This is a genomic window from Bacillus sp. FSL K6-0138, from assembly GCF_037982765.1.
Classification (GTDB): domain Bacteria; phylum Bacillota; class Bacilli; order Bacillales; family Bacillaceae; genus Bacillus; species Bacillus glycinifermentans.
This window is the reverse complement of record NZ_CP150286.1, coordinates 1,165,001-1,278,521: the sequence shown is the minus strand read 5'-3', so window position 1 is coordinate 1,278,521 and position 113,521 is coordinate 1,165,001. Positions and strand designations below refer to the sequence as shown.

The following is a 113,521-nucleotide window of genomic DNA, read 5'->3' as shown; positions in this document are numbered from 1 at the left end:
TCTCCGTTTGACGCCGCTGAAGGTTCTAAGCCCTTCTTTAATGATGTCGACATCGACCTGCTCATAATGGCAAAGCGCAATGACGGCCAGCGCGTTCAGGACATTATGGCTTCCGTAAGCCGGTATATAGAATGTGTCATAGAATGTATTCCGGACAAAAACATCGAAAGTGGTGCCTTCCGTATTTTTGATGACGTTTCTCGCCTGAAAATCGTTTTCGTCCGCAAAGCCGTAGTATACGACAGGAACGTTGGCATGGATCTTCATCAAGTATTCGTCATCCCCGCACGCGATGATCCCTTTGTTCACCTGCAGAGCCATCGTTTGAAAGGCGTCAAACACATCATCGATGTTTGCAAAGTAATCGGGATGGTCAAAGTCAATATTCGTCATGATTGCATAATCCGGCTGATAGCTCAGAAAATGCCTTCTGTATTCACACGCCTCAAGTACGAAATATTCGCTGTTTTCGCTTCCCTTTCCTGTTCCGTCGCCGATTAAATACGATGTCGGTTTTGCTTTTTGAATAACATGCGACAGCAGCCCTGTCGTCGATGTTTTTCCGTGAGCGCCCGTGACCGAAATGCTTGTAAACTTCTTCAAGTACTCCCCGAGAAATTTATGATACCGAACGACAGGAAGCCCGTCTGCAAGGGCTTTTTCGATTTCGGGATGCGTATCGGGAAAGGCGTTTCCGGCAATAACGGTCATTCCCGGTTTAATATTTTCGGGATCAAAAGGGTAAACCGGAATATTTCTTTCTTCCAACGCTTTTTGTGTAAAAATATAATTTTCGATATCCGATCCTTGGACAGTATATCCATTATCATGGAGAATTTGGGCAAGCGGACTCATACCTGTCCCCTTTATTCCGACAAAATGATAAACAGTCATAATTGTACCTCCAACAAACGTCTATCTGCTTCCCAGTATATGACGCTTATTTCAATTTGCAACCTAAAGCCTGGCCGCATCAATGTTCTTCTAACTTGCTTCGATATTTTTAGTATCAGGCATTTTTAAGATTGATTAAACCTTCCTTTCGAAAGATTTTTTGCACCTTCCGAAAGGTTCTCTTAAAACGGATGAAAACGCCGCTTACGGCGCTTTCTTCTTATGGCGCACCAAACTTTTTAAAAAAACACGCCCAACAGCTATCATACCATGTTTAGCTGAAAAGTGAACTACTTTCTATCAGCTGTTCCAAATCCGTACGCGTGATCAGCACTTCTCTCGGCTTGCTTCCTTTTGCTTCCGATATCATGCCTTCTCTTTCCATCATATCGATTAATCTGGCGGCCCTGTTGTAGCCGATCCTAAACCGCCTCTGCAGGCTCGAGGTGCTGGCGCTGTTTTGTTCAACGGCGAATTCGCACGCTTCAAGGAACAGTTCGTCATGATCAAAGCCTGCCGGATTTTGTCTGACGAGCTCTTCCTGCTCGAATAAATAAGACGGCTTTTGCTGTTTCCTTACGTGGGAAACGACCCGGTCAATTTCGCGGTCAGATACGAAGTTCCCCTGAAGGCGCACCGGTTTCCCGGACCCGTTCTCCAAAAAGAGCATATCTCCTTTTCCAAGCAGCTTTTCCGCCCCGGCCATATCGATAATCGTTCTTGAATCGACGTTGCTTGAAACGGAAAATGCGATTCTGGTCGGGATATTCGCTTTGATCAAGCCTGTGATGACGTCGACCGACGGCCGCTGTGTCGCAATCAGCAGGTGAATGCCGCACGCCCTGGCTTTTTGGGCGATTCGGCAAATGCTTTCTTCGACCTCATTCGGGGCGACCATCATCAGATCGGCAAGCTCATCGATAACGACAACGAGATATGGGAGTTTTTCGCCCATTTTCTTTTCATGAACCTTTTCGTTGAAGCGCTCAATATCGCGCACTCCGGAGTGCGCGAATAATTCATAGCGGCGCTCCATTTCTTCAACGACCCACTTCAAGGCCGCCGTAGCCGCTTTTGCATCCGTAATGACAGGACTGACAAGATGCGGAATTTCGTTGTACGGAGCAAGCTCGACCATTTTAGGGTCAATGAGCAACAGCTTCACCTCTGTAGGGTCGGCTTTAAACAGCAGGCTGACTAAAATCGTGTTCAGACATACGCTTTTTCCTGATCCCGTAGCCCCTGCAATCAATCCGTGAGGCATTTTTTTCAGATCACAGACCACCGGCTGTCCGGAAATATCGAGCCCGAGAGCCGCCGTCAAAGGAGACGGGTTTGTTCTAAATTCCGGGCTTCTGATCATTTCGCGCAAATACACCATCTTGCTATGTAGGTTCGGAACTTCGATTCCGATCGTATTCTTTCCGGGAATCGGCGCCTCGATGCGGATGTCTTTTGCCGATAAGCTCAGTTTGATATCATCCGATAGGTTTGTAATTTTATTGACTTTCACTCCAGGTTCTGGGTGCACTTCGAACCTTGTCACCGACGGCCCCTGTGTAACATGAACAACGTTCGCTCTGACATTGAAGTTTTCGAGGGTCACATCCAACAGCTCCCGCTGCTCGTTTATCCATGGTTGATCGTCCCGCTTTTGAGCTGGCGGAACATCAAGCAGGGCCAAACTCGGGAACTCGTATCCGCGGGAGGCGTTTGCCGCGTTTTCTTTTTGTTTATCTGCAGCAAACATCATGACATTAAACGGTACGGAAGATGACCTGTGCTTCGGTTTCGGCGCAGTCAAATCTCCGCTTGCGTTGCCGCGGGCCTTCGAATCGGAAAGCTCTTGGCTTTCATTCTTTTCACGTACGGCTGCTTGCGATTCGTTGTTGACGCTTTGCGGTTCAGGGTCCTTACGGCTTTGTTCAGCAGGAAATGCCTGTTCGTTTTCTTCTGCTTGTTCAGGCGACTGGTTTCCATCACCCATTTGAATGCCTTGACTTGACATCGCTTCGTTTCCAAGGTCTCCAGCCTTGCTCATAAGCGCTCCCGTTTCCTCTGAGGAGAGCGGCGGATGTACAGATGCCCCTTTTTCTTCGAAAAAGCTCTGCTCTTCCCCGCTTTCTCCGGCTTTTTCGACCGGCGCTTCATCCGTTAAATCGGAGGCTCCGGATTCTTTTTCATTAAGAGAGTCTCCGCGGTCTTTCGCCAATTGTATATCGCTTTCTTCCCAAACGGTCCGGGGTTCTTCTTGTTCACCATCATTTGCACGGGATTTTTCTTCAACATAGCCGGCGGATTTTTCCGCAGCTTGCGTATCGCTTTCTTCCTGAACGGTCCGCGCTTCTTCCTGTTCAGCATCATATGCACGGGATTCTGTTTCCTCAACATAGCCGGCGGATTTTTCCGCAGCCTGCGTATCGCTTTCTTCCCGAACAGTCCGCGCTTCTTCCTGTTCACCATCATATGCATGGGATTCTGTTTCTTCAACATAGCCGGCGGATTTTTCCGCAGCTTGCGTATCGCTTTCTTCCCGAACGGTCCGCGCTTCTTCCTGTTCATCATCATATGCACGGGATATTGATGCTTCATCAAAAACGCTGTTTTCCCGTACGACAGCCGCTTTCTGATCCGGCTTTTCCGGATCTGCCGCCGGCTGACTGACAGTGTGAGAAGGCGCTTTTTGGATTGGCTGTTCAAAAAAGCGCTGTTCCTTTTCAATTTCTTCCGTGAGAAGCGTCACGCGCGGTTCTTTTTGCTTTTTGGCCGGCAAATGGTTTGGCTTGATTCTTTTTTGTTCGTGATAGCCGTAAATCGGCGAAGGGATGACCGACGGTTTAAATGGCTTTTTAGCCGGTTTTTCCGTATCATTTCTTGAAACATCGGATGGGCGCTGCCTTGTTGCAGGGTTGCTGTAGGAATGGCGTTGCCTTTGTCTTTGCTGAGGCTCCCTTGTATTTTCCCTTTGCTGTGTTTTTTGATCAGGAATCACCGGGAAGCGGAACTTGCCTTTTGGGTATTCATAAACGACTTTTGCGTCTGATATTTGCGGCATGTCTTCGTTTTCTTCAAAAGACGAGCCTGAAAGCGGCTCCTCTGACATGTTTTTCGTGTTTTTTTCGTTATGTTCATCTTCGCCTAAAAAAAGGCCGAACATTTTGCTAATCCAGCTCATGAATCATCACTCTCTAACTCCCTTGAATTTTTCGGGGACGGTTTTTAGTATACCATTGCTTCACCCGCCAGAAAAGAACAAGGTGCTTCCTGTCCGTCCGACGAATAAAAGAGCCGCCAAGTTTTTGACCCAGCGGCTTCTTTCACATGTATTCGAACGTTTGGTTCATTTTATGCCGTTTTAAAATTCAAAGGCTTCTCCGGCTTCACGGCTGTTATCAAGGACGAGAATCCCTTTTTCCTTCGGCGCGTCGGGAAGGTTCAATTCTTTTGCAGAGCAGATCATCCCGCTTGACGGCACACCGCGGAGCTCGGCATCTTTGATGATCATGCCGCTTGGCATCACGGCTCCGACTTTGGCGACGACGACTTTTTGGCCTGCTTCAACATTCGGAGCTCCGCAAACGATCTGCAGTGTTTCTGTTCCCACGTTGACTTTGCAGACGCTCAATTTATCGGCATTCGGGTGCTTTTCTTTTTCTTCGACATAACCTACGACGAACTTCGGAGAAAGGTCGACGGTCAGCTCGTCTTTTAATCCGTTGCGGACCAGAATTTCATTTACATCCTGGACAAAGCTTTCAGAAAGGGCGATGGGTCCGTTTTCGGTCAGGTTCATGTAGGATGAGGCATTAAAGATGTTGTATCCTGATGTTTCTTGTGTTTCTTTATCAAAGATTTTAACGACATCTCCGAAGCGTTCGAAAGCCATGTTCTCGCGTGGAATGTCGTGAAGAGAGATGAGAAGCGTGTCGCCTACTCCTTCTAAATTATAAAATGCGTTCATCAAAAAAATCCTTTCTATCATTTCTTTTTCGGGCGGTTTTGAGCGAGAATGAAGATCGGTTCAAGCTTTCCATCTTCATATAAAAACGAAAGCGCCGTAATCGGGACCGTTCCGCTCGCAAAAAAGCTCATCGATATTTGCCCGAGAATATCATACCCTGCCTGATTGCGAATGTCAGCAATGATCAATACATCCTGATGCGGAATGGAGACCGCCAGCGCTCCTTCAGCTTTTTGTTCATACGCGGCAAGGATCGATTCGTTCAACACGCGGCTTGCATCATAGCCGTCGTTTGCTCTGAAAAAGTAAAAGCGGTTGTCGGCTACAACGTCTTCCTTGACAACGGTTTTGAGCGAGCGAAGATTGAAAGAAGACGTTTCCCTGATCCGCTCTTTTGTCCAGCCTTCTTTTTCAAGCATTTTCTCGTCAATCAGCCGGTACGTATTGCCAAGATCCAGCGCGTAGTAGATTCTCGTCTCAGCGGTATGATCGTCGAATATAAGCGGAATCCCGGCACTCGACTTTTCAGGAAATGACGTCGAACGGATGACGGGGTAAATCAGGCTTTCCCGCCCCTCCATTTCTTGGGCCTGGCCCTTCATTGCCTTCAGCGCTTCCTCGGTATAATAGACGACTTCATCGATGGCCTCGTCTTTTTTTTGCTCCCATTTGGCGATGATGCCGGGAAGCTCGAGGGTAATGCCTTTTTTAGTGGCTTTATCTTCAATTCTCAGCGTATCTTTTTCTCTGTCAAAATAAAAGGTCCAGCTTTCATTTTGCAATCGTTTTTTTAAGATATCGGAAAGTTTCCTTGACGTCATTTTCATAGAGGGAACTTCCTTTCTGCTACTTTTTCAGGGAATCGGTCAAAAATTGTTCAATTTCCTCTTTCGTTTTCCGGTCTTTGCTGACAAAGCGGCTGATTTCTGTTCCGTTTTTGAATACGAGAAAGCTCGGGATTCCGAAAATATCCCACTCGGCGCATGTATCGATAAATTTGTCGCGGTCTACATAGTAGAATGTGTATTCGGGATAATTCGCTTCAAGCTCGGGTAAAAACGGTTCGACAAACCGGCAGTCCGGGCACCAGTCAGCTGAAAACATCAGCAGGGACAAGTCATCATTGACGGCTTTTTGCAGCTCTTCATTAGATTCGATTTTTTTCATGATCAACGCCTCCAGTGTATTGTTCTTATCATCCATTCGGATCATACCAGACAACGGGTTCTATCGCCAGATTTTTGCCGGCACCGGTCCAAGGATGACTGTTCTTTTATGTATCATACCCCTTTTCTGCGGGGAAAATCTGATATGACGCCTGCTTGAAACCTTCTTCATATCATTAGCACAATTTTTTTGCTTTATCAACCCATTCTCGTTTAACATGAAAGCTGAACGGGTAAAAATATCCGATAAGGCGTACAAAGCTTAAAACAAGGAAGGAGGAAATCCTGTATGGAATTTACCATTTATCTTGCCGGGGAAATACATAGCAACTGGCGCGAGGAAGTAAAGGAAAAGGCGAAATCGCTGAAACTGCCTGTCACATTTGTCGGACCGATGGAACATCACGACCGGTCAGACAACATCGGAGAAGAAATTTTAGGCAAGCAGACCGACCCGGTCGCTAAAGACGATGCGGCTTCCGATTTAAACAATTTCAGAACATCGGTTTTAATGAACAAAGCGGATATTGTCATCGCCCTTTTCGGCGAAAAGTATAAGCAATGGAACACGGCCATGGATGCTTCCTACGCCATTGCAAAAGGAAAACCGCTGATCATCATCCGCCCCAAATCTCTGCATCATCCGCTGAAAGAGCTGTCAAACAAAGCCAATATCACCGTTGAAACCGTCAACCAGGCGATCAAATCGCTGTCATACGTGTTTGAAAGCGAATAAAAACCTGTGCTTACGGCACAGGTTTCATCATTTTAGTCGGCTTGCAAAATCGATTTGACCAAAGAGCTGTCACACGCTTTGACTAAACGAATGATCAATTCTTTTGCAGCCAGGTAATCGTCAACATGAATGATCGAGGCCGATGTGTGAATGTACCTTGAACAGATTCCGATGACGGCTGAAGGAATTCCTTCGTTTGAAATGTGGACGCGGCCTGCATCGGTGCCGCCTGCAGAGACGAAATATTGATACGGGATATCATTCGATTCGGCCGTATCCAGCACGAAGTTTCTCATTTCGCTGTGGGTTACCATGGAACGGTCGAAAATCCTCAGCAGCACGCCTTTGCCGAGCTGGCCGAATTCGTTTTTGTCCCCGCTGGAGTCGTTTGCCGGACTTGCATCAAGCGCGAAAAACAAATCGGGCTGAATCATGTTTGCCGCAGTCTGGGCGCCTCGCGTGCCGACTTCTTCCTGAACGGTCGCTCCTGAATACAGCGTATTCGGGAGCTCCGTCCCGTGGAGCTCTTTCAGCAATTCGATGCTCAGCCCGCAGCCATAGCGATTATCCCACGCTTTCGCCAATATTTTCTTCTCATTCGCCATCGGGGTGAACGGACAGATCGGGACGATTTGCTGTCCCGGCTTGACACCGATCTTTTCGGCATCTTCGCGGTCATCCGCACCGATGTCGATCAGCATGTTTTTAATATCCATCGGACGCTTCCGCTGTTCATCTGTTAAAAGGTGCGGCGGAGTGCTGGCGATAACACCCGGAATCGGTCCGTTTTCCGTATGAATTTCAACGCGCTGTGCCAAAAGAACCTGGCTCCACCATCCCCCGAGCGTTTGAAACCGGAGCATTCCGTTGTCCGTAATGGATGTGACCATAAATCCCACTTCATCCATATGACCCGCGACCATGATTTTCGGGCTTCCCTCGCGCCCCTTTTTCATGCCAAACACGCTTCCGAGCCTGTCTTGAATGACCTTGTCGGCGTATTTTTGCAGCTCTTTTTTCATAAAAGCCCGGACGTGATGTTCATTGCCGGGAGCGCCGGGAAGTTCGGTCAGCGTTTGAAAAAGCTTTCTCGTTTCCTGATTCATCAGTTTCCCTCATTTCGTATGTATCTCAAACACATTTTACAGCAAGTATACAATATGTTTCCACAGCAGACCCCATCCTTAACAGAGAAGGACATGTTCTGTATAATGGAAAAAAGAAGCCTTGGAGGTGCTATGATTATGAAATTGCGCCATTTTCTCATCGGAGCCGGGATCGGCATCGCCGCAGCCATCGCTGTCAAACGATATGTCATGACCCCTTATATTTCCTCGGAAAAAGCGCTGCGGATCGTCAAATCGGCTTTTAAGCAGAGGGGACCGATCGACGGGTCCTGGATATATACCGTCCCAGAGCCTTATACCGTCAACGGCGAAACCGTCATCGTCTATAAAACAGGGATCACCAGATCATGTTTAGGAGAGCTTGAACAATATGAGGTCATGGTTGACGCAAAAACAGGAATGATCGTTGATGTCATTGAGACAGCGGCGTAATGAAAAAAAGATGCGGCCATCTGGATGGGCCGCATCTTTGCTATATGGCGCGAATCGGCCGATAAACCGGATGCCACATCGCGTCCTGCACCGCCTGGATGATATCCTGAGGCTGTGATCCGGCAACCCCGTCCTGGATGGCCGCTTTTATAACAGCCACAGCGACGGTCGCCGACACCGTCCGCAAATCTTCCACCTGAGGCAGCAGGGCCGCTCCCGGCTTGCCGACATCAACCATATTGGCAATCGCTTCGGCGCTTGCAAAGAACATGTTATCGGTGATGAGTTTTGCCTTTGAGACGAGCGTTCCGAGTCCGAGGCCCGGGAACACAAAAGCGTTGTTCGCCTGGCCGATGATGTATTCCGTGCCGTTATACTGCACGGGGTCAAATGGACTTCCAGTAGCGACGAGCGCGCGCCCTTCCGTCCATGCAATTAAATCCTCCGGCTTCGCCTCTGATAAAGGCGTAGGATTTGACATCGGGAATATCGCCGGGCGTTCGGTATGAGACGCCATTTCTTTTACGATTTTTTCAGTGAATGCGCCTGAGACGGTCGATGTTCCGATTAAAATCGTCGGCTGGACTTTCCTGACGACCTCTTCCAAATCAATCGTTTGTCCGGGACCGTTCCGCTCAAAATCCTTCACTTCGTCGGCCGGTCTAGCATATGGCTTTTGCATTTCCTGCAAATCGTTCATATCATCCGTCAGCAGTCCGTTCCGGTCGATGCACCAGAAACGGCGGTACGCTTCCTCTTCCGACATTCCCTGTTTGATGAACGCGGACCGGATCTGTTCGGCGTTGCCGATACCCGCGGTACCTGCTCCAAATATCACAATTTTATGGTCTTTCAGCGGAATTTTTGAGATTTTCACGGCCGCCAGCACGGCGGCAAGCGTGACCGCTCCGGTTCCTTGAATATCGTCGTTAAAGGTGCATATTTTATCTTTGTATTTTTTCAAAATCCGGCGGGCATTTTGCGTGCCGAAATCCTCCCAGTGCAGCAAGACGCCCGGAAAGGTCTTTGTCGCAATCTCAACATACTGCTCGATAAATGATTCATAACGGTCCCCCCTGATGCGCGAATGCTGGTTTCCGACATAGAGCGGATCGTTTAAGAGCCTCTCCTGGTTTGTACCAGCGTCAATCACGACAGGAAGCACCCTGTTCGGGTCAATTCCGGCTGCAGCCGTATAGACGGCAAGCTTTCCGATGGAGATGGCGATCCCTCCGACTCCCCAGTCCCCGATGCCGAGAATCCCTTCGGCGTCAGTAGCCACGATCAAGTCGATCCGATCCTTCTCAGCCGCCAGGTTTTCAAAAGCCGTTTTCATCCCGGCCGGGTCATCGACGGACAAAAACAGGCCGCGCGGCTTTCTGTACTCATGGCTGTACTGCTGGATCGCCGTACCGACGGTCGGGGTATAAACGATCGGCAGCATCTCTGTCATATGATCATTCAGAAGCCTGTAAAAGAGTACTTCATTCCGGTCATGCAGTGCAGTCAAATACACGTTTTTGCTTAAATCGTCAGGCTGTGAACGAAACTGCTTGTAAGCCCGCTTCGCCTGCTCCTCCAACGTCAGCACCTTCGGCGGAAGAAGCCCCGTTAAGCCCAGGGCTTTCCTTTCCTCAAGCGGAAATGCCACCCCTTTATTCAGCATGGGAGTCGAAAGCACTTCAAATCCCCTTAATTTGGTTTCAATGACATGCTCGTTCAGATCTTTGTAGCTCACCCGTAGCCTTCCTTTCACATGTTAATTACCTATAGGATGGATAACATTCGGGTAAACCATTCACAAAAATGGGAGAACTACCGTTTTTGCCTTTTCACTGAAACTTTGATATCGCCGTTTTCATCCCATTTCAATGCTCTGTAGGATGCATCATGGTAAAAAATGTACCATGCGTCTTTTTCGGCAGCGGCAGCCTGCCATTTTTGTTTTTCCGCAATCGATGTCATCGGATAATCGTCATAAGCGAGGACCCATAACGGGTTCCGGTGGGCATGCGTCGGCATGATGTCCGCCATGTGAAGCGCCGTCTCGCCGGAATCATCGAGAACGATCACAGAGTGGCCGTCGCTATGCCCGCCTGTATGATGCATCGTGATGCCGGGCAATACGTCAAGCTTTTGCTCAAAAGTTTTTACTTGCTGCTGAACCGGTTCCCAGTTCTCTTTCCAATATGTATTTCTTGAGCGGATGTTCGGGTTTTTCATCTCTTCCCACTCGATCAAGGACGTATAAATGGCGGCATTCGGAAAAACGGAGACAAGCTCATCCCCTTCATACCGCGTCAAGCCGCAGGCATGGTCGAAATGAAGGTGGGTCATCAGCACCCCGTCAATATCTTCCGTTGAGAGGCCGAGCGCCTGTAGCGACTCATCAAGCGAAGATTCTTCCGTGACCCCGAAGTTTCTTTTTTGTTTGTCCGAGAGCTTCCCGCGCCCGATTCCCGAATCGATCAGCAGATTGGTTCCGTCCTTTTGGACAAGAATCGGATCTGTCCTCAATTCGATCTGATTTTTTTCATTTGCATGATATTTTTTTGACCATAGCGGCTTTGGTACCACGCCGAACATGGCGCCGCCGTCCATATGCGTTACGCCGCCGTTCAGCCAGGTCAGCTTGATGCCGCCGATGTGCAAAGTTTCCATTATGATCCCTCCCACCTTATCGTAGCAAAAAAATCCGGCCAATTTAACGCAAAAAAAAACAGACCTTTAGATCGTCTGTTTTTTCATGTTCTCCACTCGGCTTCAACCCTGTATATCGGCTGGCCTTTGGCAGCAAATTTTTCTTCATATTCCGTCATGACGTTCCCTTCAAAATCGCTTTGATGCAAATCAAGGCTGACGAACGTCAAAACGAGTCCGTATTCGGAAAAGCTCGTCAGGGAATATTCAAATAATCCGCGATTATCTGTTTTAAAGTGAATCGCACCTTTTCCCCCCAAGACGTGCTCGTATTTTTTTATGAAAGCATGGTTTGTCAGACGGCGTTTTTCATGGCGTTTTTTAGGCCACGGATCGGAAAAATTCAAATACACCCGCTCAATTTCCCCTTCCGCAAATACTTCGGAAAGATCGTTTGCATTGATGTTTAAAAGCTTTACGTTCGGCGCCCCCGTCTGCTTTACCTTATCGACCGCCGTTACGATGACGCTTTTAAACAGTTCGATGCCGATATAGTTTACATCCGGATGCTTGAGCGCCATTCCTGAAATAAATTGGCCCTTTCCGGTTCCTACTTCGATGTGAATCGGGTTGTCATTTCCAAAAACGGAATGCCATTTCCCTTTATACTGGGACGGGTCGCTGATGACAATATCGGAGTTTTCAGCCAAATAATCGTCCGCCCAAGGCTTGTGACGCATTCGCATGTACTTTACACCTCTATCTGTTATATCGTCTAACAACATACCACGAAATCAACCGCCCCGCAAGACCTCTTGGAGAGACGCGAAAGACCCGGGGCTTTCGACCCCGGGTCTTTCATGTATAAAAATATGCGTTCTGAACAATTTAATCCATATATTCAAATGAAGGGAAGTGCTTTTATCATGGGATTAAATCAAGAAAATCAAATTCGTCTCTTACAGGACATCCTCTCCGATCATCAGGCGGACTGCACGGGCACCGTCGCCGAATGCGAACAGATGGAACGGATTATTAAGTCGCTGATGGCCAATGCACATGTTGATGCAAACCTTAAAGGCATCCTTGAAGACATTTACCTGTACAGCCAGAGAGGGAAGTCGACTTCTTCGATCAACGACCATATCTCAGAGCATCAGGACCGTCTCTCGCAATGGGTCAGAGAAATAGGCTCGTTTTCATGAAGTGCGGAGGAGACGCTCCAGGAGCACGTGCAGCTGTTCAAGCCCCTGGTTAAAGCCCTCTTGATTTCTTTTCGCCTTTTGCCTGAGCGTTGTCATCGCTGTTTCTGCCAATACGTACCAGGCCATCCTCAGCTTAAGATTGTCCGTTAGAGAAGTGCCGTAACGCTCGAGCCAGCTTTCCCATTCCTTCTCCTCAACGTAGTGGTACAGAAGGGGCCCGAGATCTATGGCAGGATCTGCAATCATAGGACCGTCCCAATCGATTAAATAAAGCTGGTTCTGATCTGTAAGAAGCCAATTATTATGATTAATATCGCAGTGGCAGACGACTTTTTCACCTGACTGAACGTCTTCAAGATGGTGTTCAAGGTAAAAGAGCGCCTGATCCAGCTGCGGAATCGGATATTGCCGGGCTTGGATAAATTGCTTTAATTGCGTGATCACGGAGCTTGGCTGAAAAGGGTGCTTGCCGAGTCTTTTCAGCATATCCAACAGCTCTTTGGAGGTGTGGATTTTCCGAAGCATCTCAGCCACCGCCTGGCTGTTCATGTCCTTCGGTTTCAGCTCTCTGCCGCTGAGCCAGTGCTGCGCCGTAATCACGTCCCCGTTTTCCATTCGTTTCGTCCAAACAAGCTTAGGAACAATTCCTTCCGCGGACAGGACAGCCAAAAAAGGGGAGCTGTTCCGCTTTAAAAAAAGCTGCTGCCCATTATGTTCTGCATAATATGCGTCTCCTGTAGCTCCTCCTGCGGGGGAAATCTCCCATTCGCTACCTAGTAATTGTCCCAACCAGTTCATATCGATTTTCAACCCATCATTTCATAAAAGTTTTTAAAAGCATTTGCCTTCCTTGGCCGGAAAACAAGATGCTGTATTGATCGTCTCTCTATTAAAATAAAAAGACGGCTATTGAGAGTCATCTGTGCTAAACAATAGCCGTCTTATAAATTTTAGCGCTATACGCCAAACTTCGTCAAGCAAAACTAGAAATTCCCTTCGGCTCGCAAAGAACATGCGTGCCGATGCCGCTTCAGCTGAAGCTTGCCGTTTGCCCAAAGCGTTTTATCGAAAATTTGAAAAGGGCCGCAATATGCCAAATAGCGCTTCATATCAGGGAGCTTCAATCGCATCCCAAGTCTCCCTTTCATTCGGATGGTTTATGCTTTTAAGCGGAGCGATTCCTTCCCGGTCTTTACAAAAACAGGCGCTGAACCGATGATCTCCCCGTCCGCCTGGAACAGAACCCGTTCGTTCGTATGAAAATAAATATCTTTCGTCTTAAACGACGTGACCCCGGCTTTACCGATATGTTTGCCGAAAGACATCGCAAATAACAGCGCCGCTTTTTTTAGCACCGGCCGGTCTTCGATGATCGTCACATCTAAAAGCTCTTCGCGCGGATTTGCATCCGGCGCGATCTTCATTCCTCCGCCATAGTACGGATGATTTGAAATCGCCGCAAACCAAACTTTTTTAAACGTCCGCTTTTCGTCTTCGCTTTCAAAAGAAAGGACAAACGGTTTAAACGTAAAGGCGGCTGCCAAAAACAAAAACGGCTGAATCAGATGATTCAATCTGAAAACGGCCGTCCACTTTGGCATGTCAGACATTTTTTTGGCGGCCACGGCGTCAAACCCGATGCTGAGGTGATTGGCAAAATAAAGCTCGTTTGCACTGTCCTTTGTGAGAAAGCTTCCGAGTGCATACGTCCTGGTCAGTGATTTTCCGGCTTTTTTCAGCTCTTTGATGACATCCGATTTTTTAATGGAGAAGCCTCTTTTAAAATCGTTTGCCGAGCCTGCCGGGATAACGCTAAGCTGAATGTCCTGGAGGCTGGTTAATCCGTTTAGGACTTCATGGATAGTGCCGTCTCCGCCAATGATAAGCAGGCGCTTCAGCCGGTCGTCCTGGATCGTCGATATTTGCCTTGCCAGCACTTCGGCATGCCCCGGGTGCTGGGTGATGAACGAGCGGTGCGAAACGTTTGCTTTTTGCAGCTCTTTTTGCAGTGACTTCCATACTCTGAGAGCCGACGATCTTCCTGCTTTTGGGTTAATGATGATATACCATTCACTCATGATTCAATTCTCCATTTTATGTTATGAAAAAGCCGGATAACGTTCAGACGGTTAATCGAGCCATTCCTTTCTGCGCTTTGAATCGGAAACGCCGTGTGCCAACAAAATTTTCGCGGCTTTCAGCTGCCGGTTTTTAATTGGAGCGATGTTTTTTTGCTGTCTCGAGATCCAGTTGCGCCATTCCCTCCGGTCATAAATGTCGATTCCGTACGGAGGTTCGGGGTAATCGATATACGAAGTCCTGCTGAAGATCGCTTTGCGGATCGGCAGGTCAATGTCTGCCCCCTTCAAAAGCCCCGAAAGGACAGAACCGGTTCTGATAAGTTCAGTTGACGGATTTAAAACAGATGTTTCTCTGCCTCGTACGGTTTTTTCCTTCCAAAAACGATTTTTGGAGCCGCTAAAGGTGCTTTCCTTATCACCTTCGAGAAAAACCATGCAATAGATTTCAAGCGGCGTTAACAGGATGATGCTTAATTCGACCGTCGCCTGATTCACTTGCAAAACAGGCTTGTACATCAGAAAATACGAATCCGGAAGCTGCTGGGCCAAAATTTGCAGAATTTTATCGTTATGTATTTCCCGGGAAAGGCTGGATATGTCAGAAATCGTCGAGCTTGCCCATTTTAATTGAAATTGATAAAGGTATTCTTTAAAAAATGGAGCAAGCTCTTTTTTGCCTGCGGGGATTTTTGCGATAAAACTTCCGTCCATTTCGGCTTCCAAACCGTTAAACCATTGATCATCGACTTCTCTTCCACTATTCATATCGGATACTTCTTTTTTTCTTTTTAATGAAAATTTTTTCTTCTTCGTGCCGCCCGTTTCTTCCCCGGCGGCTGCGGCGATCTGAAAACGGCCCGCTTCCTTCTCTTCCGCGATGGCCGTCATTGACTGCCATCGCTGTTTTTTTAAACGGATGAACTGATTCATATAATGATAAGGGTCTTGCTCATATCTTGAAATGCAATCCTGTATTTTAATAATCTGTGCCATCGTTGTTTCAACTCCGAATCTTACATTTCTGCTGCTTGATCCTGTGTGCCGAAAGGAAAAACAGCTTTATGCTCGTATTTTGGAACCTTGTCCAGATGCGTCTGAAAAACGGTGAGATTGCGTGCTGTGAACGATACTTCACCATCGAGCGGGTCTAAGCGCCCGTTAAATGGATCGGCCCCGTTCCATTTTCTCGCAACCGTCATATGGGGACGAAAAGGCCGCTTTTCAATCTCAAAGCCCGCGGCGGCGGCGGCCTGCTTGACCCGCTCCCTTAATTCAAAAAGAGCGGCGGAATATTCGGGTTCAACATAGAGAATCCTCGGCTCAGACGGCTTGCCGAACGTCCCTGTTTTTCTGAGACGAAGTTCAAAGGAAGCCGTGTCAGAAGCGATCAGACTTAAGCCTTCCTCAAGGTCCGAAAGCTGCTCACTGTCAGCCGGTCCAAGAAATACGAGCGTAAAGTGATAGTCCAAAGCATGGACCCATTTATGAAAAGCTAATTCCGGGCGGCTGCTGATTGAATGATAAAGCGGCTCCGCAAGCTCGGCCGGGAAAGGAATTCCAATAAAAAAATGCGGTTTCACAGACATATTCATGCCATCCTTCCATCGATCTTCTTACCATTTTAACAAAAAACACAGGGACTTATAACCTCTCTATTTTTCACTTTTACGGGGTTGTGATAGGATATTGAAAAAACATGTTTTCTTAGAAAGGGTGTACACGTGTGAGAGCCGTTCACAATATAGCAGAATTAATCGGAGATACGCCCCTCGTCAAATTGAACCGGGTTCAGCCGAAGGATGCGGCACAGGTTTACGTAAAACTCGAATATTTCAACCCGAGCAGAAGCGTGAAAGACAGAGCGGCATATCAAATGATCATAGACGCTGAAGAAAAGGGCCTTCTTAAGCCTGGGGCTACAATCATCGAGCCGACAAGCGGAAACACTGGAATCGGACTCGCCATGAATGCCGCCGCAAGAGGGTATCAGGCGATTCTCGTCATGCCTGATACGATGACGAAAGAACGGATCAACCTTTTAAAAGCATACGGAGCAGAAGTCGTCCTTACACCGGGGGATGAACGAATGCCGGGAAGCATCAAAAAAGCGCGGGAGCTTGCGGAACAAATTCCGGGAAGCTTCATCCCGATGCAGTTTGATAATGAAGCGAACCCCGAGGCCCACCGAAAAACAACCGCCTTGGAAATTGCCCGGGCAATAGAACAAATCGGCAAACCGCTTGCCGCGTTTGTGGCGACTGCGGGAACGGGCGGCACGATTACCGGTACGGGTGAAAAGCTGAAGGAGCTGTTTCCGAAAATAACGGTCCATGTAGCGGAACCTGCGGGGTCGCCCGTATTGTCCGGAGGCAAGCCCGGAAAACATAAACTCGTCGGGACAAGCCCCGGTTTTATCCCGAATATTTTAAACGAAAACGTCTATGATGAAATTTTGAAAATAAAAGATGAGGAAGCGTACGAGATGACGCGCAGACTGGCCCGGGAAGAAGGCATTCTTGTCGGCCCTTCCTCAGGTGCGGCGTGCTTTGCCGCGATTGAAACGGCTAAAAAACTTCCGGCCGATCAAATCGTCGTCTGTATGACCGCCGATACCGGAGAACGCTATCTATCAAGCGATTTATTTCAACAGTAAAGAAAAACACTTGATTTCGACGTGCGAAATCAAGTGTTTTTTATTGAAACAGACTCTATACATGCATCCCTGTCCTTGCATCATTTTCATCTGTTATATATTCAACATGCCCAAAGCCGCAAGCTTTTGCATTTCTGTACAACAAGCCAATCTGCTTTTGGTCTTTGCAATAGATGGATGCATAACAGGAATCCGCTATGAGAACAACCAGCCGGCAATCGCTTTTGATGAACTCTCCATATGTCTCAATTTGCTCGGGATGCTGATTCTTCGGGAATGCTTTCATATCTGCAAAAATTGTATAAGACGTGTTTGCCAAGCGTGTTTGCAGCGCTTCGCCTTCCACGACGTTTTGATCACCTGGAAAAAGCTCCTCATCTGTCAGCCGTTCGTGTTGAACGATATACCATTCGCAGCCATCAAGCAGCCAATCGTAATCGGAAATTCGAATCGGTTTTAGCACATCGGAAAGAAAGCATCCGCTGCGGTTGGGAATTTCAAACGAAACGCCTCTTCTCATTTCGTATCACTTCGCAAGTTCGTATATAGCCTGCGCATACAAAGATGCCGCCCGCAAGAGGTCGTCAATTTCCATATATTCGTCTTTCTGATGGGCAACGTCGGGGCGCCCGGGGAAGAGCGGACCGAACGCCACCCCCGCTTGCAGCGACCTCGCGTATGTCGCGCCTCCGATCGAAATCAATTCCGCTTGTTCCCCCGTCTGTTCTTCATATACCCGCTGCAGCGTTTTAATCAGTTCATGGTCTTTTGGAACATGATGCGGCTTGCTGTCTTTAAAACTTACAAGCTTTCCGCCTTGTAAACGTTCGAGCGCTTCTTTAACCGGAACGCTCGTTTCTGTCACCGGATAGCGGATGTTGATGCCGACTGTACTTTCTTTTTCTTTCTCGTAAGCTATCCGACCGACGTTTAAGGTCAGGTCGCCGCTGATCTCATCGCTTACGGCGATCCCGAGCTTTCTCCCTCTCGTGTCACCGCTAAAGGCATCTGACACCGCTTTTACAAAATGGCGGCCTGCTGAATCAAGCGCTTGCGTATGTAAAAACTCTGCCAGGATCAGCCCCGCATTGATGCCGTTGTCAGGCTCCATGGCGTGTGCCGATTTTCCGAAAACGTTTATCCTGCAACTGTCTCCGTTTTTCGAGATTCGGCCCTCGGCCCGCTTTTCTTTTACAAAATCGGCAAATGCTCGTTCAACATCCGGTGTAACCGTTCCGGAAAGGACAGCTTCGGCTTCGTCAGGAACCATATTGAAACGGCGCCCGGCCCGGAGCGATTCCAAAACCAATCCCCCGCCGCTTTCGCTATTTGGGCAATCCAAGTGCAAAACTGCGTCAATCAGCCCCTTTTCCGCGTAAATAATCGGAAAGTCGGCATCAGGGGCGAATCCGGCTGAAGGCATTTCTTCATGTTTAAAATAATGCTCCACACACCGCCAATCGCTTTCTTCATCTGTTCCAATGATCAGCCTGATCCGCTTTGACAACGGAAGATTCAGCTCTTTCACGATTTTCAGGGCGTGAAATGCGGCCATTGTCGGCCCCTTATCATCGAGCGCGCCTCTCGCATAAATGCGGCCGTCTCTGATGTCGGCGGCAAACGGATCGCTTGTCCATCCGTCTCCGGGCGGGACGACGTCAATATGGCAGAGGATGCCGATAATCTCTTCGCCTTCTCCCCATTCGATATGGCCCGCATAGCCATCGAGGTTTTTCACCGTAAAGCCGTTTGTCTCCCCTTTTTTCAGCAAAGCCGTCAGACATTTGTGAATCCCTTCTCCAAAAGGCTTGCCAGGCCCGGCGGTCTTCTCATCGAGAACGCTGTTTATTTTTAAGAAATCCTGTATATCCTGAACAATGTCGTCCTTTCTCTTTTCCACTTCCAGTTCCCAGTTCATCGTTTTCATCCTTTCCTTTTATCAGATTCCCGAAAAACGACTTGCAAAAATACCTGTTAACGAATATTATAGATATTGTTTCGTTATAATGTTCGTTATTGGAGGAATTATGTTTAACATAAAAGAAAACAAAACAACAGTTAAAAAAGAAATTCTTGCAGGAATCACAACCTTCTTTACGATGGTTTACATTGTCGTCGTCAATCCGGGCATTCTTTCTGGCACCGGCATTCCCTTTGACCAGGTGTTTACCGCTACGATCATCGCCGCTGTCGTCGGAACGCTCTGGATGGCGCTTGCGGCCAACTTCCCGATCGCGATTGCGCCGGGAATGGGGCTTAATGCGTATTTTGCAGTTTCCGTCGTCGGTTCATCAAACGGCGAAGTTTCGTATCATACGGCATTCAGCGCCGTATTCGCGGCCGGGATTCTCTTTATTATCTTATCCTTAACACCGCTCAGAAAACAACTGATCGAAGCAATTCCCGCCAATTTAAAACACGGGATTACCGCCGGGATCGGATTGTTTATCGCATTTGTCGGACTAAGGGGAGCCGGAATCATTACGGCCAATGAAGCCAATTTGATCGGTCTCGGCAACCTGCGCTCGCCGGAAGTCGTACTGACCTTGATCGGGCTTACCTTTTCCGTCGTTCTGATGATCATGAATGTAAACGGCGCTCTGTTTTTCGGGATGCTTTTCACCGGCCTGATCGCCTTTTTCACCGGTCAGCTCCATTTTGACCAAGGCGTTTTATCCATGCCTCATCTGCCTGAAAAGCTGATCATCGCGAATCCTTTGACGGCCTTTTCTGACGTCATCCATTACGGGCTCTATTCGGTCGTTTTCTCTTTTCTGCTCGTCACGATTTTCGATACGACAGGCACGATGATCGGCGTCGCCGAACAGGCGGGACTCATGAAAAACAACAAGCTTCCGAACGCGAGAAAGGCGCTTCTCGCCGATTCGACGGCCACGACGATCGGCGCCATGTTCGGGACGAGCCCGACAACCGCCTATATTGAGTCATCGGCCGGGGTGGCAGCCGGAGGAAGAACCGGGCTGACATCGTTGACAGTCGCCGTTCTTTTTGGCGCCGCGCTGTTTTTCGGTCCGCTTGTCAGCGCCGTTTCCGGCATTTCGGCGATAACGTCTCCAGCCTTGATCATTGTGGGAAGCATGATGATCGGAGCCGTCGCCGACATCCGCTGGAAAGAGCTCGACGAGGCGTTCCCGGCTTTTCTCGTCATCCTTGCCATGCCTTTAACATCAAGCATCGCAACAGGGATTTCTCTAGGATTTATTTCATATCCGATCGTGAAAGCCGCGAAAGGAAAATGGCGGGAGATTCATCCGCTCGTCCTGATCTTCGCGATTCTGTTTTTCATCCACCTGTTCTTTTTGCAGGGCCATTAATATAGAAAAAGAGGCTTAGGCAGCAGCCAGCCTCTTGATTTCATGCGTTTTTGCTTTCGATTTTCATTTTTTCATAATTTTGGTTCCGGCTTTTTTCTGGATATTTCTTTGGCACATCGTGTATAATATTTATTGATTATTTTTACGAGTTGTTTGTTAATCGTCCATGCTGCATTTTGGAGTCGTAAGTTGTGGTAGTCAAGTCCATTCGATCATATGATAGGGAGTGGTTGTTTGAAACCTTCAACAAACCGAATGCTAACCAGGATTAAGTCAGTCTACATGTTCATTCAAGAAAAGGGACTCGTTACAACCCAGGAACTGGTTGATGAATTTGGCACTACACCGAGAACAATCCAGCGTGATCTGAATGTGTTGGCATACAACGATTTGGTTCGCAGCCCAAGCAGAGGCAAATGGGAAACAACAAGAAAAAAAGTGAGAATATCTTCATAGAATTGTTCCAAAAAAACGCAACACACAATTGATATAAATAAGACTCACCTTGCTTTGCGAGTTTTTGAAACTGCTTCTAACAAGACACTCAAAGTTTTGAGTGTCTTTTATTTTTTTAGGGCCGCAAGCTCCGATTCCGTCAGCTCTCTGTACTCCCCAGGCAAAAGGTCTGGGTCGAGCGCCACATCTCCCATCTTCAGCCGTTTTAAGTAGGTCACTTCATTGCCGACGGCTTTCAGCATCCGTTTCACCTGATGGAATTTCCCTTCCGTGATCGTCAACAGGAGCTTGTGCCTGCCGTTTTCATTTTCCAGAATCACCGCTTTCGCCGGCTTTGTGACATACCCGTCCCCAATGTCGACCCCTCTTTCGAGCCTGGCAGCGCTAGCCTCTGTGACCGGCTTCTCGGCATGCACCTCATACGTTTTAGGGACATGCTTTTTCGGCGACAAAAGCCGGTGTGCGAGCCCGCCGTCGTTTGTCAGTAGAAGCAGGCCTTCGGTATCTTTGTCAAGCCTTCCGACCGGAAACGGCGCAAAGTGCAAAAACTCCGGTTCGAGCAAATCGATAACCGTCTCCTCGCGGCTGTCTTCTGTTGCCGACACTACCCCCTGCGGCTTGTTCATCATCAAATAAACAAACTCCCGGTAATGGACGGGCTCGCCGTATACGGTGACTTCGTCATGATTCGGATCAATCTGTTCTTTCGCATCCTTGACGATTCTGTCTTTTACGCGAACCGCTCCGTTCTTCAGCATTTTTTTTACGTCTTTTCTCGATCCATAGCCGCTGTTCGCCAGAAGCTTATCCAATCTCATAAGGTGATTCCTCCTTAATATAAATAAAAGGCTTTGTTCATTATGCTATTGCGGCTTCAAAAAAACAACCGGACATATTAATCTGGCTGTTTGATCAATTATTCAGGCTGCGTCCCTGCTCCGCGGCTGCCCGCTCCGTTCTTCAAGAAAATAGAGCCGGAGTGTCCCGGACCAGCTTAATGTGCCGATGTCCTTCATTTTCTTGCATGACGAATGTGTGGTACGTGTTACACTCGGCGTCAGATTGACCAGGTGGCACCATACCCGCAATAGCCCGCAAGATCGCAATATCTTCAGCAAGGAATATTACATTTTGACTTTGCCTGCAAAGCGTGCTGTACGGCGGTGCATGAAGTCGGTTCTAGATGTGCGAATAGATCAGCCATTCCGCGAGCTTTTTGAATGTTCCAAGCCTCCAATAAGTCCTCATCCTTCATGATGTTTCCGCACTCCTTTGCCCGCCGTTTTTTGCGAATAATTGCGGACATGCACCTAAGCTTGACCGGAATGGTCTATTGTGTGCATGTTACATATTCCTGAGGCCATGTCCAATATCCTTCTCCGGGTTCCATTGTTGATCATTGAAAATATTATCCACAACGGCTTTATGCTCTCTTTTCAAAACAAAGGAACAATCTTCTCAAAAATAAAAGAAAAGCCCGCTTATGAGGCCTTTCTTTTGAAAAAGCGGCTTAACCGCTGACCGAATATTTTTTCTAACAGTTTTAGACGGTGAGCCAAATACAGATAGACGATACCGCCGATTGCCGATGTAATGGCGATGATAACAGCTGAGCGGATCTGTCCGCCCTCATATGAAATAAATAAACCGAGGACCGCTTTGGCGATTAATACGACGGCTCCCATTACAGCGGTCAGGATCGCCATCAGCAAAAACCTTTTAAGCAGTTTTTTATAAGCGTAGCCGGCATGCCGTCTGATCATGATGAAGCCATACAATAAAGATGCCGAATATCCGAGCGCTGTCGCCAAAATCGATCCTTCTCCCTGAAAGAGCTTGATCAAAGGCACGTTCAGCACGACTTTGATGATGACCCCAACCAGAAGGCTGACAACGGCGAATTTTTGCTTGTTAATCCCCTGCAAAATAGCGGCGTTAACCGTAAATAAAGAAAATAAAAGCGCAACCGGCGAATACCAGAATAAGATGTCTTGTCCGACATCGGGAAGCAGGCTTTCCGATCCGTAGAAAAACGTGTAGAACGGTCCGGCGAGAAGCGACATTCCGACGGAAGCCGGAAGCACGATAAACAAAATAATCTGCATCGCCTGGTCAATCTGCTTGTTTAAAGCCGGAAAGTCACGGTTGGTGAAGTTTTCCGTAATAACCGGGATCAATGTCAGCCCGAAAGCCGTCGCAAGAGAAACCGGAATCATCACAAGCTTAGGAACGTAAAGCGTGACGATCGCCAGCAGATCCTGGCTGATGCTTTGATACCCCGCTTCAATCATCGCTTTATTAAACGTATTTGTATCAATGTACTGATAAAGCGGGATCGCCAGCCCGACAAAAACGTACGGAGCGGCATAACTGAACAGTTCCTTAAACATCTGCCTGTACGTAATATTTGACGGCGGAACAAGGTTCGGCTTCATCGATATAAGGTACCCTTTTCTTTTCTGCCAGGAAAAATAAAGGGTGAAAAGCCCCGCAAACGCACCGATCAATGCAGCGAACGTCGCATAGCCTACGGCTACTACAAGTCCGCCGTTCAGCACTTTCATGACCAAATACGTCGCAGTGAGGAGAAAAACGATTCTGGCAAGCTGTTCAACAACCTGTGAAACGGCTGTCGGCCCCATCATCTGGTGGCCTTGGAAAAATCCCCTCACAAGGGCCAATACCGGCACAACCAATAAAGCCAAGCTGACCATGCGAATGACATAAACGACGTGTTCGATCGTCAGACCGTTATTTTCCGTCCCGCCGAGCGCTGTTTCTGCAAAAAACGGAGCGGTTACATAAAGAAGGGAAAAAGCGATGATTCCCGTGACGAGCATCATCGACATTCCGGCGCGCAGCATCCTTCTCGTCGTTTCATAATCACCGATCGAATTATATTTTGAAACAAACTTGGACACGGCCGCCGGAAAGCCCATCGTGGCAATGCTCAAAAAAATCGTATATTGATTATAACCGTACTGGAACAGGGCACCTCCGGTGGCACCGACCATGGCTCCAAACGGAATTAAATAAATCATTCCGAGGATCCTCGAAATATAGGTACCAAGCGTTAATATAAACGTGCCTCTTAACAGTTTGCTTGACATGTTCCCAATCACCATTTTTCTAAAATAGATTCAACTTTTCTATTTTAACACACAGGTGCTTCACCTAGGTAATAATAACTGGGCTAAATTTTAACAGATCTTTTTTAAAGGCGTCATTCTTTCGTTATAATAATAGGATGGAGCGCGGATTCGCTTCGCGCGGCCTTACACTGCAGGAAAGTTGAGGAAATGTTATGAAGCATTATGATGTAATCGTCATCGGCGGAGGGCCTTCCGGGCTGATGGCCGCCATCGCGGCCGGTGAGCGGGGCCTGAACGTGCTGCTCATCGATAAAGGAAACAAGCTCGGCCGCAAGCTCGCCATCTCGGGAGGAGGCCGCTGCAATGTCACGAACCGCCTTCCGATTGATGAAATCATCAAACATATCCCCGGAAACGGCCGCTTTCTATACAGCGCTTTTTCCGAGTTTAACAATGAAGACATCATCGCGTTTTTTGAACGTCTCGGCGTGAAGCTCAAAGAAGAAGACCACGGGCGGATGTTTCCCGTTTCCGATAAAGCGCAAAGCGTTGTGGACGCTCTGTTGAGAAGACTTGAACAGCTGCATGTCAACATTCGTACGAACGAAAAGGTGGCATCCGTGTTATACGACGATCAGAAGGCATACGGCATCGTAACGAACAACGGCGAAAAGATTCTGACCGGGGCGGTCGTCGTGGCGGTCGGCGGCAAAAACGTCCCGCATACCGGCTCAACGGGAGACGGCTATGAATGGGCCGAAAATGCCGGGCATACGATTACCGAGCTTTTCCCGACAGAGGTTCCCGTCACTTCGGACGAACCGTTCATTAAACAAAAAACATTGCAAGGCCTGTCATTGAGAAATGTCGCGCTAAGCGTGTTAAACAAAAAAGGCAAACCCGTCATCACCCATCAGATGGATATGATTTTCACGCATTTCGGCCTTTCCGGCCCGGCTGTCCTCAGGTGCAGCCAATTTGTCGTAAAAGAGCTGAAAAAACAGGAGCATGTAAGGATGAATATCGATTTGTTCCCAGACCTCCACGAAGAACAGCTGTTTCAGCGAATGCAGAAAGAGCTGAAAGAGTCGCTGAAAAAGTCCGTTAAAAACGTGCTCAAGTCCTGGATGCAGGAACGGTATCTCCTGTTTCTGTTCGAACGGAGCGGGATCGATCCCTCCGAAACCTTTTCCACCCTTTCCAAAGACCGTTTCAGGGCGTTCGTAAAAGACTGCAAGGAGTTTTCCGTCATGGTGAACGGCACGCTTTCGCTTGAAAAAGCCTTTGTGACCGGAGGCGGTGTTTCGATAAAAGAAATCGATCCGAAAAAAATGGCGTCCAAAAAAAAGGACGGATTATATTTTTGCGGGGAAATTCTCGATATCCACGGGTACACCGGCGGGTACAACATTACATCGGCCCTTGTCACCGGACGGCTTGCCGGTTTAAACGCAGCGAAGTTTTCTGCGTCACTCCCCAAAAAATAAAAACAAGGCAAGTTCTTTGTATAAAATGAAGGGAACCCTCAATATATTAGGGTTCCCTTTTCTTATTAAACGTAACTTAATATATGGAAAAAGACAAATGATGCATAACGCTTTGTTTTAAATGGTTATATTGTTTTTCATTGGTATCTGAAAATGCTTCGCTTCTATTAGAAGGAATGTCCATATACAGAATGTCTTCTTTAAATTGAGAAACCGTAAAATCATATCTTTTGCCATTGATAAAATTATAAAAATGCCATCCATCAGGCAGTTTTGTTTTCCTTACTTCTCCACCTAATATATCATTTACTACTAGTGCAGTTACGCCGCATTGTCCATTTGCAGGGTTATCATGGCTCCATTTTGAACTTGAGTCTATAGACCAGGATTTAGACAATGCCTTCATTATTTGTTCGATTTGCAAGAGGTAATGATCTTCCATAAAAAATCCTCCTTTTCATTAGCTTATTTCAATTTTAATTAAAGTAACCCTGCATTGTTAGTTGAACAAGGACTGCATATTGAATTTTGACAAGCGTAAACTTATTATAAGCATCGGTCATTTCAAATATAAAGGAAGATTCCTTTATTTTGTGTGTTGTGCTTTCTTCACTGCGACGATCTACAAATAAGGACCAAGCAAGGTAATGAAGGCATAATGAGACGTATGGACAACGGCAGCCGGCACCTCGCCTGCTGTTTTTTTGTTCTACCGCCCGAAGCAGATGCCTCTCGATTGTTCATGGTGAACAACCTCTCCTCCCTCATAATGATCATTTCTCACAAAATAACGTTGACTTCCCACATAAATATGTTTAATATAAACATATAAGTTGTTCACATCTAACAAAAGGTGAGGAAAATGCAACCGAATGAACGCAGAAATGTGATTTTGGAACAATTGAATAAGCACCAAAAAATCGATATTGAAGCATTGGCGGCAGAATTGAATGTTTCCGCCATGACGATCCGGCGCGATTTGGCGTATCTGGAGCAGAAGGAACAGGTCATCCGCACGCATGGCGGCGCTGTTCTCAATAAGCCGCTTGTCGTGGAATCTTCCTTTCTGACAAAGGAAGGAAAACATGCAGCAGAGAAGAAGCGCATCGCCCAAAAAGCGGCAGAGCTCGTGAAAGAAAATTACACCATCCTGCTTGACTCTGGAACGACTACACTCGAGATCGCCAAGCTGCTGAAGCACAAAAGCAAATTGACGGTCGTGACAAATGACATCAAGATTGCAGCAGAGCTGATGGACAGCGAAGTCAAGCTGATTCTCACAGGCGGGGAGGTGCAGAACAATATCGGCGCACTTTTCGGTCCGCTGACGGAACAGACGTTGCGCAATGTGCACGTTGATTTGTGCTTCCTCGGAGCGCACGCCGTCGACCTGCATGCCGGGGTCACAGTACCGACATTCGAAAAGGCATCAATTAAGAAGCTCATGATCGAATCCGCTCGGGCAACCTGGCTTGTCGCTGATGCCAGCAAGCTCGATCAAAAAGCACTTGTTAAGGTGTGCGGCTTGAAGGAATTATCCGGCATCATTTCAGATTCCGGCATTGTCGATTATCATCCTCATGAATTGCGGGAGCTTTTAGATGTCATAGCAGCGGAGGAGGAATCCGAATGAAAATAGGCGTTATCGCAGATGATCTCACCGGAGGCAATGGCACAGGCGTCAAGCTGACAAAGCTTGGCTACACCGTGGCGACGATGGTCTTTTACGAAAATTTGCCGTCATCGGAAGAGATCAACGGTGTGATTATCGATACCGACAGCCGCTATGCGAAAGAAGAAGTCGCACATCGCCGGGTGAAAACGGCGGCAGCGAACCTGAAAAAGTGGAAAACGGATATCGTCTGCAAGCGCATCGACAGCACGGTGCGCGGCAACATCGGAACAGAGCTGGATACCCTTCTTCATGAATTGGGCGAAGAGTCCATCGCGGTCGTCGTTCCGGCATATCCAGACTCAGGCCGCATCGTATCAGGCGGCTATCTGCTGATCCACGGCGTACCCGTCCAGCTGTCTGATGTCGGAAAGGATCCTGTCAAGCCTGTTACAGAATCTCATATCCCGAAGCTTGTACAAAAGCAAAGCGACCATCAGGTTGCAGGCATCGGTTTAGAGACCATCCTCGCCGGCAAGGAAGCGATCGAAGCGGACATGCTCGAGAAAATCCAAAAAGGCGCCCGAATCCTCGTTCCTGATGCCATCACGAATGAGAACATTGAATCAATCGCATGTGCTATGGCGGAGCTGGATATGTATCAGATGGTCCCCGCCGATCCCGGGCCGCTGACTTCCGCGTACGCCCGAGCGTTCAGCAGAAAGCGGATGAAGGACAAGAAAATCATCATCACCGTCGGCAGCGTCACATCCAACAGCTCCAAGCAGCTGCAATATTTGATCGATAAGACGAATCTCCGCCCTGTCTATGTGGATGCCAAAAAGCTTGCGACAATGGACGAAACGTGGGACCAAGAAGTAGACCGTGTCATCAAAAGAGCGGCAGAAGAGATGAAAAAGCAGGACATTCTTTTGATCACAACCGATTCGCTTAAATCAGAAATCCTTGATTTGAAAACGCTCGCAGACAAGGAGCATGTAAGCCAGGATGCATTGGCAAAGCGCATCGCCGACGGCCTGGGCAAGATGACAAGGCTTGTGATCCAAAACAGCCGGTTTGACATTGGCGGCTGTTTTACAAGCGGCGGAGATGTAACCGCTTCCCTCTGCTCGATCTCAAGAGCGGAAGGCATCCAATTGATCGACGAAATCCTGCCGCTAGTCGCCTACGGAAAATTCATCGGAGGCTACCTGGATGGTATTCCGATCGTTACAAAAGGCGGTACGGCAGGCGGTACGAAAGCAATTTACACAAGCGTGAAATATCTTGAAGCAACATTTTAAGGAGGAATCTAACATGGCAGAACGAGCAATTATTGCAATTCCGATGGGAGACCCGGCAGGAATCGGCCCGGAAATCACGATGAAATCTTTAACGAAGAAGGAAATCTACGATGTATGCAAACCGCTTGTGATCGGTGATACAGAGGTCATCAAAAAAGCGATCGAGATCGTGAAAGCGGATCTGCAAGTAAACGAAGTTTCAGCGCCTGCAGAAGGAAAATACGAATTCGGTACCGTCGATGTGATCAATTTGGCGAATATCGATATCGATAAACTTGAATACGGACAGGTTTCTGCCCAATGCGGACGGGGCGCATTCGAATATATTAAAAAATCCGTGGAGCTTGCCATGTCTGGAGAAGTTAAAGCACTGGCGACGACCCCAATCAATAAGGAATCGTTGAAAGCCGCTAAAGTGCCGTATATCGGGCATACCGAAATGCTGGAGGATTTGGCCGGTTCAGACGATCCGCTTACGATGTTCGAGGTGAACGGCATGCGCATCTTCTTCCTCACCCGCCACCTGTCATTGAAGAATGCCATTGATCAAATGACAAAAGAAAGAGTACATGATTACTTGATTCGTTGTGATCGGGCATTGCAGCGCCTTGGAGTTAAGAAAGGCAAATTCGCGGTGGCAGGCTTGAATCCGCATAGCGGGGAAGGCGGCTTGTTCGGCCGGGAGGAAATCGAGCAAATCAAGCCGGGCATTGAGCTCGCGGTGAAAGATGGTATAGACGCGGTCGGTCCGGTGCCGGCGGACTCGGTCTTCTACCAGGCACTGAACGGCAAATACGATGCGGTTCTATCGTTATACCATGACCAGGGACATATCGCTGCAAAAATGACGGACTTTCACCGGACGATTTCCATCACGAACGGTCTGCCGTTCTTGCGTACCTCCGTCGACCACGGTACCGCATTCGATATTGCTGGCAAAAACATCGCAGAAAGCACCAGCATGGAAGAATGCATCAAGGTTGCAGCACAGTACGCGCCGAACTTCTCGCCAAACAGCCTGTAAACATTGCATACGCCGGAAGGGAAGGATTCTGAATCCTTCCTTTCTAAAGACCTTATTTGTAACCGCTTACAAAAATAGACTTTAGGGGGAAAAACAAATGCCATTACTCATCATCGCTTTAGGTGTACTCTTGTTGCTCATCTTGATCATGAGATTCAAGCTCAATACATTCGTTTCCTTGATCATTGTCTCCTTTATCGTGGCGCTGCTTTTGGGCATACCGATGTCAGACGTTGTAGGCTCCATTGAAAACGGTTTAGGCGGAACGCTGGGCCATATCGGGCTGATCTTCGGGATGGGCGCCATGCTGGGCCGTCTCATTGCCGACGCCGGCGGGGCAAACCGCATCGCTACCACGCTGATTGACCGCTTCGGCGAAAAGCGCATCCAGTGGGCCGTTTTATTCGCCTCTTTCATCGTCGGGATTGCGCTGTTTCTCGAAGTAACCATCGTCCTGCTGATTCCGATCATCTTCTCGATCGCAAAGGAGCTCAGGGTCTCCATCGTACATCTTGGGTTGCCGATGGTCTCTGCCGCACTCGCAACGCATGCCTTCCTTCCGCCCCACCCGGGTCCGACAGCAGTTGCTGCGGAGTACGGAGCGAATATAGGGCTTGTCCTTATTTATGGTATCATCGTCGCGATTCCGACGGTGATCCTGTCGGGAATCCTGTATCCCAAGCTTGCGAAACGCATCGTCCCTTCTGCCTGGACGCGGGAAGGCAGCGAATCCTTCGGGATTGCGAAAACATTCAAGGAAGAAGAAATGCCCGGATTCGCGGTCAGCGTCTTCACTGCCCTGTTCCCGGTTATTCTGATGGCACTCGGTGCCGCTGTCGATATCCTCCAGGCAGAACTGAAATTCTCAGACAATCTGTTTATTGATATCATCCGCTTTGTAGGCAATTCATCGACCGCGATGGTCATCTCGCTGCTGGTAGCGGTTTACACAATGGGAATCAGAAGAAAGGTCCCGATTCAAAAACTGATGGATTCCTGCGGTTCTGCCATCAATGCCCTCGGGATGCTGCTTTTGATCATCGGCGGCGGCGGTGCCTTAAAGCAGGTTCTCATCGACGGCGGTGTAGGAGATTATGTAGCATCCATTTTTTCCGGAACATCGATGTCACCGGTATTCTTCGCCTGGATGGTGGCGGCCATCCTGCGCATCTGCCTTGGCTCCGGAACGGTGGCAACTCTGACGACAGCCGGTCTCGTCATCCCGTCCCTTGCCTCTATGCCTGATGTGAATCTCGAGCTTGTCGCACTGGCGACAGGAGCAGGAAGCGCCATCGCTTCCCACGTCAATGACGCAGGCTTCTGGATGGTAAAGGAATCACTCGGCATGACGTTAAAGGAAGCCTTCGGAACGTATACGGTGCTTTCCACCATCACTGCGGTATCAGGTCTTGCGTTTACGATGATGTTGGATGTTTTCGTCTGAACTAAGTCTCTTCTCCGGCTTACTTTCTATATAAAATCAACGCCGAAAAACAGTAAAGCTGTTCGCCCTGGGGATCGCATGCAGCGGATACGTTATATTTTATATCGATCAGCTGGTCTTCTGACAGCTTTTTTAAAAACTCGTTGATTTCGTACTGCAAATCTTTTTCGTGTTCTTCATCAAATACGGCAACCTTCAGCATACGCTCTCTCCTTTCTATATGAAAGGTATTCGCGAAGTGCAGAAGTTATGAATGAAAAAGAAATCTCCCCGAACCGATGCCGGGGAGATTTGATCTTTTCTCGCTCAGTGAGATGTTGCATGCGTTGATATGCCGGTATGGCGCATTTGATCATGTTTCTGCATGTGCCGTTAATCTTCTGTTTCATACTGCCTGACCTAATCCGAATTTGCTTGTCTTAATAGAAACCGAGCAGCTTCCACCAGATCATGCCTGTCCCAAACCAGATGATCATATGCAAAATGGAAACGAAAAAGCCGATGGACCACCATTTGGCCTGCGTGACATAGCCGGAACCGAACAATACCGGTGCAGGACCTGCTCCATAATGCGTCGTTGAACCGAATAAATTGCCGAAAAAGCCAAGAAGAAGCGCGGCTAACATGGCCGGTGCCCCTGCATGGATCGCTACGGCCAAAAATGCCGGATACATGGCGCTGACATGCGCTGTTGAACTGGCAAAGAAATAGTGGACATAGTAATAACCGGCGCCCAACACGATCAATGCCGTGATCCAGGACATCCCGCCGACAGACTGGCTGATCTTATTTGAAACCCAAGGAATCAGCCCTAATTCATTGAGCTGAGTCGCCATCATCACGAGTGCGGCAAACCAAATCAGCGTGTCCCATGCCGCCTTTTCATTTTTAATATCATCCCAGCTTAAAACGCTTGTGACGAGCAATAAAGATAGGCCGATCAGCGCAGTTGCGGTGGCATCGATCCCGACCTTCTCGCCGAAAATCCACAATAGTAAAATCACGATAAATACGAAAATCATGTATTTTTCTGAGCGTTTGACAGGACCGAGCTCTTTTAATTTATCAATGGCCATCTGTCTGGCTCCGGGCGTTTCTTTGATTTCGGGACCATAAACCTTGTAGATAAACAGCGGAATGACGATCAGGCTGATCAAACCCGGGACTAAAGCCGCCAACAGCCAGCCGCCCCATGTGATGTCGACTCCTGCCGCTTTTGCGAAGGATACGGCAAGAGGGTTTGCAGCCATTGCCGTCATAAACATCGCTGAGGTGATCATGTTTCCCTGAAAGGATGTCAGCGTTAAAAATGCCCCCGCCTTTCGTTCCGTCCCGTCGCCCGGACGCGAACCGTAAGCTTCGGCCAAAGAGCGGACGATCGGAAACACGATTCCGCCGGCCCGGGCCGTATTGCTCGGCGTTGCAGGGGCCAAAATCAAATCGCATAAAATCAGCGAATACGAAAGGCCGAGCGTTTTCTTTCCGAACAGTCTAACAAATAAATAGGCAATCCGCGTTCCCAGACCTGTTTTAATAAATCCGCGGGAGATAAAGAATGCAGCGACGATCAGCCAAATCGTCGTATTGCTGAATCCGGCGAGCGCCTCCTGTGTCTTTAATGTCCCGGTGACGATCAAAAGCATCATGCTGATGATCGACAGCGATCCCATCGGAAGCGGTTTGCTGATAAAGCCTACGATTGTCGCGACGAATATCGCTAATAAATGCCATGCCCTCGGCTCGATCCCCGCCGGGGGTCCGATCAGCCAAATGCCGGCACCGATCATCACCGTCAATAGCAATGGGGGCCATCTGATCTCGGATGGTGCTTGTGAAGTGTGTGCTTGCTCAATCATTGCCATTTTTTTATCACTCCGTATTACGATGTTTGCTTGATATTTTACTTAATCCGTCAGAAATACCCCGATTAAATCTCGAAACACCTCCCTATCAAAATCACCGATCATTTTTACAATCCTTTCAAAAGCTACTTTACAATAATTTTTTTTATAAAAACATATCAAAATATGTAAAATGCGACCTATTTTCACCTTGTTTTTTGACTAATTTCTATCAATTGTTTGAATAAAAAAAGAAAAACTCCTTATCTCTTTGCGATAAGAAGTTTTTCCCCTTATTTTGTTTTCGGCTTCGTGTCACCCGTCCATTCGAGCATGCCGCCGACCATATTTGTCACGTCAAATCCTTTATCCATGAGATAGAGACAGACGTTTTCGCTGCGCTTTCCGGACCGGCAGACAAAGATATACGGCACGTCTTTTTGAAAGAAATCGAGCTTATCGGGAATGTCGCCCATCTTCATATGGACGGCTTCCGGTATCATGCCTTCAGCTACCTCTTCATCCTCTCTGACGTCGACGATATAAAGCGTTTCTCCTTTTGAAAGCTTTTCTTTTAATTCGTCCGGTGTGATCTCTTTTACTGTCATACTTCCAGCTCCCTTGGTTGTAGAGGTGTGATTATTATAGCAAAATTCAGGGAGCGAATGCTATTTAAGACGTCGCCTGCTGTGTCCCTTTATCAGGAAACACCGACTTTCCCGATATGTTAAACGTCTCGTTTTGCGGGGAAGCCCACGCCAAGGATCCGCCCGCAATCAGGCAGGCAAGCATGACAGCTGAAAAACAAACAGCTTTTTTCATATGAGTTCCTCCTTCATCTTGCATATTTGATGTTTGGCATCGCGCGATTGTTCGAGATAATAAGCGCTTTTTTCTTTATTACCAAGCCTCATGTAGTAATCGGCAATGTCATTCGTCAATTCGGCGACATGCGTCCACAGCTTTTTATTTGTCAAATATTCAAGCGCAAAATCGATGTCAAGCGGGTGTCCACCGTCGTATAAAGCAAAGATGAGCCTGAACTTCGCCGTGTACTCTTCCTCTCCGTATTCCGCCGCCCTTGAAAAACCCTCCTTGCAAAGCTGCCTCGCTTCTTCGCCGTAGCCTTGCTTATACAGGTTGCGGGCCAGTTCGAAAAAGGTGTTGATCCCAAAAATCGATTGTTCATGAACCTTGATGGCAAGCGCCTTTCTGAAATGTTCCTCTGCCAAAAGCGGCATGTTTCGATTGGCGTAGTTCACCCCCATGTTATGAAAAATGAGCCCGACAACCCTGTGATGATGGCAAGAAGCGGCCTTTTCCAACGCCCGTCTGTAATGTTCTTCCGCTTCCTTGATACGGAACAGGTCAAACTGGATGGACCCGAGAATCATGTAACACCCGATGGCCTTGTCTATGTATTCATCCCGCCTGCCGAAAACGGAAAGGGCTTTCTCGGCATGGTTCATGGAACGGAAATGATCGTCCACCTGATAGTACGCGATCGCGATTTTATAATGGAATTCTCCTTTTTCTATTTCATCGGTCACTTTGTATAATTTGCTTTCCGCTTTTTTATAGAAGCTGATCGCCTCAAGATAATTTTTTTCATAGAATTCGTACATGCCGGAAAAAAAGAAAAAGTAATATTGAATGAGGTCATCCGCGTATTTGACCGCTTCCTTTTGCTTTTGAATCTCCCTGAACGCCTTAGCGGATTCTGCGAATTGCTCTGTCATCAGCTTGTGGCGGTAATCCAAGAGGTGAAAATAAAGCAACAGGTCTCCGCGTGTTTCCATGTTTGCAAGCAGATTCTCAATCTCGTATTTTAACGAGACCGCTTGCAGTGCTTCGTGGCGTTTGATCATGGTATACCATTGGTTCATGAGCCCGGCCGCCTTTTCGTATGCCGTTTTCGTTTCCACTCACTTTTCATCCTTTCTTATGTTCAAAAACAATATATGCCTTTATTTCCTTTTTCTTCATGATTCTATTTTACAAAAAACGATTGTTATTGGCAATTATTTTATCATTATCAAATTTACGGTATTTTACAAGCGGTCAGCTCCAGGCTTCAAGCTGATTCTCGAGGCTTTCTGCTGTTACAAGGCTTTTCTGGAATTGACTTGGGCAGGAGAGGTTGTATCGTTTGATTTTTCGGTTGATCGAGCCGACCTTTTCTTCCCGGTTCCCGGATTTGATCGCATTTTCGATTTCTTGTTTGATTTCTTTTTGAAGCCGGAGCCACTCCGGAAGGTAACGGGCGTTTTTCAGGGTGCTGGAAAGGGCGTCCCCTTGGAGAGCCTCTTTTTTCAACGGCTTTCCGAATCCCGGAAGCGACTGTATCCCATCTTTTCCAAGGCTGTCTTTCACGACATGATCGATCCAATGCAGATACCTTTCATCGTTTTCTTTGCCCACGAACAATCGACTCCTTTCATCTCTAAGGTGCAAGCATCAGATTTCAGCAGGGTCCGGCTCGGCTGCTCCCGCTTTCCTCAATACTTGGTAGGCAAGCCACATGACCGTATAGCTTAACAGACTGACACTGAAAAAAGGAACGATTCCCGGCAGATAGCTAAACGCGACGTAAAGCGCGGCGCATACAGCCATCATCGTTAATGTATACTGCAAATACGACACCCCGAGGATGAGCGAAAATTTGAGATACATCCGTTTTTTCCAGTCGAAATGGGCAAGGAGCGGAAACAGATAAAACAGCATAATGAAAAACAAAAAGCCGAACGTCATGATGACAAAACGGAGGATGTGCAGGAAGGCATTTTCAGGATAAATGAAGGCCAGATCAACATAAATAACCATTCCCGCCGCCGCCAAAATGAGGCCGATCGCATTGGAGCGGAAAAATTCCCCGCGGTACGCCCGCCAAAACGTTTTGAAAACCGGAATGTCCGTATGGCCCATAATCCACTTTCTCATGACGGAAAATAAAGCGGTGGTCGCCGGCATAAATCCAAGCAGGCCAAAGCCGAGAAGCGTAAACATAAACCACAGCACATTCGTATAGGCAAATCTCACCACCCATTCGCAAAAGCTCATTACTCTCCCCAGGGAATTATTTTGTTCCACTCACACGGCCCCCTTTCAGGTGTGTTGCCGGGAATGAAGAAGCTCTTCGATCCCGATCGGCCTGTTTTCCTTGATCGAACGCCACATTCCTTCCCCGGCTGCGATCGAATAAGCCCCTGCTTCACTTCCGGCCAGAATGTCATACTCCCTGAAAGGATCTTTGCCGCTAAAGAGCTCCCTGAGCAGCAGGGGGTCCCCTCCGCCGTGTCCGCCCGGCTGACGGACGACACGGATCGTTTCCTTTGACTCAAACAGCGGAAAATACTCGATCGTCTGTTCGGGCACCTCGAAAGGAATTCTTCCGGGTGCATGATATTCCGTCGTTTCCAGCCTTCCTTTCGTACCGTTTATCGCGAGGCGGTAGCCTTCATACGGAGCGGAAAAATGGACGGAGTAGTTTAATAGGGCGCCGCCGTCATATTTCAAAACGGCCGCATAGGTGTCTTCAATATCGATTTCCTCGTCAAAAATGCAGGCGTCGGGCCTGTAGTTGGTGTACAGCAGATGCTGATGTTCGTCTGACCGGATATGGTCGTCTTCCGCATCTCCCGTTTCCCACCTCATAAAATAGCGGCATGCCTGTTTGACGCGGCACGTACCGCAATAGCGGTTTTCGCCTTTTTCAGGGTTCATTTCACCGTCAGGCCCGTAATAATACAATCCGCCGTAAGCAAAGACTTCCTCGGGCTTTTGATCAAGCCACCAATTGACAAGATCAAAATGGTGAGTCGACTTATGGACACTGAGCCCTCCGGAATACTTTCTCATCCTGTTCCAGCGCTTAAAATAGCTGGCTCCGTGATACGTATCAATATACCAGTTCAAATCGACGGACGTGATTCTGCCGAGCTTTCCTTCGAGGATCATCTCTTTAATTTTGCGGTGATACGGATTGTACCGGTAATTAAAGGTGACCGTCACCGTTCCTTCGCTTTCAGCTTCGGCGGCTATTACGACTGCAGCGTCTTTTACCGTTGTCACCATCGGCTTTTCCGTTATAACGTCTTTGTTTGATTGCAAAGCGCCCAAAATGTAGCGGACATGCGTGTCATCGCGGCTCGCCACGATCACAGTGTCGGGATCAACCTTTTCGATCATGTCGCTGAATGCTTCCGCCCTGAAAAACGGAACCGAACGGAGCTCGGGAAAGCGCTCTTTGCAGACGGCTTCCCTGAGCGGATCGTCGTCCAGGAGTGCCGCGATCCGGTGCCCGCGGCTGTATTCCCTTACAAGCGGCTCGATAAACATGTTGATTGCGCGGCCGCTCAAGCCGCAAATCACATACTTTTTCATCGGCAATTGACACCTCTGTTCATTGACCTAGAAGCCCCTCGATCAGTTCAAGCGCTTCATCGGTTTTCTTCGCATAAATCGGGATAAAGGCAGCCATATCCGTATTCAGCTGAAACGAATAGCCGTTCAGCTGCTTTTCCCCTTTTTTGATGACGGCTGCATAGACCTTTTGTCCGTCTGATGTATACGGCCCCTCTCCTTCAGGATCAGAGCCGAGCGGACGGAGCCCTTCCGGATCAAAAAACGGTTTAAACATGTCTTCGGGAACGACAAACAGATCTCCTTCCTTTGCCGCAATTTCGACGAGCAGTTTTTCTGGAGAGGCCGGGAAAAACGTGACATTTATCCCCTTTTTCCCGGCTGCCTTTTTAATCTTCTCTTTGATGTCTGAAGACGCATCCGAAAACATAAACACGTCTGTCTTTTCAGAATCCGCTTTGCCGCACGCTGACAAAAAAAGCATCACCGCGGTGAGAATCATCGGCAAAACCGCCTTTTCACTTGTCTCCCTCTTCCTGAAAGCGGCCGCTTTTTTCAAGCTCTGCCAGCGCCATAATGAGAGCGCCCACTCCGTGCAGATCATTGACGCTTTTTTCGCGGCTGACATAATACTCGTATGTTCCCGCGGAAGTCCCGACGCATATATCTTTCAAAAACAAACCTTCTGGCCTGATCTCGATTTTTTTCTCCAAGAGCCCTTTATACGCCTTCACGGCCCGTTCCATATACGATTGATCGATGTAGCCCATGCGGACCCCTTTTGCCATCGCATATGCATAGAGACACGAACAGGAGCTTTCCAGCCAATTGTCTGCCAGCTCTCCCTTGTCAACGACCTGGTACCATAACCCCGTTGCTTCATCCTGAAAATCGGCGAGGCTTTTGACCATCTCCTGAAGCGTGTTGATCCATTCGCGCTTCATTCCGCTTTCTTCCGGAAGGAGTTCGATCATGTCGCTGAGCGCCAGCGCATACCAGCCGATCGATCTTCCCCAAAACTCGGGGGAGCATCCCGATTCAGGATCGGCCCAAGGTGTGCTGCGCCGTTCGTCCCAGGCATGATAATACAATCCCGTATGACGGTCTTTCGTATGCTTTCTCATCAAAGTTTCTTCGAGGATGACCAAGTCGTACAGCTCGGGAGCGCCGAAGACCCTTGCATACTTGAGTGCAAAAGGTCCGCCCATATACAGACCGTCAAGCCACATCTGATAAGGATATTTATCTTTATGCCAAAAGCCTCCTTCTGATGTCCGGTTCAGCGTATCGAACAGGCCCCTCAGCTTTTCCGCCGCTTTCCTGTACCGTTCATCACCGGTCTCTTCATACAAAGGAAATAAAAGAAGGCCTGCCTGAACGGCATCAAGCTCATCTCTGCTGAAATAAAAATTGCCGTGTTCATCAACGAGATAGTCAACGTAATCCTTTACATAATCAAAATACGTTTCCTTCCCTGTCGCTTCCCAAAGGCGAATCAGCCCGCATAAGAACACGCCTTGATGATAATGCCAGCGACCCGCGGGAGGCAGCTTATCCTTCGTATACGTTTTCATTATCGTGTTTGCCGCTTCCTCGGCAACGTGAAGAGGCGATTTTGTGATGAGAGATCGATTCATGGCATTCAAATCCTTTCATCAAAAATGTTAATATATACCTTCTTCTCCGAATTTCTTTGCCATCCTGTTTGCAAATATGACTAAAATGAGTCCGACAGCGGCCTTGAACAAACCGACGGCTGTGCTGTAGCTGAACTGCCCCTGCTTTAAGCCCGCCGTATACACATACGTATCGAAAATTTCAGCCACTTCGCGGTTTGTCGCGTTTAATAGCAGGTACACATGCTCAAATCCAAGCTCCAGCGTATCGCCGATTTTCAGGATCAGGAGAACCACGATCACGCTTCTGATCGCGGGAAGGGTCACATGCCACATTCTCCGCAGACGGTTCGCCCCGTCCATTTTCGCCGCTTCGTAAAGCTGCGGGTCTACCGCCGTAATCGCCGCTAAATAAATGATCGTCGACCAGCCGGCTTCCCTCCAGATCACCTGGAGAATATAGAGCGGCCTGAACCAGTTTTCGTCAAGCAAAAAATTGATTTTTTCCCCGCCGAAATAAGCGATGATTTCATTTATCAGTCCCCCGTCTACCGTTAAAAGGACAAATGAAAGCGACACGACGATGACCCATGACATAAAATGCGGAATATAAATCAGCGTCTGAACGAACTTTTTGAACAGCACGATTCTGACTTCGTTCAACAGAAGGGCCAATATAATCGGGATTGGAAAAAATACGACGAGGTTCAGAAGAAACAAGATCAGCGTGTTTTTCAAGAGCATAAAGAAAGTCGGCTCCGTAAACAGCCTTTCAAAATGCTTAAAGCCGACCCATTCGCTCCCCGTTATGCCGAGAAACGGCTGGTAATCCTGAAACGCAATGACGATCCCCCACATGGGCACATACTTAAAAAGGAGAAAATAAATCAGCCCCGGCAGAATCATCAAATACAAATATTTTTGCTGAAACGCCTTCGCAAAAATACGCACCTTTCGTTCTTTTCCGGCAACAAGGGCCGGTTCTTGTCCGGCCTGAGCTTCTGCAGCTTTCATAAACGGCCTCCCTTCACGATGTTTGCTTTCACTTTATCCCAGCATCGAAAAATTCGTCTACAATCATCTCATCACATGGCCCGCACCTTACCCGGAGGCGTATATGACCTGATAAAATGAAACCTGTATTAGAAAATGATTATTGACAAATTTACACAAAAGTCGGATTAATTATATATAACCATCTCGGGGAGTTTAGGGGGGAATTTATGAAAAGGAGACAATACAGGTTTTACTATAAGCTGGTGACATTCTTTTTTATTCTCAGCACGATCCCGGTCATCATCGTCGGCTTTTTTTCTTATCAGCGATCAGCTGAAACAATCGAGCAAAACGTCACAAATGAAAAACTCCAAACCGTTGGACAGATGCAGCTGAATATCGAACATATTTTAAAAACGGTTGATCATTCCTTCACCAACTATGTCCGTTCCTATCCCTTAATCGAGACGCTCAGCCGCAGCATCACACCCGAACGCTTCCAGCTTTATAACCAAATCAATCAGGAATTAAATAAACTGCAGACATTCGACACCGATTTATCCGACATTACAGTGATCAGCCAGGAAAAAAGTGGTATATCAACAATTCCGGACTGTACAAATTGGATCAGGGGAAACAGGCTTTGATGGTCTCGCTCTACAACTCGCTGAAAAGCCGGTCAAGCTGGGTGCTTGAAAAAAACAACGCCCTTGTCGCCACGAAGGAAGGCGGTGCGGAAGACTGCCCGTACAACGTCAATCTCGTCAAACAGCTTCCCTTAAACAGCATGCGGCATAAAGGACTTGCCATCGCCAGCATTCCGTCGTGTTCACTCGTCAAACGAATGCCCCTGAAGTCGAAGACAAACAGCATGATGGCGCTTGATGACAACGGCCGCATCATCCTTCATCAAAAACGGTCACAGATCGGGCAATCGATCCGGCATGAAGATTACTTTCAAAAAATCAGGCAGCTTTCTTCAAAAAACGGACAGTTTGACGTATCAATCGGCGATACGGACTATAAGATTACATACCAGAAATCAGACTATAACAACTGGATATACGTTTCAATGACGACGATGCCTGAACTTTACATGCAGACCGCCTCAATCGGCTGGTTTACGTTTTCGATATGTGGTATTTTGTTAGCGCTTTCATTACTGTTCTCCTGGTTTGGCTCACGCCATTTCTACAAGCCGATCAAAGTTTTATATGAGTCCGTTTCCGGCTTCGCTTCCGGAACAGATGCGGGCAAAGAGCGTCACGAAAGCGAATTCGAGCTGATCGAGCGGAATATTAAAGAAATGAAAAACAAAAATTACGACCTCGCAAAGCGGGTCGAGCAACAGGTCACACAGCTGAAGCAATATTTTTTAACAAGGCTTCTGCTCGGCAAATTGATTGAAGAAGAAACGAAAGAACGCTTTTCAGGCCTCGGCTTTTCGGACGATTGGAGCCACCTTTCCGTCCTTGCCCTGCAAATTGACACCTTGAAGGATACGCCGTACGAAAAAAAAGACCTGGACGTCCTGCTGTTTGCGATCAACAGCCTTGTCGAACAGTCGATCCCAAAGGAAAACCGTCTCCCTTCAGTCGTGATCGATAAGACGCAAACAACCGTGATGCTGAACCGCGGCAAATCGCTTGACACATTTCATCAGCAGCTGAAAAGTACCGCCGAATCGATCCAGCATAAGATCCATGAGGAGCTCGGGCTATTTGTCAGCATCGGGATCAGCCAGCCTTTTACAAACCTCTCCATGTCCAAGCACGCTTATTTGGAAGGGCTTGAAGCGTTGACTTACAGGCTGAAATCTGGGAAACGCGCGATCATATTTTTTGAGCACCTTGACAGGAACAAAGCATTTTTGACCCAGTTTCCAAAGCAACTCCAAAACGAACTGTTTGAAGCGATTAAAGCGTGCGACCGGGAAAAAGCCGCTGAACGGCTCCATCAGTTAATCGAAACGGTTTGTTCTGAGAATACGAACCCTCATCATTGCCAAATTGCGATTGTCAGGCTGCTCAACAATTTAATTGAATTCATGCACCTTCTCGGAATCGAGCTGTTTGAACCGGACGGCAATAATATGCTGTATGACGACATTTTTGAGCTGACGACAATAGAAGAGATCGAAAGCTGGCTGAACACCCGAATCGTCAGCAACATGATCGAAACGTTGAGCGTCAGAGAGGAATCGCAGTATAAAAACATCTCGGAGAAAATCGTCCACATCATCCAGCAGGAATTCGACACCGATCTGACCCTGGAATCGATCGCGGGAAGACTGCATTACAATCCCAACTATTTAAGCAGCATTTTCAGAAAAGAGATGAAGATATCATTCAGCGAATATTTATCATCGTACCGCCATCATATCGCCAAAAGCTGGCTGACGGAAACGGGCTTATCCGTTAAAGAAATTTCTGAAAAACTGAAATATAAAAATCCGCAAAACTTTATTCGTTCGTTCAAGAAGCTCGAAGGGATCACCCCGGGAAAGTATCGCGAACTGAAAAACCATTCGGCATAAAACAAGGCGGTCCCGGAAAGACCCGGGATCGCCTGTATTTATTTCTCCGATTTTTTATATGCTTCTTCATATTCTTCAATCACTTGGTCTCCGCCGTTTGTCCGCCATTTTTCGACCGCATTGTCAAACTGGCTTTCGTCCATTTTGCCAAGGATAAATTGGTATGTCGCATCATCGATGATCTTTTGCAGTTCATCTCCCCTTTCAGATGCAGCCGGAGAGTACAGGCTTTCAGCAGGATTGGAGACGATGATGTTTTCGTTGTCCTCTGTCAGCTCTTCATATTTGGTGCGCAGCGGATCTCCCGTGTTTTTTAAGTATGCTTTATCAATGCCGACAAGGGAGACGAGCGGCTGAATTTCCGCCTGCCAATCTTTCAGCTTGTCATCGATCCGTTTGAAATGATCCTTGTCTTCTTTTTTGTAATGGACGCCTTCGATTCCGTATGTCATCAGACTGTAGACATCCTCTTCTGCGATCCTGTCAAAAAAGGCCAGAATCCGTTTCAGCTCTTTTTCGCTTTTCACGCTCGTTTTCGGAAACGCAAAAATACCGTTGTGCCCGCCTGATGCCCAGACGCGCTCTTTTCCGTCAGGGCCCTTGATGCGGTTGATGATATCGAGCTCCATCTTGTCGTCAACCGACTGATCCCTTAAATTGACGGCATCGACCATATTCCCGACGTAAATCCCGGCTTTCCCCTGAGAAAACATCTCCTGCTGCTGCGTTTTGCTTGTCACCGGAAAGTCTTTATTGATGAGTCCTTCATCATACAGCTTTTTCATGTATTTCATCGTTTCCTTATATTCCGGCGTCATGAAATCGGGTGTAAATGTGCCGTTTTCTTCTTTCCAGTCCGTCGGCATTCCCATGTAGGATCCCAATGTTTTAAACGCTCCGTAGATCAAATCGTTTCTGTCGGCAAGCCCGATCGTATCCTTTTTCCCGTTTTGGTCGGGATCTTTTTCAGTAAACGCCTTTGCCGTCTCGTACAACTCATCGAGCGTCTGCGGCGTTTTCAGGCCGAGATTGTCAAGCCAGTCTTTGCGGATGACGATTCCTTGCCTTGATAACGGGCGCTCCCTGTAAATGCCGTACAGTTTACCGTCAATGGAGGCATTTTTATTGATCAGCTTATTCATCTTGCTCAAATTCGGATAATCCTTCAAATAAGGTCCGACTTCCCAAAACATGCCTGACCTGAAGGCGTTCATAACCGATGAATTTTTGATATCCTGGATGGTGACGACTTTCGGAAGATTGCCGGCGGCAAGCGCGGAATTCAGGCGGTCTTCCTTCACCGCGTCAGGCACCCACATCAAATCGAGCTTTGTGTTTGTGAGCTTTTCGATCTTTTTAATCGCCGTGTCCTTCGGCGGCTGCTGATGATAGAGAATCACCATCCAGCTCAGATCCAAAGGAGAGTTGGGATCGACCTTTTCTTCCTTCGAAGAGGCCTGCTCCGCTCCTTTGTTCGAACAGCCAAACAATCCTCCCGCTAAAAGCGCGAACGCGGCCATCGGGATCAGCCATTTTTTCCCCATACATTGTCCCCCTCGTTTTTAACCTTTAATAGACCCTAATAACGCACCTTTTGCAAAATGTTTTTGAATGAACGGATAGACGAGCAGCACCGGAATTGTCGCGACGACAATCACCGCCATTTTAATCGTTTGCTCAGGCGGCGCCGCTGCTGCTCCCATTTCCGTCATATCCCCCTGCATGCCGCTTGAGACGATGACGATCTGCCTGAGCAGAACCTGTATCGGCCATTTCGTCGCATCGCTCAAATACAGAATCGCCTGCATGTACGTATTCCAATAGGTGACGGCATAAAACAGCGAAATCGTGGCAATCGCCGGCAAAGATAAGGGCAGAATGATACGGAAAAAGATCCCCAGATCATTGCCCCCGTCGATTTTCGCAGATTCTTCCAAACTGGACGGAATGTTTTGAAAAAAGTTTTTTAGAATAATCAGGTTAAAAGCATTAATGGCGCCCGGAAGTATCAGAGACCAATAGGAATCAAGCAATCCGAGCGATTTCACGACGAGAAACGTCGGGATCATCCCGCCGCTGAAGAGCATCGTAAAGACGACCAAAAACATCAGCACACGCCTGCCCATCAGTTCCTTTCTCGACAAGCCGTATGCCATCAGCGAGGAAAGGAACATGCTGACGGCTGTTCCCACGGCTGTTACGAGAATGGAAATGATCAAGCTTCTGTACACGATGTCAGTCGAAAAAATGTACCTGTACGCATCCAATGAAAACGTGGTCGGAAACAATATGAACTTTTTCGAAATGACCTCTTCCACCGTTGCAAAAGAGGCGGCTATCACATGGATAAACGGCAGCACGCAAACGAGGCCGAATCCGGTTAAAAAAGCGTAATTCAACACATCAAACACGCGGCTTCCCGCGGAATGTCTGATCGCCATTTCCCCCCTCCTTTTTTGTAAGCGCTGTCAAAAAATTACGATATCGTGTCTAAAATGTAGCAAAAGGAGGGGAGAAGCGTCTATAATCATTTTGTGAGCAGGAATGCGAAAACAAAGAAAAAGATCATCGCCTTAGAAGATGATACGTCAGTCTTTTTTCAAAAGGTCAGCCGAATTGACTTTCGGCTCATACCCTAATTCGCGGACGGCGGATGTGATCGACCACGGCCGGTCCGGATTGTCGCTGACGGCATAATATGTACCATACGTTTTATCGGCTTCAATCGCACATTTAAATATGCCGACGAGGTCCTTCTTGGACAGCAGCGTTTTTTTCGTCCTCGGCTTTGTCAGCAGCGCTTCTTTTTCGTTTTCGACCGCCGTGCCGATCCGCAAATTGATGACGGAAACCGGGGCGCCTGAATGATGCGAAAACAGGTATCCCAGGTTTTCTGAGGCCAATTTCAGCAAGCCGTACAGGCTTTTTGACAGCGGATAATCTTCCGTCTGAATCGGTCTTTTAAGCAAAGACACGCCATTTTGCTCATAAACGTCTGTGACATGGTTGCTGCTTGCAAAAATGACTTTCGGCACGCCGCGTTGCACTGCGGCCATAAGCATCGTATACGTCGCGTTAAAAAAGATGTCTGTCATTTTTTCAAATTCTTGCTTGTCAAGAAGATTGCCGGTCGGTTTGACGGCGAGAAGGTTGATCAGCGCATCGGTGTCTTCAGGGATGGCCTTCACCGTTTCGTGCATCAGCCTGGATAAACCTTGCAGGCAGCTCTTCTTCAGGCTTTTTTACATCCATTACCGCCAGATCGTATCCTTCATCAGACAGCCCGCGGATCAATATGCGCCCGACCGTCCCGCTTCCCCCGACAATCGTTACCTTCTTCACCAATAATCATCCTCCTGTTCACAGCCATGTTTTCAAAAAATCGATCGCTTTCTGCCTCATTGCGGCGGTTTCCAAATGCCCCGAATGGGAGCGAAACATTTCATAGCGTTCACCCGCGTTTTTTTCTTTATACACGGAGGTCAATGATTTCTCGATGATATCAATCCCCATGACGGGAGTGAGCTTATCCGCCGTTCCGACGAGGCTCAAGTGGGGCCTCGGAGCAATCAGGCTCTGAATCTGTGCGGTTGAAACATGCTTTACGAGCCCTGGTACATATGAATACAGATTGTGCCTGTCCAAATTCTGCGTCTTGATTAGCGTTTCGCTGTCAACCTGGCTGCATATATCGACGCATGCGCTGATGCGTGCGTCCAGCGCCGCCGTCCACCAGGCCATCAAACCTCCCATTGACATCCCGAGCGCAGCCATTCGGCCAGTATCGGTGTCATCCCGCGTCTCAAGATAATCAAGGGCCCGGATGCTGTCATACACCATCATCCCCCACATCACCCGCCCGGTCCAGAGCATCTCTTTAAAAATCTCGCTCTCCGTTTTCCCCCGCCTGTCTCCGAAAGCCCAATGGTCGATGGCGAGCGCCGCAAACCCGAGAGATGTCAGCTCCTCGGCGTATGGAGGCCTTTCCAAATACTCCGCGCCTTCGATCAGCTCCTTCCTTCCCCTTTCGTATCGCCCGCCGTGGGAATGGCAATAGAGCACGACCGGCAGTTTGCCTTGCGCCTGTTTCGGCTTCACAAAATAGGCCGGAACGGTCTCGATGCCGTTTAACCCTAGCAATAGCGTTTCAAGAATGAACGAATCCTTTTCTTCTTTTTTAAGAGTTTTCGCCTGAATCTCCTTTTGATCCGGCAAATCGCCGAGCAGCCTGAGCAATTGTCCGCGCATCACATGTCTCCTTTCTTCACCTCTTCATGGTTACATAAATACGATTTGAAAGGGGCTTTCACCTGTTTTTCAGGTAATATTTAAACCTCGTGTCTTTTAAAGGACCGCTGCGAAGGGCAAAAATAACGGTCGCGAACATGACAAAACACAAGATCGGAAGCGATGAAAACAACAGAAGAAGCGAAAAACAGCCGATCAAAAAAACGCAAATCGCTTTATAAACAAAACCGCTCAACAGCCGGTATGCTGCAAAAAGGCCGCAGAGTGAATGGCAGATAAAAAAGGCGTTTGCGATAGCGACGAGCGTGTCGACATTGACGGCATGAAAAAACAAACAAACGAAAACACTTGCGTGTACAGCGAAAATCAAGCCAAGCGCTGCGATCGGCTTATCGTCCTTCGTTCTGTACGCAAGGACGCCTGCTGTCTGCGAGGATATTAATCTGGCGGCTCCCCCGACGACAAGCAAATACGTGCTCATGCACAATACAGAGGTGACCGCGGCGATGACGGCTAATGCGTACGGGCCGAACAGCGGCGTTAAAATGAGCGTAAGCTTCAGCTGGCCGCTTTGAAAACGGCCCGGATCGATCCACTGGGCGGCTCCGGCTACTGCAAGATACACGAGTGTAACCGTCAGCCCGTTGATCACGACAGCACGCGGAATCACCTTCCTTCTGTCTTTTACCTCCATGCTGTAGTTTCCGATCATTTCCCAGCCGACCAAAGCCCAAAACAGCAGCAGCAAACCATGGCCAAAATCGGCAAGCCGAAAAGCCCCTTCGATCAGCGGCCCTTCCCTGAAAAAAGGAATCGACGTGAAGCTCCCTACAAGCAAGAGAACCGCCGCCGTACTTGAAAAGACGAACGAAACCTTTCCCACAAACGAAATGCGAAAGCACAGCACAACGAGGCAAATGATGAACAGCAAAAGGCCGTAAGCTTCAGTTGAAACCGCAGAACCGGCCGCGATCGAGTGAATATACTGGCCGGCCGTCATGAGTACGGCCGCGGGGCCAAAGCTTGCTGCAGTGATAAAATAGAAGACTGCCAGTTTTTTCGCCCGAATGCCGAACGCTTTTTCAGCCGCATAAGCTATACCCGCATCGTTTGGAAATTCAATGCTCAATATCGCAAAAATCCGCGCAAACAAAAACCCGGCTCCCATCATAAACAGCCAGGCAAATATCGCATAGTCCCCCGCTATCTCATGAACCATCGGCGGCAGCAGAATAACACCTGAGCCTAAAATCGGCCCCGTCATCAAACCGCTTAGCAATAAAGACCCCAGTTTTTTCTCTTTCACCTAAACACAATCCCTTCTAAACGATTTAAAATGATTGTAATCTCATTTATTAAATCAGTAAAATAGATAGTAATGATCCATAACTTCGGATTTTTCGATATTAGAAAAAAAGGAGACCTGACACAGATGGAAATCCGCCACTTGAAAACATTCAAAACCATCGTCGAAATCGGGGGATACACCCGTGCGGCAGATTATTTGGGCTATGCACAATCGACGGTGACTTCCCATATACAGGCGATTGAACAAGAATTGAGAAAGCCGTTATTCTATCGTTTAGGAAAAAAGATGCTGCTTACGGAAGCGGGGAAACATCTCCTTCCTTATGCGACGGAGATGATCGAGCTGTATGAAAAAGCGAGGTACATTTCTGCAGACGACGAGCAGCCCTCCGGAAACCTTATCATCGGCGCTTCCGAATCGTTAACCGTCTACAGGCTGCCGACGATCCTTCACGAATATAAAAGCAAGTATCCGCAGGTGACAGTGACGCTGAAGTCTTCAACATGCTGGCAGCTGAGGGATGAGTTGAGACAGGGGAAAATCGATGTCGCTTTTTTGCTGGATGAAGAGCGGAACGAAGAGGATCTCCATATTGAAAAACTCGTGGACGAGCCGATGGTGTTCATCTTTCCAAAGGGGCATCCGGCAGGGAAAACCGATTATCAGCATTTGGCATTCAGCACAAATGAGACGTTTTTATATACGGAGCACGGGTGCAGCTACAGAGACTTTTTTGAAGAATATTTGCATAATCAAGGCGTCGTCACCGATAAGACGATGGAATTTTGGAGCGTAGAGGCCATTAAACAGTGCGTCATGTGCGGGCTGGGCGTCTCTCTCCTCCCGATGATCACAACCCGTACTGAAATCAGCGAACAAAAGCTTGAGGGCATCATGGTCAAAGACGCCCTCTTTTCTACCCAAATGAGTTATCATAAAAACAAATGGTTCTCTCCGGCGATGACCGCCTTTACAGAAATCGTCCGCAGTCAGGCGGAAAAGTGGCGCGAAGCATAGCCGGCTAAATTCCTTCCGTGTTCATCAGCACGATCCGCCAGCCGTCGGGATCTTCGATCGTTACGCCTTTTTCTTCCCAATACGGGTTTTCCGGAGGCACCTCTTCATACCCCATGTCAGACAACCTCTTTGCAATCGTTTTGATTTGCTGAAAATCAGGGATGTAAAAAACGAGAAGGTTGTCTTTCGTCGGGGCGGGACACGGGCTCCCGTTTTCGTGTGACGTGAATTCAAGGTGATACAGGGAATTCGGCAGGCCGAACATCGCGCCATCGTAGCCGGCATGCCCGGAAAACTCACCGATCCTTTGTAAACCGAGACCTTTCTCGTAAAAGGCGATGACCTCTTCAAAACGGTCTGTCGGTCTTGCGATTCGTACCTGCACGGCGGAAAAATCGGCAAACTTCATATTCATCAGCTCCTTTACCTCATTGTAATACATGGACGAAACGGCTGAAATCAAACATAAGCCTGAAAAGATCCAAGGCTTAGGATCGAAAAAAACCCCTTCGCGGAGGAAGGGGTTTTGCTTTAGTTTGCGACAATATTGACAAGCTTGCCCGGAACGGCGATCACTTTTCTGACCGTTTTTCCTTCAAGCTGTTCTTTTACTTTTTCGTTGTTTTTGGCCAGTTCCTCAAGCTGTTCTTTGTTTGCGTCAGCCGGAACATTTAACTTGGCTTTTACTTTCCCGTTCACCTGAACGACGATTTCAACCTCATCATCGACAAGCTTCTCTTCGTCATAGACAGGCCATGCTTCATATGCGATCGTGCCTTCATGGCCGAGACGGCTCCAAAGCTCTTCAGCAAGGTGCGGCGCGACAGGAGAAAGCAGTTTCACAAAGCCTTCCATATATTCTTTCGGAAGCTTGTCCGCTTTATATGCTTCATTGATAAAGACCATCAGCTGGGAAATTCCCGTATTGAAGCGCAGCCCTTCGAAATGATCTGTCACTTTCATTACCGTTTCATGGTAGACACGCTCAAGCGTTTCGCCTGCTCCTTCCGTAATCTTGCTGCTCAATTCGCCATTGTCGTCGATGAACAGGCGCCATACGCGGTCAAGGAAGCGGCGCGCACCGTCAAGGCCTTTCGTAGACCAGGCAATCGAAGCGTCGAGCGGCCCCATGAACATTTCATACAAACGAAGCGTGTCTGCCCCGTGCGTCTTGACGATTTCGTCCGGATTGACGACATTGCCTTTTGATTTGCTCATTTTTTCATTGTTTTCGCCGAGAATCATTCCCTGGTTGTAGAGCTGCTTAAACGGCTCTTTTGTCGGCACGACTCCGATATCATAAAGGAATTTATGCCAGAATCGCGCATACAATAAGTGAAGAACGGCGTGTTCTGCGCCTCCGATATACATATCGACAGGAAGCCATTTCTTTAATTTTTCAGGAGACGCGAGTTCATTCGGATTTTTCGGATCAATATAGCGCAGGAAGTACCAGCAGCTGCCGGCCCACTGCGGCATTGTATTCGTTTCACGTCTTCCTTTTTTGCCTGTTGCAGGGTCTGTTACTTCGACCCATTCTTTAATGTTGGCAAGCGGCGATTCTCCCGTACCGCTCGGCTTGATTTCAGACGTTTTCGGCAAGATAAGCGGCAGCTCTTCTTCAGGAACCGGGGTGGATGTGCCGTCTTCCCAATGGATGATCGGAATCGGCTCGCCCCAATAGCGCTGGCGGCTGAACAGCCAATCGCGGAGGCGGTATGTCACTTTTTTCTCGCCTTTGCCGTTCTCTTCAAGCCACTCGATCATTTTTTCGATCGCAGCCGCTTTGTCGAGACCGTTCAGAAAATCGGAGTTGATATGCTCGCCGTCGCCTGTATACGCTTCTTTTTCAACGTTTCCGCCTTTGACGACTTCTTTGATCGGGAGACCAAATACCGTTGCGAATTCATGGTCGCGTTCATCATGGGCCGGAACCGCCATGACCGCTCCTGTTCCGTATGTAGCCAGGACATAATCGGCGATCCAGACCGGAATTTTTTCTCCGCTCGCCGGATTAACCGCATAAGCGCCTGTAAAAACGCCTGTCTTCGTTTTTGCCAAATCGGTGCGCTCAAGATCGCTCTTTGACTGAACTTCCGCAATATAAGCGTCGACCGCATCTTTTTGTTCAGGCGTCGTGATCTTTTGGACCAGATCGTGTTCAGGAGCTAGTACGGCGTACGTCGCACCAAACAGAGTGTCGGGACGGGTCGTGAAAACCGTAAACATGGCGTCCTGGCCGTCGATTTCAAAATGAACGTGTGCACCTTCAGAACGGCCGATCCAGTTGCGCTGCATTTCTTTAATGCTCTCCGGCCAGTCGAGCTCTTCAAGGTCTTCGAGCAGACGGTCGGCGTATGCCGTAATTCTCAGCATCCATTGCTTCATCGGACGCCTTTCGACAGGATGACCGCCGCGTTCGCTCTTTCCGTCGATGACTTCTTCGTTGGCGAGAACGGTTCCGAGCGCCGGACACCAGTTCACAGGCACTTCATCTACATAAGCGAGGCCTTTTTCATAAAGCTTTAAGAAAATCCACTGTGTCCATTTATAGTAGTCAGGATCTGTCGTATTGACTTCCCTGTCCCAGTCGTACGAAAAGCCGAGCGCCCTGATCTGGCGGCGGAAATTATCGATGTTCTGCTTCGTAAAGACGGCAGGATCATTCCCCGTATCGAGCGCGTACTGCTCAGCCGGAAGCCCGAATGCATCCCAGCCCATCGGATGCAGGACGTCATATCCCTGCATGCGCTTCATGCGCGAGAGAATGTCCGTCGCGGTATAGCCTTCCGGATGGCCGACATGCAGGCCTGCTCCGGACGGGTACGGGAACATATCCAGAGCATAAAACTTCGGTTTGGATGTATCTTCAAGCGTGGCAAAAGTCTTGTTTTCAAGCCAATAGTCCTGCCACTTTTTCTCGATTTTTTGATGATCAAAACTCAATTGTAAAAACCTCCTTTGAATGTACGTACGGCATCCTTGCATACAAGTATGGACGGGACCGGCATCGTGATATTCAGATTATTCCAAAATCAAAAAAACTCTCCCATCCCTAAGAAGGGACGAGAGATTCGACTTCCCGCGGTACCACCCTTGTTAGTGTACATTCGTACACTCACTTGATATCTTTAACGCAGATGCACGGCAGCAGCTCATCACTGCTGCAACTCTGAGGCGAGTTCGGAAGCCCAACCTGATTGACTTTCACCAGCCGTCAACTCTCTGTGGCAGATGGGGCTTCTTACTGCTCCTCTTCACTGTTCTTGCCGTAACCGTAATCTTATCTGTATTTTATAGAATTCTGTTCATAAGTGCAAGCAGGTTTGTATACAATGGGAATGTGCTGAAAAAAGGGTAAGAGTGAGGATCTTAATCGTGTGGAGAATCGTTTTGCCGTCCGGAGTTTTGTACATTTGCCTGCTGTTCTCTGACAAAGTCAAAGCTTCTCAATACAGCTTCACCGCCGTAGCCTGCAACAATGGATAAAACCACGAGCTGAATTCCGGAGTCAGGTTCCGCAGATAAAACAAGCAAAATAGAGGCAACCATGCCGACAAGAATATCTTCAAAAAAACCGAGGTAAATAAATCGTTTCGTCGTTCTCGGTTTCTCGAGCCGTCCTCTTTTTTTAATGTGCCCGAGAACCCCCATAATCCCTCCAATCAAACAAGCAACCAAAACTTGATGCAGCATCTTCATCACCTTCCTAAAGCCCTTAGATTCGTCAAGCGACTTCAGGCCATCGAGCAGCCCCCCTAGAACCCTTTGCGATGATATTCGATACTACTACAGAAAATGTGTTCTGTCTCTGAGGAAAAAAAAGCTTGTTTCTTCCATTATATGTGAAGAACTAGGTAATAATCTTGATTCCTTCGATTCATTTTCACATAATTACAATTACCTATTTTTTCTATATCAAACAGAGAGCTGCTTTTCCTTTCGGCCATATAAATATGCTGTTCCTATGCTGATCATCAGCAAAACGAGCAGAACAGCCAATAATGCCTGCATGCTGAAAAAATCAACGATCATTCCGCCGAACAGCGGCCCGATCATTCTTCCTCCTGTCGCCATGCTGTTGACGAAGCCTTGGTAAAACCCTTCTTTCCCCCGCGGTGCGAGGCGGTTTGCGATCGTCGGAACAGCCGGCCAGACGAGCATTTCCCCGAGCGTCAGCACGATCATCGCGCCGAGGAAAACCCGGAAAGATTCAGCGGCAAACAGCATGCCGTAAGCAAACATAAAAATGATGAATCCGCTCACGATTTGTTTTTTTAGCGAACTGGCGAATCTGTGGACAAACATTCCGGTAAGCGGCTGACCCAGGACGATGAGCGCACCGTTGACCGTCCATAGCAGACTGTACTGCCCGAGCGATATGCCGAGATCCTGCGTATGTGAAGCGATCGTTGAAGACCATTGGGAATAAGCGACCCAGCCGAGAAGATAGCCCGTACATACGAGCATGAGGGCTGAAAATCTTGATTTTCCGCTTGCGCCGGCAGCATGATCTACAACGGATGACTGTACTGCACGTTCTGTGCGGATATGTCTGAATCCAAAACATGCAATCGCGAAAAAAACGGCATAAAGCATCGCATTCGCAAAAAAGACGTAAGCGAATGAAAATGATGCAACGACTCCCCCAAGCGCGGAACCGACAGCGACCCCGGCATTTTGCGCTACATACACGGCATTAAAAGCCTTTCTGCCGCCTTCGGGCCAAACCGCTCCGGCCATTGCGTAGCATGCCGGAAACACAACACCCGACCCGAATCCGACAGCTGTCAACAAGAGGATATAAGCCGTCCAGCCATGAAAAAACACGAGGGCGGAAAGGCTGACAAACGTGATCACGATTCCGATAATGACGGATTTGAAACCGCCGATTTTATCAAACAAATAACCGCCGCATAAATTTCCGATGACATTGGCTCCGGAGTTGAGCATCAATACAAATCCGGCTGCGGTTAACGATTTCCCTAAATGGTCGTGAATATAGATAGTGTTCAAAGGCCACAAAAAAGAAGACCCCGTTACATTGATAAACATCCCGATGATCAGCATCCATAACGTACGCGGCACTGTGTTTTCCTTCTTTCTGATTTTCGTTCCTTCTAGATTCTATTCGTTTTGGCCATTTTTTTCAATGGAGGGAATTCGGTTTTCCTTCATAAAAAAACCCCTTTTTAGAAAGGGTATTTTTTATAATATTCAGAAAAATACTTTAATCTCCGCTGCTTAGATGGGGCGGGGTTTGTATTCAGGGTCCGGGCCATCGTGGATTTTTATCCTGTCCGGCTCAGCACCGCTCCCGTCCCGCGGATGTTTTACAGTTCCTGGCTGTTCGAATGCCGGCGGACGTTCAGCCCCGTTTCTTACGTCCATTGGCGAACCCGGCTCCCCCATAAAACAGCCGGTTTTTTTGTCATGTTTCTTATTTTGAAATTCCGCAAACACCCCGTTTTGAAACTGACCGGCGTAAGGCTTTTCCCCGCGATTCGGCTGAAAGAATGCCGCAAATCCAGCCGTTTTTGCGGACTGAATATCAAAATACTGTTCTTCAGCAGAACCGATTTTAATCGTCCGGCTGCCGCTTTCTGTTCCGTTTGCACATGAAATGATGAGCGTAATCACTCCTGCCACCCCAAGCGCGCCTGTTAAGGCCGAAAATTTTATCACGTCAAACGCCTCCTATCATAAAAAAGCGGAAAAAGTTCGCAGATTCGGGAGAACCGGTCCATATTGAATCGATCATAATAATCGGAATTTCAGCTTTCCTTTTTTCTATCGGCGATTTCGCACTTCGTTTTATATGCAATCTGTTTTTCGGCGGTTCTCCCGCTCCCCTGGAAAACGTCGTCCTATGGAACAGAAAGCGAAGAACGAAAAAAAGCCGGCAAGATGCCGGCTCCCTGAGGCTGTCCGATGACATGTATGTCTTGAGATTAGAAACCGGCACAGCGGCATCTACGTTGCCGTTAGAAGCTGTATGTTCGCATGCCGCTATTCGGTCATCCATTTCGGCTTTCCGAATCCGGCGAATTCTTTGTCGATCGTTTTTTCGAAAGCCTCCGATTTGACCGCTTCTTTTAAATCTTTGGCGAATGGTTTATCTTTGTTTTTTCCGTCGACAACGATTTGGTTGCGGTAGCGGTCAGGCATGTTTTCAAGCGCAAGGGCATCCTGCAACTTCATGCTGGCAGACAGGGCGAAATTGCCCGGTACGGCGGCGATGTCAAGATCTTCAACCGCCCTTGGCAGGTTGGCGGATTCGAGCTGCTTAAACGTCAGCTTTTTCGGATTGTCCGTGATATCGCGTTCAGAAGCTTTCAATGTATCGATGCCGTCCTTCAGCTTGATCAATCCTTGATCCTTAAGCGTTAAAAACGCCCTGGCAGCGTTAGCCGGATCATTCGGTATAGCTACTTGTGCCCCCGCCTTGACCTCTTTTAGCGATTTATACTTGGATGAGTACAGACCCATCGGTGCGGTCGGCACCGAAATCAGAGCGGCGAGATCTTTGTTGTTTTCCTTATTGTAAGCTTTCATAAAGACTTCATGCTGAAACAAATTGGCGTCAAGCTCGCCTTCCGTCAATGCCGTATTCGGCTGCACATAATCTGTAAATTGAACGACATCCACTTGATAGCCTTTTTTCTCAAGCTCAGGCTTAATCGCTTTTGTGACCATATCGTAATAAGGGCCTGCGGTTGCACCGATTTTAATCGCCTTGCTTCCGTTTGCCGCGCTGTTTCCGCATGCGGCAAGAAGGGCAAGTGTTCCCGCCAATGCAAGTGTTCCCCACAATTTTGTCCATTTCTTCATTCCAATCTCCTCCTCAACATAAAAAAACTCTTCCAGTCCGCCTGAAAGAGTCGATCACTTATCTTTCAGAATGCGTCTGACATTCTGCTGGATTTAGCACCTTGCTTATGCAGGTTGCTGAGATTTCACAGGGCCAGTCCCTCCATCTCTCTTCATAAGTTACATATTTGATTCCCTTCATTCTACGTATGAATATTGAGATTTGCAAGAACTTTTTCAACTTAATGAGTTAAAATATGAATACAAGAAGAAAGGAGACCCAAAAATGGAATTTTTCTATGCAATCGGATTTTTTTCCATCATTTTTTCGCTCGGCTATGCTGTTTTTCATTTGATCAGAAAAAAGTTCTTTTCGCCTGACAAACGATTCTCCAAAAAAATCTTTTATCCCTTTCTGATAGGCGGTTTTCTCCTTTGCGCTGCGACATCACCTTATACGGATCAGAAAACATACGCCGGGGAAAACGAAACGAAAGAACAGACGGCTCAAATCAAAGAATTGACGTCTGAGAAAACGTCTCTTTCAAACGAAATCAAATCATTAAAAGAGCGGATTCAAGAAACGAATGAAACATTGGCATCCGTAAAAACGGAGAACGAAACGTTAAAAAAAGAAAATGAGAACCTGCTCAAAGAAAAGGACAAGCTCGCGAAAGATAAGAAATCAGCAGAGAAAAAACTGGCAGGCGTCCAAAAGAACAGCGCAAAAACGAAGCAGGCCCAGGCAGATAAGCAAACAGAAGCTGCTTCAGCCGGGCAGAATAAAAGCTCAGGCTCTTCCAAAAAGACCGCAGAGCACAGTCAGGAGTGCAACATTAAGGGAAGCGTCAACAAAATTTATCATACGCCTAGAAGTACATACTATGACCGCACGAAAAACGTCGTCCAATGGTTTTGTTCTGAACAGGAAGCACAAGACGCGGGATACAGACCGCCAAAACGTTAAAAAAGCCGGCGCGCTGCCGGCTTTCTTTCTATAATTCTCTTCTTAACGCAGTCAGCACGTTCGTTCTCGTCGCTTTGACGGCCGGATTCAATCCTGACAGAATTGCAACCCCCATACTGATGACAGTCGCAATGATGACAAGGCTCACCGGAATATAGGAGAACGTGATGCTGAAATCCTGTGCGCTCCCTTCGCCTTGGGAAACCGATGACAAAATCACGGGGAGAAGCTTGTTCACCAGGAAGCTGACACCGTATGAGATGATAACGCCGAATACAGATCCGATGAAGCCGATATAGGCGCTTTCCATTAAAAACATTTTGCGGATGACGTTCGGACTCGCACCGATCGCTTTCATAATTCCGATCTCCTGGGTCCGCTCCGTGACGGCCATTGTCATCGTGTTGAAAATGCCGATCGCAGAAATCAATACGGCGATTACCCCGACGAAAATCAGTCCGATTTTAAAAGCCATAAAAAGCAGGTTGACGCTGTCCAGCTTTTTCGTGACAGAATCGACGAAGAAGCCTTTGTCTTCCATATCTTTCGTGAGCTGATCGACATGTTCAAAGTTGTCCGCATAGACTGTCAGTTCTTTTTCTATATCACCGCTGTCTTTATCCGCTTTCAGAAAATCGGTAATCCCTTTCTGCATGTCATTGCTGACATAGACGCTGGAATCGCTCACCCAATCGTAAGAAGGCTTTTCCATTACCCCGACAACCTTAAAGTCATACGTTTTTTCCTTGCTTTTTTCTCCTGTCTTTTCATCTACCTTCTCAATCTTTAATTCTATCGTCTTGCCGAGAATATCTTTTTCATATCCTTTAGGTTCTTTTATGTCATCTGGATTGTTTTCTTGCTGCTTTTGATATTCTTTCGCTTCTTTTTTCGTCCACAGCATCTTGCCGAAATGATAGCCGACGACGATTTCATTCGGCGATTTCGCCACGCGTCCGCGGTCCAGTTTGATGTTCGCTTTTTGCTCTGCCGCCATATCGGTAAGCATCAAATAACCGATTTGCTCATTGGTCCGATTGCCAAATTTGGCTTCTACAGGCGCCATCACTCTTGTACGTTCAATAACGGCTGCTACATCGCCGCGTTTCTCAAAGTCTTTTAAGTCTTTCTTTTGAACAGGCTTGTCGCCTTGCCCTTCTTTTCCTGCGACATCGATTTTCGTGACAATCTGATCTTTCATCAGCTGCTCGGTCATCGACTTTTGCAGCCCGAAGCCGACGGAGGCGAGCACGATTAAAAACGCGCAGGCCACCGTTGTCGCCAATATTGTCATAAACACCCTGAGGCGGTTTTTCTTCATGTTTCTTCTGATGAATTTCAGCTGGTCCTTAAACTTCAACGGTCTCTTCCCCTTTCTCCAACACCCCGTCAAATAAACGGAATTTCGTATCTGCGATCGACGCCACCTCGTCATCGTGGGTAATAATAATGAACGTGATGCCTCTTTCTCTGTTCAGCTGCTTGATGAATCCGAGGATTTCCTGCTCTGTTTCGGAATCAAGGCTTCCCGTCGGCTCGTCCGCCAAAATGATCGACGGGTTTAAAATCAGCGCCCGCGCGATGCTGACGCGCTGCTGCTGTCCTCCGGAAAGCTCGTTCGGATAATGGCCTGCATGGTTTTCAAGGCCGACGCGGCGCAGCATGTCATTCACCCTTTGCTTGCGCTCCGCCGGACGAACGCCTTTTAATGTAAGGGGCAGCTCGACGTTTTCAAACGTCGTCAGACTCGGAATCAGCTGAAAGCTTTGAAAGATAAAACCGAAATGTTCAAGGCGAAACTCCGCCCACTCTTTTTCGCTGAATCCCGTCACATCCGTACCGCCGATCATGATCTTTCCTTCTGTCGGCCCAATATAGCCGGAAATCAGGTTTAACAGCGTCGATTTCCCTGAACCGCTCCGCCCGACGATACAGGCGATTTCTCCTTTTTGGACGGTAAGCGAGACGTCCTTCAATACTTTGATTTCGTTTTCCCTTCCTTTTTTTCCGATTTTGAATGAGTGGTGAATATGTTCTATGGTAATCATTTTCTCTATCTCCTCTCCGCGGTTTACAGTCTCGTTTTTTTGAAAATCAAGAAGTAGCTGAGCAAAAATCCGACAACTGAGCCGATGATCATCCCTATGATGTAGCTTATAATGTTTTCTGAAGCGGCCAGGCCAAAACCGAAGATGCCGAATAAGATGACGAGAATCTGAATCGGTCTCTCCATCTGCCTCCATAAGAAAAAGTGTCCGTTTCTCTCAACCGGCTGTTTCAAAAAACAGAAATAGCCAATCACATAAAACAGAACGCCCATAATAAGCGGAATGAACATAACCAGCCTGTTTTCATCCAAAATGCCGAAATGATCGAGGTATATAATCGGTGTGATATAACCTAAAAAGTCCGAATCCATAAAAACACCGCTGTCAACTATTCCGAAAAAACGGAGAATAACCTGAATATTGGATATCGGAAGCCCGATGAGCAAATACGGCAGAATAGACGCCGAAAAAGCAACGACCAGCTGCCCCAATATGTTGCCTGTCATCGTCCCGGCCGCCATCACCAAAGAATAAACCATAAAACTGAAAAACATGGCGCCTATAAAAAGGACGTGAAAATTATGCACCTCCGGCTTCAGCACGGTGACCATCAAGTATGAGAGTAAGTACGATAATAATTGCGCTGACAAAAGAACAGATGCGCCAAACACAAACTTTGTCTGAAAAACCGTGACCCGCTTATAAGGAAGACTTAATGTGAAATCGAGCGTTCCTTTGCTCCGTTCAAAGCCCAACTGGCTGAGTGCAAGGATGACTCCCCCTATCCAAAACATCTGGACAAATGTTCCGGTTGGATATTCTATGACAAACTCGCACTGTAAATCTTTAAAGGCTTTTTGATCCTCCAGACACCCCTGATAAGATAAATAACCGTTCAATATTGTAAGCGGCTCGCTGAGCATAATGGCGGCAAAGACGATTAAAAAGAGCCATTGATGCTGCTTCCACTCTTTATAAAGCAATCCGCGGTCTACCATCTTCGCTTCCCTCCAAACTTCGCGATGAATACTTCCTCAAGGCTGACAGGAAGCTCGTTCCACACCTTAGGAGACAGGCTTTTGAGAAACTGCCTGCTTACATCGTCTCCTTTCGGAATGAGCACTGTATAAAACACGCCTGTATGGTCTAAAACAGGTATGTCTCTCTCCCTGATCTTTACATTGACGTCTTCTTCAAACGCCATTTGAATCTTGATGAAGTCTTCTTTCAGATCGTCAAGGTCCATGACGTTTGACAGCGTATTGTCTTCGAGAAAGCCGATCCGGTTGCACATCCGCTCTATATCTTCGAGCCTGTGGGATGTGATCAGAATGGTCGTATTGTGTTCGGCCACTTCATCGACCATCAGCTGAAGGACGTCATGCCTTGTGACCGCATCGATGCCGTCTGTCGGCTCATCAAGCAAAATGACGGCAGGGCGGATGGCAAATGACAAAATGAGCGACATTTGCTTTTTCAATCCTGTCGACAATTCCCGGTATTTTTTAGTTTCAGAAATCCCGTAGCGGTTCATTAATTCGTTTGCATATGTAACATCAAAGTCCGGATATATGCCGCGCAAAATCGCAACGAGCTGTTTGTAGCTGTATTTCTCAAAAAAAGGATTTTGCACCGGCATGTACATGATGTTTCGCTTTACCAACGGGTGATCCTTGATTTTAATGCTGTCGAATAAAATGTCTCCCTCGTCTGGAAGAAGAATCTGCTGGATAAGGCGAAGGAGCGTCGTTTTTCCCGAACCGTTTCTGCCGAGCAATCCGAATATTTCTCCTTCTTCGAGTTTTAAAGAAACGTCTTTGAGCACTTCTTTACCATCGATCGTTTTTGATACATGCTTTAACTCAATCATCTGCCGCGCCTCCTTTCACCTCTTCGCTGATTTCCGCGATCCATTCATATAGCTTCTGAATGTCGATTCCGGCGTAGTGTGCATCGATGATCAGCTGTTTTAACTGCTCTTTCATCATCGTGATCTTCCCTTCATCAAGCGTGACTTTCGCGTTTTCTGAAATGTATGTCCCTCTTCCACGCAACGTTTCGATAATCCCTTCGCGCTCAAGTTCTTTATAGGCTTTGCTTACCGTATTCGGATTTGCAATGATGATCGTCGCAAGCTCTCGGACAGAAGGAAGCTTATCTCCGGGTTTCATTATTCCTTTTAAACAAAGCTCTTTCATCTGCTGAATAATCTGCTCATAAATCGGAGTCGAGCTTCTCGGATCGATTTGGATCATCTATCTCCCTTCTTTCTCATTCAATCTCTTCAATTCATGGGGCCTCTTTAAATCTTCAGAAAAAACGCGCTCCCCATATTTTCCTGAAGCATAAAACCAAGCGTTGCAAGAACAAACAAGAAAGAGCAGGCGATGATAAACGCCAGTACAACCATTGGCTTCTGTGCTTTTTTATGTTTATCACTCATGAAAGAAAGCTCCTTTCAACTTGTGTATGAATTGTATTACTCGATGTAGTACACTTAATACAATAATTATACACAAATGATTTGTCAACAATTTTCCCAGAAAAAAAAGACCCTTTAAAAGGGCCTTTCATACGATCTCTCGAGGATCATATTATTTTGAAGGGCTTGCAGCTGAAGCCTTTTGCGGTAAATTTCCTCCCTTTGCTGTGGATTGGCAAACAGTGAGAGTTTATTTAAATCGTTGACTGCATTTTCAAGCATCAGCTGCGCATTGCTGTACTCTGTCTCATTGTAATGTTCCTGCTTGCTCGCAGTTTCAAATTGAGTCAAAGCATAATCGTAAGCATCATCGCTTCTTTGGATGTGTTCTCCGACGGATTGTCTTGTAGCCAAAGAAAACCCCTCCTTAATGGAAAAATTCCATCGCGTTTAGTTTTGCCCTATCCGCCCATGATCAATAAAGAAAATAATGGAGAAATGGATTTGTTCTCATCCGCATTATTTGCTACAATTTTAGGATGCCATCTACTACAAGGAGGAGCCTGATTTGCATCAGAACAACCCTTTTCCGTATACGAACAGCGAAAAACGATATCATACATGGAATTATCACTTAAGAAATCATTTCGGACACAAGGTCTTCAAGGTTGCCCTTGACGGCGGGTTTGACTGCCCGAATCGCGACGGCACGGTCGCACACGGGGGATGCACGTTTTGCAGTGCGGCCGGAAGCGGCGATTTTGCGGGAAATCGCGCAGACGATCTCATCACCCAATTTCATGAAATCCGGGACAGAATGCATGAAAAATGGAAAGACGGCAAATATATGGCCTATTTCCAGGCTTTTACGAATACGCACGCACCTGTCGACGTTCTCCGTGAAAAGTATGAAACCGTCCTCGGCCTTGACGGGGTTGTCGGACTCTCGATTGCGACGCGTCCTGACTGTCTGCCCGATGATGTCGTCGAATACCTTGCCGAGCTGAACGAACGGACATACCTTTGGGTGGAGCTCGGCCTGCAGACCGTTCATGAACGGACAGCCGCTTTAATTAATCGGGCCCATGATTACGAATGTTACGTCGAAGGCGTAAACAAGCTGAGAAAACACGGCATCAGGGTCTGTTCCCATATCATTAACGGCTTGCCGCTCGAGAACTACGATATGATGATGGAGACGGCAAAAGCCGTTGCCGATTTAGACGTACAGGGAATCAAAATCCACTTGCTTCACCTCTTAAAGGGAACACCGATGGTGAAGCAGTATGAGAAAGGCAAGCTGGCGTTTCTTTCCCAGGATGAGTATGTCAAGCTCGTCTGCGACCAGCTTGAAATTTTGCCGCCGGAAATGATCATCCACAGAATTACAGGCGACGGCCCCATCGAATTAATGGTCGGGCCGATGTGGAGCGTCAACAAATGGGAAGTGTTAAACGCCATTAACGGCGAGCTTGAAAAACGCGGCAGCTATCAAGGAAAATGGTACAAAAAAACGAAAGAGGAAGCCATGTCATGAAACTGAAGAAAATCCTTCCATATGCAAAAGAATTGCTGAAAACTGCCGCCGGGGAAGGCGACATCGTCATTGATGCGACAATGGGAAACGGTCATGACACATTCTTTTTGGCCGAGCTGGTCGGGGAGAGCGGCCATGTCTATGCCTTTGACATTCAAGAAGCGGCTCTTTTGAACACGGCCGAAAGGCTTGGAGTCGAGTATAAAGACCGGGTGACACTGATTCAAAAAAGCCATGATGAACTTATCGCTTCGCTTCCTGACGACGTCTCAGGCAAGGTGGCGGCAGCCGTGTTTAACCTCGGGTATCTTCCGGGAGGAGACAAATCGGTGACGACAAAAAGCGTGTCGACCATCGCCAGCATCAAACAGCTGCTCAACATCCTGAAAGATGAGGGCCTGATCGTGCTGGTCGTCTACCACGGCCATCCCGAAGGAAAGCGGGAAAAGGACGCCCTGCTCGAATTTTGCGCATCGCTCGACCAGGATACGGCCCGGGTCCTCTGCTACCAATATTTGAACCAGCGAAACGATCCGCCGTTTATCATTGCAATCGAAAAGAAAAAAGCGGTTCAAAAGTGATAGCCTGAAAATCCTCCGTTTGGAGGATTTTTTTCATTCAAACATAATGTAAGCGATATCAAAATAAAATATGAAACACTTTTTATTTCGGAATTTTCCAAAAAAAATATTAAAAAAATGGAGGTGGTTTTGCTCTTTGTCACGAAATTGTTGAAATCACACGTAAAAATACGGAGGGATTCGCTTGAAAAAATTTATCGCTTATCAAATTTTGATCGCACTCGCCATTGGAGCAGTGATCGGACACTTTTTCCCTGATTTCGGAATGGCGCTGCGCCCCGTCGGAGACGGATTTATCCGCCTGATCAAAATGATCGTCGTTCCGATCGTCTTTTCTACAATCGTCATCGGTGCGGCCGGAAGCGGAAGCATGAAAAAAATGGGCAGCCTCGGCATCAAGACGATTATTTGGTTTGAAGTGATCACGACCATCGTGCTCGGACTCGGGCTGCTGTTGGCCAATGTCCTAAAGCCCGGCATCGGCCTTGACCTCTCCCATTTGGCCAAAAAAGATATCGACGAGCTCTCGGGCTACACGGAAAAAGTAGTCGATCTTAAACAAATGATCCTCGATATTATTCCTACCAACATCGTTGACGTCATGGCCAGAAACGATCTGCTTGCCGTGATCTTCTTTGCGATACTGTTCGGCGTCGCAGCTGCCGGGATCGGCAAAGCCTCAGAACCTGTCATGACATTTTTTGAGTCTGTTGCCAATATCATGTTCAAGCTGACACAGATGGTAATGGTGACAGCCCCTATCGGCGTGCTTGCCCTTATGGCCGCATCTGTCGGCCAATACGGCATCGAGCTTCTGCTTCCTATGTTAAAATTGGTCGGCACCGTCTTTCTTGGACTGTTTATCGTTCTTTTTGTGCTGTTTCCGCTCGTCAGTCTTATTTTTAAAATTAAATATTTCGAAGTCCTGAAAATGATTTGGGATTTGTTTTTGATCGCGTTTTCCACGACAAGCACGGAAACGGTGCTGCCGCAGCTGATGGACCGCATGGAGAAATACGGCTGTCCGAAACGGGTCGTTTCCTTCGTGGTTCCTTCAGGCTTGTCGCTGAATTGTGACGGCTCCAGTCTGTATTTATCGGTCGCCTGTATCTTTTTGGCGCAGGCATTCAATATAGACATGAGCATATCGCAGCAATTGCTCATGATGCTTGTGCTTGTGATGACAAGCAAAGGGATCGCCGCCGTGCCATCGGGATCGCTCGTCGTCCTTCTGGCAACCGCTAACGCAGTCGGCCTTCCCGCTGAAGGAGTGGCGATTATCGCAGGCGTAGACCGCGTCATGGACATGGCGAGAACAGGCGTTAACGTCCCAGGTCATGCCGTTGCCTGCATTGTTGTATCAAAATGGGAAAAAAGCTTCCGGTATAATGAGCGCTTTGTGCTTGAAAAACAATATCGGACAGAAAGCCTATAAACATTAAAGCTCAAACCGATGACCGGTTTGAGCTTTTTATTACGAGCTTTTCATCCAAGGCATTTTTTGAATTTTGCGGTATGCCCTGCCGTTAATATAGAAAAAGAAAGACGTTTTGCCGCTCGCTTTGATCAATTTTTTCGCAAGCCGGCCGATTTCCTTCTGGCCCGCTACTTTGTCATCTGACAAATAAACGCCCAACAGGCCCCTGTTGATCAGGCGGTGAAAATTTTCATGCGGGATGCCGCGCAAATGCTCATCCGCCATTTCGATAAAATGCTCAAGCCTTTCCATCATTTCAGAATGTGACGAATAATAGGTGCAAAAGTTCAAGTCTCCGCCGATCAAATCTTCCTCTTGGTCGATCAAATAATCAAGCAAAATGTGCAATCCCTGTATGTACGGAAAATAGCTGTCGCGTATTTTTCCGGCCATCGCTTCTGTAAAGTCCGGCCGGACGGAATACGATACTAAACAAAAAATGCCGAGCGTCGAGCCTGCACACGCTGAAAATTCATACCATTCCATTTCAGGCAAAGCGGATTTGTATTTGTCGAACCAGGCCTCAAGCCGCGGCACGCGTTCGTGTTCAATGACGTGTTTATGGACTTGCAGGTCGCAGTAATAGCTGCAAAGCTCAAGCAGGTGCTCTTTGATCAAGCCGTAGTTTTCGATATCGGCCAGAACGTCCTGGCATGTTTTGACCAGCTCGTGCAAATAGCCGCAGTCTTCTTGATCTTCCCTGAACCGGTAATAGTTTTTCAGCTCCGCGCCGACAGTCAGCGCGTCTTTCATCGATTGGTGAAGCATGGCGAAATCGTCCGGATCAAGCGAAGTGCTGCGGTCGCATAAGTTATCAAGGTAGTCGCTTATCGTCTGATAGGCGGTAATAAACCGGATCGACTGCCTGATCTTCTCTCCTGAAAGAAGCGCCAATATGCCGCCTCCTTCACAGTGAAAGGTTTTTTGCCTGATGCTTGCCAACGCCTGCATTTTCAGCTCAGAGTTTTCAATGTTTTCTGCCTTCGTCCGCCATTTGTCTAATTCCTGATGGACGAGCGGAAAAACCTCTCTGTATACTTTTGCCATTAACCCTAACGGATGCTCCGGTACTGACAAAGAATGCACCTCCATTACGTGATATATTGATCTGCAAACGCTTTTGCCGCTTTAAAAACGTCCTCTCGTTCAGGCTCATTAAAGATCTCGTGATACAAGCCCTCCCATTCCCTGTATGCCTTATTTCGCGATGCAAGCTGATCAAACCATTTGACTGTCATTTTTTTATCGACGATCAAATCTGTGCCAGCCTGCATGACTAGCAAAGGGGTGTTGAGAAACGCGTCAGCCGGCTCCAGCGCGCTTTTCATTGCTTTTAATAGCTCTTGATACCATCTGACGGAAACTTTTGTAAAATACAACGGATCATTGTCGGCCATTTCGATGAGTTCTTTATTTCTCGTCGCTTTGTCGGGCGTAATGCCTGATTCGAACGAAAGGGACGGAGCTACGACATTCAGCCCTTTGGAGAGCACGTCCATCAATTTGTTCGGTTTTAGCTTTAATTGCAGCCCGAGACAAGGGGATGATAAAATGAGACCGTTAATGGCATTTTCGTGCTGCTTGAACCACTCAATTGCGACGAGTCCGCCCATGCTGTGCCCGAGGAGAAATACCGGCAGCCGGAACGATTTTGCCTTGTCAATCCATTTGTCTACTTCATCAATATATTCTTGAAACGAGCGTATATGCCCTCTTGCTCTTGTCGATGTGCCCTGTCCGGGCAGATCGTCCATGACGACATGGTATCCGGATGAACGCCACATTTCGGACAGCCATTTATACCGCCCGTGATGCTCACAGGCCCCATGGACAATGACGATTGAAGCAACAGGTCTTTCCGCTTCCACGCAAAACATGCTTGACCACCTCGCGCTATATTTTTAAAACACGTAAATGAAAGGATGGAACTCATGATTTACCCTTATAAAGATACCGAACCGCTCATTCATAAAACGGCGTTTATCGCCGACAACGCGTGCATCACCGGAGATGTTACGATCGGAGAGCACTCAAGCATCTGGTTTTCCTCCGTCATCCGCGGGGATGTTGCACCGGTCCGGATAGGAAAAGGCGTCAATATTCAAGACCTTTCTTGTCTGCATCAAAGCCCGAACCGCCCCCTCTTGATCGAGGATGGCGTGACGGTCGGCCATCAGGTCACATTGCATAGCGCAGTAATACGAAAGCATGCCCTTATCGGAATGGGATCGATTATCCTCGACGAAGCCGAGATCGGCGAAGGCGCTTTTATCGGCGCTGGAAGCCTTGTCCCGCCCGGGAAAAAGATCCCGCCGTTTCACCTTGCTTTCGGCAGGCCCGCCAAAGTCATTCGTCCGTTAACCGACAGTGACAAACAGGATATGGAAAGAATACGCAAAGAATACATTGAAAAAGGACAATACTACAAGTCCCTTCAACAAAAAGACTAGCTTTGCTACAACTTTACCATTTTTTTCGCCATAAATTAAGCAAAAACCTTTTTCTGCCGTCTGCAGCCTTAGCGCCAGCGGCTTTTTTTCGTTTCCGAAATCTTTACAAATACTTATCATTTGCTAAACATTCATTTTTTACAATAAAAGCGAGCTACCATTCGCCTAAGGGGGTTATTACGCTGAATAAACTGATGATCGGCATGTACAACTTTGAATGCAGAATTTTCCTCGGTATGAACAGCTTGTTCCATCAAAAAGCATTAAATCGTTATTTTCGCTCTTCTACCCATTTAGGGGGAGCTTTTTGTACCATTTTCGCTTCGCTTCTACTGATCGTGTTCGGCGAAGGAAATATTCGCCTTGCCGGAGCCGCCTCTGCACTTGCGCTCCTCGTCAGCCATCTGCAGGTCGTGCTCATCAAAAAGCTTTATCCGAGAAAGCGCCCGTATATGACGCTGAAACAGGCAAAGGTGCTGAACAATCCGTTGAAGGATCATTCCTTTCCATCCGGACATACGACAGCCGTATTTTCTGTAATTACACCGGTAATCGTATTCTTTCCGATACTGGCGCTTTTATTAATCCCAGCCGGAATCACAGTCGGCCTCTCAAGAATCTATCTGGGCCTTCACTATCCGTCAGACGTGCTGGCCGGCATGGTGCTTGGCGTCTCAGCCGGAATCATGTCATGTATGATCATGTGAGAACCGTTTCTTCCAGATTCAGCCAAATGTTAAAAACCAACCATCAGGAGGGGAAACGATGAAAATTGCGATTTTTACCGACACCTTTACGCCCGATGTCAACGGCTGCGCCAGAACGTTAAAGAGGTATACAGATTATCTGGAGAAAAAAGGAATTCCGTATAAAGTGTTTGCACCGGAAAGCACGCACGAAACACAGTTTTCAAGCAGCATCCGCCGTTTTGCAAGCTTGCCGTTCTTCCTTTACCCCGAATGCCGGCTCGCACTCCCCAATCTCATCCAAATGAAAGCAGAGCTTCGTGAATTCAGGCCTGACCTCATCCATATCGCGACCCCGTTCAACATCGGCCTGGCGGGGCTGAAATACGCGAAAAATCGAATATCCCCCTGGTAGGTTCGTATCATACTGACTTTGACCAGTACCTCGCCTATTATGACCTTCACATGTTTTCCAAGCTTTTATGGAAGTATATGCATTGGTTTCATAAATCTTTTCAAAAAATCTTTGTTCCTTCGCACGAAACACTGCGGCAGCTAAAGATGAGGCAGTTCAGAAATCTGTCCATTTGGAAGCGCGGCGTCGACTGCTCTTTATTCAATCCGGCATTTTGCACCGAAAAGGTGCGGGAGCAGTATGGAATAAAGGAAAAATATTTGCTCAGCTATGTCGGCAGGCTCGCACCTGAAAAAGACCTTGAGACGCTGCTTATGACTGCAGACCACCCAACATTGCAAAAGGATGTTCATTGGCTGATCGCCGGAGACGGCCCATTAAAAAAAAAGAACTTGAAAAACGCGCTCCCGCCAACATGACCTTTGCCGGCTATGTCAAAGGCGAAGAGCTCACAAGCATTTATGCAAGCTCAGACTTGTTTGTGTTTCCTTCTCCGACGGAAACGTTCGGAAATGCGGCTCTTGAAGCGCTCGCGTGCGGAACGCCGGTGGTCGGGGCAGACTCCGGCGGCCTGAAAGACTTCATTCAGCACGGAAAGAACGGGTTTCTTGCAGAGCCGAAAAACCCTGAAGCCTTTGCCGCATACATTTTAAAAATCCTATCAAACGACGGATTGAAAAAACGGATGGGAGAAGAAGCGCGGAGCTATGCGCTCACACAATCGTGGGACGCCATTTTTGAAAGGCTCCTCTCCGAATGCGAAGGCGTACTAGCCGAATGTTCCGGAGAAAGGACGGCTTAAAAAAAGAAAAAGGTTTTCGATAAATCGAAAACCTTCAGGCTGTCGAGAAAATCGACAGCCTTTTTCATTTTTCCCTTAAATTATCCATTTCACCATTTTATAATAAAGAAAAGCCTTCTAAAAGGACGGTGTCTGTTCATGTTCTACACAAGGAATTCTTCCCAGAACGAAGCTGAATTTGTATTGCTTGATCAGCTTGTTGAAGAGGATCACCTGCTTCGTAAAATTGACAAGTACATCGATTTCTCTTTTATCATTGAAAAGGTTAAACCTTACTACAGCGAAAATAAAGGCCGCCCCTCACTTGATCCGTTGATTTTATTCAAAATGATGTTTATCGGATACCTTTACGGTATCCGTTCAGAAAGACAGCTCGAAAAAGAAATTTACTATAATATGGCTTACCGATGGTTTTTAGGGTTAAACATCAACGATCCAGTTCCTCACCATTCAACCATCAGTTGGAATAGACGTACACGCTTTAAAGATACGACCATTTTTCAAGACATTTTCGATGAGATCGTTCTTCAGGCCATTAATCATGATATGGTAGGAGGCCGTGTCCTTTTCACAGATTCAACTCACCTCAAAGCCAATGCCAATAAGCATAAATATACGCGAAAAACGATTGAGCAGGATACACAAAACTATATAAAGGACTTGGATAAAGCCGTCCAAGAAGATCGGGAAGCACGCGGAAAAAAGCCTTTAAAAGCCAAAGAGGAGGTGAAAACTAAAAAGGAAATTCGTCATAGTACAACTGATCCCGAAAGCGGCTATCTTTACCGTGAAAACAAACCTGAAGGTTTTTTCTATTTAGATCACCGAACAACGGATATGAAATTCAATATCATCACCGATGCCTATGTAACGCCCGGTAATGTCCATGATTCTGCGCCTTATCTCGATCGATTAGACCACCAAATCGCACGATTTGGTTTTCAAGTTGAAGCCGTCGCTCTTGATTCTGGCTATCTGACAACTCCAATCTGTAAAGGACTGTCCGACCGTCGAATTTTTGGCGTTATTGCTCATAGACGCTTTCATCCTACAAAAGGTTTGTTTCCGAAGTGGAAGTTTCATTATGACCGTGAAAAAAATCAGTACATTTGTCCGAACGGACAAACACTCTTATACTCAACAACAGATCGAAAAGGCAACAGATTTTATAAGTCCAACCCTGAAAAGTGTGTCTCATGCCCTCTGCTTGAAAACTGTACAAGATCGAAAAACCACCAGAAGGTCGTCTCAAGACACATATGGGAGGACCATAAAGAAAAGGTCAGGCAAAATCGTTTGTCCGACTCCGGAAAAATCCTCTACAAAAAAAGAAAAGAAAAAATAGAGCGGAGCTTTGCAGATTCAAAACAGCTGCATGGGCTTCGCTACTGCCGGTTGAGGGGAAAACAAAATGTGAGCGAACAAGTTCTCCTCACCGCCGCTTGCCAGAATATGAAGAAGATTGCCACACACTTAGCCAAGCTTGGCTAAGTGTGTGGGAGGGCTTTTTCCTTTTATAAAGATTAAAAAATGAACAAGAAATTTTATGAAATAAAAAAGCTTGTAGGAAAAAACATGTTTTTCTCTACAAGCTGAGAAAAAGGTTTTCGATAAATCGAAAACCTCAGCTTGTCGACAAAGTCACAAAAAAAGTGGCTTGATCGACAAGCTTTTTTTGTTAAAATGTGTGTGGAATCTATTTTTGGAGGTTTTACCATGTTGACCAAACACTCTAAAGATCAGCGTGAACAGCTTGAAGTCTTTGCCTTAAGTGAGCTTGTACCTGAAGACCATTTGGTCAGGAAGATGGAAGAAGCCATTGATTTTTCATTTATTTATGAAAAAGTTGCCCCTCTTTATTCTTCAAAAGGGCGTCCAAGTATTGATCCTGTTGTACTGATTAAAATGGTGCTCATTCAATACGTGTTTGGTCATCGCTCCATGCGCGAAACCATTAAGCGAATCGAAACTGATGTAGCCTATCGCTGGTTTATTGGATATGGATTCTCTGAAAAAATCCCTCATTTTTCAACCTTCAGTAAAAACTATGAACGTCGCTTTCATGACACAGACCTATTTGAAACAATCTTCTATAAGATTTTACGTCAAGCCATGGATCTCGGCCTCGTCGATCCTTCGGTCGCCTTCATCGACAGCACACATGTCAAAGCGAATGCCAATAAGAAAAAGTTTGTGAAAAAGATCGTAAGAAAAGAAACAAGAGCTTATCAGGAGCAGCTAGATCAAGAAATTAATGCCGATCGCGAAGCGAACGGAAAAAAGCCCTTAAAGCCCAGGCGATGCTTAGAGGAACGAGAAGTAAAGGAAAGTACAACTGATCCTGAGAGCGGATATTTTGTCAAAGGCGAACGAGAACGTCTTTTTGCCTATGGATTTCATACAGCTTGTGATCGGAACGGATTTGTGCTGGGAACGGTTGTTGAGCCTGCCAATATCCATGACAGCCAAGTGTTCGCGTCGCTGTTTCAACAAGTAAAAGAGCGCGTTGCCAAGCCTCATACGGTCGCAGTTGATGCCGGATACAAAACACCGGTTATCGCAAAATTTCTTCATGAAGAAAACGTTCGCCCTGTTATGCCTTACACGCGTCCGCAAACCAAAAAAGGATTCATGAGAAAACACGAGTATGTTTACGATGAATTTTATGATGTCTATATCTGCCCGCAAGACCATATTCTCTCCTATCGCACAACCAATCGGCAAGGTTATCGAGAGTATGCTTCAGATCCAAAACGATGTAAACCATGTCCATTACTACATACATGTACAGAAAGTAGAGATCATCGAAAGATGATTCACAGACATATCTGGCAGGATCATTTAGACGAAGCTGATCATCTTCGGCATACGGAAGAGAATAAACAAATCTATGCCAAACGTAAAGAGACGATCGAACGAGTTTTTGCCGATTTAAAACATAAGCATGGCCTGCGCTGGACAACCCTACGGGGAAAGAAAAAATTGTCCATGCAGGCGATGCTTGTTTTCGCTGCCATGAATCTGAAAAAGCTGGCGAATTGGACCTGGAAAGGTCCTAACCGCCAGCCTTCTGATCGAAATAATAGAATAAAATGGACAAAAACAGGTCGGATTTTAAAAATCCGACCTGTTTTGTCAACGGTCTGAAAGGTTTTCGATAAATCGAAAACCTTTTTCTTATGCTTATACGATAATGACTTCCTTCGGCTGATGGTTCAGCTCTTCAGGCACAAAGCGCTTTTCAACGAAAATGCTGTGCCAGATCATGAAGATGAGGACTGTCCAGATTTTGCGGCTGTTGTCCGCTTTGTTGGCGCAATGGTCTTCAAGAAGCTGCAGCACATAATCTTTATGAATATATGCATCTGTTTGACTCTCTTTAATAATGCCAACGGCCCAGTCATGCATTTCATTTTTCAGCCAGTGGCGGATCGGCACAGGGAAGCCCAGCTTTTTGCGGTTTAGCACGTGTTCAGGAACGATGCCTTCAGCCGCTTTTCTAAGCAGATACTTTGTCGTGCCGTTTTTCGTTTTGAGCTCTTCCGGAATTTTGGAAGCCGCTTCAAAGACGACTTTATCCAAGAACGGAACCCGGAGTTCAAGGGAATTGGCCATCGTCATTTTATCGGCTTTCAGCAAAATATCGCCGCGCAGCCACGTATGAATGTCGACATACTGCATTTTATTGATGTCGCTGTAAGACTTGCTTTCTTCAAAAAACGGCTTTGTCACATCACGGTATGTGATATGTTCGTCATATTGGCGAAGAAGCTTCGATTTCATGCCTTCTTCGAAAATCTTCGCATTGCCGATATATCTCTCTTCAAGAGGCGTGCATCCCCTCATTAAGAAGCTTTTCCCTTTCATGCCCTCAGGCATCGCGGACGCCACATAGAGAAGCATCTTTTTCAAAGGAGACGGAATCCGTTCGAACGGCTTTAATGACAGAGGCTCGCGGTAAATGTTATATCCGCCGAAAAGCTCATCAGCCCCTTCTCCGGACAAGACGACCGTCACTTGTTTTTTCGCTTCCTTAGCGACAAAATACAAAGGAATCGCCGCAGGATCTGCAAGCGGGTCATCCAAATGCCAGACGATCTTCGGAAGCTCGTTCATGTACTCTTCAGGCGAAATGACCGTGCTGAAGTTTTCCAGACCGAGCTTTTCGGCGGTCTCTTTCGCCACGTCGACTTCACTGAAGCCTTCATGTTCAAAACCGACCGAGAACGTTTTTAAATTTGGATGAAATTGCTTGGCAACGGACACGATAAAGGAAGAATCGATACCGCCTGAAAGGAATGAACCGACAGGCACGTCGCTTCTCATATGTACTTTCACGGAATCAAAAATGGCGTCCCTTACCTCTTGGACAAGCTTGTCCTCGTCCGTCTGCACAGGCTTAAATTGGACTTTCCAGTACGTTTTAAATTGAATGTCTTCATTCGGCCGGATCGTAAACTGCTGGCCCGGCTCCACTTTCTGCACCTTTTGATCAAGCGTTTCAGGTTCAGGAACAAATTGGAATGAAGCATACTGCTGAAGCGCCTTTTCATTAAATTCCACATCGGCGCTGACAGGCATCAGGCTTTTTCTCTCTGATGCGAAGTAGACATGTCCGTCCGTTTTCGTAAAATAGAGCGGTTTGATTCCAAACGGATCGCGCGCGCCGTACAGAAGCTGCTCTTGTTTATCCCAGATCAAAAATGCGAACATTCCCCGCAGCTTTGCTGCCGCTTCTTGTTTGTAATGGCGGTATGTCGCAAGAAGAACTTCCGTATCGGAATCAGTCTTAAATTCATAGCCTTTTGAGATCAGTTCTTCCTTAAGCTCTATATAGTTATAGATTTCTCCGTTAAAAATAATCCAGTATGAATCATCTTCATATGACAGAGGCTGTCCCCCGTTTTCCACATCGATGATGCTCAGTCTTCTAAATCCGAAGCCTACATGTTCATCATGATAATACCCATCATCGTCCGGACCGCGGTGTACAATCATTTCGTTCATTTGCTTAATTAATTCTTCCTGGGCTGCTGTCTCGGATGATGGGCGATGATTGAATACCCCTACAAATCCACACATAGTATTGCCTCCGATTGTTTAAGATTTCGAAGCAGACTGTATCTGCTGCTTTATTAGACATGTGTTTAAAGAAAAACGTTTCAAAAAACCTGAAAAATGTTCACATTAGAATCCTTGTTTTCTAACAAAAAACGATAGTCAATCTGGATATTTTTCAAGTTTCAAAACCCGCTTATTTTTGCCATCAAAAACAAAGCCGCTTGTGTAAGCGGCTATGCGATTATTCCCCTAACGCCTCTTTGCGCAATTGATCTGCTTTATCTGTGCGCTCCCAAGGCAGATCAAGATCAGGGCGTCCAAAATGTCCGTAAGCTGCCGTTTGTTTATAGATCGGACGGCGCAAGTCAAGCATTTTGATAATGCCGGCAGGTCTCAAATCAAAGTTTTTGCGAACCACGTCGATCAATTTCTCTTCGCTGGCTTTGCCGGTGCCGAACGTATTGACTGAAATGGATACAGGCTGTGCGACGCCGATCGCATAAGCAAGCTGCACTTCGCATGAATCAGCAAGCCCTGCTGCCACGATGTTTTTCGCCACATATCTCGCTGCATAAGCCGCGGATCTGTCGACTTTGGTCGCGTCTTTTCCGGAGAACGCTCCGCCGCCGTGGCGCGCGTATCCGCCGTATGTGTCAACAATGATTTTTCGTCCTGTCAAGCCTGCGTCGCCTTGCGGTCCTCCGATGACAAAGCGGCCTGTCGGGTTAATAAAATATTTTGTGTTTTCATCGATCAGGTCTTGCGGAACAACCGGGTTAATCACATGTTCTTTCAGATTGCGCTGAATCTGTTCCAGCGAAATTTCCGGATGGTGCTGCGTAGAAATAACGATCGTATCGATGCGGACCGGTTTGTTATTCTCATCATATTCGACGGTCACCTGCGTCTTTCCGTCCGGGCGCAAGTATGGAAGAATTTCCTCTTTGCGAACTTCGGTCAAACGGCGGGACAGTTTGTGAGCAAGAGAAATCGGCAGAGGCATGAGCTCTTTTGTTTCATTGCACGCAAAACCGAACATCAGGCCTTGGTCACCGGCTCCGATCGCTTCGATTTCAGCGTCGCTCATCGCTCCTTCACGTGCTTCAAGCGCCTGGTCAACCCCCATCGCAATATCCGGAGACTGCTCATCTATCGACGTCAACACCGCGCACGTTTCTGCGTCAAAGCCGTATTTTGCGCGCGTGTATCCAATTTCTTTAATCGTTTCACGAACCGTTTTCGGGATATCCACGTACGTGGATGTCGTGATTTCACCGCTTACCAGCACCAAGCCGGTCGTCACAGATGTTTCGCATGCAACGCGGGCATTCGGATCTTTCTTTAAAATTTCGTCTAATATACTATCCGAAATCTGATCGCAAATTTTGTCCGGATGTCCCTCCGTAACTGACTCTGATGTAAATAACCGACGATTTTTGCTCATGTATGTTTCCTCCTGTATATGAAGATCAGCCGTGATCTTAAGGTATGATACGGAACTCGTCTCTCTTAATTATATGACGATACTCGGGCTTCATACTCTCTCGTCTGAAAGGCTTCGCTAATCGGGACGCCAAGCCGTCTATGGAAAGAGGCTTTTCCAGCGTCTCCTATTGCCCGGATACTCGGCCAAAACCTTTCACTTTTATGTGAAAAACGCCCAGTACCTTCCTCCTGAAGGCATGATTTTTTATGCAATAAAAAAACCTTTTCCTGTTCGCTGAGGAAAGGGTCTGGTAGTGCGTGCCTTTCACTCTTATCGCTCAAGGTATGTCAAAACCTTGCATCAGGTTAGCACCGTAGTTGTCTCGAAACTGTGATGATGAAGAGAAACCGGTTGCTGGGCTTCATTGGGCCTGTCCCTCCGCCAGCTCGGGATAAGAGTATCCGCTCAATGAAATATCTTATCTTAAAATGACTTGTCATGTCAATATAAGCAGAAATAAATTTGCACACCGTACATAAAGAAAAAACCCGCACGAAATTTGATAAACAGTATAGACTATAAGAACAAATGTGTTATACTAATTCTACATTAATGTTATACACATTAAATAACACGCAAAGGAAGGTTTTTTATGAACTCTGTAGATGCAACGAACGATTTGCAAACGTTATTGTCAGGCAAAAACGTTCAATTTAATTTATCCGTTCCCCATTTGGTTGAAAAGGTTCTTGAGCGGAAAGAGGGAATTTTGACATCATCCGGAGCCGTGCGCGCGACGACCGGTACATATACCGGCCGCTCTCCGAAAGACAAATTCATCGTAGAAGAAAAAAGCACAAAAGAGAAGATCGACTGGGGCGCGGTGAATCAGCCGATTTCGGAAGAAGCTTTTGACCGCCTTTACACAAAAGTCGTCAGCTATTTAAAGGAGCGCGAGGAACTGTTTGTATTTGAGGGGTTTGCGGGTGCAGACGAAAAATACCGGCTTCCGATTACTGTCGTCAACGAATTTGCGTGGCATAACCTGTTCGCAAGACAGCTGTTCATCAGACCTGACGGCCGCTCCCGGCAAGCGGCTGAAGAGCCTTTTACGATTCTTTCGGCGCCGAATTTCAAAGCCGATCCGCTGATCGACGGCACCAAATCGGAAACGTTCATCATCGTATCGTTTGAAAAGCGCACCATCTTAATCGGGGGCACAGAATACGCCGGAGAAATGAAAAAATCGATTTTCTCCATTATGAACTACCTTCTTCCCGAACGAAACATTTTGCCGATGCACTGTTCTGCCAACATTGGCGAAGAAGGCGGCACAGCCCTCTTCTTCGGCTTATCCGGGACGGGAAAAACGACGCTGTCCGCAGATCCGAACCGCAGGCTGATCGGAGACGATGAACACGGCTGGTCAAGTACGGGAATCTTCAATATTGAAGGCGGCTGCTATGCAAAATGCATACATTTAAGCGAAGAAAAAGAGCCGCAGATTTACCGGGCGATCCGCTTCGGCTCCGTCCTGGAAAATGTCGTTGTTGACGATGCGACCGGGGAGCCGGACTATGATGATGCATTTTATACGGAAAACACGAGAGCGGCCTATCCGATAGATGCGATCGATAACATCGTACTGCCAAGTATTGCAGGACATCCGCAGACGATTGTATTTTTAACGGCAGATGCGTTCGGCGTGCTGCCTCCGATCAGCAAGCTGACGAAAGAGCAGGCGATGTACCATTTCTTGAGCGGATATACGAGCAAGCTTGCCGGAACAGAACGCGGCATCACCTCTCCTGAAGCGACCTTCTCAACGTGCTTCGGTTCGCCGTTCCTTCCGCTTCCTGCTCACGTTTACGCGGAAATGCTCGGCAAGAAAATTGACGAACACGGTGTCAGCGTGTTCCTTGTCAACACAGGATGGACCGGCGGAGGCTACGGAGTCGGGAAAAGAATGAGCCTGGCTTACACGAGGGCAATGGTGCGCGCGGCAATCGAAGGGGATTTGGACAACGCCGAGATGAGAACGGACCGGATTTTCGGCCTGCATACGCCGATCCACGTTCCAGGCGTTCCTGACCAGGTGCTCGATCCGGCGAAGACGTGGGCGGATGAAAAGGAGTACGAAGAAAAAGCGAGCCAGTTGGCAAATGAGTTCAAAAAGAACTTCAAAAAGTTTTCCAATACGGGAGACCTCGAAAAAACGGGAGGCCCTCTAGTTTAACGATAAAGCCAAGGTCGCGGACAGCGCCTTGGCTTTTATGTTTAATTCGTCGAGTTTAAAGAAACGAGTCTATATGTTAAATGAGTGCGCCCTTCCGACCATTCCAGGCGCTCCGCATGGGCGGTTCCCGTCACATCGCCGTTCTTCGTCTTTTTGACTTCTATCGGCACATGAAGAGGGTAAACACGATAGCCTTCTTTTTCAAGTGTAAATACATTTTCCTCTACCCGCGTTTCTTTTCCTTTCGTGACGATCATCGTATTAAATTCAACAGGCATTCCCATCAGAAAATCCCCCTCCTTTTTATCTGTCAGCATTAGTTTACCATAACTTGTCCATTACCTGCTTTTCATCCATTGCGCAAGGTCCCTTACAATCCGCCTGTTCTCCTTGGGGGGAAAGTAATGGGTGAACTGATTGAAATACCATGTTTCGACCGGCTTTTTTTGACTGATCAATTCCCGTTCGAGGTGTCTCGCGTGCTCAATCGAAACATTCTCATCCTTTGCACCGTGGATGAGCAGCACCGGCGCTTCGATGCTGCCGATTTTGTCAAACGGCGTCCTCCGCCCGTACGCTTCCGGCACTTTCTCCGGCGTACCTCCAATGACCCGTTTCATCATTCTCCGCAGGTCTTTGCGCTCGCGGTAAGTCAAGGCCATATCGCTGACCCCTCCCCAGGAAACGAATGAAGCGGCGGCAGATCCCATTTCTATCGCCGTTAAAATGCCCATGATCCCGCCTCTTGAAAACCCGAAAATGTGAACCCGCCGATCGTTCACAAGCTCGTGGTTCTGAAGAAGGCGAAAAGCGGCAAATGCATCTTCTCTATCGTCTCCGGCAAAATCTTCATTGCCCTCACCGCCCTGGTTTCCTCTGTAGTACGGCGCAAAAACGACAAACCCTTGCGAAGCAAATTGGACGATTCGTCCGGGCCTGACCATCCCGACATTTTTGATCCCGCCCCGCAAATACAAAAATCCGTCATAGCGGCCGGGAGCAGCCGGTTCAGCCAGCAGCCCCTTGACCTTGAGCCCCTGCGACAAATAGGTGACGGAAAACAGGCGAATCCGTTTATTCGGAGACGGGAACCTCCTTTTTTCTATCCACATGTATGGCTCACCTCTGATAATCCGCAGTCGTCCCTCACACCTGTTTTGCATTTAACATAAACTATTTTATGCCGAAAGCAACCGAAATTAAAGGAGGGAAATCGGTTTGAAGCGTTTCTTTTTTAACATATTATCCTTCACCCTGATGCTGTTTATCCTCGCTTCCTGCAGCGGAGTCAAAACCGAAAAAGTCCGGCTTGCGGAAGTGACCCGTTCCGTTTTCTACACGCCTTTATATATCGCCATCTCCGAAGGTTTTTTTAAGGAAGAGGGTTTGGATGTCGAACTGAAAACGACGTGGGGCGGCGATAAAACGATGACGGCCCTCTTGTCGAACGGCGCCGATATCGCGCTTGTCGGCTCTGAAACTTCCATTTATGTCAATGCCCAAGGCGCAAGCGACCCCGCCGTCAATTTTGCCCAGCTAACCCAAACGGACGGAACGTTCCTCGTCGCCCGCAAAAAAGCGGATAACTTTAGCTGGAAAGAGCTGAAAGGAAAAACCTTTCTCGGACAGCGCAAAGGCGGAATGCCCCAAATGGCCGGAGAGTTTGTCTTAAAACAGAAGGGCATTGACCCGAAACATGATATCGATTTAATCCAAACGATTGATTTTGCGAATATTCCAAACAGCTTCGCTTCCGGAACAGGTGACTACGTTCAGCTTTTCGAACCCCAGGCCTCCATTTTTGAAAAAGAAGGCATCGGCCGCATTGTCGCCTCCTTCGGCAAAGAATCGGGCCGCATTCCCTATACGACATTTATGGCAAAACAAAGCTATTTAAAGAAAAACGAAAAAACGGCGGAAAAATTCACCCGGGCGATCTACAAAGCGCAGCAATGGGTCGGGTCGCACTCTTCAAAAGAAGCCGCGCAGAGCATCCAGGACCAGTTTTTTAAAGATACGGAACCTTCGATCCTTGAATCGTCGATCGAACGGTATAAACAGCAAAAGTCCTTTGCACACGATCCGATTTTGGATGAAATGGAATGGAATCAGCTTCAAACCATTATGGATGAAGCCGGCGAACTGCCAAAACGCACCTCCCATCACGAACTGGTCAATACAAAGATCGCCGAAAAGGTCACAAAAAATCACTAGGAGGTGGCCGCATTGTCTTTTTTGCAAGTTCAGGACGTCACACATACTTATTTTTCCCTGAAAGAAAAAACGGCAGCGCTCGAAAATATCAGCTTTGAAGCGGAAAAGGGCGAATTCGTTTCCTTTCTCGGCCCGAGCGGCTGCGGCAAAACGACGCTGCTGTCAATCATCGCAGGCATCGTGTCTCCCACAGCAGGACGCGTATTGATTGAAAACCGCAAACCCGGCGAAAAAGACCTGCAAATCGGCTACATGCTGCAGCAGGATTATTTATTTCCCTGGAAAACCATTGAGGAAAACGTCTTAATCGGCTTGCATATTTCCAACAAGCTGACCCCTGAGACGGAAAAAAGCGCTTTGGAGCTGCTGGAAAAGCTCGGACTTTACCATGTCGAAAAAAAATATCCGAAGGAGCTTTCAGGCGGCATGAGACAGAGAGCCGCGCTCGCCCGCACCCTTGCCGTCGACCCGGATATCCTTCTTTTGGATGAACCCTTTTCAGCTCTTGACTATCAGACAAAACTGAACCTTGAAGATTTGGTATTCAACACATTAAAGACCTATCAAAAAACAGCCGTTCTCGTCACCCATGATATCGGCGAGGCGATTGCGATGAGCGACCGGATTTTGCTGTTTTCAAAACAGCCCGGGACGATTCATAAAACCTTTGCCGTCCCTGATTCCCTAAAAGGAATGACACCTTTTGAAGCAAGGCAGGAGCCGGATTTTCAATCCCTTTTTCAGAACATATGGAAGGAGCTCAATCACCTTGAACAACATCGGGCAGAAAGTTGATGTCCTTCATCAGGAGTTTTTAAAACAGCAGCAGGCGGAAAAAAGGCGGGTCCGTTTTTATCAAGCTGCGATCTTTATCATTTTTTTCGCGCTCTGGGAAACGGCCAGCCGATTGGCATGGATCGATCCGCTCATCTTCAGCTCCCCTTCGGCCGTCTGGGCGCTTTTCCTTGAGAAAATGGGAGACGGTTCATTGCCCGGGCACATCGGTGTCACAGTATTTGAAACGATTCTCGGCTTTCTCTTCGGGACTTTGCTCGGGACGTTTCTGGCCGCTCTTTTATGGTGGTTCCCGCGCCTTTCCAAAATATTGGACCCGTATCTCGTCGTCCTTAATGCGATGCCCAAGGTCGCGCTTGGCCCGATCCTCATCGTCGCCATCGGCCCGAGTCTTTCGAGCATCATCGCCATGGGCGCCATCATCAGCGTGATCATTACCACAATCGTCGTCTATACATCCTTTCAGGAAATCGACGAAAATTATATAAAAGTCATGAAAACGTTTGGGGCCACAAAAAGCGAAATCTTCAAAGAGGTGCTTCTTCCTGCATCGATTCCGACAATCATTTCTGCTTTGAAAGTAAATGTCGGGCTGAGCTGGGTCGGGGTCATCGTCGGGGAATTTTTAGTATCGGCACAAGGTCTGGGCTATATGATCATTTACGGGTTCCAGGTCTTTAATTTCACGCTCGTGATGCTGAGCCTTTTGATTATCGCCGTCTTTGCAACGATCATGTACCAGTGCGTCGAGCTGTTAGAGAAGAAATTGATGAAGGGAAGAGCATAAATATCGAAAAAGCCCCGGGTAAGCGGGGCTTTTATTTGATCATGCCGTCTTTTTTCAGCTTCTCAAGGCTGATTTTCAGGACGGAGTCTTTCATAATAAAGCTGTATTTTCTGTTTTTTACTATATCCTCCGGCAGATCGTCCATTAAAACAGGACCTTTCGTCTCATAGTACGTTTCCTGTTTTTCAATTTTATCAATCTCGGCAAAGTAAATATTTTTGATTATCACTTTTTCCCTGCCGAGGACTTTATATTGCCCGATATATGTCAGCTTTTTCACATCGGCTCCCGTCTCCTCTTTCACTTCACGCAGCGCTGCTTCCTCGGCATTTTCAAAAGGCTCTACTTTGCCGCCGGGGAACTCGTATCCTCTGTCCTGGTGATCCGTTAAAAGCCACTGATTTTGATAGCGGCAGATCACCCACACATGCTTTGGCGCTTGTGAAAAGGGATGATTTTCAAAGGAGAGCTGAACCGTGTTCCGGTAAAAGTCTTTAAATTCGTACATCATGATCCCTCTAATCCGTTTCCTTGCTTCTTCAACTCATCATATCACATATCCGCTTTTTCTGTAGTGCTTTTGTACATTTGCAAGCTGTAAATTTTCATTTTATTGTTTCACAAAAGGGCGCTCTCTAAAACACCGTATTTGGAAGCAAAAAAATCGGATGGGATAGAAACCTTCTGCATGAGCTCTGCGTGTTTATAGTGATGCGATAGTTTCATAAATTGCTAGCTTCAGACAAGCAAGGAGTTGTCATATATTGAGTTTTCATTTTGATACAGAACAAGAATTAACACTGAAAGCAGAAGGAAGCGGACGTTTTTTTGCGAAGAAAGGCGCGATGATCGCCGATCAGGGCCAATTGAAATACAGCAAACGGCTGCTCGGGACAAACCAGGGAAATATCGTCAAGCAGGTATTCAATCATTTAAGCAGAAAATTGACCGGGGAAAATCTCGAAATGATGGAAGTAACCGGCCGCGGAGTCTGCTATTTAGCCGATCAAGGCGAGCATGTCACGGTGATTAACCTGGAGCCGAACGGAATTTGGCAGAGCGTTTCTGTGGAAAGCGAGGATCTGCTCGCGTTTACAGAAGACTGCCATTACGGTGTTACGCCCGTCGGCGTCGGCGTTTTATCCCAAAAAGGACTGTTCACTTCAAAGCTTACATATAACGGAACAGGTGCACAAGTGGCCGTTAAAACGGCAGGCAACCCGCTCGTTCTTGAAAGTCCGTGCCGCGTCGATCCGGATGCAATCGTCGCTTGGACGGGACCGGCTCCAAAGGTGACGTTGGATGTGAACTGGAAAACGGTCATCGGGCAGACTTCAGGAGAATCGTATATGTTTGAATTTCAACAGCCGGGACAGATCGTGATCGTTCAGCCGTTTGAAAGACAATCGGGGCTCAAGGTGGGGCTTGACGATAATCGCTACAAGGCGGAGACGCAAAACAGCGCATGGCAGAATACACGCCAGGGCTTGACGAACCAGCCGGAGCATCATGGTCAAGATCAGGGCGGACTCGGCGGTATCGTAGGCAGCATTTTAAATAACAGAAGATAACTGCACGATGAAAAACCCCTTCTTTATCTTAAGAAGAGGTTTTTCTTTAATCAGCGGATTTCATGTCACAAAGGCCGTTCTCGCTGATAAATGTTTTCGCTTCTTCATTGCCGAGGCGATAAAGCATCTGATAAATATTCCGGCGAAGTTCGTCCATTTTATCATTTGAGCTGTCATAATGGTATTCGACAGCCGGCACGTGCGCCCGGAAAAAGTTGATCCAATCCTCGGAGTAGAGCTGGTCAAAATATTCCCTTAACAGAATGACATCTTCATCGGTTGCCGAAATTTGAAATTCCCAGGGAGATGCGCCGGGATGCTGCGAAATCATTCCATCTTGAACAGAAATATAGTATGTCCTTTTTTCCAAAGCCAATCATCCCTTTTTCCCGTTAGTATTGCCTGTTGCTTCTAAAAAGTTACCGTTTTCGGCGCAGTTTATTTTTAACGAATTCATGAATTTCCAGCAAAAACTGAGGAACCGGTATTCCCAGCGCATGAGCCGTGCCGACGATCAGAAATGTCTCATACAAAATATAAAAGACGATCGAAAAATCGCGGATTGAACTATCCGTCTGAAGCAGCTGGTCAAAAAAGTGCGCCACAGATATAAGAAAAAGCGTGACAAATTTATTCGCAAGCCTTGTAAACAAGCTCTTGACCGTGAATTGATCGTTCACGCATTCGTTTAAACTGTTACTGACAAACTCAATCCCCATTAACGTAATTAATATTAAAAATAAATATTCGATTGCACCAAACAAAAATCCGAAAAGTGAAAACCAGATTGAAAATAGCGAAAAGATGCCTAAGTCTCTGTTCATGCGCTTCAACATCCTTTCAAAAAAAGACTTTTCATAGCTTATCCTATGAAAAGCGGCTTTGAAAGGCTTGGATGAATTGTTTGACAATTTATAAAAAAGGCTTTAAAACGAACAAAAAAGACCGGGCATCAGCCCGGGTCCATCCATTATCCCAAATACGCCTTCAGCATCCAGTTGTGCTTTTCGATCGTTTGATGAATGGCGAGAAGCATGTCTCCCGTCGTTTCATCATTCACTTCATCGGCAAGCTCCATTCCGCTTTTCAGCTCTTCGGCCACCGTCAAAAAGTCATCATGAATATTTTGCACCATCTGTTCTGCAGTCTCTCCGCCGTCAGCTTCTTTGATCGATGAGATTTCAAGGCACTCCTTCATCGTTCCGACCGGAGAGCCTTGCATGGCCAGCAGGCGTTCAGCCAAATCGTCTATATATTGGGCGGCTTCCGTATACAGCTCTTCAAACTTTTCGTGCAGCGTAAAGAAATCTTTGCCTTTCACATACCAGTGATAATTATGTAGCTTGACGTATAGGACAGTCCAGTTTGCAACTTGTTTGTTAACCGCTGTTTTCAATTTTTCCGACATCTCTTATCGTCCTCCTTTTGATTCACTTATGGTTTACCCGTTTAGCTTGTACAGAAAACATTTCTTTTACTCTTGATCATGATTTCCGTTTCCTTATATGGTAAACTATTGTAAAAAGAACACGGAGGTTTTTTATGATCTTCTGGATTGTTGCAGGCTTTTTGATTACAGGCATTGTACTGGCATTATCACTGGTCACGACATCAAAAGCGTACGACTTTCAGCATCGAATCGACCCCCCTCCGCCAAACCGCCGGATAGAGGAAGAACGGCCTGATCAATGATGATGGCCGCTTTCTTCTTCCTCATCGTTCCCCGCCTGATCCTTTGCAGAACCGACTTTCACTTCCGTTACCGGCATCGTATGCTGCTTCTTAGCCGTGACATGGACCTGAACTTTATAAAGCCCGTCTTCCGGAAATGCTTTTGAAATGCTGTAGACCCCTTTTCCTTCATTCTTCGCTTTCTCAAGCTCGCTTTTCTCTTTGCCTCCGGACTTCCAAACTTCAAACTCGACTTCATCAGCATCTGCCACAGGCTCGTCCCCGTAAAGCACGGACGCTTTAATGACAGCCTTTTCATTTTTGTCCGCATGCTCAGGCGCCGTAAGCTTTGCGGTCAACAGCTTTGGCTCCTGTTCTGTTGATGCCGGTTTATCCGCCTGACCGCAGGCTGACAGGCCGGCCGTTAAAACAAAGAGTATGACCCATTTACCTAAACGCATCCCTATCACCCTTTTTTAAATATGATATATCACATATTCAAGTGTAGCAAAGTTCCGGCATTTATGGCATTATTTTCTTTGTGGACAAATGAAAAACACCGGCACAAGAACCGGTGTTTGAAAGGCATTATCCAAATACCTTTAATAAATATTCCTTATTTTGCGAAAGCCAAAAGCGCATCATGCGTTTTGCACCTTCCAGATCGTGAAGCTTCGCCTGGCCGCACTGCGTTTCGTTTGCAGCCGGAATTTCCGTCACTTCGACTGCTTCCTTAAACGTGTCTTCAAGCAAATCGACGATTTCTTCAGCAGTCGGCTCACCGCTTACGACAAGGTAGTAGCCCGTCTGACAGCCCATCGGCGACACGTCGATAATATCGAAATGGTCGTATTTTTCCGCGTAAGTGCGGATCGTAAATGCAAGCAGGTGCTCCAGTGTATGAATGGTATCAGGCTTCATCGCCTGTTTATTCGGCTGGCAAAAGCGGATGTCAAACTTGTTGACGACGCCGTCCGTTCCGACTTTGTGAACGCCGCAATGTCTGACATAAGGCGCTTTAACTGCATTATGATCAAGTTCAAAACTTTCTACTGAAGGCATGTTTCTTCTCTCCCCTCTATCGGTCTTTTTTTATTATATCACACTTTACCGATATGTTTTTAGGTAAATGCTTTTTCGTTTTGTACGCTTTTTTCTTATATTATAATATGAAGAAAAAAAGGTGCTGAAAACATGAAAACTCTGTTCCTGCTGATCATCCGCACGTATCAAAAATGGATATCGCCCATTTTGCCGCCATCCTGCCGCTTTTATCCGACCTGCTCAAATTACGGGCTGGAAGCGATTGAGAAACACGGCGCCCTCAAAGGAGGCTGGCTGACCGTCAAGCGCATTTTGAAATGTCATCCGTTCCATCCCGGCGGCGTTGATCCAGTACCTGAAAAAAAGCAAAAAGATTAGCGCTCTTCCTTATAGCCGTTGACAACAAGGTCAAGTCTGCCCGTTTCCGGATCGATGACAAGCCCGTGCACAGGAACGTCTTCCGGCAAAAGCGGATGGTTTCTTATAACGTTGACACTGTCTTTGACGCTGGCTTCTACAGATTCGAAGCTTTTCAGCCACTGTTCAAAATCGACGCCTGAATACTCAAGCGTTTGAATCCGTTCTTTCGGAATGCCGCGCTTGACTACCTTGTCCAAAAAGCTTTCGGATTTCAACTTGCTCATCCCGCAGTCATGATGGCCGATAACACAGACCTCGTCGGCATTCAATTCATAAACAGCGACAAGGATGCTTCTCATAATGCTTCCAAAAGGATGGGCGACAAGGGCGCCCGCGCTTTTGACGATCTTGACGTCGCCGTTGCGCATGTTCATCGCGTGCGGCAGAAGCTCAACAAGCCTTGTGTCCATGCAAGAGAGGATGACCATTTTTTTGTCAGGGAATTTGCTTGTTTCATACTTTTTATAATCCCCGCGTTCAACAAACTGTTTGTTAAACTGTAGAATATTGTCCAAAAGTTTCATGATCCAGTTCCTTTCTAAACAATGTTTTATATTTAAATATACCATACAATTTCAATTTCTTTCATCCATCAAAGCGTTTCCGGTTTTAATCCGATTTTTTCTTTTATTTTCCCTCTTTTCAAATCGTAATAATTACGATACAATGATACAGGATTGTTAAATCGTAATGATTTCAGTTTTTACGTTGAGAGGAGAAATACGATGAAAAAAACACTCGGATTGGCATCCGCATTCATTCTTGCAGCGGGACTGACGGCGGGCTGCTCAAGCACCGGAGCTTCCGGCGATCATAAAGAACACGACGGAAAATTGGATATCTACACAACCATTTATCCGCTTGAGGATTTCACCAAAAAAATCGGCGGGGAATATGTGAACGTCAAAAGCGTATACCCTCCAAACGTTGAAGCGCATACGTATGAGCCAAGCTCAAAAACGATGGCGGAGATTTCTGATTCCGATGCTTTCATTTATTCCGGGGTCGGTGTTGAAGGGTTCGCGGATAAAGCCGTGAACACGTTAAAAGGCAGCGACGTCAAAATCGTCAAAGCCGGCGAAGGCATTGGTCTCTTGTCCCAAACAGAAGAGCACGAACACGGTGAAGAAGAACACGATCATGATCACAAACATGAACACGATCATGACCATGGAGGTAAAGACCCTCACGTCTGGCTTGACCCGGTGCTTGCCGAAAAGCTGGCGGAAAACATTAAAAACGAACTGACGGCATTGGAACCGGAGCATAAAAAAGAGTTCGCGAAAAACTATGAATCTCTCAAAAAAGAGTTGGAACAGCTTGATCAAGAGCTTAAACAGACAGTCGCCAAAGCTGACAAAAAAGAGATCCTCGTCTCGCATGCCGCATACGGATACTGGGAAAAGCGCTATGGCATCAAACAGATCAGCGTGCTTGGCCTTTCACCGACAGAGGAGCCTTCCCAAAAAGAACTTGAAAACATCGTCAAAACAGCAAAAGAACACGACATTAAATACGTTATTTTTGAAAACAACGTCAGCAGCAAAATCTCAGAGATTATTAAAAATGAAATCGGGGCCAAAAGCTTGACGATGAAAAACCTTGAATCCGTTACAAAAGAAGACAGACAAAACGGCGAGGATTATCTGAGCATCATGGAGGAAAATGTGTCCGTATTGAAAAAAGCATTGTCAAATCAATAAAAGCAAAACACGCGCAACCGAGGAATGCGCGTGTTTTTTCGTTAATCCATATTAAACCGTTTCTTAAACTGTTCGACCCTTCCGCCTCTTTCATTGAATTTTTGTCTTCCCGTATAAAACGGATGGGTGTCTGAGCTGATTTCAACTTTAATCACCGGATACGTTTTTCCGTTTTCCCATTCGGCCGTTTCATCAGACGTTCTCGTGGAACGGCTCAAAAAACGGTAGCCGCTGTTTACATCCTGAAAGATCACTTGATATGTTTTAGGATGAATATTCGGTTTCATTATAATTCCTCCTTTTTAAAACGTAACAATTACGTTTTATTATAAACCACCAATATCCTCATGTCAAAATTTCACTCCTGTTTTTACATTTTTAAGCATCTTAACAAATTTCCCGACGAACAGGAAGAATAATCTAAAAAAGGAGGTAAACAATAAAAGCAAAATGGTGTGAATGAAAGGTGGTTTTCCGGATGAATGATTTAATGTTCGCTAGAAGCCTATTCGGAACAACGATGGGATTCCATATAATTTTCGCTACACTCGGTGTCGGAGTTCCTTTAATGATTTTGCTGGCTGAGCTGATTTACCAAAAAACAAAAGATCCCCATTACGCCATAATGGCGAAAAGATGGACGAAGGCACAGGCCGTTTTGCTGGGCGTCGCCATTCCGACCGGAACGATCGCTGGAACCCAGCTTGCCCTTCTTTGGCCGGGCTTCATGGAAGTCATCGGAAAGGTAATGTCCCTTCCATTTCAAATTGAAATATACGCATTTTTCATCGAAGCTTTATTTATGTCCATTTATGTCTATGCGGCTGACCGGCTGACTCCGCTCATGAGAATCACCGCCATCGTCTTCATCGTTATCGGTGCAGCGTCTTCAGCCATTTTAATTACAAACGTCCATGCATTTCAGGGAACACCTGAAGGCTTCAAAATCGTCAACGGGGAAATTACGGATGTTCACCCATGGACGGCCTTTTTCAATAAAAGCTTTTTCATTACGGCCAGCCATGTCGTCGTCTCGGCGTTTATGACAGGAGCCTTCATCATTGCAACGATCGCCGCATATAAAATGCTTCGCAATCGGAACAATGAAAAAGTGTATGCCCTTCACAGAAAAGCGCTTTTGCTCGGACTGCTCGTCGGCGGACTGTTTTCATTAATTACCGCGCTGAGCGGACACGAATCTGCACAGTTTCTTCACCGCTATCAGCCGGAAAAGCTGGCCGGAGCAGAAGGTTTATTTAAAACGCAGTCCTATGCTCCGCTGGCGATCGGAGGATTTCCCGATGAAGAGACGCAATCAGTTAAAGGAGCGATTGAAATACCGTGGGCGTTGAGCTTTTTGGCAGACAACCGGTTTGACACCGTTGTGAAAGGCTTAAATGAGTATCCACGTGATGAGTGGCCGCCTTTGTACATTCATACGCTGTTTAACGGAATGGTGCTGATCGGCATGCTGCTGATCGTTTACGCAGCGGCCGGCTTTATTTGGCGAAACGTTTTGAAAAAAGATCGTTTTCCGCGCTGGATGCTCGTCTTTTTCACGACGGCAGGGCCGCTCAGCCTGCTTGGAATTGAATTCGGCTGGGTGTTTGCATGCACCGGAAGGCAGCCCTGGGTGATCTACCACATGCAGAAAACGTCTGAAGTGGTGACATCCTCAGGATCAATCGGACTGCTGTTTTTCCTGTTTTTTATCGTCTACGTCATTTTAGGAGCAGCAGTGGTCTTCGTATTGCAATATTATTTTAAACGCCATCCCGTCGAAGAAGACCTTAAAGCATCGGAAGCGTAACAATACGAAAGAAGGGAGTCATACATGCAAATGGATGGAACAACAGATGCCCTGCTGGCCATTTCGATCGTGTGGGGATTTATATTTATCTACGCCGTCATGGCGAGCATGGATTTTGGAGCAGGTTTTTGGTCGATGATTTATATGAATAAAAAGCAGCTGAAAGCGACGAATATCGCCAATCGCTACCTTTCCCCGACGTGGGAGGTAACAAATGTCTTTATTGTCGGAATCGTCGTGGCCCTTTTCAGCTTTTTCCCGGGCGGAACGTTTGTCCTCGGGACGGTGCTTTTGCTTCCGGGCAGCATCATTTTATTGCTGTTAGCAATTCGAAGCGGCTTTTTGGTTTTTGCCCACGCTGCTAAAGGCTATGAAAGAGCGTTGACTTACGTTTCGGGAATCAGCGGATTTATTATTCCCGCCGTTTTAATTCTCGTTTTGCCCATTACCCACGGACATTTTGTGTACCGGCAAAACGGCAGCTACCGCTTGGATTTCGCCGATTTATTTTTGAGTCCGCACGCCTACTCGTTTATGGGATTTGCCATTTTCAGCACCCTGTTTTTGTCTTCTTTGCTGCTCGCTGATTTTTCAAATGTGGCCGATGAAAAAGACGCGTACCAGGTGTATCGCCGAAACGCTCTTATCACCGGACCGCTCGCTTTGATCATGTCCTTAAGCATCATGATGACAATGAGAACCGAAGCAAACTGGCTTTACACAAAAATGATGAACGGTCTGCCATGGCTGTTTTTATCATTCCTGCTGTTTTTGGCGGCCTTAGGCGCACTGTTTCTGCCGAATACCTACAATAAGGACCGGTTAGGAAAGCCGCGGCTTTCCGTTATTGCGATTACACTGCAGTATTTTACGGCCAGCTACGTTTACGGAAAGTCCCATTTGCCGTATATGATCCACCCCGAAGTGACGATACAATCCGGTTTCACCGCCCCGGAAACGTTCAGAGCGTTGTTTATCTCGTACATCGTCGGTTTTATTATTTTATTTCCCGGGTTCTATTACTTCTGGAAATTATTCATGAAGGACAGGCGGTACATAAAACAGCCTGAATAAGTATGAACGATGCGCAGGGCGGTTAAGCTAAGATCGTACACTATTTTTAAGGGGGCCAAAAAAAGTGGACCAAAAAATACTGTGTGAAGTTTCAAATTGCACGTACTGGGACAAAGGGAACAAATGTACGGCTGATGCCATATACGTCGTAAGCCATGCCGAAGGTGAAAAAGCTTCTACAACCGAAGAAACAGATTGTAAAACATTCAAACCCGAACACTAGAACAGATGTGATGAAGGAGGAACAGGCATGAACAGAGAGTCGCTGCTAAAGGCTTTTTATCAGGAAATCCAGGGAGCCGATGAAATCTCTTTTCAAAAGGCCGCCCGCTCCTTCATGAACTTATGGGATTATGAATACGGATGTCTCGACGGTTTGCCTGAGCAGGCAGACAAACTGATCGGACAAACCGTGCACGAGGACCTGCTTTTGCGGGACTAAAACAGTTTGCTTATTTAAAAAACAACACGGCACAAACAGTATTTGTGCCGTGTTTCAGACCGTTGACAAAACAGGTCGGATTTTAAAAATCCGACCTGTTTTTGTCCATTTTATTCTATTATTTCGATCAGAAGGCTGGCGATTAGGACCCTTCCAGGTCCAATTCGCCAGCTTTTTCAGATTCATGGCAGCGAAAACAAGCATCGCCTGCATGGACAATTTTTTCTTTCCCCGTAGGGTTGTCCAGCGCAGGCCATGCTTATGTTTTAAATCGGCAAAAACTCGCTCGATCGTCTCTTTACGTTTGGCATAGATTTGTTTATTCTCTTCCGTATGCCGAAGATGATCAGCTTCGTCTAAATGATCCTGCCAGATATGTCTGTGAATCATCTTTCGATGATCTCTACTTTCTGTACATGTATGTAGTAATGGACATTGTTTACATCGTTTTGGATCTGAAGCATACTCTCGATAACCTTGCCGATTGGTTGTGCGATAGGAGAGAATATGGTCTTGCGGGCAGATATAGACATCATAAAATTCATCGTAAACATACTCGTGTTTTCTCATGAATCCTTTTTTGGTTTGCGGACGCGTGTAAGGCATAACAGGGCGAACGTTTTCTTCATGAAGAAATTTTGCGATAACCGGTGTTTTGTATCCGGCATCAACTGCGACCGTATGAGGCTTGGCAACGCGCTCTTTTACTTGTTGAAACAGCGACGCGAACACTTGGCTGTCATGGATATTGGCAGGCTCAACAACCGTTCCCAGCACAAATCCGTTCCGATCACAAGCTGTATGAAATCCATAGGCAAAAAGACGTTCTCGTTCGCCTTTGACAAAATATCCGCTCTCAGGATCAGTTGTACTTTCCTTTACTTCTCGTTCCTCTAAGCATCGCCTGGGCTTTAAGGGCTTTTTTCCGTTCGCTTCGCGATCGGCATTAATTTCTTGATCTAGCTGCTCCTGATAAGCTCTTGTTTCTTTTCTTACGATCTTTTTCACAAACTTTTTCTTATTGGCATTCGCTTTGACATGTGTGCTGTCGATGAAGGCGACCGAAGGATCGACGAGGCCGAGATCCATGGCTTGACGTAAAATCTTATAGAAGATTGTTTCAAATAGGTCTGTGTCATGAAAGCGACGTTCATAGTTTTTACTGAAGGTTGAAAAATGAGGGATTTTTTCAGAGAATCCATATCCAATAAACCAGCGATAGGCTACATCAGTTTCGATTCGCTTAATGGTTTCGCGCATGGAGCGATGACCAAACACGTATTGAATGAGCACCATTTTAATCAGTACAACAGGATCAATACTTGGACGCCCTTTTGAAGAATAAAGAGGGGCAACTTTTTCATAAATAAATGAAAAATCAATGGCTTCTTCCATCTTCCTGACCAAATGGTCTTCAGGTACAAGCTCACTTAAGGCAAAGACTTCAAGCTGTTCACGCTGATCTTTAGAGTGTTTGGTCAACATGGTAAAACCTCCAAAAATTAGATTCCACACACATTTTAACAAAAAAAGCTTGTCGATCAAGCCACTTTTTTTGTGACTTTGTCGACAAGCTGCAACACGGCACAAACAGTATTTGTGCCGTGTTTTTATATATGCAATAAAAAGCGGTGAATGTTCTTTTCCCTAATAGCGGAAAGCAAATGGCCCGCTTTTTGTTCATCAGAATGAAGCGCAAGTTTCAGCTTTTGTATCAATTCTTGTCCCGATAATCGATTTCCCGGCGCTCCCTTCGGACAATCGATGCGGGCTTCGCAAATCCGTCCGTCCGCAAGAAATGCACGTACAATCGTAAAACGGCCTTTCGGAACAGCTTTCGGATCAGGGCGGATCCCGGCATCATAAACGCGGTGAATCCGCTCCATGAACGCCCGGATGCCGCTTGGGATCGGCTCGCGGCTGAAGCGGTCTGCCACAAGCTCCTGACCGTTTAAAGCAAGGGAGATGACGTACTCAACGCTGAAGCGGCCTTCTTCCCCTGTTGCGGGACGGCTTTCTGTTAAAGCGGCGTCTCCCCCGGGAGGAAAAACAACTTCAACCCTTTCCGTCTTTTCGGCAGAGATCCCATGCTCAGCTATAAGATGGCGGATGGCATCTGCTGCGTGGTGTGCTGCAGAGCAGAACGGGTAAATTTTAAACCACAGTCCGGGGTCAACGATTCTCCACGGCGCTCCCCAATGGTTTAACAAGGCATGCTGCGCTTTTTCCAAGTCGCCGTACAGGCTAAAAAAACCGAGTTCTCCATCAAGGGCCGCGTCCGAGCCCCCAAAGCCCGATTGAGCCAGCTTAACGGCAAACAACCCGGCCCGGGCAGCAAGACCGGCGTGCAGAGGCTTCATTTCCGTACCGAACTGTACCCTCATTCCCGCCGATTGAGAGGCGGCAAAACCGATCGCTCTTTCAAGCTCTTCAATGGATAGGTTTTCTGCATAACCCGCTGCACAGGCTGCAGCTATAGCGCCAAGCGTCCCTGTGTTGTGCCAGCCTTTTTCATAGTGCCGGCTGCCAATCGATTCGCCAAGCCTCGCCATGACGTCTACCCCTAAAATATAAGCGCCGAAAAAACGTTCATCCTCCCCGCGGGAAGCCGCGGAAGAAAGAAGGGCAGGCAATATGACCGCGCTCGGATGACCCCTTACATCGGAATGGACGTCATCAAAATCAAGCGCATGTGCCATAAATCCATTAAGCAGCGCTGCTTGTAATGGAGATGCTTTTTTTCCTTGGCCGATAAGGGGAACGATCGGTTTGCCGCCTTCCCCCTCGAGCAAGTGCAGCAGTTTTTTCACGCCGCTGTCGTTTCTTCCTGCATAAGCTGCGGCTGTGAAATCGAGCAGGCCCTTCTCTGCTTCACGCATCGCATCAGCGGAATCCTCAGGACGCGAAGATATAACGGCATGAGCCAGACTTTTTGTCAGCTCTTGTCCATTCATTTGACCGTCTCCAGCGCGATGACTGCCAGCTCGGCAAAATAGCGGGCGGCCGTCTTTAAAGCCGCTTCATCCAATGTAAATGCCGGATGGTGCCATTCTTCTGTTCCGCTGGTCCCCATCCAAACAAAAAAGCCCGGAATTTTTTCCTGGTAAAGAGCGAAGTCTTCTCCGCCGGGGGACTGTTCGGCCTGGACGGTTTGATAGCCGAGACGGGATGCCGCTTCTGCTGCCGCCGTTAAAAAGCGGCCGTCATTCTGAACGGAAGGCAAATATGGGAACCAGCGGAATTCAGCCTGAGCCCCAAAGCCGGCTGCAATTCCCTCGGCCACCCGTTTCATATGTTCCGGCACCGCCGATCTGGCTTCTTTTTGAAAGGTGCGGACAGTACCTTCCATTTCTACTTGGTCCGGAATTACATTCCACGAGCTGCCGCCCTGTATTCTTGTAATGCTGACGACGGCATTTTGCAGCGAGCTGATATTGCGGCTGACAACCGACTGCAAGCCGCTGACGATCTGGCCTGCCGCGGCTATGGGGTCGACGCTGTTGTCCGGAATGCCGGCGTGCCCGCCTTTACCTTTAACCGTGATCTCGAATCGGTCGACGCTCGCCATTAAGGCTCCTTCCTTCAATCCGATCGTGCCGACTGGCAAATCGGGCTTATTATGCATGCCAAAAATGGCGGAAACCCCGTCCAGCACTCCTGCTTCAATGACCTTTCTTGCTCCAGCGGCAATTTCTTCTGCGGGCTGAAAAATGAAGCGGACCGTCCCTTTGAATTCGTCCTTTCTACGGTTCAGCAAAATGGCTGTTCCAATGATCGAGGCAGTATGAAAATCGTGTCCGCACGCATGCATCTTTCCTTCGTGTTTAGAGGCAAACGGAAGGCCAGTCTGTTCCTGAATCGGAAGCGCATCGATATCCGCCCTCAGCACAATGACTGGTCCTTCCTCGCGCCCTTTGATTTCGGCAACTACACCCGTTTCAAGCCCCGGCACCTCAAGAACTGTAATATTTTCTTCCGCAAGCCAGCGGCGGATTTTTTTCGTCGTTTCAAATTCCTGAAACGACAGTTCAGGATGTTCGTGAAGATCCCGGCGAATGTTGATCAAACGCGTATGCAACGCTTCATGATATTCTTCGGCCATTCCATTTCATCCCTTCTATACAAGTTCTGCAGGCTCTCCTACCTGTTTGATAAATTTTTTCGTCCGTTCGTTTTTCGGATGATCAAACAGCTCTTCCGGTGTCCCCTGCTCGATAATATGGCCGTCCGCCATAAAAATCACCTGATCTGCGACTTCTTTGGCAAACGCCATTTCATGAGTGACAATGATCATCGTCGTTTGTTTTTCGGCGATCGATTTGATGACTTGAAGCACGCCTGCCACAAGCTCCGGATCGAGAGCAGAAGTCGGCTCATCAAGCAAAATCGCGTGCGGGTTGACAGCAAGCGCCCGCGCGATGCCGACCCTCTGCTGCTGCCCGCCGGACATCGTAACCGGATAGCTGTGGGCCTTATGTTCCAAACCGACTTGCTTCAGCATCTCCATACCGATGCGGTCCGCTTCTTCCCGCGATTTGTTTTGTGCGGTGATCAAGGCCTCTGTAATGTTTTGCAGTGCTGTTTTATTTTTGAACAGGTTGTAATTTTGGAACACCATGGCGGTTTGCTGACGAAGCAAATGCGCTTCCTTGCGCGTAAATTTTTCCGCATTCAATTTGGCTTCGCCGATTTCAATGACGCCTTGATCAGGACGCTCCAAAAGATTCAGACAGCGCAGAAGCGTCGATTTTCCGGAGCCGGACGGGCCGATGATCGCCACTACTTCTCCGCGCTTCACTTCAAGGTCAATCCCGTCCAGTACGACGAGATCCTTAAATGCTTTGCGAATATTTTTCACTTTTATCAACTGATTTCACCTCTATGTCCGGTATGGCTTGCTGACGGCGCGTTCAAACAGATCCTGCAAAATACTGTATATAATAGTAAGAATCCAGTAGACAATCGCAACAGCCAGATAGGTTTCAAAGTATTTTAAATTGCCTGATGCATACATCTTGCCTTGGGCAAACATCTCCATGACTCCCAAAGTAAAGGCCAAAGACGTTTCTTTCAGGAGGCCGATAAACGTGTTGCCTGTTGCGGGTATTGCGTTTCTGACCGCCTGCGGGAGAATGATCCGCCGATATGCCTGCAGCTTCGTCATTCCGACGGACAGACACGCCTCCAGCTGTCCTTCATCAACCGAATTCAAGGCCGCACGGAAGATTTCCGCCAAATAGGCGGCGTTTTTTAGGCTAAGTCCGATGATGGCGGCTGTCAAAGCCGTCATTTTGCTCATCTCCGGAAACAGCTGCGGCAGCCCGTAATAAATCAAAAAAAGCTGTACAAGCGTCGGCACGCCGCGAAAGAACGAAATATACACTTTTGACAGCTGATGAAGCACTGGAATATGGTTTTTTGTAATCAGTGCGAGTACAAGTCCCCCAATGATCGCAAAGATCATCGCCGCCACAGCCATGAACAGGGTGATCGGGAGGGCTTGAAGCAAAGTCGGGAATGCGGATATCATAAATCCCCAATCAATCGTATTCATTCTCGTGTTTCACCGCCGTTTCTATTTCTTCTGTTCTACCGTAATGTCTTCTTTAAAATACTTCTCTGAAAGCTTTTTCAGTGTTCCGTCTTTACGCAGTTCGTTCAGCGCTTTATCGACTTTTTTGCGGAGCTTGTCGTGTGCATCGTCCTTTGGAAACGGGAATGCGACTTGCTCATAGACAATCGGATCGCCGGCAAGCTTCAACGGCAAGCCCGTTTTCTTAATTTGTGCGATAAGCACGCTTCTGCTGTTGACATATGCGTCTACGCGGCCGTAAGCTACGTCCTTCAGCGTACCTTCCTGTGTTTCGTATGTTTTAATGTTGATCTTATGATCAGGGTCTTTGCTTTCAAGATTTTTTGCATGGTTTGAACCGAGGACGGCTGCTACGGTTTTGCCTTTTAAGTCGGCCACCGATTTGATGTCATTGTTATCTTTTTTAACAACGATCTGTGTTCCCGCATAAGCATACGGTTTTGTGAAATTGTACGTTTGCTTGCGTTCGTCGGTAACCGCCACCTGATTGGAAATGGTGTCAAGCTTTCCGGTTTGCAGCTCTCCCATCAATCCACTGAATTCAAGAAGCTTCCAATCGAGCTTCATATCAAGCTTTTTCGCAACTGCCGTCATTACGTCAACATCAAAACCTGTCAGCTTCCCGTTTTCTTTATAAGCGAACGGATAGCTTTGCCCTGTTGCACCGACATGCAGTACGTTGTTCTCTTGTTCATTGCTGTTTCCATTTCCGCATGCTGATAATACCGCCGTCATTAGCGCAGCAGCAAGCAGCATAATCCATTTTTTCTTTTTCATCAGATGTCCCCGCCTTTTTTATGTTATAGATCAGTCCGTAATTGTTTTTTCATATAAACCGTAATGTGTCCTTTGCCAAGATCCTGTTCCCCTGAGCGGACATAGCCTTTTCTCTCATACATGTCGATCAGCCACGGATGCTTATCCGCCGTGCCGAGTGATACGAACGGAACCTTCAGCGTATCGCGGAGGATCGTCTGTTCGAGCCATTCTAAGAGCTCTGAGCCAACTCCTTTTTTTCCAGAGGCCGGGTCTACAGCAAACCACCAGATATGAGGGACCCCGTACGGCCCGGGCTGCTGTCCCCATGGCATTCTTATTGAAATCGTCGCGATGATCCGTCCGTCTTCTTCCATGACATAGCACGCATTTTTCCGGATATTGTTTAAGACCAGATCCAGATCGGCATGTGCTGCGGCAAAATGAATGCCCAGCTTTCGTATCGGCTCATAGGCCCGCTCGGTAAGCGCCAGAAGCTCTTTTGCATCGCTTTCGTCTGCCATTCGGTATCGTCGCGTCATCGAACGTTTCCCTCCTTTATTTTGAATAGCGGTTGGCCGGTTTATCCAAACCGAAATGATCCCTTAATGTTGCACCTTCATATTCTTTTCGAAACAGCCCCCGTTCCTGCAGAATCGGAACGACCTTGTCAACGAACAGCTCAAGCCCTTCCGGAAGAAGAGGCGGCATGATATTAAATCCGTCACAAGCTTTCTTGTCGACCCATTCCTGCATTTTATCAGCGAGTTGTCCAGGAGTCCCTACAAATATATGATGTCCTCTGGAACCGGCGACATATTGATAAAGCTGACGTATCGTCATATTGTCTCTCTCAGCCATTTCTTGAACAAGCTTAAAGCGGCTTTTCACCGCGTTTGAAGCATCGGCGTCCAATTGAGGCAGAGGCCCGTCAAGCGGATAGGCTGACAAGTCTATGCCGCCTAAATAATTTTGAAGGATTTGCAATCCGACAGATGGAATAATTAAATCCTGAAGTTCTTGATATTTGGCCTGCGCCTCTTCTTCTGTATCGGCAATCACCGGGAAAATACCAGGCATAATCGCAATTTTCTCGGGATCGCGCCCCAGCTCCGCCGCCTGCTCTTTGATCGATTGGTAAAACGCTTGAGCAGACTCCAAATGGTTTTGCGCCGTGAATATCACTTCAGCCGTTTTGGCAGCCAGCGCTTGTCCGTCTCCCGATGAGCCGGCCTGAATAATAACCGGTTGGCCCTGTGGGGTTCTTGCGACATTTAGAGGCCCGCGGACTGAAAAATATGTGCCTTTATGGTTGAGCTCGTGCATTTTTTCTTTATCGAAGAATTCGCCGGTTTCCTTGTTTCTGATAAAGGCATCTTCTTCCCACGAATCCCACAAACCCTTCACAACCTCCACAAACTCCTCTGCCCTCTGATAGCGAAGATGATGTTCGAGATGCTTCTCACCGCTGAAATTCAACGCCGTCGATTCAATGGAAGAGGTCACCACATTCCAACCGGCGCGCCCGCCCGAAATATGGTCAAGGGAAGCGAACTGTCTCGCAATATGAAACGGCTCGCTATACGTAGTCGAAGCGGTAGCTGCCAGGCCGATTTTAGACGTCACCTGCGCCAATGCGGAAAGCAGAGTAAACGGTTCGAATCTTGTTAACACGTTCGGATGCGATTTGCTGTCTATTGAAAGGCTGTCAGCTAAAAACAGCATATCGAGTTTGCCCCGCTCAGCTGTTTTGGCAAGCTCTTTAAAATAATCGAGGTTCATACTGGCGTCTTCAGGAGCACTCGGATGCCGCCAAGATGCTACATGATGTCCTGTTCCTGCAAGAAACACGCCTAGTTTTATTTGTTTCATAACGTTTTCTCCTTTTATGATTTTTTAGGCTGCAAAGGTCAACACATAATCCTTTTAATCCTAGATATTTAATATGAATAAATCAAAATGTACATTTGTCTCGAAAGTTTGTCAATAAAATGAACTCAATTTTTTATTTTAAAATTAAAATAAGATTGAAAATTGATGAAAATAAGGAGCGTACAGGAGGTTTTCACAAAAAATGACCCGTTAGAAAACGGGCCGGATTTCAAAAAAACCGGCTGCTAAGCGAGCCGGTCCAAACGAGAAGGGAATAATGTACAACTTCAATATACTTGTTGGCGAACGGGAAAACAAATCTTAAAAACGGAAAAATCAACGGCACGCTTACGTTTTACGGCCTGAAAACGTCCATTTTAAACGAATGTTTTCTTAAGGTGTTTGCATCAACCTCAAACCCCATGCCGGGCCGGTCGGGAACCTGTATAAAACCGTCTTCGATCCTGATTTCCGGCTTTACGATATCCTCTTCCCAATAGCGTGAAGACGACGAAATATCCCCCGGGATCACAAATTGCGGAAGGGAGCTCAGAGCGATATTGTGCGCTCTGGAAATCCCAGTTTCGAACATGCCACCGCACCAGACAGGCATGTTATGCTGTTTGCAAAGGTCATGAATCTTCAGCGCTTCGGTCAATCCTCCGACCCTTGAAGGCTTGATATTGATGATTTTGCAGCTGCCGAGCTCGATTGCTTTCCTCGCATCATCAGCAGAGCGTATGCTTTCATCAAGGCAAATCGAGGTTTTGATATGCTTTTGCAAATGGCGGTGGTCCACGATATCATCATCAGCCAGCGGCTGTTCGATCATCATGAGCTTGAATTCATCAAGCGACTTGATTCTGCTGATATCTTTTATATCATAGGATGAGTTCGCATCCGCCATCAGCGGCACGCGCGGAAAATGCCTGCGGATTTCTTTTAAAAGCTCGATATCCTGTCCTGGCTGAATTTTAAGTTTTATTCTCTGATAACCTTCTTTTACATATTGATCAATTTCGCGAAGCATGTCTTCCAATGGAGCAAGTCCGACGACAACCCCCGCGGGCACCTCCGTTTTGATGCCGCCCAAGGCTTCGCTTAATGTGATGCCGTTCTTTTGTGCGTGAATGTCCCAAAACGCAGCTTCCAGCCCTGCTTTTGCCATCCGGTTGCCCTTAAAGCCGCGAAGCTTTTCAGGAATGTCGGAAGGATGTGTGAATGATTCGTGAAGCACAGCCGGGATAAAAAAATCTTTGAGCATATGGTAGCATGTCTCGGTTGTTTCTTCCGTGTACCATGGAGAAGAAAAGGCGGAGACTTCCCCCCAGCCTGTCACACCGTCTTTATCCTTCGCTTCTATAATGATGAATTTTCGTTCCTGAAAGGTTTCCAAGCTTGATGTAAAAGGCTTTTTCAGCCGCATGCTGAGATGGTACAATGTGAGCTGTTTGATTTGAATCATTGGCGCTCTCCTCTACAGTTTGTGTCTCATCAATTTGTTCGATGCATTGCGCGGCAGTTGCCGGACAACATGAAAGGCTTTCGGAACCTTATATGAAGCAAGCCGCTCTTTGCAAAACCGGATCAGCTCCTGCTCCTCCACATGCTCATTGACGACAAGATAAGCGTGCGGGACTTTTCCCCATGTTTCGTCATCCGCTCCTCTTACTCCTGCTTCATCAACGGCAGGATGAGAGAGGAGAACCGCTTCAACCTCTGCGGGATAAATGTTTTCTCCGCCTGAGATGATTAAGTCTGATCGTCTGTCAAGCACATACAAAAATCCGTCATCGTCAAGATACCCGATATCACCGGTTCTAAACCAGCCATCATTGAACGATTCTTCGTTTGCCGCTTCGTTTTTTAAATAGCCTTTCATGACAGTCGGCCCTTTCACGCAGATTTCGCCGTGTTCGCCGGTTTCCGCTGGCGCGCCGTTTTTTTCAATTCTAATGCCGGAGGCAAAAAGCGGTTTGCCGGCTGATCCCAGCTTTGTCATGCTGTATTCGGGCGCGAGTGTCGCAACTTGTGAACACGTTTCCGTCATGCCGTACGACTGAACGACTGGAAGCCGCTTCCTTTTGCATTCTTCAAGCAATGAATACGGCGCAGGCCCGCCTCCAAGCAAAAGGCATCTCAGAGATTCCGGACAATTGTCCACACGCGCGGCCAGCCGGGAAAGCATCGTCTGAACGACAGAAATGACGGTCACTTGATGATCGTTGATCGAACGGAGAACATCATCCGCGTCAAATTTTTGATGCAGAACAACAGCCATACCGTAGATGACCGATTTAAACAGGGCAGACAGTCCGCTGATGTGAAAGAGCGGCAAGGCGATAAGCCACCTTTCATTTTCGGCGAGCCCCAAATTCAATGCAGAAGAAACCGCGCTGAAATAATGGTTGGCAAATGTTTGCATAACCCCTTTCGGCCTTCCGGTCGTACCCGACGTATACATGATGGTCGCCGTATCGTCCAGATGGATGTCCGCTTCCTTTATAAGCGGCTCGGCCTTGATCGCTTGAATGTCTTCGATTTGAACGGTTCGGATCGAAAGGTCTTGTGAATGCTCTTCTGCAAAAGGCTGTTCGGTAATCAGCAGTTTCGCCTCCGAATGCTCGATCTGATACATTCTTTCTGCCTTTGACAGCTTTGTGTTCAGCAAAACGAGGCGGACGCCGAGTAAAAAGCAGGCGTGTACCGCAATGACCATTTCGGTCCGGTTTGTTAAAAGAACGGCTGCCGTATCCCCTTTTCCGATGGAGCAGTTTTTCAGCTGTGCCGCCATTTTTTTCGCTTCTTCATACAATTCCAGGAAGGTCAGCTGCTGATTTCCCTGAATCAGAGCCAGCCTGTCGGGTGTCAGTTCTGCCCGCTGTTTAAGCCAGTTCGGCTGGTCCATTAGCATGTCATCATCTCCAAAGAAAATTTCTCGATTGATAAAAGAAAACAGCTCAGTTACACCAAGCTGTTTCTTTCTCGTTTTTACGGAAAACGAGGGAACTGTCCAAAGTCCGGACGGCGTTTTTCTTTAAACGCATCACGACCTTCTTTTGCCTCATCCGTCGTGTAATAAAGGAGCGTCGCATCTCCGGCGAACTGCTGGATGCCTGCAAGTCCGTCCGTATCGGCGTTAAACGCTGCTTTGAGGAATCTGAGAGCCGTCGGGCTTTTCTCAAGCATTTCTTCACACCACTTAATCGTTTCTTCTTCAAGCTTCTCAAGCGGAACAACCGTGTTGACCAGACCCATTTCCAACGCTTCCTCCGCATTATATTGACGGCACAGATACCAGATTTCGCGGGCTTTTTTATGGCCGACGATCCGCGCTAAATAGCCTGAACCGTATCCGGCGTCAAAGCTGCCCACTTTTGGTCCGGTTTGTCCAAAAATCGCGTTGTCTGCGGCAATTGTCAAATCGCAAACGATATGCAGCACATGACCGCCGCCGATGGCATAGCCTGACACCATCGCAACGACCGGTTTCGGAATGACACGGATTAAACGCTGCAAATCAAGAACGTTAAGACGCGGAATCTGGTCTTCTCCGACGTATCCTCCGTGGCCCCTTACCTTTTGGTCACCGCCTGAGCAGAACGCCTTGTCTCCTGCTCCTGCAAGAATGATGACGCCGATATCCGCATCATCCCTCGCATAGGCGAAAGCATCGATCAGCTCGGTAACGGTTTTCGGACGAAACGCGTTATGTACTTCAGGACGATTGATCGTAATTTTTGCAATGCCATTGTATGTTTCATATAAAATATCTTCATATTGACGTTCGCTTTTCCATTCTACAGTCATGAACGTGACCTCCTATTTGAATATAAATTCACTTACTATTTTACCAAAAAAATCGGGCTCTTCCACATGTACAGCATGTCCTGTTTGTTCGGCAATCACCAGGCGGCTGCCGGGAATTTTCCTGTGCATGTTTTGATTGATCGCGACAAATTTTTTGTCAAGGCTGCCGGCGATGAGGAGAACTGGAAATGTGATATCACCCAGCTTGTCCCACCATGACGGCTGTGAGCCGGTTCCCATCCCGGTCAGGCTGCCCGCAAGGCCGGTCGGGTTGTTGCTCAGACGCTCTTCGCGGATCTTCTTTCTTTTGGACGCCTCAAGCGACAATTGGGAAGCAAACAGCGGAATCTGTTCCCAGTAATCGACGAACGATTCAATTCCTTCGTTGATGATCCTCTCTCCGAGCCGGGCGTCCTGATCCCTCCGGCTGCGTCTTTCTTCTTCTGTTTGAAGACCGGGGGAGCTGCTTTCCAACACAAGCCCTGATACGCGCTCAGGATGCGTCATGGCAAAAGAGAGAGCAAGCCTTCCTCCCATAGAATAGCCGACAAGATCCACTTTTTTCAGCTTCAGCAGATCAAAAATCTCCAATAGATCGGCGGCTTGCTGTTCTGTCGTGTACCGCTGATTGTCGGCGGGCGAATCGGTTTTGCCGTGGCCGAGTAAATTCAGTTTGATGAGACGGATGCCTCGAAAATGTTCGTCAGTCTCATCCCACGTTTTTGCGCTGCCGGTAAATCCGTGCAGAAAAACCGCCGTTTTTTCCGCAGATGCTCCGTTGTCTTCAATTTCATAGCCTATGCCGTCCCGCAACGTCAGTCTCAAAACGGCCACTCTTTTCTGATTTCATACAGCACCGTATCAAGCAGCCGGCGATGCAGCTCAACACGGGTCTCGCGCCTCGTTTTCACTTCGATGATATCAAGCCCGCAGCGGTTGACAGAAGACAAGTAGGCATCGGCGAATTCTGCGGAAGACTCAGGGCACGCGTAGCGTCCGCCGTACAATTTGGCGGCATGCTCAAATTCCAGCCCTGTCGGCGTTCCGAATAATTGTTCAAAATATCGTTCTTCAGCAGACTGGGGAAGGAATGAGAAAATCCCTCCGCCGTCATTGTTGACGAGAACGACCGTCAGCGGAATGTCCAGCGTTTTAGTGACAAGCAAGCCGTTTAAATCATGGTAAAAGGATAAATCTCCGATTACGAGCGTCACCGGCTCTTTTGTGGCAGCATATACGCCGAGCGCTGTCGACACGACGCCGTCAATTCCGTTTGCCCCCCTGTTGGCGAAAATTCGGAAAGGCCTGTCCTGATTTTCAAAAAACGTATCGGCATCGCGGATCGGCATGCTGTTTCCGACAAAAAGGGAGCTGTTTTCCGGGATGATATGCTGCAGATTGCGGTACACATTTCCTTCAAATGTAAGATCCTCAGCTTCAAGATTTTTTAAATGGCGTCGGAAACGGCTGTCTGCAAACTGCCATTTTTCCAGCCAGCGGCCCGCTCTTTTTTCGCGTATGGAAGCGGCCGCAGCTTTGGCAAATTCCCGTTCTGAACAATGCATCATCCAGGAGCTTCGCTGTGTCGGATCGCGCCAGCCGCCATCGGGATCGACGACAATCTGCCAGATCCCGGGGTTTTGTTTTAAAAGCTGGAACAGCGGCTTGGAAACCGGCATCGGTCCAAACCGGATGACAAGCTTCGGCATAAGGGAAGCTTTCAGCTCTTCATCCCTTAAAAGCGAATCATACGCAGCAATGACCGATTTCTTCGAATGCGCGCCGTTCCGCAGGTTTGACAAAGGGTCTGCTAAAATCGGATACCCCGTCATCTCCGCAAGCGATAAAATATCGCGCTTCACATCGTCATTCGGAAGTTCCCCGCAGACAATGATGCCTTCTTCCGTATCGCTGATCAAGGCCATCACCGCTTCAAGCTCTTTTTGATCAGCAGCGGCGGCGGCGTTTGATACAGACACATGACGGCCCCTTTCCGTCCGTTGAAAAGGATCGGCATTAAGGTTCGGCATGAGCGGCTCTCTTAACGGAAAATTGATGTGCACCGGTCCGTTCGGCGCTCTCGACGCTTCTCCTGCGGCACGGCTTGCTACTGAACGAATGTACGCCAGCATATCAGGATGTGCATCAGGCAAAGCCGAGTCTGTGAAATACTTAACAAAGTTGCCGAATAAGAATTGCTGATCAATCGCCTGAGGTGCACCTACTTCACGCAGCTCGTGCGGCCGATCAGCCGTTAAAACGATGAGCGGTATTCTTGAATAATGAGCCTCAACGACAGCCGGATAAAAGTTCGCCGCAGCCGTTCCCGACGTACAGATCAACGCAACGGGTCCCCGCTTCGCTTTTGCGATCCCCAATGCAAAATAGCCTGCCGACCTCTCATCGATATGGACGTGAACATTGATGTCCGGGTGGGCAGCCGCCAGAATCGCAAGAGGCGTTGACCTTGATCCGGGACAGATGACGGCTTCAGTAACGCCTGCGAGTGAAAGCTCATCAATAAAATTGCCTATATATGTTGTAATCGGGTTTTCTGTCAAAGGGTATCGCCTCCAAATGCGGACAGCATAGGCTTAAATTTAATTTGTGTTTCCTCATATTCAAGCAGCGGATCGGAATCAGCGACAATTCCGCAGCCGGCAAACAGTCTGGCCTCGTTCGATTCGATTAATCCGGAGCGGATCGCAACGGCAAACTCCCCGTTGCCTGCGATGTCGATCCATCCGACCGGGGCGGCATACCATCCTCTTGACATCGGTTCGCTGTTTCTGATGACCTCGACCGCTTTGTGCTGCGGCGACCCTCCGAGTGCCGGAGTCGGGTGAAGCTGCTCAATCAAATCGAAGAGCGACGCTTGATCATTCATTTGACCGACGACAGGTGTATATAGATGCTGAACGTTTTTCGTTTTGTACAATCCGGGCTTGGCCGGCTTTTTCACGCGGCTGCAGTTCGCCAAAAACGCCTGATGGATCATACCCACGACAATGTCGTGTTCAATAAGGTTTTTCTCATCGTTCAATAGCTCAAGGCCGAGCATCCGGTCCTCCTGTTCGGTTTCGCCTCTTTTAATCGAACCGGCCAGACATGTGGACAGCACTTTCATTCCGTCCTTTTTGATCAGCCGCTCCGGAGAAGCGCCGACAAAGCTTTTGCCGTTTTCCTCAACGGCGAAAATGTAGCTTGTTTTTTGCTCTGACATCAGTTTGAACAATACTTCATGAAGCTTGACGGGCTTATCGAACGTCAGCAGGATGTCCCGCGCCAGCACGACTTTATCGTATGCCCCTTTTTTGATGTCGTTTGTTGCACGGCGAATCGCATCAAGCCACTCTGACACATGCAATTCCTCTTTCGCTTCAATCCGGGCGCCCGCTTTTTCATCTTCTTTGAAAGCGCTAATATTTGTCAGATGTAGAGAAGCGGCCTTTAATTCGGCAAGAACCTTGCTTGCATCCTCATCGGGAGACTTCCATTTGTTCACCGTTAAAAACGCTTCTTCCCCTGCTTTTGTCAGCATGGCAGAGGGAACAAAAAAAGCTCCTTCCGGATAACCCTCCCAATGCTGCTCTCTTGTTTCCAGCGGATCAAAAGAAAAACCGCCGAACAGCAAAGGGCCCACTGCCGCTTGATGAAGATCTTCACCTTCATGAAAATGGTAGGCTTTTTCTTTTACACGCGCCCATTGTTGATCGATTTCCCGATAACGGCCTGCATCCTTCCCGCTTGTGGAAATCGTCAATTCCCTTCCCAAGCCGACAAGCGTCATTTCGCCGTCAGGATCGGACCAAAAAAACCGCTTCCCGGCGAATGCTTCTTCTCCGCTTTTGAAAAAAGAAAGGGCATCTATATTTTTTATTTTTCTGGAATAACTTATTAAAACAGCATGGTTGACTTTTTTGACGATATTTAACGCTTCAGATGCTTCCCTTAGGGAAGTGCGCTGCACTGTTGTCACCATGAGACATTCCTCCAAAGTCCGTAAAATGCTTTTTTAACCATACACCTGTGAACGATGTGTGTCAACAAAACGACACTTTGTTAACAGACCCCTTACTATTATAAACTTAATCGGCCGAATGAAAAAGGCAAGGTGTTTTATTATTTTTTTCGGGGCTGTCTCACCGCTTTTTTTCTAACAATATCACCCATTATATTGACACCTTTTTTAACTTTTTCTAAACTTAGTATGGACGTGTACGTATTAAAACTAAAGGAGTCAAACTTTATGCAGCATCAATCACTTTCAGGAAGTGTTTCTGGAATAAAACCTGAAAAAAGCTGGCGCGTGTGGTGGATGTTGACAAGGCCGCATACGCTGACAGCCGCATTCGTCCCTGTTACACTCGGGACGGTCCTGGCTCTTCAAACAGGCCGTATCGACATCTGGCTGTTTATCGCCATGCTTGTCGCTTCGATTCTAATCCAAATCGGAACGAACTTATTTAATGAGTATTTTGATTTCGTCCGCGGGCTCGATAATGAGAATTCGGTCGGAATCGGAGGTGCGATTGTCCGCCACGGGATGAAGCCGAAAACGGTATTATATACGGCATACGGATTGTTTGCAGTCTCCGTCTTGCTCGGAGTATATATTTGTATGTCTTCAAGCTGGTGGCTGGCGCTTATCGGATTAGTATGCATGGCCGTCGGCTATCTTTACACAGGAGGCCCGCTTCCGATCTCCTATACGCCGTTTGGCGAAATTATGTCAGGCGTCTTCATGGGAATGATCATCATCCTCATCTCCTATTATATCCAGACCGGTGAACTGACCTGGAACGTGTTTCTGATCTCGCTTCCGATCACGATTTTAGTCGGGGGGATCAACCTGTCCAACAACATCCGAGATCTGGCCGGGGATAAAGAAAACGGACGAAAGACGCTTCCTATTTTGGCAGGGCGGAAAAATGCCGTGCATATTTTAAGCTGGGCATTCATTATTTCCTATTTGTTAATCGGACTTTACATCGTCATGGGGATTGTTACGGTATGGAGCGCTATTGTTCTGCTAAGCCTTCCGAAACCGGTCAAAGCAATCAAAGAATTCAAAGCAAAAGAAAAACCGGCAGAATTGATGATCGCCATGAAATCCACGGCACAGACGAACACATTTTTCGGCCTGCTTTTAGCGATTGGCGTTTTGATTCATCATTTTGTCTAAAAAGAGCCTTAACCGGCTCTTTTTTTTGTTTTTTTATAATGAAAGTTCTTTTTAAAATCGTTCATACTAAAAAGGCAGCACTTTTTAGAAACGAGGCGATGCATGTGCTAACAAAAGAACAGTTGACAAAGCTCGAAAACGAACTCAAAGCGGGCAAAGAACAAATTATCAGCCGTTTTAAGGCTAACGGTCATTTTGGCATAGATGTTACGTTTCCTTTCAACTCAACGGGAGACCTGTCTTCATACGACAATCATCCCGGCGATGAAGGAACGGAGCTTTATGAGCGCGAAAAGGATCTCGCCCTTTACGAACATGAGAGGGAGCATTTGCACGATATCGAACACGCCCTTTCCTTAATTGAAAAAGGAACGTACGGACGCTGTGAAGTATGCGGAAAGGAAATTCCTTACGAAAGGCTGTCCGTCCTGCCGACGGCGACGACGTGCAGCGAACATTCCTCAAACATCTCCGTCTCAAAGGACCGTCCGATTGAAGAAGAAGTGCTCACTCCTCCCTACGGTCGTTTTGAACAGGATGAACGCGACGAAAATGTGGCATATGATGCAGAAGACGCGTATCAAGATGTTGAACGCTACGGCGACTCAGATACGCCTCAGGATATGGAGTTTCCTCCACAGTCGTACAGCCAGACATACATGGAATATGAAGAGCGCCTGGGAAATGTCGAAGATTACGAAAACTTCGTCGCGACGGATATTACGGGTAAAGAAATCACCGTTTATCCGACAATCGAACATGAACAATACGAGGAATTGCTTGATGAAGAAGGCATTATGACCTCATTTGGGGATCTTCCCCCGGCAGAAAAGGAACCTTATACAGAGGATGACTAAGCCCCGAAGATCCGGGGCTTATCGTCATTATTCAGCGGCTGTTTTTGATGCCCCATGTACCGTGGGCATATGCCGGTTGGCGACCGCCTTTTTATACACTTTATTAGCCTTCAAGCCGAATACAGCAATAGCATTTCAATTGCCTATAGGACGTTACCATCTCTTTTGAACGTCTCTGCCATACAAAAACCCCCTGTATTTATTAATACAGGGGGTTTGAAACGGATGACCCGTACGGGATTCGAACCCGTGTTACCGCCGTGAAAGGGCGGTGTCTTAACCACTTGACCAACGGGCCGTATATCATCATGGCGGAGAAGGAGGGATTTGAACCCTCGCGCCGCTTACGCGACCTACACCCTTAGCAGGGGCGCCTCTTCAGCCACTTGAGTACTTCTCCATATGGCTCCACAGGCAGGATTCGAACCTGCGACCGATCGGTTAACAGCCGATAGCTCTACCACTGAGCTACTGTGGAATATCATGGTGGGCCTGAATGGACTTGAACCATCGACCTCACGCTTATCAGGCGTGCGCTCTAACCAGCTGAGCTACAGGCCCATGATATGCAAATGGAGCGGGTGATGGGAATCGAACCCACGACATCAGCTTGGAAGGCTGAGGTTTTACCACTAAACTACACCCGCATCTCGCATGGGGCGGTTGATGGGAATCGAACCCACGAATGCCAGAGCCACAATCTGGTGCGTTAACCACTTCGCCACAACCGCCGCAATTTTATTAAGTTTCTACATAATGGTGGCTCGGGACGGAATCGAACCGCCGACACACGGATTTTCAGTCCGTTGCTCTACCAACTGAGCTACCGAGCCTTATATAAATGGCGGTCCGGACGGGACTCGAACCCGCGACCTCCTGCGTGACAGGCAGGCATTCTAACCAACTGAACTACCGGACCATTTTTTGATTTTTACGCATGAAATGTTTTGGTTGCACCCTTCGGGCACTCCCTATTTAATGAGTAATTTTTGGTTGCGGGGGCAGGATTTGAACCTGCGACCTTCGGGTTATGAGCCCGACGAGCTACCGAACTGCTCCACCCCGCGATGATAAAAATGTATGGCGGAGGAAGAGGGATTCGAACCCCCGCGGGCTTTGACACCCCTGTCGGTTTTCAAGACCGATCCCTTCAGCCAGACTTGGGTATTCCTCCGTAATAATGGTGGACCTTGTAGGACTCGAACCTACGACCGGACGGTTATGAGCCGTCTGCTCTAACCAACTGAGCTAAAGGTCCTTTAATAGCGGCGGAGGGGATCGAACCCCCGACCTCACGGGTATGAACCGTACGCTCTAGCCAGCTGAGCTACGCCGCCATGATCAATATAAAGATAACAAAGTGGAGCCTAGCGGGATCGAACCGCTGACCTCCTGCGTGCAAAGCAGGCGCTCTCCCAGCTGAGCTAAGGCCCCTTAAGAATCGGGAAGACAGGATTCGAACCTGCGACCCCATGGTCCCAAACCATGTGCTCTACCAAGCTGAGCTACTTCCCGTTATTATAATGGCGCGCCCGAGAGGAGTCGAACCCCTAACCTTTTGATCCGTAGTCAAACGCTCTATCCAATTGAGCTACGGGCGCAATCTTTATAATGCCGAGGGCCGGACTTGAACCGGCACGGTAGTCACCTACCGCAGGATTTTAAGTCCTGTGTGTCTGCCAATTCCACCACCCCGGCGTGGATGGTTGGAGCGGAAGACGGGATTCGAACCCGCGACCCCCACCTTGGCAAGGTGGTGTTCTACCACTGAACTACTTCCGCGAAAATTGATTGGCAATGCGGATGAAGGGACTTGAACCCCCACGTCTTTAAAAGACACTAGAGCCTGATTCTAGCGCGTCTGCCAATTCCGCCACATCCGCATGAAAATGGTGAGCCATGAAGGACTCGAACCTTCGACCCTCTGATTAAAAGTCAGATGCTCTACCAACTGAGCTAATGGCTCTAAGAATTTCTTAGATAAAAGCCGTTGATATTTTTTTCAGCAACTTTTATATTATATCATAAAAAAGTGGTGCCGGCAAGAGGACTTGAACCCCCAACCTACTGATTACGATTCAGTTGCTCTACCAATTGAGCTACACCGGCCCCTTCAAAAACCAATGGTGGAGGATGACGGGATCGAACCGCCGACCCTCTGCTTGTAAGGCAGATGCTCTCCCAGCTGAGCTAATCCTCCGGGGCAGTCATTCGAGCAACTCTCGATCTGACAAGGACTATTATATACAGGAACACACCCATTTGTAAAGGCTATATTAAAAAAATTTTATTTTCAGTTTTTTCATCATATGTGTTTCTTTTTAAGGCTGAAATGCCGCCGCTTATCTAAACAAAGAGCAGAGCAGCAAAAAAAATTTGCCGCTTTGCTGCTGTTTTTTGATGATAACGCTCTATAATAGGTTCTCCAAATGGTTAAAGAATTCCTGTCTTTTTGCGACAACAAATTTGTACTCCTGCTGGTTTTTCAAGACGACTTTAAGTCCGTTTGGTACAACCAGAAATGTGTTTCGCTTCTCAACCTTTGCAATGTCCTGAATCTTAATGTCGAGCGGTTTGTTTTGAATATTAACGCCGTGCGATGTAAAAAATAAACTTTCACTTGTTAATTTCAGTCTGCCGCCTACCGATTCTATACCTCTGAATAAATTTGCCGGAACGTCCATGATAAAGCCTTCATGTTCAACGGATTGCATCTTATTTCCCCCAATAAATATTTTTTACCATATTTATATCGGCTTTTTTTCTTTACTTATGAAGAACATATTGAAAGACATTTCAGTTATCATACTGACGATGACGGAGAATTCTCAGACTTTATTGGTTTAAAAATGCGGTATTTACTATCTTTTTCGTGAAAAACAGCTTGACTTAGAGTCTGTAAGATTAGACCAAGTCGACAAATGAGCTCCCTAAAATGAATATTAAAGAAGCTGTGGAAAGAACCGGACTTTCTGCGCATACCATACGATTTTATGAAAAAAGCGGATTAATTCAAATCAAAAGAACTGCTGGCGTCATACGGCAATTTACGGATTCTGACGTAAACTTTCTTATTTTTATAGGTACTTTGGAAAAAACAGGAATGTACCTTGAAGATATTTCAGAGTTTACAAAGGAAGGCTGTATTTTGGAACGTTTAGAATCAGTGAAAGCCAAAAAGAAAAAGTTAACAATCGCCTCTCGAATATTGAATTATTAATAAAAGCCGTAATTTTATTTTATGAAGAATACATTTATAAAAAGGCGGGAGAGGATTTTTAATATGACAGAAAAAAGGTATAAAAACGGATTAAACTGATGAACATAGTTGTTGGAGAATCTGGAAGTCACACTCGTGAGTTTTTAAACGAAATCGCGCCTGACTTTGAACGTTTTTAGTTGAATTCCCATTCGGTGACATCTACAGCCGGCAGGGTTTAGATATCAAATCCCGGGAATTAGCAACCGTTGCAGCCTTGACTGCGCTTGGATTCGCTATTCCCCAGCTGAAGGTTCATATTAATGGCGCCTTAAATGTTGGCTGCTCAAAAGAAGAAATTGTTGAATTAATCATGCAGCTTTCTGTTTATGCCGGTTTCCCGGCTGCTTTAAATGGACTGCAGGCGGCTAAAGAAGTTTTTGCAGCCAGTGATTTAATGAAAGAGGGATATTAATATGCAGAACCGAAATACATCATTTACTTGGCTTTGGCGGATTACAACACCCGGTAATAAAAAATTACTAATTGATCCATGGCTAAAAAGAATCCCTCTTGTCCCGAAACAATTCAACACATTGAAAGTGTAGATTACATTTTTTTGACCATGCGCATCGGGATCATGCCGAGGATGCCGTATGGCTTGCCAAAAAAACAGGAGCGAAAGTATTCGCAGGCTGGAAACTGGCCGTTCTTCTCCAAAAGAAGGGTGTTGAACATGTTGTTTCCATCAATAAAGGCGGCACCCGAAGATTCGGGGATATTGCAGTTACGGCTGTACATGCAGATCATTCGTCAGTATACGTTGACGGCAATGAGATTTTCTATGGCGGAGAGCCAATGGGCTACATGATCAAATTTGCGAATGGATATACGACTTATCGCGCCAAATACAAACGTCTTTGGGGATATGGCTCTTATTGCTGAATGATATGAATCAGAGCCGGCGCTATTGCCGATCGGTGATGCTTATACGATGTCCCCCCGGGAGGCGGCTAACGCAGTCCGATTATTAAAAACGAAGCACGTTATCCCTACCCATTTTGGCGTATTTGATTTTTTAACCGGCCGTCCAAGCGAACTTTCTGCTTTACTTTCTGATATTGAAGATTTAAACGTTTATGATATTATCCTGGATATATTATTGAATGGCTGTAAACAGAGATTTGTCCTGTTTCTATGGAAGCTTGACGGGCATGAGTCCGAAT

113 protein-coding genes, 21 tRNA genes, 3 pseudogenes, 2 riboswitches and 1 other annotated feature (1 of these 140 only partly in view) are annotated in these 113,521 nt (G+C 47.3%); of the genes and pseudogenes, 38 read left to right on the top strand and 99 right to left on the bottom strand.

The features are described 5' to 3' along the window. The 5 genes from murC to MHB78_RS07030 form a co-directional block, all read right to left on the bottom strand. Nucleotides 1-894, bottom strand: the 5' portion of a protein-coding gene (murC, locus tag MHB78_RS07050) for a UDP-N-acetylmuramate--L-alanine ligase (RefSeq protein WP_046129278.1). The gene continues 405 nt to the left of window position 1, outside the view; the window shows 894 of its 1,299 coding nt (coding positions 1-894); its start codon is at nt 892-894; the stop codon falls past the left edge of the window. A 274-nt stretch (nt 895-1,168) separates the two neighbouring features. After that, entirely contained in the window at nt 1,169-4,069 is a 2,901-nt protein-coding gene (locus tag MHB78_RS07045) for a DNA translocase FtsK (protein WP_046129279.1), read from the bottom strand. A 180-nt stretch (nt 4,070-4,249) separates the two neighbouring features. Further along, nucleotides 4,250-4,855, bottom strand: coding sequence for a YtpR family tRNA-binding protein (ytpR, locus tag MHB78_RS07040; protein ID WP_046129280.1), 606 nt, complete (start codon nt 4,853-4,855; stop codon nt 4,250-4,252). A 17-nt stretch (nt 4,856-4,872) separates the two neighbouring features. Then, on the bottom strand, nt 4,873-5,682 hold the full coding sequence (locus MHB78_RS07035; protein WP_046129281.1) for a DUF1444 domain-containing protein: 810 nt from the start codon (nt 5,680-5,682) through the stop codon (nt 4,873-4,875). 19 nt (nt 5,683-5,701) lie between these two features. Then, nucleotides 5,702-6,058, bottom strand: a complete 357-nt coding sequence (locus MHB78_RS07030; protein WP_082094025.1) for a thioredoxin family protein — start codon at nt 6,056-6,058, stop codon at nt 5,702-5,704. 252 nt (nt 6,059-6,310) lie between these two features. Here MHB78_RS07030 and MHB78_RS07025 point away from each other — a divergent pair, with 252 nt between their 5' ends. Further along, entirely contained in the window at nt 6,311-6,757 is a 447-nt protein-coding gene (locus MHB78_RS07025) for a YtoQ family protein (protein ID WP_046129283.1), read from the top strand. Nucleotides 6,758-6,789: 32 nt separating this feature from the next. On the opposite strand, the gene MHB78_RS07020 is transcribed toward MHB78_RS07025, so the two are convergent. Beyond that, nucleotides 6,790-7,863 carry a M42 family metallopeptidase gene (locus tag MHB78_RS07020; RefSeq protein WP_046129284.1) on the bottom strand — a complete coding sequence of 358 codons (1,074 nt, stop codon included), beginning with the start codon at nt 7,861-7,863 and terminating at the stop codon, nt 6,790-6,792. Nucleotides 7,864-8,001: 138 nt separating this feature from the next. On the opposite strand from MHB78_RS07020, the gene MHB78_RS07015 reads away from it, so the two are divergent. Continuing rightward, complete coding sequence (locus MHB78_RS07015) at nt 8,002-8,316, top strand: PepSY domain-containing protein (RefSeq protein WP_046129285.1); 315 nt, start codon at nt 8,002-8,004, stop codon at nt 8,314-8,316. 40 nt (nt 8,317-8,356) lie between these two features. On the opposite strand, the gene MHB78_RS07010 is transcribed toward MHB78_RS07015, so the two are convergent. From MHB78_RS07010 to trmB, 3 genes are all read right to left on the bottom strand, one after another. Further along, on the bottom strand, nt 8,357-10,054 hold the full coding sequence (locus MHB78_RS07010; protein ID WP_173427485.1) for an NAD-dependent malic enzyme: 1,698 nt from the start codon (nt 10,052-10,054) through the stop codon (nt 8,357-8,359). Nucleotides 10,055-10,131: 77 nt separating this feature from the next. After that, nucleotides 10,132-10,977 (bottom strand): MBL fold metallo-hydrolase, encoded by an 846-nt coding sequence (locus MHB78_RS07005; RefSeq protein WP_046129287.1) that lies wholly within the window; start codon nt 10,975-10,977, stop codon nt 10,132-10,134. A gap of 83 nt (nt 10,978-11,060) precedes the next feature. Next, complete coding sequence (gene trmB / locus MHB78_RS07000; protein WP_046129288.1) at nt 11,061-11,702, bottom strand: tRNA (guanosine(46)-N7)-methyltransferase TrmB; 642 nt, start codon at nt 11,700-11,702, stop codon at nt 11,061-11,063. A 180-nt stretch (nt 11,703-11,882) separates the two neighbouring features. Here trmB and MHB78_RS06995 point away from each other — a divergent pair, with 180 nt between their 5' ends. Then, nucleotides 11,883-12,161, top strand: a complete 279-nt coding sequence (locus MHB78_RS06995) for a YtzH-like family protein (RefSeq protein ID WP_046129289.1) — start codon at nt 11,883-11,885, stop codon at nt 12,159-12,161. Here the strand turns inward: MHB78_RS06995 and MHB78_RS06990 are convergent. The 5 genes from MHB78_RS06990 to thpR all read right to left on the bottom strand — a co-directional run bounded on the left by MHB78_RS06990 (nt 12,156) and on the right by thpR (nt 15,828). Next, nucleotides 12,156-12,959, bottom strand: coding sequence for a phosphotransferase family protein (locus MHB78_RS06990; RefSeq protein WP_046129290.1), 804 nt, complete (start codon nt 12,957-12,959; stop codon nt 12,156-12,158). The two genes, MHB78_RS06995 and MHB78_RS06990, sit on opposite strands and share 6 nt — an antisense overlap. Before the next feature lie 185 nt (nt 12,960-13,144). Next, the gene (locus MHB78_RS06985; RefSeq protein ID WP_157759344.1) at nt 13,145-13,291 is read right to left on the bottom strand and encodes a hypothetical protein; all 147 of its coding nucleotides are present in this window, start codon (nt 13,289-13,291) and stop codon (nt 13,145-13,147) included. A 27-nt stretch (nt 13,292-13,318) separates the two neighbouring features. After that, nucleotides 13,319-14,239 carry a YegS/Rv2252/BmrU family lipid kinase gene (locus tag MHB78_RS06980; protein ID WP_046129291.1) on the bottom strand — a complete coding sequence of 307 codons (921 nt, stop codon included), beginning with the start codon at nt 14,237-14,239 and terminating at the stop codon, nt 13,319-13,321. 51 nt (nt 14,240-14,290) lie between these two features. Beyond that, nucleotides 14,291-15,235 (bottom strand): hypothetical protein, encoded by a 945-nt coding sequence (locus tag MHB78_RS06975; protein ID WP_046129292.1) that lies wholly within the window; start codon nt 15,233-15,235, stop codon nt 14,291-14,293. Nucleotides 15,236-15,255: 20 nt separating this feature from the next. Then, complete coding sequence (gene thpR / locus MHB78_RS06970; protein WP_046129293.1) at nt 15,256-15,828, bottom strand: RNA 2',3'-cyclic phosphodiesterase; 573 nt, start codon at nt 15,826-15,828, stop codon at nt 15,256-15,258. Nucleotides 15,829-15,965: 137 nt separating this feature from the next. Here thpR and cysK point away from each other — a divergent pair, with 137 nt between their 5' ends. After that, a complete protein-coding gene (gene cysK, locus MHB78_RS06965) occupies nt 15,966-16,895 on the top strand; it encodes a cysteine synthase A (protein ID WP_046129294.1) in 930 nt (309 codons plus the stop codon). Nucleotides 16,896-16,950: 55 nt separating this feature from the next. Here the strand turns inward: cysK and MHB78_RS06960 are convergent, their stop codons facing one another. Together MHB78_RS06960 and pepV are read right to left on the bottom strand one after the other, a co-directional pair. Continuing rightward, the gene (locus MHB78_RS06960; RefSeq protein ID WP_046129295.1) at nt 16,951-17,415 is read right to left on the bottom strand and encodes a DUF2691 family protein; all 465 of its coding nucleotides are present in this window, start codon (nt 17,413-17,415) and stop codon (nt 16,951-16,953) included. A 6-nt stretch (nt 17,416-17,421) separates the two neighbouring features. Then, a complete protein-coding gene (pepV, locus tag MHB78_RS06955; RefSeq protein ID WP_046129296.1) occupies nt 17,422-18,813 on the bottom strand; it encodes a dipeptidase PepV in 1,392 nt (463 codons plus the stop codon). A 109-nt stretch (nt 18,814-18,922) separates the two neighbouring features. Between pepV and MHB78_RS06950 the strand changes: the two genes are divergently transcribed. Next, on the top strand, nt 18,923-20,230 hold the full coding sequence (locus tag MHB78_RS06950) for an NCS2 family permease (RefSeq protein ID WP_046129297.1): 1,308 nt from the start codon (nt 18,923-18,925) through the stop codon (nt 20,228-20,230). A 234-nt stretch (nt 20,231-20,464) separates the two neighbouring features. Further along, nucleotides 20,465-20,686 (top strand): DeoR family transcriptional regulator, encoded by a 222-nt coding sequence (locus MHB78_RS06945; RefSeq protein WP_006636141.1) that lies wholly within the window; start codon nt 20,465-20,467, stop codon nt 20,684-20,686. Nucleotides 20,687-20,793: 107 nt separating this feature from the next. Here MHB78_RS06945 and MHB78_RS06940 read toward each other — a convergent pair whose 3' ends face one another. Next, nucleotides 20,794-21,504, bottom strand: a complete 711-nt coding sequence (locus MHB78_RS06940; RefSeq protein WP_046129298.1) for a pseudouridine synthase — start codon at nt 21,502-21,504, stop codon at nt 20,794-20,796. A gap of 663 nt (nt 21,505-22,167) precedes the next feature. Beyond that, on the bottom strand, nt 22,168-23,796 hold the full coding sequence (locus MHB78_RS06935; RefSeq protein WP_046129300.1) for a polysaccharide biosynthesis protein: 1,629 nt from the start codon (nt 23,794-23,796) through the stop codon (nt 22,168-22,170). A 194-nt stretch (nt 23,797-23,990) separates the two neighbouring features. On the opposite strand from MHB78_RS06935, the gene MHB78_RS06930 reads away from it, so the two are divergent. Then, a complete protein-coding gene (locus tag MHB78_RS06930; RefSeq protein ID WP_046129301.1) occupies nt 23,991-25,265 on the top strand; it encodes an NAD(P)/FAD-dependent oxidoreductase in 1,275 nt (424 codons plus the stop codon). Nucleotides 25,266-25,341: 76 nt separating this feature from the next. Here the strand turns inward: MHB78_RS06930 and MHB78_RS06925 are convergent, their stop codons facing one another. After that, nucleotides 25,342-25,707, bottom strand: a complete 366-nt coding sequence (locus tag MHB78_RS06925; RefSeq protein ID WP_046129302.1) for a hypothetical protein — start codon at nt 25,705-25,707, stop codon at nt 25,342-25,344. Nucleotides 25,708-26,127: 420 nt separating this feature from the next. Between MHB78_RS06925 and MHB78_RS06920 the strand changes: the two genes are divergently transcribed. The 4 genes from MHB78_RS06920 to MHB78_RS06905 all read left to right on the top strand — a co-directional run bounded on the left by MHB78_RS06920 (nt 26,128) and on the right by MHB78_RS06905 (nt 30,649). After that, entirely contained in the window at nt 26,128-26,898 is a 771-nt protein-coding gene (locus MHB78_RS06920) for a DeoR/GlpR family DNA-binding transcription regulator (protein WP_046129303.1), read from the top strand. Next, on the top strand, nt 26,895-28,181 hold the full coding sequence (locus MHB78_RS06915) for a four-carbon acid sugar kinase family protein (protein ID WP_046129304.1): 1,287 nt from the start codon (nt 26,895-26,897) through the stop codon (nt 28,179-28,181). Before MHB78_RS06920 ends, MHB78_RS06915 begins: the two co-directional genes overlap by 4 nt. A 13-nt stretch (nt 28,182-28,194) precedes the next feature. Continuing rightward, nucleotides 28,195-29,205 (top strand): 4-hydroxythreonine-4-phosphate dehydrogenase PdxA, encoded by a 1,011-nt coding sequence (gene pdxA / locus MHB78_RS06910; RefSeq protein ID WP_046129305.1) that lies wholly within the window; start codon nt 28,195-28,197, stop codon nt 29,203-29,205. 97 nt (nt 29,206-29,302) lie between these two features. Further along, entirely contained in the window at nt 29,303-30,649 is a 1,347-nt protein-coding gene (locus tag MHB78_RS06905; protein ID WP_046129306.1) for a gluconate:H+ symporter, read from the top strand. Nucleotides 30,650-30,668: 19 nt separating this feature from the next. On the opposite strand, the gene MHB78_RS06900 is transcribed toward MHB78_RS06905, so the two are convergent. From MHB78_RS06900 to MHB78_RS06850, 11 genes are all read right to left on the bottom strand, one after another. After that, nucleotides 30,669-30,851 (bottom strand): sporulation protein Cse60, encoded by a 183-nt coding sequence (locus MHB78_RS06900; protein ID WP_046129307.1) that lies wholly within the window; start codon nt 30,849-30,851, stop codon nt 30,669-30,671. A gap of 217 nt (nt 30,852-31,068) precedes the next feature. Then, on the bottom strand, nt 31,069-32,511 hold the full coding sequence (locus MHB78_RS06895) for an anion permease (protein WP_046129308.1): 1,443 nt from the start codon (nt 32,509-32,511) through the stop codon (nt 31,069-31,071). 272 nt (nt 32,512-32,783) lie between these two features. After that, complete coding sequence (locus tag MHB78_RS06890; protein ID WP_046129309.1) at nt 32,784-33,098, bottom strand: rhodanese-like domain-containing protein; 315 nt, start codon at nt 33,096-33,098, stop codon at nt 32,784-32,786. Between the two features lie 64 nt (nt 33,099-33,162). After that, on the bottom strand, nt 33,163-33,312 hold the full coding sequence (locus MHB78_RS06885) for a hypothetical protein (RefSeq protein WP_164918172.1): 150 nt from the start codon (nt 33,310-33,312) through the stop codon (nt 33,163-33,165). Beyond that, the gene (locus MHB78_RS06880; protein WP_046129310.1) at nt 33,309-34,415 is read right to left on the bottom strand and encodes a Rap family tetratricopeptide repeat protein; all 1,107 of its coding nucleotides are present in this window, start codon (nt 34,413-34,415) and stop codon (nt 33,309-33,311) included. The genes MHB78_RS06885 and MHB78_RS06880 overlap by 4 nt, the downstream gene beginning before the upstream one ends. Before the next feature lie 136 nt (nt 34,416-34,551). Further along, nucleotides 34,552-34,911 (bottom strand): DnaJ family domain-containing protein, encoded by a 360-nt coding sequence (locus MHB78_RS06875; protein ID WP_046129311.1) that lies wholly within the window; start codon nt 34,909-34,911, stop codon nt 34,552-34,554. A 36-nt stretch (nt 34,912-34,947) separates the two neighbouring features. Next, nucleotides 34,948-35,580 carry a YesL family protein gene (locus tag MHB78_RS06870; protein ID WP_046129312.1) on the bottom strand — a complete coding sequence of 211 codons (633 nt, stop codon included), beginning with the start codon at nt 35,578-35,580 and terminating at the stop codon, nt 34,948-34,950. 15 nt (nt 35,581-35,595) lie between these two features. Further along, nucleotides 35,596-36,873: a Gfo/Idh/MocA family oxidoreductase gene (locus MHB78_RS06865; RefSeq protein ID WP_046129313.1), complete on the bottom strand. Its 1,278-nt coding sequence runs from the start codon at nt 36,871-36,873 to the stop codon at nt 35,596-35,598. Between the two features lie 19 nt (nt 36,874-36,892). Next, complete coding sequence (locus MHB78_RS06860; protein WP_046129341.1) at nt 36,893-37,336, bottom strand: hypothetical protein; 444 nt, start codon at nt 37,334-37,336, stop codon at nt 36,893-36,895. Nucleotides 37,337-37,370: 34 nt separating this feature from the next. Next, nucleotides 37,371-38,489: a glycoside hydrolase family 105 protein gene (locus MHB78_RS06855; protein WP_065894765.1), complete on the bottom strand. Its 1,119-nt coding sequence runs from the start codon at nt 38,487-38,489 to the stop codon at nt 37,371-37,373. A 27-nt stretch (nt 38,490-38,516) separates the two neighbouring features. Beyond that, complete coding sequence (locus MHB78_RS06850; protein ID WP_046129315.1) at nt 38,517-39,482, bottom strand: sugar ABC transporter permease; 966 nt, start codon at nt 39,480-39,482, stop codon at nt 38,517-38,519. 209 nt (nt 39,483-39,691) lie between these two features. On the opposite strand from MHB78_RS06850, the pseudogene MHB78_RS06845 reads away from it, so the two are divergent. After that, nucleotides 39,692-42,000 (top strand): annotated as a pseudogene (locus tag MHB78_RS06845) (helix-turn-helix domain-containing protein). Between the two features lie 38 nt (nt 42,001-42,038). Here MHB78_RS06845 and MHB78_RS06840 read toward each other — a convergent pair. From MHB78_RS06840 to MHB78_RS06820, 5 genes and pseudogenes are all read right to left on the bottom strand, one after another. Beyond that, complete coding sequence (locus MHB78_RS06840) at nt 42,039-43,544, bottom strand: extracellular solute-binding protein (RefSeq protein WP_046129317.1); 1,506 nt, start codon at nt 43,542-43,544, stop codon at nt 42,039-42,041. Nucleotides 43,545-43,562: 18 nt separating this feature from the next. Next, the gene (locus MHB78_RS06835) at nt 43,563-44,441 is read right to left on the bottom strand and encodes a carbohydrate ABC transporter permease (protein ID WP_046129318.1); all 879 of its coding nucleotides are present in this window, start codon (nt 44,439-44,441) and stop codon (nt 43,563-43,565) included. Nucleotides 44,442-44,588: 147 nt separating this feature from the next. Then, nucleotides 44,589-45,342: pseudogene (locus tag MHB78_RS06830) on the bottom strand (NAD(P)-dependent oxidoreductase). Between the two features lie 18 nt (nt 45,343-45,360). Beyond that, the gene (locus MHB78_RS06825; protein ID WP_046129319.1) at nt 45,361-46,248 is read right to left on the bottom strand and encodes a dienelactone hydrolase family protein; all 888 of its coding nucleotides are present in this window, start codon (nt 46,246-46,248) and stop codon (nt 45,361-45,363) included. A gap of 58 nt (nt 46,249-46,306) precedes the next feature. Beyond that, on the bottom strand, nt 46,307-47,554 hold the full coding sequence (locus MHB78_RS06820; protein ID WP_231947380.1) for an amino acid permease: 1,248 nt from the start codon (nt 47,552-47,554) through the stop codon (nt 46,307-46,309). A gap of 126 nt (nt 47,555-47,680) precedes the next feature. Here MHB78_RS06820 and MHB78_RS06815 point away from each other — a divergent pair, with 126 nt between their 5' ends. After that, the gene (locus MHB78_RS06815; protein ID WP_046129320.1) at nt 47,681-48,574 is read left to right on the top strand and encodes a LysR family transcriptional regulator; all 894 of its coding nucleotides are present in this window, start codon (nt 47,681-47,683) and stop codon (nt 48,572-48,574) included. Nucleotides 48,575-48,578: 4 nt separating this feature from the next. On the opposite strand, the gene MHB78_RS06810 is transcribed toward MHB78_RS06815, so the two are convergent. The 6 genes from MHB78_RS06810 to MHB78_RS06785 form a co-directional block, all read right to left on the bottom strand. After that, nucleotides 48,579-48,983 carry a VOC family protein gene (locus MHB78_RS06810; protein ID WP_046129321.1) on the bottom strand — a complete coding sequence of 135 codons (405 nt, stop codon included), beginning with the start codon at nt 48,981-48,983 and terminating at the stop codon, nt 48,579-48,581. Between the two features lie 122 nt (nt 48,984-49,105). Beyond that, nucleotides 49,106-51,520 (bottom strand): leucine--tRNA ligase, encoded by a 2,415-nt coding sequence (gene leuS, locus MHB78_RS06805; RefSeq protein WP_046129322.1) that lies wholly within the window; start codon nt 51,518-51,520, stop codon nt 49,106-49,108. 112 nt (nt 51,521-51,632) lie between these two features. Further along, nucleotides 51,633-51,844 (bottom strand) — a binding site (T-box leader). Between the two features lie 102 nt (nt 51,845-51,946). Continuing rightward, the gene (locus MHB78_RS06800) at nt 51,947-52,276 is read right to left on the bottom strand and encodes a DUF4257 domain-containing protein (protein ID WP_128748408.1); all 330 of its coding nucleotides are present in this window, start codon (nt 52,274-52,276) and stop codon (nt 51,947-51,949) included. A 216-nt stretch (nt 52,277-52,492) separates the two neighbouring features. Next, nucleotides 52,493-53,662 (bottom strand): MFS transporter, encoded by a 1,170-nt coding sequence (locus MHB78_RS06795; RefSeq protein WP_046129324.1) that lies wholly within the window; start codon nt 53,660-53,662, stop codon nt 52,493-52,495. 156 nt (nt 53,663-53,818) lie between these two features. Beyond that, the gene (locus tag MHB78_RS06790) at nt 53,819-54,259 is read right to left on the bottom strand and encodes a hypothetical protein (RefSeq protein WP_046129325.1); all 441 of its coding nucleotides are present in this window, start codon (nt 54,257-54,259) and stop codon (nt 53,819-53,821) included. Between the two features lie 324 nt (nt 54,260-54,583). Continuing rightward, the gene (locus MHB78_RS06785) at nt 54,584-55,405 is read right to left on the bottom strand and encodes a MetQ/NlpA family ABC transporter substrate-binding protein (protein WP_046129327.1); all 822 of its coding nucleotides are present in this window, start codon (nt 55,403-55,405) and stop codon (nt 54,584-54,586) included. 55 nt (nt 55,406-55,460) lie between these two features. After that, nucleotides 55,461-55,566, bottom strand: a riboswitch (SAM riboswitch). Between the two features lie 104 nt (nt 55,567-55,670). Between MHB78_RS06785 and MHB78_RS06780 the strand changes: the two genes are divergently transcribed. Then, nucleotides 55,671-56,351, top strand: coding sequence for a hypothetical protein (locus MHB78_RS06780; RefSeq protein ID WP_046129328.1), 681 nt, complete (start codon nt 55,671-55,673; stop codon nt 56,349-56,351). A 28-nt stretch (nt 56,352-56,379) separates the two neighbouring features. On the opposite strand, the gene MHB78_RS06775 is transcribed toward MHB78_RS06780, so the two are convergent. The 7 genes from MHB78_RS06775 to MHB78_RS06745 form a co-directional block, all read right to left on the bottom strand. After that, the gene (locus MHB78_RS06775) at nt 56,380-57,711 is read right to left on the bottom strand and encodes an ABC transporter permease (protein ID WP_046129329.1); all 1,332 of its coding nucleotides are present in this window, start codon (nt 57,709-57,711) and stop codon (nt 56,380-56,382) included. Beyond that, on the bottom strand, nt 57,701-58,399 hold the full coding sequence (locus MHB78_RS06770; protein ID WP_046129330.1) for an ABC transporter ATP-binding protein: 699 nt from the start codon (nt 58,397-58,399) through the stop codon (nt 57,701-57,703). The genes MHB78_RS06775 and MHB78_RS06770 overlap by 11 nt, the downstream gene beginning before the upstream one ends. Nucleotides 58,400-58,422: 23 nt before the next feature. Beyond that, nucleotides 58,423-59,397, bottom strand: a complete 975-nt coding sequence (locus MHB78_RS06765; protein WP_046129331.1) for a permease — start codon at nt 59,395-59,397, stop codon at nt 58,423-58,425. Further along, nucleotides 59,391-60,269, bottom strand: coding sequence for an ABC transporter ATP-binding protein (locus tag MHB78_RS06760; RefSeq protein WP_046129332.1), 879 nt, complete (start codon nt 60,267-60,269; stop codon nt 59,391-59,393). The genes MHB78_RS06765 and MHB78_RS06760 overlap by 7 nt, the downstream gene beginning before the upstream one ends. Then, nucleotides 60,262-60,654: a GntR family transcriptional regulator gene (locus MHB78_RS06755; RefSeq protein WP_046129333.1), complete on the bottom strand. Its 393-nt coding sequence runs from the start codon at nt 60,652-60,654 to the stop codon at nt 60,262-60,264. The genes MHB78_RS06760 and MHB78_RS06755 overlap by 8 nt, the downstream gene beginning before the upstream one ends. Nucleotides 60,655-60,701: 47 nt before the next feature. After that, nucleotides 60,702-60,842 (bottom strand): hypothetical protein, encoded by a 141-nt coding sequence (locus MHB78_RS06750; RefSeq protein WP_164918173.1) that lies wholly within the window; start codon nt 60,840-60,842, stop codon nt 60,702-60,704. 114 nt (nt 60,843-60,956) lie between these two features. After that, nucleotides 60,957-61,235 (bottom strand): YtzC family protein, encoded by a 279-nt coding sequence (locus MHB78_RS06745; protein WP_046129334.1) that lies wholly within the window; start codon nt 61,233-61,235, stop codon nt 60,957-60,959. Between the two features lie 154 nt (nt 61,236-61,389). On the opposite strand from MHB78_RS06745, the gene MHB78_RS06740 reads away from it, so the two are divergent. The 3 genes from MHB78_RS06740 (at nt 61,390) to gltP (ending at nt 64,374) form a co-directional block, all read left to right on the top strand. Beyond that, nucleotides 61,390-62,358, top strand: a complete 969-nt coding sequence (locus tag MHB78_RS06740; protein ID WP_046129335.1) for a TIGR01212 family radical SAM protein — start codon at nt 61,390-61,392, stop codon at nt 62,356-62,358. Continuing rightward, a complete protein-coding gene (locus MHB78_RS06735) occupies nt 62,355-62,939 on the top strand; it encodes a class I SAM-dependent methyltransferase (RefSeq protein WP_046129336.1) in 585 nt (194 codons plus the stop codon). Before MHB78_RS06740 ends, MHB78_RS06735 begins: the two co-directional genes overlap by 4 nt. A 184-nt stretch (nt 62,940-63,123) precedes the next feature. Continuing rightward, nucleotides 63,124-64,374, top strand: a complete 1,251-nt coding sequence (gene gltP, locus MHB78_RS06730; RefSeq protein ID WP_046129337.1) for a glutamate-aspartate/proton symporter GltP — start codon at nt 63,124-63,126, stop codon at nt 64,372-64,374. A gap of 39 nt (nt 64,375-64,413) precedes the next feature. On the opposite strand, the gene MHB78_RS06725 is transcribed toward gltP, so the two are convergent. Beyond that, nucleotides 64,414-65,493 (bottom strand): tetraprenyl-beta-curcumene synthase family protein, encoded by a 1,080-nt coding sequence (locus tag MHB78_RS06725; RefSeq protein ID WP_046129338.1) that lies wholly within the window; start codon nt 65,491-65,493, stop codon nt 64,414-64,416. A gap of 14 nt (nt 65,494-65,507) precedes the next feature. Next, on the bottom strand, nt 65,508-66,293 hold the full coding sequence (locus MHB78_RS06720; protein ID WP_046129339.1) for an alpha/beta hydrolase: 786 nt from the start codon (nt 66,291-66,293) through the stop codon (nt 65,508-65,510). Nucleotides 66,294-66,347: 54 nt separating this feature from the next. Between MHB78_RS06720 and MHB78_RS06715 the strand changes: the two genes are divergently transcribed. The 5 genes and pseudogenes from MHB78_RS06715 (at nt 66,348) to MHB78_RS06695 (ending at nt 71,916) form a co-directional block, all read left to right on the top strand. Continuing rightward, nucleotides 66,348-66,866 (top strand): gamma carbonic anhydrase family protein, encoded by a 519-nt coding sequence (locus tag MHB78_RS06715; protein ID WP_046129340.1) that lies wholly within the window; start codon nt 66,348-66,350, stop codon nt 66,864-66,866. A gap of 194 nt (nt 66,867-67,060) precedes the next feature. After that, nucleotides 67,061-67,573: a phosphatase PAP2 family protein gene (locus tag MHB78_RS06710; protein WP_046129342.1), complete on the top strand. Its 513-nt coding sequence runs from the start codon at nt 67,061-67,063 to the stop codon at nt 67,571-67,573. A 58-nt stretch (nt 67,574-67,631) separates the two neighbouring features. Further along, nucleotides 67,632-68,769 (top strand): annotated as a pseudogene (locus MHB78_RS06705) (glycosyltransferase family 1 protein). A gap of 138 nt (nt 68,770-68,907) precedes the next feature. Further along, complete coding sequence (locus MHB78_RS06700; RefSeq protein WP_046131917.1) at nt 68,908-70,260, top strand: IS1182 family transposase; 1,353 nt, start codon at nt 68,908-68,910, stop codon at nt 70,258-70,260. 225 nt (nt 70,261-70,485) lie between these two features. After that, the gene (locus MHB78_RS06695; RefSeq protein WP_065894240.1) at nt 70,486-71,916 is read left to right on the top strand and encodes an IS1182 family transposase; all 1,431 of its coding nucleotides are present in this window, start codon (nt 70,486-70,488) and stop codon (nt 71,914-71,916) included. Between the two features lie 36 nt (nt 71,917-71,952). Here MHB78_RS06695 and asnB read toward each other — a convergent pair whose 3' ends face one another. Next, nucleotides 71,953-73,851 (bottom strand): asparagine synthase (glutamine-hydrolyzing), encoded by a 1,899-nt coding sequence (gene asnB, locus MHB78_RS06690; RefSeq protein ID WP_046131342.1) that lies wholly within the window; start codon nt 73,849-73,851, stop codon nt 71,953-71,955. A 220-nt stretch (nt 73,852-74,071) separates the two neighbouring features. Beyond that, nucleotides 74,072-75,274, bottom strand: a complete 1,203-nt coding sequence (gene metK / locus MHB78_RS06685; RefSeq protein WP_046131343.1) for a methionine adenosyltransferase — start codon at nt 75,272-75,274, stop codon at nt 74,072-74,074. Between the two features lie 309 nt (nt 75,275-75,583). Then, nucleotides 75,584-75,714: riboswitch (SAM riboswitch) on the bottom strand. A 194-nt stretch (nt 75,715-75,908) separates the two neighbouring features. Here metK and pckA point away from each other — a divergent pair. Further along, complete coding sequence (gene pckA, locus MHB78_RS06680) at nt 75,909-77,492, top strand: phosphoenolpyruvate carboxykinase (ATP) (protein ID WP_046131344.1); 1,584 nt, start codon at nt 75,909-75,911, stop codon at nt 77,490-77,492. Nucleotides 77,493-77,533: 41 nt separating this feature from the next. On the opposite strand, the gene MHB78_RS06675 is transcribed toward pckA, so the two are convergent. Then, nucleotides 77,534-77,776 carry a DUF2584 domain-containing protein gene (locus MHB78_RS06675; protein ID WP_046131345.1) on the bottom strand — a complete coding sequence of 81 codons (243 nt, stop codon included), beginning with the start codon at nt 77,774-77,776 and terminating at the stop codon, nt 77,534-77,536. Nucleotides 77,777-77,830: 54 nt separating this feature from the next. Next, nucleotides 77,831-78,604: a prolyl oligopeptidase family serine peptidase gene (locus MHB78_RS06670; RefSeq protein WP_046131346.1), complete on the bottom strand. Its 774-nt coding sequence runs from the start codon at nt 78,602-78,604 to the stop codon at nt 77,831-77,833. A 145-nt stretch (nt 78,605-78,749) separates the two neighbouring features. Here MHB78_RS06670 and MHB78_RS06665 point away from each other — a divergent pair, with 145 nt between their 5' ends. From MHB78_RS06665 to MHB78_RS06655, 3 genes are read left to right on the top strand one after another with little or no spacing between them, the layout of a single operon-like run. After that, on the top strand, nt 78,750-79,706 hold the full coding sequence (locus MHB78_RS06665) for an ABC transporter substrate-binding protein (RefSeq protein ID WP_231947508.1): 957 nt from the start codon (nt 78,750-78,752) through the stop codon (nt 79,704-79,706). 12 nt (nt 79,707-79,718) lie between these two features. After that, nucleotides 79,719-80,501: an ABC transporter ATP-binding protein gene (locus tag MHB78_RS06660; RefSeq protein ID WP_046131348.1), complete on the top strand. Its 783-nt coding sequence runs from the start codon at nt 79,719-79,721 to the stop codon at nt 80,499-80,501. Continuing rightward, on the top strand, nt 80,476-81,288 hold the full coding sequence (locus MHB78_RS06655; RefSeq protein WP_046131349.1) for an ABC transporter permease: 813 nt from the start codon (nt 80,476-80,478) through the stop codon (nt 81,286-81,288). The genes MHB78_RS06660 and MHB78_RS06655 overlap by 26 nt, the downstream gene beginning before the upstream one ends. 31 nt (nt 81,289-81,319) lie before the next feature. On the opposite strand, the gene ytkD is transcribed toward MHB78_RS06655, so the two are convergent. Continuing rightward, nucleotides 81,320-81,796 carry an RNA deprotection pyrophosphohydrolase gene (gene ytkD / locus MHB78_RS06650; RefSeq protein WP_046131350.1) on the bottom strand — a complete coding sequence of 159 codons (477 nt, stop codon included), beginning with the start codon at nt 81,794-81,796 and terminating at the stop codon, nt 81,320-81,322. Between the two features lie 256 nt (nt 81,797-82,052). On the opposite strand from ytkD, the gene MHB78_RS06645 reads away from it, so the two are divergent. Then, the gene (locus tag MHB78_RS06645) at nt 82,053-82,859 is read left to right on the top strand and encodes an AIM24 family protein (protein ID WP_046131351.1); all 807 of its coding nucleotides are present in this window, start codon (nt 82,053-82,055) and stop codon (nt 82,857-82,859) included. Between the two features lie 46 nt (nt 82,860-82,905). On the opposite strand, the gene MHB78_RS06640 is transcribed toward MHB78_RS06645, so the two are convergent. The 3 genes from MHB78_RS06640 to MHB78_RS06630 form a co-directional block, all read right to left on the bottom strand. Then, nucleotides 82,906-83,229: a hypothetical protein gene (locus MHB78_RS06640; RefSeq protein WP_046131352.1), complete on the bottom strand. Its 324-nt coding sequence runs from the start codon at nt 83,227-83,229 to the stop codon at nt 82,906-82,908. Between the two features lie 49 nt (nt 83,230-83,278). Further along, nucleotides 83,279-83,683: a phage holin family protein gene (locus MHB78_RS06635; RefSeq protein ID WP_046131353.1), complete on the bottom strand. Its 405-nt coding sequence runs from the start codon at nt 83,681-83,683 to the stop codon at nt 83,279-83,281. A gap of 146 nt (nt 83,684-83,829) precedes the next feature. Then, nucleotides 83,830-84,267: a Dps family protein gene (locus tag MHB78_RS06630; RefSeq protein ID WP_046131354.1), complete on the bottom strand. Its 438-nt coding sequence runs from the start codon at nt 84,265-84,267 to the stop codon at nt 83,830-83,832. Nucleotides 84,268-84,401: 134 nt separating this feature from the next. On the opposite strand from MHB78_RS06630, the gene ytzI reads away from it, so the two are divergent. Next, nucleotides 84,402-84,551, top strand: coding sequence for a YtzI protein (ytzI, locus tag MHB78_RS06625; protein ID WP_099047069.1), 150 nt, complete (start codon nt 84,402-84,404; stop codon nt 84,549-84,551). Here ytzI and MHB78_RS06620 read toward each other — a convergent pair. Continuing rightward, complete coding sequence (locus MHB78_RS06620) at nt 84,545-84,991, bottom strand: FixH family protein (RefSeq protein ID WP_046131355.1); 447 nt, start codon at nt 84,989-84,991, stop codon at nt 84,545-84,547. The genes ytzI and MHB78_RS06620 overlap by 7 nt on opposite strands. A 127-nt stretch (nt 84,992-85,118) precedes the next feature. Next, nucleotides 85,119-85,592, bottom strand: a complete 474-nt coding sequence (locus MHB78_RS06615; protein ID WP_046131356.1) for an S-ribosylhomocysteine lyase — start codon at nt 85,590-85,592, stop codon at nt 85,119-85,121. Nucleotides 85,593-85,724: 132 nt separating this feature from the next. Here MHB78_RS06615 and yidD point away from each other — a divergent pair, with 132 nt between their 5' ends. Then, nucleotides 85,725-85,952, top strand: a complete 228-nt coding sequence (gene yidD / locus MHB78_RS06610; RefSeq protein ID WP_046131357.1) for a membrane protein insertion efficiency factor YidD — start codon at nt 85,725-85,727, stop codon at nt 85,950-85,952. Here the strand turns inward: yidD and MHB78_RS06605 are convergent. Then, the gene (locus MHB78_RS06605) at nt 85,949-86,518 is read right to left on the bottom strand and encodes a carbonic anhydrase (protein WP_046131358.1); all 570 of its coding nucleotides are present in this window, start codon (nt 86,516-86,518) and stop codon (nt 85,949-85,951) included. The two genes, yidD and MHB78_RS06605, sit on opposite strands and share 4 nt — an antisense overlap. Nucleotides 86,519-86,719: 201 nt before the next feature. Between MHB78_RS06605 and MHB78_RS06600 the strand changes: the two genes are divergently transcribed. Further along, nucleotides 86,720-87,697: a zinc ABC transporter substrate-binding protein gene (locus MHB78_RS06600; protein ID WP_046131359.1), complete on the top strand. Its 978-nt coding sequence runs from the start codon at nt 86,720-86,722 to the stop codon at nt 87,695-87,697. 41 nt (nt 87,698-87,738) lie between these two features. Here MHB78_RS06600 and MHB78_RS06595 read toward each other — a convergent pair whose 3' ends face one another. Then, nucleotides 87,739-87,984 carry a type B 50S ribosomal protein L31 gene (locus MHB78_RS06595; protein ID WP_046131360.1) on the bottom strand — a complete coding sequence of 82 codons (246 nt, stop codon included), beginning with the start codon at nt 87,982-87,984 and terminating at the stop codon, nt 87,739-87,741. A 191-nt stretch (nt 87,985-88,175) separates the two neighbouring features. Here MHB78_RS06595 and MHB78_RS06590 point away from each other — a divergent pair, with 191 nt between their 5' ends. The 4 genes from MHB78_RS06590 (at nt 88,176) to MHB78_RS06575 (ending at nt 91,023) form a co-directional block, all read left to right on the top strand. Continuing rightward, nucleotides 88,176-89,507 (top strand): cytochrome ubiquinol oxidase subunit I, encoded by a 1,332-nt coding sequence (locus MHB78_RS06590; protein WP_046131361.1) that lies wholly within the window; start codon nt 88,176-88,178, stop codon nt 89,505-89,507. Nucleotides 89,508-89,537: 30 nt separating this feature from the next. Further along, entirely contained in the window at nt 89,538-90,581 is a 1,044-nt protein-coding gene (locus MHB78_RS06585; RefSeq protein WP_173427501.1) for a cytochrome d ubiquinol oxidase subunit II, read from the top strand. 64 nt (nt 90,582-90,645) lie between these two features. Next, complete coding sequence (locus MHB78_RS06580) at nt 90,646-90,804, top strand: DUF1540 domain-containing protein (protein WP_065894679.1); 159 nt, start codon at nt 90,646-90,648, stop codon at nt 90,802-90,804. Between the two features lie 27 nt (nt 90,805-90,831). After that, complete coding sequence (locus MHB78_RS06575) at nt 90,832-91,023, top strand: hypothetical protein (RefSeq protein ID WP_046131363.1); 192 nt, start codon at nt 90,832-90,834, stop codon at nt 91,021-91,023. A 54-nt stretch (nt 91,024-91,077) separates the two neighbouring features. Here the strand turns inward: MHB78_RS06575 and MHB78_RS06570 are convergent, their stop codons facing one another. The 14 genes from MHB78_RS06570 to MHB78_RS06505 form a co-directional block, all read right to left on the bottom strand. Then, nucleotides 91,078-92,508 (bottom strand): IS1182 family transposase, encoded by a 1,431-nt coding sequence (locus tag MHB78_RS06570; RefSeq protein ID WP_065894389.1) that lies wholly within the window; start codon nt 92,506-92,508, stop codon nt 91,078-91,080. Between the two features lie 125 nt (nt 92,509-92,633). Continuing rightward, entirely contained in the window at nt 92,634-93,977 is a 1,344-nt protein-coding gene (locus tag MHB78_RS06565; RefSeq protein ID WP_046130676.1) for an MmgE/PrpD family protein, read from the bottom strand. Beyond that, a complete protein-coding gene (locus tag MHB78_RS06560) occupies nt 93,974-95,125 on the bottom strand; it encodes a M20 peptidase aminoacylase family protein (protein ID WP_046130677.1) in 1,152 nt (383 codons plus the stop codon). Before MHB78_RS06560 ends, MHB78_RS06565 begins: the two co-directional genes overlap by 4 nt. Before the next feature lie 15 nt (nt 95,126-95,140). Further along, nucleotides 95,141-95,890, bottom strand: a complete 750-nt coding sequence (locus MHB78_RS06555) for an amino acid ABC transporter ATP-binding protein (RefSeq protein ID WP_046130678.1) — start codon at nt 95,888-95,890, stop codon at nt 95,141-95,143. Nucleotides 95,891-95,902: 12 nt separating this feature from the next. Further along, entirely contained in the window at nt 95,903-96,577 is a 675-nt protein-coding gene (locus tag MHB78_RS06550; protein WP_046130679.1) for an amino acid ABC transporter permease, read from the bottom strand. A gap of 21 nt (nt 96,578-96,598) precedes the next feature. Then, a complete protein-coding gene (locus MHB78_RS06545) occupies nt 96,599-97,393 on the bottom strand; it encodes an amino acid ABC transporter substrate-binding protein (RefSeq protein WP_046130680.1) in 795 nt (264 codons plus the stop codon). 23 nt (nt 97,394-97,416) lie between these two features. Further along, the gene (locus tag MHB78_RS06540) at nt 97,417-97,914 is read right to left on the bottom strand and encodes a GNAT family N-acetyltransferase (RefSeq protein ID WP_046130681.1); all 498 of its coding nucleotides are present in this window, start codon (nt 97,912-97,914) and stop codon (nt 97,417-97,419) included. A 16-nt stretch (nt 97,915-97,930) separates the two neighbouring features. Then, nucleotides 97,931-99,244, bottom strand: a complete 1,314-nt coding sequence (locus tag MHB78_RS06535) for an LLM class flavin-dependent oxidoreductase (RefSeq protein WP_046130682.1) — start codon at nt 99,242-99,244, stop codon at nt 97,931-97,933. Between the two features lie 355 nt (nt 99,245-99,599). Next, a complete protein-coding gene (gene menC / locus MHB78_RS06530) occupies nt 99,600-100,709 on the bottom strand; it encodes an o-succinylbenzoate synthase (RefSeq protein WP_046130683.1) in 1,110 nt (369 codons plus the stop codon). 12 nt (nt 100,710-100,721) lie between these two features. Continuing rightward, the gene (locus MHB78_RS06525; protein ID WP_046130684.1) at nt 100,722-102,158 is read right to left on the bottom strand and encodes an o-succinylbenzoate--CoA ligase; all 1,437 of its coding nucleotides are present in this window, start codon (nt 102,156-102,158) and stop codon (nt 100,722-100,724) included. A 77-nt stretch (nt 102,159-102,235) separates the two neighbouring features. Next, nucleotides 102,236-103,054: a 1,4-dihydroxy-2-naphthoyl-CoA synthase gene (menB, locus tag MHB78_RS06520; protein WP_046130685.1), complete on the bottom strand. Its 819-nt coding sequence runs from the start codon at nt 103,052-103,054 to the stop codon at nt 102,236-102,238. Between the two features lie 12 nt (nt 103,055-103,066). Further along, complete coding sequence (gene menH, locus MHB78_RS06515) at nt 103,067-103,888, bottom strand: 2-succinyl-6-hydroxy-2,4-cyclohexadiene-1-carboxylate synthase (RefSeq protein ID WP_046130686.1); 822 nt, start codon at nt 103,886-103,888, stop codon at nt 103,067-103,069. Next, nucleotides 103,876-105,615, bottom strand: coding sequence for a 2-succinyl-5-enolpyruvyl-6-hydroxy-3-cyclohexene-1-carboxylic-acid synthase (menD, locus tag MHB78_RS06510; RefSeq protein WP_046130687.1), 1,740 nt, complete (start codon nt 105,613-105,615; stop codon nt 103,876-103,878). The genes menH and menD overlap by 13 nt, the downstream gene beginning before the upstream one ends. After that, a complete protein-coding gene (locus MHB78_RS06505; protein WP_046130688.1) occupies nt 105,612-107,036 on the bottom strand; it encodes an isochorismate synthase MenF in 1,425 nt (474 codons plus the stop codon). Before MHB78_RS06505 ends, menD begins: the two co-directional genes overlap by 4 nt. 267 nt (nt 107,037-107,303) lie before the next feature. Between MHB78_RS06505 and MHB78_RS06500 the strand changes: the two genes are divergently transcribed. Beyond that, on the top strand, nt 107,304-108,239 hold the full coding sequence (locus tag MHB78_RS06500; RefSeq protein WP_046130689.1) for a 1,4-dihydroxy-2-naphthoate polyprenyltransferase: 936 nt from the start codon (nt 107,304-107,306) through the stop codon (nt 108,237-108,239). Nucleotides 108,240-108,343: 104 nt separating this feature from the next. Next, the gene (locus tag MHB78_RS06495; protein WP_046130690.1) at nt 108,344-109,096 is read left to right on the top strand and encodes a TraR/DksA C4-type zinc finger protein; all 753 of its coding nucleotides are present in this window, start codon (nt 108,344-108,346) and stop codon (nt 109,094-109,096) included. A 226-nt stretch (nt 109,097-109,322) separates the two neighbouring features. Here MHB78_RS06495 and MHB78_RS06490 read toward each other — a convergent pair. From MHB78_RS06490 to MHB78_RS06385, 22 genes are all read right to left on the bottom strand, one after another. Then, nucleotides 109,323-109,394: transfer RNA gene (locus tag MHB78_RS06490), tRNA-Glu, on the bottom strand. An 11-nt stretch (nt 109,395-109,405) separates the two neighbouring features. Then, a tRNA-Ser gene (locus MHB78_RS06485) sits at nt 109,406-109,496 on the bottom strand. A 3-nt stretch (nt 109,497-109,499) separates the two neighbouring features. Further along, a tRNA-Asn gene (locus MHB78_RS06480) sits at nt 109,500-109,574 on the bottom strand. A 6-nt stretch (nt 109,575-109,580) separates the two neighbouring features. After that, nucleotides 109,581-109,657 (bottom strand) — tRNA-Ile (locus MHB78_RS06475). A 12-nt stretch (nt 109,658-109,669) separates the two neighbouring features. Beyond that, nucleotides 109,670-109,743: transfer RNA gene (locus MHB78_RS06470), tRNA-Gly, on the bottom strand. An 8-nt stretch (nt 109,744-109,751) separates the two neighbouring features. Then, nucleotides 109,752-109,827, bottom strand: a tRNA-His gene (locus MHB78_RS06465). 26 nt (nt 109,828-109,853) lie between these two features. Then, nucleotides 109,854-109,929 (bottom strand) — tRNA-Phe (locus MHB78_RS06460). A 9-nt stretch (nt 109,930-109,938) separates the two neighbouring features. Continuing rightward, nucleotides 109,939-110,015 (bottom strand) — tRNA-Asp (locus MHB78_RS06455). Nucleotides 110,016-110,086: 71 nt separating this feature from the next. Next, a tRNA-Met gene (locus MHB78_RS06450) sits at nt 110,087-110,163 on the bottom strand. Between the two features lie 14 nt (nt 110,164-110,177). Further along, nucleotides 110,178-110,270: transfer RNA gene (locus tag MHB78_RS06445), tRNA-Ser, on the bottom strand. Between the two features lie 7 nt (nt 110,271-110,277). After that, nucleotides 110,278-110,354 (bottom strand) — tRNA-Ile (locus MHB78_RS06440). A gap of 5 nt (nt 110,355-110,359) precedes the next feature. After that, nucleotides 110,360-110,433: transfer RNA gene (locus MHB78_RS06435), tRNA-Met, on the bottom strand. A 24-nt stretch (nt 110,434-110,457) separates the two neighbouring features. Continuing rightward, nucleotides 110,458-110,530, bottom strand: a tRNA-Ala gene (locus tag MHB78_RS06430). A gap of 7 nt (nt 110,531-110,537) precedes the next feature. Continuing rightward, nucleotides 110,538-110,611, bottom strand: a tRNA-Pro gene (locus tag MHB78_RS06425). A 9-nt stretch (nt 110,612-110,620) separates the two neighbouring features. Next, nucleotides 110,621-110,697 (bottom strand) — tRNA-Arg (locus MHB78_RS06420). Nucleotides 110,698-110,708: 11 nt separating this feature from the next. Beyond that, nucleotides 110,709-110,794, bottom strand: a tRNA-Leu gene (locus tag MHB78_RS06415). 9 nt (nt 110,795-110,803) lie between these two features. Continuing rightward, nucleotides 110,804-110,878: transfer RNA gene (locus MHB78_RS06410), tRNA-Gly, on the bottom strand. Between the two features lie 16 nt (nt 110,879-110,894). Further along, nucleotides 110,895-110,979, bottom strand: a tRNA-Leu gene (locus tag MHB78_RS06405). A gap of 7 nt (nt 110,980-110,986) precedes the next feature. After that, a tRNA-Lys gene (locus MHB78_RS06400) sits at nt 110,987-111,062 on the bottom strand. Nucleotides 111,063-111,129: 67 nt separating this feature from the next. Continuing rightward, nucleotides 111,130-111,205, bottom strand: a tRNA-Thr gene (locus tag MHB78_RS06395). 15 nt (nt 111,206-111,220) lie between these two features. Next, nucleotides 111,221-111,296, bottom strand: a tRNA-Val gene (locus MHB78_RS06390). A gap of 211 nt (nt 111,297-111,507) precedes the next feature. Next, nucleotides 111,508-111,810 (bottom strand): GRAM domain-containing protein, encoded by a 303-nt coding sequence (locus MHB78_RS06385; RefSeq protein WP_046133032.1) that lies wholly within the window; start codon nt 111,808-111,810, stop codon nt 111,508-111,510. 221 nt (nt 111,811-112,031) lie between these two features. Between MHB78_RS06385 and MHB78_RS06380 the strand changes: the two genes are divergently transcribed. After that, the gene (locus MHB78_RS06380; protein ID WP_231947381.1) at nt 112,032-112,316 is read left to right on the top strand and encodes a MerR family transcriptional regulator; all 285 of its coding nucleotides are present in this window, start codon (nt 112,032-112,034) and stop codon (nt 112,314-112,316) included. A 199-nt stretch (nt 112,317-112,515) separates the two neighbouring features. Further along, nucleotides 112,516-112,770, top strand: coding sequence for a carboxymuconolactone decarboxylase family protein (locus tag MHB78_RS06375; protein WP_329761549.1), 255 nt, complete (start codon nt 112,516-112,518; stop codon nt 112,768-112,770). A gap of 134 nt (nt 112,771-112,904) precedes the next feature. Here MHB78_RS06375 and MHB78_RS06370 read toward each other — a convergent pair whose 3' ends face one another. After that, nucleotides 112,905-113,096, bottom strand: coding sequence for a hypothetical protein (locus tag MHB78_RS06370; RefSeq protein WP_157759345.1), 192 nt, complete (start codon nt 113,094-113,096; stop codon nt 112,905-112,907). Nucleotides 113,097-113,521 lie beyond the last annotated feature (425 nt).

Bases quoted from the DNA above. Each gene is read 5' to 3' on its own strand.
- MHB78_RS07045 (WP_046129279.1), bottom strand. From the start codon at position 4,069: ATGAGCTGGATTAGCAAAATGTTCGGCCTTTTTTTAGGCGAAGATGAA.
- ytpR (WP_046129280.1), bottom strand. From the start codon at position 4,855: ATGAACGCATTTTATAATTTAGAAGGAGTAGGCGACACGCTTCTCATC.
- MHB78_RS07035 (WP_046129281.1), bottom strand. From the start codon at position 5,682: ATGAAAATGACGTCAAGGAAACTTTCCGATATCTTAAAAAAACGATTG.
- MHB78_RS07030 (WP_082094025.1), bottom strand. From the start codon at position 6,058: ATGGATGATAAGAACAATACACTGGAGGCGTTGATCATGAAAAAAATC.
- MHB78_RS07025 (WP_046129283.1), top strand. From the start codon at position 6,311: ATGGAATTTACCATTTATCTTGCCGGGGAAATACATAGCAACTGGCGC.
- MHB78_RS07020 (WP_046129284.1), bottom strand. From the start codon at position 7,863: ATGAATCAGGAAACGAGAAAGCTTTTTCAAACGCTGACCGAACTTCCC.
- MHB78_RS07015 (WP_046129285.1), top strand. From the start codon at position 8,002: ATGAAATTGCGCCATTTTCTCATCGGAGCCGGGATCGGCATCGCCGCA.
- MHB78_RS07005 (WP_046129287.1), bottom strand. From the start codon at position 10,977: ATGGAAACTTTGCACATCGGCGGCATCAAGCTGACCTGGCTGAACGGC.
- trmB (WP_046129288.1), bottom strand. From the start codon at position 11,702: ATGCGAATGCGTCACAAGCCTTGGGCGGACGATTATTTGGCTGAAAAC.
- MHB78_RS06995 (WP_046129289.1), top strand. From the start codon at position 11,883: ATGGGATTAAATCAAGAAAATCAAATTCGTCTCTTACAGGACATCCTC.
- MHB78_RS06990 (WP_046129290.1), bottom strand. From the start codon at position 12,959: ATGAACTGGTTGGGACAATTACTAGGTAGCGAATGGGAGATTTCCCCC.
- MHB78_RS06985 (WP_157759344.1), bottom strand. From the start codon at position 13,291: ATGCGATTGAAGCTCCCTGATATGAAGCGCTATTTGGCATATTGCGGC.
- MHB78_RS06980 (WP_046129291.1), bottom strand. From the start codon at position 14,239: ATGAGTGAATGGTATATCATCATTAACCCAAAAGCAGGAAGATCGTCG.
- MHB78_RS06975 (WP_046129292.1), bottom strand. From the start codon at position 15,235: ATGGCACAGATTATTAAAATACAGGATTGCATTTCAAGATATGAGCAA.
- thpR (WP_046129293.1), bottom strand. From the start codon at position 15,828: ATGTCTGTGAAACCGCATTTTTTTATTGGAATTCCTTTCCCGGCCGAG.
- MHB78_RS06960 (WP_046129295.1), bottom strand. From the start codon at position 17,415: ATGAGAAGAGGCGTTTCGTTTGAAATTCCCAACCGCAGCGGATGCTTT.
- pepV (WP_046129296.1), bottom strand. From the start codon at position 18,813: ATGAACTGGGAACTGGAAGTGGAAAAGAGAAAGGACGACATTGTTCAG.
- MHB78_RS06950 (WP_046129297.1), top strand. From the start codon at position 18,923: ATGTTTAACATAAAAGAAAACAAAACAACAGTTAAAAAAGAAATTCTT.
- MHB78_RS06940 (WP_046129298.1), bottom strand. From the start codon at position 21,504: ATGAGATTGGATAAGCTTCTGGCGAACAGCGGCTATGGATCGAGAAAA.
- MHB78_RS06935 (WP_046129300.1), bottom strand. From the start codon at position 23,796: ATGTCAAGCAAACTGTTAAGAGGCACGTTTATATTAACGCTTGGTACC.
- MHB78_RS06930 (WP_046129301.1), top strand. From the start codon at position 23,991: ATGAAGCATTATGATGTAATCGTCATCGGCGGAGGGCCTTCCGGGCTG.
- MHB78_RS06925 (WP_046129302.1), bottom strand. From the start codon at position 25,707: ATGGAAGATCATTACCTCTTGCAAATCGAACAAATAATGAAGGCATTG.
- MHB78_RS06920 (WP_046129303.1), top strand. From the start codon at position 26,128: ATGCAACCGAATGAACGCAGAAATGTGATTTTGGAACAATTGAATAAG.
- MHB78_RS06915 (WP_046129304.1), top strand. From the start codon at position 26,895: ATGAAAATAGGCGTTATCGCAGATGATCTCACCGGAGGCAATGGCACA.
- pdxA (WP_046129305.1), top strand. From the start codon at position 28,195: ATGGCAGAACGAGCAATTATTGCAATTCCGATGGGAGACCCGGCAGGA.
- MHB78_RS06905 (WP_046129306.1), top strand. From the start codon at position 29,303: ATGCCATTACTCATCATCGCTTTAGGTGTACTCTTGTTGCTCATCTTG.
- MHB78_RS06900 (WP_046129307.1), bottom strand. From the start codon at position 30,851: ATGCTGAAGGTTGCCGTATTTGATGAAGAACACGAAAAAGATTTGCAG.
- MHB78_RS06895 (WP_046129308.1), bottom strand. From the start codon at position 32,511: ATGGCAATGATTGAGCAAGCACACACTTCACAAGCACCATCCGAGATC.
- MHB78_RS06890 (WP_046129309.1), bottom strand. From the start codon at position 33,098: ATGACAGTAAAAGAGATCACACCGGACGAATTAAAAGAAAAGCTTTCA.
- MHB78_RS06885 (WP_164918172.1), bottom strand. From the start codon at position 33,312: ATGAAAAAAGCTGTTTGTTTTTCAGCTGTCATGCTTGCCTGCCTGATT.
- MHB78_RS06865 (WP_046129313.1), bottom strand. From the start codon at position 36,873: ATGAAAAAGTATGTGATTTGCGGCTTGAGCGGCCGCGCAATCAACATG.
- MHB78_RS06860 (WP_046129341.1), bottom strand. From the start codon at position 37,336: ATGCTTTTTTTGTCAGCGTGCGGCAAAGCGGATTCTGAAAAGACAGAC.
- MHB78_RS06855 (WP_065894765.1), bottom strand. From the start codon at position 38,489: ATGAATCGATCTCTCATCACAAAATCGCCTCTTCACGTTGCCGAGGAA.
- MHB78_RS06850 (WP_046129315.1), bottom strand. From the start codon at position 39,482: ATGAAAGCTGCAGAAGCTCAGGCCGGACAAGAACCGGCCCTTGTTGCC.
- MHB78_RS06840 (WP_046129317.1), bottom strand. From the start codon at position 43,544: ATGGGGAAAAAATGGCTGATCCCGATGGCCGCGTTCGCGCTTTTAGCG.
- MHB78_RS06835 (WP_046129318.1), bottom strand. From the start codon at position 44,441: ATGGCGATCAGACATTCCGCGGGAAGCCGCGTGTTTGATGTGTTGAAT.
- MHB78_RS06825 (WP_046129319.1), bottom strand. From the start codon at position 46,248: ATGCGCGGACAATTGCTCAGGCTGCTCGGCGATTTGCCGGATCAAAAG.
- MHB78_RS06815 (WP_046129320.1), top strand. From the start codon at position 47,681: ATGGAAATCCGCCACTTGAAAACATTCAAAACCATCGTCGAAATCGGG.
- MHB78_RS06810 (WP_046129321.1), bottom strand. From the start codon at position 48,983: ATGAAGTTTGCCGATTTTTCCGCCGTGCAGGTACGAATCGCAAGACCG.
- MHB78_RS06800 (WP_128748408.1), bottom strand. From the start codon at position 52,276: ATGAAGATGCTGCATCAAGTTTTGGTTGCTTGTTTGATTGGAGGGATT.
- MHB78_RS06785 (WP_046129327.1), bottom strand. From the start codon at position 55,405: ATGAAGAAATGGACAAAATTGTGGGGAACACTTGCATTGGCGGGAACA.
- MHB78_RS06780 (WP_046129328.1), top strand. From the start codon at position 55,671: ATGGAATTTTTCTATGCAATCGGATTTTTTTCCATCATTTTTTCGCTC.
- MHB78_RS06770 (WP_046129330.1), bottom strand. From the start codon at position 58,399: ATGATTACCATAGAACATATTCACCACTCATTCAAAATCGGAAAAAAA.
- MHB78_RS06765 (WP_046129331.1), bottom strand. From the start codon at position 59,397: ATGGTAGACCGCGGATTGCTTTATAAAGAGTGGAAGCAGCATCAATGG.
- MHB78_RS06760 (WP_046129332.1), bottom strand. From the start codon at position 60,269: ATGATTGAGTTAAAGCATGTATCAAAAACGATCGATGGTAAAGAAGTG.
- MHB78_RS06755 (WP_046129333.1), bottom strand. From the start codon at position 60,654: ATGATCCAAATCGATCCGAGAAGCTCGACTCCGATTTATGAGCAGATT.
- MHB78_RS06750 (WP_164918173.1), bottom strand. From the start codon at position 60,842: ATGAGTGATAAACATAAAAAAGCACAGAAGCCAATGGTTGTACTGGCG.
- MHB78_RS06735 (WP_046129336.1), top strand. From the start codon at position 62,355: ATGAAACTGAAGAAAATCCTTCCATATGCAAAAGAATTGCTGAAAACT.
- MHB78_RS06720 (WP_046129339.1), bottom strand. From the start codon at position 66,293: ATGTTTTGCGTGGAAGCGGAAAGACCTGTTGCTTCAATCGTCATTGTC.
- MHB78_RS06715 (WP_046129340.1), top strand. From the start codon at position 66,348: ATGATTTACCCTTATAAAGATACCGAACCGCTCATTCATAAAACGGCG.
- MHB78_RS06710 (WP_046129342.1), top strand. From the start codon at position 67,061: ATGATCGGCATGTACAACTTTGAATGCAGAATTTTCCTCGGTATGAAC.
- MHB78_RS06700 (WP_046131917.1), top strand. From the start codon at position 68,908: ATGTTCTACACAAGGAATTCTTCCCAGAACGAAGCTGAATTTGTATTG.
- MHB78_RS06695 (WP_065894240.1), top strand. From the start codon at position 70,486: ATGTTGACCAAACACTCTAAAGATCAGCGTGAACAGCTTGAAGTCTTT.
- asnB (WP_046131342.1), bottom strand. From the start codon at position 73,851: ATGTGTGGATTTGTAGGGGTATTCAATCATCGCCCATCATCCGAGACA.
- metK (WP_046131343.1), bottom strand. From the start codon at position 75,274: ATGAGCAAAAATCGTCGGTTATTTACATCAGAGTCAGTTACGGAGGGA.
- pckA (WP_046131344.1), top strand. From the start codon at position 75,909: ATGAACTCTGTAGATGCAACGAACGATTTGCAAACGTTATTGTCAGGC.
- MHB78_RS06675 (WP_046131345.1), bottom strand. From the start codon at position 77,776: ATGGGAATGCCTGTTGAATTTAATACGATGATCGTCACGAAAGGAAAA.
- MHB78_RS06670 (WP_046131346.1), bottom strand. From the start codon at position 78,604: ATGTGGATAGAAAAAAGGAGGTTCCCGTCTCCGAATAAACGGATTCGC.
- MHB78_RS06665 (WP_231947508.1), top strand. From the start codon at position 78,750: ATGCTGTTTATCCTCGCTTCCTGCAGCGGAGTCAAAACCGAAAAAGTC.
- ytkD (WP_046131350.1), bottom strand. From the start codon at position 81,796: ATGTACGAATTTAAAGACTTTTACCGGAACACGGTTCAGCTCTCCTTT.
- MHB78_RS06635 (WP_046131353.1), bottom strand. From the start codon at position 83,683: ATGAACAGAGACTTAGGCATCTTTTCGCTATTTTCAATCTGGTTTTCA.
- MHB78_RS06630 (WP_046131354.1), bottom strand. From the start codon at position 84,267: ATGTCGGAAAAATTGAAAACAGCGGTTAACAAACAAGTTGCAAACTGG.
- ytzI (WP_099047069.1), top strand. From the start codon at position 84,402: ATGATCTTCTGGATTGTTGCAGGCTTTTTGATTACAGGCATTGTACTG.
- MHB78_RS06620 (WP_046131355.1), bottom strand. From the start codon at position 84,991: ATGCGTTTAGGTAAATGGGTCATACTCTTTGTTTTAACGGCCGGCCTG.
- MHB78_RS06615 (WP_046131356.1), bottom strand. From the start codon at position 85,592: ATGCCTTCAGTAGAAAGTTTTGAACTTGATCATAATGCAGTTAAAGCG.
- yidD (WP_046131357.1), top strand. From the start codon at position 85,725: ATGAAAACTCTGTTCCTGCTGATCATCCGCACGTATCAAAAATGGATA.
- MHB78_RS06605 (WP_046131358.1), bottom strand. From the start codon at position 86,518: ATGAAACTTTTGGACAATATTCTACAGTTTAACAAACAGTTTGTTGAA.
- MHB78_RS06600 (WP_046131359.1), top strand. From the start codon at position 86,720: ATGAAAAAAACACTCGGATTGGCATCCGCATTCATTCTTGCAGCGGGA.
- MHB78_RS06595 (WP_046131360.1), bottom strand. From the start codon at position 87,984: ATGAAACCGAATATTCATCCTAAAACATATCAAGTGATCTTTCAGGAT.
- MHB78_RS06590 (WP_046131361.1), top strand. From the start codon at position 88,176: ATGAATGATTTAATGTTCGCTAGAAGCCTATTCGGAACAACGATGGGA.
- MHB78_RS06585 (WP_173427501.1), top strand. From the start codon at position 89,538: ATGGATGGAACAACAGATGCCCTGCTGGCCATTTCGATCGTGTGGGGA.
- MHB78_RS06575 (WP_046131363.1), top strand. From the start codon at position 90,832: ATGAACAGAGAGTCGCTGCTAAAGGCTTTTTATCAGGAAATCCAGGGA.
- MHB78_RS06570 (WP_065894389.1), bottom strand. From the start codon at position 92,508: ATGTTGACCAAACACTCTAAAGATCAGCGTGAACAGCTTGAAGTCTTT.
- MHB78_RS06565 (WP_046130676.1), bottom strand. From the start codon at position 93,977: ATGAATGGACAAGAGCTGACAAAAAGTCTGGCTCATGCCGTTATATCT.
- MHB78_RS06560 (WP_046130677.1), bottom strand. From the start codon at position 95,125: ATGGCCGAAGAATATCATGAAGCGTTGCATACGCGTTTGATCAACATT.
- MHB78_RS06550 (WP_046130679.1), bottom strand. From the start codon at position 96,577: ATGAATACGATTGATTGGGGATTTATGATATCCGCATTCCCGACTTTG.
- MHB78_RS06545 (WP_046130680.1), bottom strand. From the start codon at position 97,393: ATGAAAAAGAAAAAATGGATTATGCTGCTTGCTGCTGCGCTAATGACG.
- MHB78_RS06540 (WP_046130681.1), bottom strand. From the start codon at position 97,914: ATGACGCGACGATACCGAATGGCAGACGAAAGCGATGCAAAAGAGCTT.
- MHB78_RS06535 (WP_046130682.1), bottom strand. From the start codon at position 99,244: ATGAAACAAATAAAACTAGGCGTGTTTCTTGCAGGAACAGGACATCAT.
- menC (WP_046130683.1), bottom strand. From the start codon at position 100,709: ATGATTCAAATCAAACAGCTCACATTGTACCATCTCAGCATGCGGCTG.
- MHB78_RS06525 (WP_046130684.1), bottom strand. From the start codon at position 102,158: ATGCTAATGGACCAGCCGAACTGGCTTAAACAGCGGGCAGAACTGACA.
- menB (WP_046130685.1), bottom strand. From the start codon at position 103,054: ATGACTGTAGAATGGAAAAGCGAACGTCAATATGAAGATATTTTATAT.
- MHB78_RS06505 (WP_046130688.1), bottom strand. From the start codon at position 107,036: ATGGTGACAACAGTGCAGCGCACTTCCCTAAGGGAAGCATCTGAAGCG.
- MHB78_RS06500 (WP_046130689.1), top strand. From the start codon at position 107,304: ATGCAGCATCAATCACTTTCAGGAAGTGTTTCTGGAATAAAACCTGAA.
- MHB78_RS06385 (WP_046133032.1), bottom strand. From the start codon at position 111,810: ATGCAATCCGTTGAACATGAAGGCTTTATCATGGACGTTCCGGCAAAT.
- MHB78_RS06380 (WP_231947381.1), top strand. From the start codon at position 112,032: ATGAATATTAAAGAAGCTGTGGAAAGAACCGGACTTTCTGCGCATACC.
- MHB78_RS06370 (WP_157759345.1), bottom strand. From the start codon at position 113,096: ATGTACAGCCGTAACTGCAATATCCCCGAATCTTCGGGTGCCGCCTTT.